Origin of the sequence: Photobacterium satsumensis (genome assembly GCF_050336935.1) — a bacterium.
GTDB classification, from domain to species: Bacteria; Pseudomonadota; Gammaproteobacteria; order Enterobacterales; family Vibrionaceae; genus Photobacterium; species Photobacterium satsumensis.
In genome coordinates this window covers 1,209,518-1,324,860 of record NZ_JAKJSK010000006.1, presented here as the reverse complement: position 1 = coordinate 1,324,860, position 115,343 = coordinate 1,209,518, and the positions used below count along the sequence as shown (strand labels likewise).

At 44.5% G+C, this 115,343-nt stretch carries 105 protein-coding genes and 1 tRNA gene (2 of these 106 running past the window's edge); 63 read left to right on the top strand and 43 right to left on the bottom strand.

Annotated elements, in window-relative coordinates; all coding sequences use genetic code 11:
* From L4D79_RS06180 to L4D79_RS06170, 3 genes are all read left to right on the top strand, one after another.
* On the top strand, positions 1–275 hold the 3' portion of the coding sequence (locus L4D79_RS06180) for an SDR family oxidoreductase (RefSeq protein ID WP_428648799.1). The gene continues 592 nt to the left of window position 1, outside the view; 275 of the gene's 867 nt are visible here — the last part of the coding sequence; its start codon lies beyond the left edge, outside the window; its stop codon occupies positions 273–275.
* A gap of 74 nt (positions 276–349) precedes the next feature.
* Positions 350–607 (top strand): HP1242/YdcH family protein, encoded by a 258-nt coding sequence (locus L4D79_RS06175; protein WP_428648796.1) that lies wholly within the window; start codon positions 350–352, stop codon positions 605–607.
* A 222-nt stretch (positions 608–829) separates the two neighbouring features.
* Positions 830–1,120, top strand: coding sequence for a carboxymuconolactone decarboxylase family protein (locus L4D79_RS06170; RefSeq protein WP_428648794.1), 291 nt, complete (start codon positions 830–832; stop codon positions 1,118–1,120).
* Between the two features lie 86 nt (positions 1,121–1,206).
* Here L4D79_RS06170 and L4D79_RS06165 read toward each other — a convergent pair whose 3' ends face one another.
* Complete coding sequence (locus tag L4D79_RS06165) at positions 1,207–2,949, bottom strand: SgrR family transcriptional regulator (protein ID WP_428648791.1); 1,743 nt, start codon at positions 2,947–2,949, stop codon at positions 1,207–1,209.
* 190 nt (positions 2,950–3,139) lie between these two features.
* Here L4D79_RS06165 and L4D79_RS06160 point away from each other — a divergent pair, with 190 nt between their 5' ends.
* Complete coding sequence (locus L4D79_RS06160; RefSeq protein ID WP_428648788.1) at positions 3,140–4,528, top strand: glycoside hydrolase family 1 protein; 1,389 nt, start codon at positions 3,140–3,142, stop codon at positions 4,526–4,528.
* Between the two features lie 66 nt (positions 4,529–4,594).
* Here the strand turns inward: L4D79_RS06160 and L4D79_RS06155 are convergent, their stop codons facing one another.
* Positions 4,595–5,986: an endonuclease/exonuclease/phosphatase family protein gene (locus tag L4D79_RS06155; protein WP_428648785.1), complete on the bottom strand. Its 1,392-nt coding sequence runs from the start codon at positions 5,984–5,986 to the stop codon at positions 4,595–4,597.
* A 991-nt stretch (positions 5,987–6,977) separates the two neighbouring features.
* On the opposite strand from L4D79_RS06155, the gene L4D79_RS06150 reads away from it, so the two are divergent.
* On the top strand, positions 6,978–8,693 hold the full coding sequence (locus tag L4D79_RS06150) for an NAD-dependent malic enzyme (RefSeq protein ID WP_428648782.1): 1,716 nt from the start codon (positions 6,978–6,980) through the stop codon (positions 8,691–8,693).
* A gap of 326 nt (positions 8,694–9,019) precedes the next feature.
* Here the strand turns inward: L4D79_RS06150 and L4D79_RS06145 are convergent, their stop codons facing one another.
* Positions 9,020–9,346 carry a DUF3392 domain-containing protein gene (locus L4D79_RS06145; protein ID WP_428648780.1) on the bottom strand — a complete coding sequence of 109 codons (327 nt, stop codon included), beginning with the start codon at positions 9,344–9,346 and terminating at the stop codon, positions 9,020–9,022.
* Between the two features lie 246 nt (positions 9,347–9,592).
* On the opposite strand from L4D79_RS06145, the gene arfB reads away from it, so the two are divergent.
* From arfB to L4D79_RS06125, 4 genes are all read left to right on the top strand, one after another.
* Complete coding sequence (arfB, locus tag L4D79_RS06140) at positions 9,593–10,006, top strand: alternative ribosome rescue aminoacyl-tRNA hydrolase ArfB (protein ID WP_428648776.1); 414 nt, start codon at positions 9,593–9,595, stop codon at positions 10,004–10,006.
* 88 nt (positions 10,007–10,094) lie between these two features.
* Positions 10,095–10,544 (top strand): hypothetical protein, encoded by a 450-nt coding sequence (locus L4D79_RS06135; RefSeq protein WP_428648773.1) that lies wholly within the window; start codon positions 10,095–10,097, stop codon positions 10,542–10,544.
* Positions 10,545–10,673: 129 nt separating this feature from the next.
* Entirely contained in the window at positions 10,674–11,567 is an 894-nt protein-coding gene (locus tag L4D79_RS06130; protein WP_428648770.1) for an aspartoacylase, read from the top strand.
* 694 nt (positions 11,568–12,261) lie between these two features.
* Positions 12,262–13,059, top strand: a complete 798-nt coding sequence (locus L4D79_RS06125) for a PAS domain-containing protein (protein ID WP_428648768.1) — start codon at positions 12,262–12,264, stop codon at positions 13,057–13,059.
* Positions 13,060–13,148: 89 nt separating this feature from the next.
* Here the strand turns inward: L4D79_RS06125 and dcuC are convergent, their stop codons facing one another.
* On the bottom strand, positions 13,149–14,618 hold the full coding sequence (gene dcuC / locus L4D79_RS06120) for a C4-dicarboxylate transporter DcuC (protein WP_428648766.1): 1,470 nt from the start codon (positions 14,616–14,618) through the stop codon (positions 13,149–13,151).
* Between the two features lie 11 nt (positions 14,619–14,629).
* Positions 14,630–15,766, bottom strand: coding sequence for a beta-aspartyl-peptidase (iadA, locus tag L4D79_RS06115; RefSeq protein ID WP_428648763.1), 1,137 nt, complete (start codon positions 15,764–15,766; stop codon positions 14,630–14,632).
* Between the two features lie 196 nt (positions 15,767–15,962).
* On the opposite strand from iadA, the gene L4D79_RS06110 reads away from it, so the two are divergent.
* Complete coding sequence (locus L4D79_RS06110; protein WP_428648760.1) at positions 15,963–16,859, top strand: LysR substrate-binding domain-containing protein; 897 nt, start codon at positions 15,963–15,965, stop codon at positions 16,857–16,859.
* 63 nt (positions 16,860–16,922) lie between these two features.
* Here the strand turns inward: L4D79_RS06110 and L4D79_RS06105 are convergent, their stop codons facing one another.
* The 6 genes from L4D79_RS06105 to L4D79_RS06080 form a co-directional block, all read right to left on the bottom strand.
* Positions 16,923–18,518 carry a BCCT family transporter gene (locus tag L4D79_RS06105; RefSeq protein WP_428648757.1) on the bottom strand — a complete coding sequence of 532 codons (1,596 nt, stop codon included), beginning with the start codon at positions 18,516–18,518 and terminating at the stop codon, positions 16,923–16,925.
* Between the two features lie 139 nt (positions 18,519–18,657).
* Positions 18,658–18,972: a DOPA 4,5-dioxygenase family protein gene (locus tag L4D79_RS06100; RefSeq protein ID WP_428648755.1), complete on the bottom strand. Its 315-nt coding sequence runs from the start codon at positions 18,970–18,972 to the stop codon at positions 18,658–18,660.
* Positions 18,973–19,055: 83 nt separating this feature from the next.
* Positions 19,056–19,811, bottom strand: coding sequence for a glutamine amidotransferase-related protein (locus tag L4D79_RS06095; RefSeq protein ID WP_428648752.1), 756 nt, complete (start codon positions 19,809–19,811; stop codon positions 19,056–19,058).
* Positions 19,812–19,820: 9 nt separating this feature from the next.
* Positions 19,821–20,984, bottom strand: a complete 1,164-nt coding sequence (locus L4D79_RS06090; RefSeq protein ID WP_428648749.1) for an iron-containing alcohol dehydrogenase — start codon at positions 20,982–20,984, stop codon at positions 19,821–19,823.
* 30 nt (positions 20,985–21,014) lie between these two features.
* A complete protein-coding gene (locus tag L4D79_RS06085; protein ID WP_428648746.1) occupies positions 21,015–22,439 on the bottom strand; it encodes an aldehyde dehydrogenase family protein in 1,425 nt (474 codons plus the stop codon).
* 15 nt (positions 22,440–22,454) lie between these two features.
* A complete protein-coding gene (locus tag L4D79_RS06080) occupies positions 22,455–23,822 on the bottom strand; it encodes a glutamine synthetase family protein (RefSeq protein WP_428648744.1) in 1,368 nt (455 codons plus the stop codon).
* Positions 23,823–24,315: 493 nt separating this feature from the next.
* Here L4D79_RS06080 and L4D79_RS06075 point away from each other — a divergent pair, with 493 nt between their 5' ends.
* The 3 genes from L4D79_RS06075 (at position 24,316) to L4D79_RS06065 (ending at position 25,886) form a co-directional block, all read left to right on the top strand.
* Complete coding sequence (locus L4D79_RS06075) at positions 24,316–24,993, top strand: DNA alkylation repair protein (RefSeq protein ID WP_428648741.1); 678 nt, start codon at positions 24,316–24,318, stop codon at positions 24,991–24,993.
* A 142-nt stretch (positions 24,994–25,135) separates the two neighbouring features.
* Complete coding sequence (locus L4D79_RS06070; protein WP_428648738.1) at positions 25,136–25,486, top strand: RidA family protein; 351 nt, start codon at positions 25,136–25,138, stop codon at positions 25,484–25,486.
* A gap of 82 nt (positions 25,487–25,568) precedes the next feature.
* Entirely contained in the window at positions 25,569–25,886 is a 318-nt protein-coding gene (locus L4D79_RS06065; RefSeq protein WP_428651716.1) for a DUF1496 domain-containing protein, read from the top strand.
* 110 nt (positions 25,887–25,996) lie between these two features.
* On the opposite strand, the gene L4D79_RS06060 is transcribed toward L4D79_RS06065, so the two are convergent.
* The 4 genes from L4D79_RS06060 to L4D79_RS06045 form a co-directional block, all read right to left on the bottom strand.
* Positions 25,997–26,161, bottom strand: a complete 165-nt coding sequence (locus tag L4D79_RS06060; RefSeq protein ID WP_166645346.1) for a hypothetical protein — start codon at positions 26,159–26,161, stop codon at positions 25,997–25,999.
* Between the two features lie 348 nt (positions 26,162–26,509).
* A complete protein-coding gene (locus tag L4D79_RS06055; RefSeq protein WP_428648736.1) occupies positions 26,510–26,809 on the bottom strand; it encodes a YfcZ/YiiS family protein in 300 nt (99 codons plus the stop codon).
* Positions 26,810–27,073: 264 nt separating this feature from the next.
* Positions 27,074–28,999, bottom strand: a complete 1,926-nt coding sequence (locus L4D79_RS06050) for a RecQ family ATP-dependent DNA helicase (RefSeq protein ID WP_428648734.1) — start codon at positions 28,997–28,999, stop codon at positions 27,074–27,076.
* A gap of 140 nt (positions 29,000–29,139) precedes the next feature.
* Entirely contained in the window at positions 29,140–30,726 is a 1,587-nt protein-coding gene (locus L4D79_RS06045; RefSeq protein WP_428648731.1) for a methyl-accepting chemotaxis protein, read from the bottom strand.
* Between the two features lie 412 nt (positions 30,727–31,138).
* Between L4D79_RS06045 and L4D79_RS06040 the strand changes: the two genes are divergently transcribed.
* From L4D79_RS06040 to L4D79_RS06030, 3 genes are all read left to right on the top strand, one after another.
* On the top strand, positions 31,139–32,782 hold the full coding sequence (locus L4D79_RS06040; protein WP_428648729.1) for a methyl-accepting chemotaxis protein: 1,644 nt from the start codon (positions 31,139–31,141) through the stop codon (positions 32,780–32,782).
* A 136-nt stretch (positions 32,783–32,918) separates the two neighbouring features.
* Positions 32,919–33,863, top strand: a complete 945-nt coding sequence (locus L4D79_RS06035) for an SPFH domain-containing protein (protein ID WP_428648726.1) — start codon at positions 32,919–32,921, stop codon at positions 33,861–33,863.
* Positions 33,860–34,318: an NfeD family protein gene (locus L4D79_RS06030; RefSeq protein WP_428648724.1), complete on the top strand. Its 459-nt coding sequence runs from the start codon at positions 33,860–33,862 to the stop codon at positions 34,316–34,318. Before L4D79_RS06035 ends, L4D79_RS06030 begins: the two co-directional genes overlap by 4 nt.
* 153 nt (positions 34,319–34,471) lie before the next feature.
* Here L4D79_RS06030 and L4D79_RS06025 read toward each other — a convergent pair whose 3' ends face one another.
* A complete protein-coding gene (locus tag L4D79_RS06025) occupies positions 34,472–35,005 on the bottom strand; it encodes an ankyrin repeat domain-containing protein (RefSeq protein WP_428648722.1) in 534 nt (177 codons plus the stop codon).
* A 56-nt stretch (positions 35,006–35,061) separates the two neighbouring features.
* Positions 35,062–36,585 carry a catalase gene (locus tag L4D79_RS06020; protein ID WP_428648719.1) on the bottom strand — a complete coding sequence of 508 codons (1,524 nt, stop codon included), beginning with the start codon at positions 36,583–36,585 and terminating at the stop codon, positions 35,062–35,064.
* A gap of 353 nt (positions 36,586–36,938) precedes the next feature.
* Between L4D79_RS06020 and L4D79_RS06015 the strand changes: the two genes are divergently transcribed.
* Together L4D79_RS06015 and L4D79_RS06010 are read left to right on the top strand one after the other, a co-directional pair.
* The gene (locus L4D79_RS06015) at positions 36,939–37,778 is read left to right on the top strand and encodes a 2OG-Fe(II) oxygenase family protein (protein WP_428648716.1); all 840 of its coding nucleotides are present in this window, start codon (positions 36,939–36,941) and stop codon (positions 37,776–37,778) included.
* Between the two features lie 192 nt (positions 37,779–37,970).
* On the top strand, positions 37,971–38,429 hold the full coding sequence (locus tag L4D79_RS06010) for a cytochrome C (protein WP_428648714.1): 459 nt from the start codon (positions 37,971–37,973) through the stop codon (positions 38,427–38,429).
* 65 nt (positions 38,430–38,494) lie between these two features.
* On the opposite strand, the gene L4D79_RS06005 is transcribed toward L4D79_RS06010, so the two are convergent.
* Positions 38,495–39,493 (bottom strand): ElyC/SanA/YdcF family protein, encoded by a 999-nt coding sequence (locus L4D79_RS06005; protein WP_428648711.1) that lies wholly within the window; start codon positions 39,491–39,493, stop codon positions 38,495–38,497.
* 227 nt (positions 39,494–39,720) lie between these two features.
* On the opposite strand from L4D79_RS06005, the gene L4D79_RS06000 reads away from it, so the two are divergent.
* A complete protein-coding gene (locus L4D79_RS06000; protein ID WP_428648709.1) occupies positions 39,721–40,119 on the top strand; it encodes a VOC family protein in 399 nt (132 codons plus the stop codon).
* 56 nt (positions 40,120–40,175) lie between these two features.
* On the opposite strand, the gene L4D79_RS05995 is transcribed toward L4D79_RS06000, so the two are convergent.
* The 3 genes from L4D79_RS05995 to L4D79_RS05985 form a co-directional block, all read right to left on the bottom strand.
* The gene (locus tag L4D79_RS05995) at positions 40,176–42,158 is read right to left on the bottom strand and encodes a flavohemoglobin expression-modulating QEGLA motif protein (RefSeq protein WP_428648706.1); all 1,983 of its coding nucleotides are present in this window, start codon (positions 42,156–42,158) and stop codon (positions 40,176–40,178) included.
* Positions 42,142–43,170: a glutathione synthase gene (gene gshB, locus L4D79_RS05990; protein ID WP_428648704.1), complete on the bottom strand. Its 1,029-nt coding sequence runs from the start codon at positions 43,168–43,170 to the stop codon at positions 42,142–42,144. The genes L4D79_RS05995 and gshB overlap by 17 nt, the downstream gene beginning before the upstream one ends.
* Before the next feature lie 117 nt (positions 43,171–43,287).
* Positions 43,288–43,629, bottom strand: a complete 342-nt coding sequence (locus L4D79_RS05985; protein ID WP_428648701.1) for a MaoP family protein — start codon at positions 43,627–43,629, stop codon at positions 43,288–43,290.
* Positions 43,630–43,793: 164 nt separating this feature from the next.
* Here L4D79_RS05985 and hdfR point away from each other — a divergent pair, with 164 nt between their 5' ends.
* From hdfR to ribA, 5 genes are all read left to right on the top strand, one after another.
* Positions 43,794–44,654: an HTH-type transcriptional regulator HdfR gene (gene hdfR / locus L4D79_RS05980; RefSeq protein ID WP_428648698.1), complete on the top strand. Its 861-nt coding sequence runs from the start codon at positions 43,794–43,796 to the stop codon at positions 44,652–44,654.
* A 340-nt stretch (positions 44,655–44,994) separates the two neighbouring features.
* Complete coding sequence (locus L4D79_RS05975; RefSeq protein ID WP_428648696.1) at positions 44,995–45,153, top strand: hypothetical protein; 159 nt, start codon at positions 44,995–44,997, stop codon at positions 45,151–45,153.
* Between the two features lie 123 nt (positions 45,154–45,276).
* Positions 45,277–45,600: a DUF6916 family protein gene (locus tag L4D79_RS05970; protein WP_428648693.1), complete on the top strand. Its 324-nt coding sequence runs from the start codon at positions 45,277–45,279 to the stop codon at positions 45,598–45,600.
* 84 nt (positions 45,601–45,684) lie between these two features.
* Positions 45,685–45,867 (top strand): restriction endonuclease subunit S domain-containing protein, encoded by a 183-nt coding sequence (locus L4D79_RS05965; RefSeq protein WP_428648691.1) that lies wholly within the window; start codon positions 45,685–45,687, stop codon positions 45,865–45,867.
* A 388-nt stretch (positions 45,868–46,255) separates the two neighbouring features.
* Positions 46,256–47,308, top strand: coding sequence for a GTP cyclohydrolase II (ribA, locus tag L4D79_RS05960; RefSeq protein ID WP_428648688.1), 1,053 nt, complete (start codon positions 46,256–46,258; stop codon positions 47,306–47,308).
* Positions 47,309–47,382: 74 nt separating this feature from the next.
* On the opposite strand, the gene L4D79_RS05955 is transcribed toward ribA, so the two are convergent.
* Positions 47,383–48,144: a substrate-binding periplasmic protein gene (locus L4D79_RS05955; protein ID WP_428648685.1), complete on the bottom strand. Its 762-nt coding sequence runs from the start codon at positions 48,142–48,144 to the stop codon at positions 47,383–47,385.
* Between the two features lie 79 nt (positions 48,145–48,223).
* On the opposite strand from L4D79_RS05955, the gene L4D79_RS05950 reads away from it, so the two are divergent.
* On the top strand, positions 48,224–50,680 hold the full coding sequence (locus tag L4D79_RS05950) for a response regulator (RefSeq protein WP_428648683.1): 2,457 nt from the start codon (positions 48,224–48,226) through the stop codon (positions 50,678–50,680).
* 109 nt (positions 50,681–50,789) lie between these two features.
* Here the strand turns inward: L4D79_RS05950 and L4D79_RS05945 are convergent, their stop codons facing one another.
* The 3 genes from L4D79_RS05945 to L4D79_RS05935 form a co-directional block, all read right to left on the bottom strand.
* Positions 50,790–51,098 carry a hypothetical protein gene (locus L4D79_RS05945; protein WP_428648681.1) on the bottom strand — a complete coding sequence of 103 codons (309 nt, stop codon included), beginning with the start codon at positions 51,096–51,098 and terminating at the stop codon, positions 50,790–50,792.
* A 258-nt stretch (positions 51,099–51,356) separates the two neighbouring features.
* On the bottom strand, positions 51,357–52,838 hold the full coding sequence (locus tag L4D79_RS05940; RefSeq protein ID WP_428648678.1) for an FMN-binding glutamate synthase family protein: 1,482 nt from the start codon (positions 52,836–52,838) through the stop codon (positions 51,357–51,359).
* A 195-nt stretch (positions 52,839–53,033) separates the two neighbouring features.
* A complete protein-coding gene (locus tag L4D79_RS05935; RefSeq protein ID WP_428648676.1) occupies positions 53,034–53,939 on the bottom strand; it encodes a chemotaxis protein in 906 nt (301 codons plus the stop codon).
* Between the two features lie 393 nt (positions 53,940–54,332).
* Here L4D79_RS05935 and L4D79_RS05930 point away from each other — a divergent pair, with 393 nt between their 5' ends.
* Both L4D79_RS05930 and L4D79_RS05925 read left to right on the top strand, forming a co-directional pair.
* Positions 54,333–56,684, top strand: a complete 2,352-nt coding sequence (locus L4D79_RS05930; protein ID WP_428648674.1) for a glycosyl hydrolase family 18 protein — start codon at positions 54,333–54,335, stop codon at positions 56,682–56,684.
* A gap of 159 nt (positions 56,685–56,843) precedes the next feature.
* Positions 56,844–57,023: a hypothetical protein gene (locus L4D79_RS05925; protein ID WP_428648671.1), complete on the top strand. Its 180-nt coding sequence runs from the start codon at positions 56,844–56,846 to the stop codon at positions 57,021–57,023.
* Between the two features lie 98 nt (positions 57,024–57,121).
* Here the strand turns inward: L4D79_RS05925 and L4D79_RS05920 are convergent, their stop codons facing one another.
* Complete coding sequence (locus L4D79_RS05920) at positions 57,122–58,309, bottom strand: dicarboxylate/amino acid:cation symporter (RefSeq protein WP_428648669.1); 1,188 nt, start codon at positions 58,307–58,309, stop codon at positions 57,122–57,124.
* A gap of 397 nt (positions 58,310–58,706) precedes the next feature.
* Here L4D79_RS05920 and L4D79_RS05915 point away from each other — a divergent pair, with 397 nt between their 5' ends.
* On the top strand, positions 58,707–59,624 hold the full coding sequence (locus L4D79_RS05915; RefSeq protein WP_428648666.1) for a LysR substrate-binding domain-containing protein: 918 nt from the start codon (positions 58,707–58,709) through the stop codon (positions 59,622–59,624).
* Positions 59,625–59,745: 121 nt separating this feature from the next.
* Here L4D79_RS05915 and aspA read toward each other — a convergent pair whose 3' ends face one another.
* Positions 59,746–61,176 carry an aspartate ammonia-lyase gene (aspA, locus tag L4D79_RS05910; protein ID WP_428648663.1) on the bottom strand — a complete coding sequence of 477 codons (1,431 nt, stop codon included), beginning with the start codon at positions 61,174–61,176 and terminating at the stop codon, positions 59,746–59,748.
* Positions 61,177–61,493: 317 nt separating this feature from the next.
* On the opposite strand from aspA, the gene L4D79_RS05905 reads away from it, so the two are divergent.
* A tRNA-Gly gene (locus L4D79_RS05905) sits at positions 61,494–61,568 on the top strand.
* Between the two features lie 172 nt (positions 61,569–61,740).
* Entirely contained in the window at positions 61,741–62,613 is an 873-nt protein-coding gene (gene purU, locus L4D79_RS05900) for a formyltetrahydrofolate deformylase (protein WP_428648661.1), read from the top strand.
* A gap of 182 nt (positions 62,614–62,795) precedes the next feature.
* Here purU and L4D79_RS05895 read toward each other — a convergent pair whose 3' ends face one another.
* Both L4D79_RS05895 and L4D79_RS05890 read right to left on the bottom strand, forming a co-directional pair.
* The gene (locus L4D79_RS05895; protein ID WP_428648658.1) at positions 62,796–63,659 is read right to left on the bottom strand and encodes a sulfite exporter TauE/SafE family protein; all 864 of its coding nucleotides are present in this window, start codon (positions 63,657–63,659) and stop codon (positions 62,796–62,798) included.
* Between the two features lie 194 nt (positions 63,660–63,853).
* Entirely contained in the window at positions 63,854–64,588 is a 735-nt protein-coding gene (locus tag L4D79_RS05890; protein ID WP_428648655.1) for an isochorismatase family protein, read from the bottom strand.
* Between the two features lie 320 nt (positions 64,589–64,908).
* Here L4D79_RS05890 and L4D79_RS05885 point away from each other — a divergent pair, with 320 nt between their 5' ends.
* A complete protein-coding gene (locus L4D79_RS05885) occupies positions 64,909–65,682 on the top strand; it encodes an Hpt domain-containing protein (RefSeq protein WP_428648652.1) in 774 nt (257 codons plus the stop codon).
* A gap of 4 nt (positions 65,683–65,686) precedes the next feature.
* The gene (locus L4D79_RS05880) at positions 65,687–68,929 is read left to right on the top strand and encodes a response regulator (protein ID WP_428648649.1); all 3,243 of its coding nucleotides are present in this window, start codon (positions 65,687–65,689) and stop codon (positions 68,927–68,929) included.
* A 46-nt stretch (positions 68,930–68,975) separates the two neighbouring features.
* Here L4D79_RS05880 and L4D79_RS05875 read toward each other — a convergent pair whose 3' ends face one another.
* On the bottom strand, positions 68,976–69,284 hold the full coding sequence (locus tag L4D79_RS05875; RefSeq protein ID WP_428648646.1) for a hypothetical protein: 309 nt from the start codon (positions 69,282–69,284) through the stop codon (positions 68,976–68,978).
* 171 nt (positions 69,285–69,455) lie between these two features.
* Positions 69,456–69,743: a glutaredoxin family protein gene (locus L4D79_RS05870; protein ID WP_428648643.1), complete on the bottom strand. Its 288-nt coding sequence runs from the start codon at positions 69,741–69,743 to the stop codon at positions 69,456–69,458.
* Between the two features lie 285 nt (positions 69,744–70,028).
* Between L4D79_RS05870 and L4D79_RS05865 the strand changes: the two genes are divergently transcribed.
* The 5 genes from L4D79_RS05865 to L4D79_RS05845 all read left to right on the top strand — a co-directional run bounded on the left by L4D79_RS05865 (position 70,029) and on the right by L4D79_RS05845 (position 75,335).
* Positions 70,029–71,669, top strand: coding sequence for an acetolactate synthase large subunit (locus L4D79_RS05865; protein WP_428648640.1), 1,641 nt, complete (start codon positions 70,029–70,031; stop codon positions 71,667–71,669).
* Positions 71,666–73,054, top strand: coding sequence for an aldehyde dehydrogenase family protein (locus tag L4D79_RS05860; protein WP_428648637.1), 1,389 nt, complete (start codon positions 71,666–71,668; stop codon positions 73,052–73,054). Before L4D79_RS05865 ends, L4D79_RS05860 begins: the two co-directional genes overlap by 4 nt.
* Positions 73,055–73,078: 24 nt before the next feature.
* Entirely contained in the window at positions 73,079–74,494 is a 1,416-nt protein-coding gene (locus tag L4D79_RS05855) for a mercuric reductase (RefSeq protein WP_428648634.1), read from the top strand.
* Between the two features lie 155 nt (positions 74,495–74,649).
* Positions 74,650–74,844: a hypothetical protein gene (locus L4D79_RS05850; RefSeq protein WP_428648631.1), complete on the top strand. Its 195-nt coding sequence runs from the start codon at positions 74,650–74,652 to the stop codon at positions 74,842–74,844.
* Between the two features lie 227 nt (positions 74,845–75,071).
* Complete coding sequence (locus L4D79_RS05845) at positions 75,072–75,335, top strand: hypothetical protein (RefSeq protein ID WP_428648628.1); 264 nt, start codon at positions 75,072–75,074, stop codon at positions 75,333–75,335.
* Positions 75,336–75,511: 176 nt separating this feature from the next.
* On the opposite strand, the gene L4D79_RS05840 is transcribed toward L4D79_RS05845, so the two are convergent.
* From L4D79_RS05840 to L4D79_RS05820, 5 genes are all read right to left on the bottom strand, one after another.
* Positions 75,512–76,246 (bottom strand): ABC transporter permease, encoded by a 735-nt coding sequence (locus tag L4D79_RS05840; protein WP_428648625.1) that lies wholly within the window; start codon positions 76,244–76,246, stop codon positions 75,512–75,514.
* Positions 76,243–77,193 (bottom strand): ABC transporter ATP-binding protein, encoded by a 951-nt coding sequence (locus L4D79_RS05835; protein WP_428648622.1) that lies wholly within the window; start codon positions 77,191–77,193, stop codon positions 76,243–76,245. Before L4D79_RS05835 ends, L4D79_RS05840 begins: the two co-directional genes overlap by 4 nt.
* Positions 77,190–78,341 (bottom strand): ABC transporter permease, encoded by a 1,152-nt coding sequence (locus L4D79_RS05830; RefSeq protein WP_428648619.1) that lies wholly within the window; start codon positions 78,339–78,341, stop codon positions 77,190–77,192. The genes L4D79_RS05835 and L4D79_RS05830 overlap by 4 nt, the downstream gene beginning before the upstream one ends.
* 32 nt (positions 78,342–78,373) lie before the next feature.
* On the bottom strand, positions 78,374–79,288 hold the full coding sequence (gene osmF / locus L4D79_RS05825; protein ID WP_428648616.1) for a glycine betaine ABC transporter substrate-binding protein OsmF: 915 nt from the start codon (positions 79,286–79,288) through the stop codon (positions 78,374–78,376).
* 677 nt (positions 79,289–79,965) lie between these two features.
* On the bottom strand, positions 79,966–80,280 hold the full coding sequence (locus L4D79_RS05820; RefSeq protein ID WP_428648613.1) for a hypothetical protein: 315 nt from the start codon (positions 80,278–80,280) through the stop codon (positions 79,966–79,968).
* A 298-nt stretch (positions 80,281–80,578) separates the two neighbouring features.
* Between L4D79_RS05820 and L4D79_RS05815 the strand changes: the two genes are divergently transcribed.
* Complete coding sequence (locus L4D79_RS05815) at positions 80,579–81,352, top strand: cysteine hydrolase family protein (RefSeq protein ID WP_428648611.1); 774 nt, start codon at positions 80,579–80,581, stop codon at positions 81,350–81,352.
* 74 nt (positions 81,353–81,426) lie between these two features.
* On the opposite strand, the gene L4D79_RS05810 is transcribed toward L4D79_RS05815, so the two are convergent.
* Positions 81,427–81,897 (bottom strand): DUF6789 family protein, encoded by a 471-nt coding sequence (locus tag L4D79_RS05810; RefSeq protein ID WP_428648609.1) that lies wholly within the window; start codon positions 81,895–81,897, stop codon positions 81,427–81,429.
* 253 nt (positions 81,898–82,150) lie between these two features.
* On the opposite strand from L4D79_RS05810, the gene L4D79_RS05805 reads away from it, so the two are divergent.
* The 6 genes from L4D79_RS05805 (at position 82,151) to L4D79_RS05780 (ending at position 92,850) form a co-directional block, all read left to right on the top strand.
* Positions 82,151–82,897, top strand: a complete 747-nt coding sequence (locus L4D79_RS05805; protein ID WP_428648606.1) for a cysteine hydrolase family protein — start codon at positions 82,151–82,153, stop codon at positions 82,895–82,897.
* Between the two features lie 246 nt (positions 82,898–83,143).
* Complete coding sequence (locus tag L4D79_RS05800; protein WP_428648604.1) at positions 83,144–84,460, top strand: AAA-like domain-containing protein; 1,317 nt, start codon at positions 83,144–83,146, stop codon at positions 84,458–84,460.
* On the top strand, positions 84,457–88,125 hold the full coding sequence (locus L4D79_RS05795) for a response regulator (protein WP_428648601.1): 3,669 nt from the start codon (positions 84,457–84,459) through the stop codon (positions 88,123–88,125). Before L4D79_RS05800 ends, L4D79_RS05795 begins: the two co-directional genes overlap by 4 nt.
* A 77-nt stretch (positions 88,126–88,202) precedes the next feature.
* On the top strand, positions 88,203–91,484 hold the full coding sequence (locus L4D79_RS05790) for a response regulator (RefSeq protein WP_428648598.1): 3,282 nt from the start codon (positions 88,203–88,205) through the stop codon (positions 91,482–91,484).
* Between the two features lie 481 nt (positions 91,485–91,965).
* Positions 91,966–92,514 (top strand): outer membrane beta-barrel protein, encoded by a 549-nt coding sequence (locus L4D79_RS05785; protein ID WP_428648596.1) that lies wholly within the window; start codon positions 91,966–91,968, stop codon positions 92,512–92,514.
* Positions 92,515–92,559: 45 nt separating this feature from the next.
* A complete protein-coding gene (locus L4D79_RS05780; protein WP_428648593.1) occupies positions 92,560–92,850 on the top strand; it encodes a GNAT family N-acetyltransferase in 291 nt (96 codons plus the stop codon).
* Between the two features lie 61 nt (positions 92,851–92,911).
* On the opposite strand, the gene L4D79_RS05775 is transcribed toward L4D79_RS05780, so the two are convergent.
* From L4D79_RS05775 to L4D79_RS05765, 3 genes are all read right to left on the bottom strand, one after another.
* The gene (locus L4D79_RS05775; RefSeq protein WP_428648590.1) at positions 92,912–94,012 is read right to left on the bottom strand and encodes an alkene reductase; all 1,101 of its coding nucleotides are present in this window, start codon (positions 94,010–94,012) and stop codon (positions 92,912–92,914) included.
* A 21-nt stretch (positions 94,013–94,033) separates the two neighbouring features.
* The gene (gene gloA / locus L4D79_RS05770) at positions 94,034–94,414 is read right to left on the bottom strand and encodes a lactoylglutathione lyase (protein ID WP_428648587.1); all 381 of its coding nucleotides are present in this window, start codon (positions 94,412–94,414) and stop codon (positions 94,034–94,036) included.
* A 333-nt stretch (positions 94,415–94,747) separates the two neighbouring features.
* Entirely contained in the window at positions 94,748–95,830 is a 1,083-nt protein-coding gene (locus L4D79_RS05765) for a threonine aldolase family protein (RefSeq protein WP_428648585.1), read from the bottom strand.
* A 192-nt stretch (positions 95,831–96,022) separates the two neighbouring features.
* Between L4D79_RS05765 and L4D79_RS05760 the strand changes: the two genes are divergently transcribed.
* A complete protein-coding gene (locus tag L4D79_RS05760) occupies positions 96,023–96,901 on the top strand; it encodes an alpha/beta hydrolase (protein WP_428648582.1) in 879 nt (292 codons plus the stop codon).
* Here L4D79_RS05760 and L4D79_RS05755 read toward each other — a convergent pair whose 3' ends face one another.
* Entirely contained in the window at positions 96,902–97,969 is a 1,068-nt protein-coding gene (locus L4D79_RS05755; RefSeq protein ID WP_428648579.1) for a methyltransferase, read from the bottom strand. It abuts the gene before it with no gap.
* A 558-nt stretch (positions 97,970–98,527) separates the two neighbouring features.
* Here L4D79_RS05755 and L4D79_RS05750 point away from each other — a divergent pair.
* Genes L4D79_RS05750 through L4D79_RS05670 form a run of 17 tightly spaced genes read left to right on the top strand, consistent with a single transcriptional unit; the run spans position 98,528 to position 113,939 of the window.
* Positions 98,528–99,262: a beta-ketoacyl synthase chain length factor gene (locus L4D79_RS05750; protein ID WP_428648576.1), complete on the top strand. Its 735-nt coding sequence runs from the start codon at positions 98,528–98,530 to the stop codon at positions 99,260–99,262.
* A gap of 21 nt (positions 99,263–99,283) precedes the next feature.
* On the top strand, positions 99,284–100,054 hold the full coding sequence (locus L4D79_RS05745; RefSeq protein WP_428648573.1) for a lysophospholipid acyltransferase family protein: 771 nt from the start codon (positions 99,284–99,286) through the stop codon (positions 100,052–100,054).
* Between the two features lie 38 nt (positions 100,055–100,092).
* Positions 100,093–100,350: a phosphopantetheine-binding protein gene (locus tag L4D79_RS05740; protein ID WP_428648570.1), complete on the top strand. Its 258-nt coding sequence runs from the start codon at positions 100,093–100,095 to the stop codon at positions 100,348–100,350.
* Positions 100,351–100,371: 21 nt separating this feature from the next.
* Positions 100,372–100,629 (top strand): acyl carrier protein, encoded by a 258-nt coding sequence (locus tag L4D79_RS05735; protein WP_428648567.1) that lies wholly within the window; start codon positions 100,372–100,374, stop codon positions 100,627–100,629.
* Complete coding sequence (locus tag L4D79_RS05730) at positions 100,629–101,201, top strand: COG4648 family protein (RefSeq protein WP_428648564.1); 573 nt, start codon at positions 100,629–100,631, stop codon at positions 101,199–101,201. Before L4D79_RS05735 ends, L4D79_RS05730 begins: the two co-directional genes overlap by 1 nt.
* A 19-nt stretch (positions 101,202–101,220) precedes the next feature.
* Entirely contained in the window at positions 101,221–102,636 is a 1,416-nt protein-coding gene (locus L4D79_RS05725; RefSeq protein ID WP_428648561.1) for an AMP-binding protein, read from the top strand.
* 25 nt (positions 102,637–102,661) lie between these two features.
* Positions 102,662–103,033 (top strand): ApeI family dehydratase, encoded by a 372-nt coding sequence (locus L4D79_RS05720; protein ID WP_428648558.1) that lies wholly within the window; start codon positions 102,662–102,664, stop codon positions 103,031–103,033.
* Positions 103,030–104,739, top strand: a complete 1,710-nt coding sequence (locus tag L4D79_RS05715; RefSeq protein ID WP_428648555.1) for a glycosyltransferase family 2 protein — start codon at positions 103,030–103,032, stop codon at positions 104,737–104,739. The genes L4D79_RS05720 and L4D79_RS05715 overlap by 4 nt, the downstream gene beginning before the upstream one ends.
* Positions 104,711–106,270: an HAL/PAL/TAL family ammonia-lyase gene (locus L4D79_RS05710; RefSeq protein ID WP_428648553.1), complete on the top strand. Its 1,560-nt coding sequence runs from the start codon at positions 104,711–104,713 to the stop codon at positions 106,268–106,270. Before L4D79_RS05715 ends, L4D79_RS05710 begins: the two co-directional genes overlap by 29 nt.
* A gap of 3 nt (positions 106,271–106,273) precedes the next feature.
* Positions 106,274–106,711 carry an acyl-CoA thioesterase gene (locus L4D79_RS05705; protein ID WP_428648551.1) on the top strand — a complete coding sequence of 146 codons (438 nt, stop codon included), beginning with the start codon at positions 106,274–106,276 and terminating at the stop codon, positions 106,709–106,711.
* Entirely contained in the window at positions 106,695–107,360 is a 666-nt protein-coding gene (locus L4D79_RS05700) for a LolA family protein (protein ID WP_428648548.1), read from the top strand. The genes L4D79_RS05705 and L4D79_RS05700 overlap by 17 nt, the downstream gene beginning before the upstream one ends.
* The gene (locus tag L4D79_RS05695) at positions 107,344–109,677 is read left to right on the top strand and encodes an MMPL family transporter (RefSeq protein ID WP_428648545.1); all 2,334 of its coding nucleotides are present in this window, start codon (positions 107,344–107,346) and stop codon (positions 109,675–109,677) included. Before L4D79_RS05700 ends, L4D79_RS05695 begins: the two co-directional genes overlap by 17 nt.
* Entirely contained in the window at positions 109,661–110,281 is a 621-nt protein-coding gene (locus L4D79_RS05690) for a DUF3261 domain-containing protein (RefSeq protein WP_428648543.1), read from the top strand. The genes L4D79_RS05695 and L4D79_RS05690 overlap by 17 nt, the downstream gene beginning before the upstream one ends.
* A gap of 17 nt (positions 110,282–110,298) precedes the next feature.
* On the top strand, positions 110,299–111,531 hold the full coding sequence (locus L4D79_RS05685) for a beta-ketoacyl-[acyl-carrier-protein] synthase family protein (protein WP_428648541.1): 1,233 nt from the start codon (positions 110,299–110,301) through the stop codon (positions 111,529–111,531).
* Positions 111,524–111,988: a hotdog family protein gene (locus L4D79_RS05680; RefSeq protein WP_428648538.1), complete on the top strand. Its 465-nt coding sequence runs from the start codon at positions 111,524–111,526 to the stop codon at positions 111,986–111,988. The genes L4D79_RS05685 and L4D79_RS05680 overlap by 8 nt, the downstream gene beginning before the upstream one ends.
* A complete protein-coding gene (locus L4D79_RS05675; RefSeq protein ID WP_428648535.1) occupies positions 111,985–112,710 on the top strand; it encodes a 3-ketoacyl-ACP reductase FabG2 in 726 nt (241 codons plus the stop codon). The genes L4D79_RS05680 and L4D79_RS05675 overlap by 4 nt, the downstream gene beginning before the upstream one ends.
* Positions 112,707–113,939, top strand: coding sequence for a beta-ketoacyl-ACP synthase (locus tag L4D79_RS05670; protein WP_428648533.1), 1,233 nt, complete (start codon positions 112,707–112,709; stop codon positions 113,937–113,939). Before L4D79_RS05675 ends, L4D79_RS05670 begins: the two co-directional genes overlap by 4 nt.
* 57 nt (positions 113,940–113,996) lie before the next feature.
* Here the strand turns inward: L4D79_RS05670 and L4D79_RS05665 are convergent, their stop codons facing one another.
* A complete protein-coding gene (locus tag L4D79_RS05665) occupies positions 113,997–114,380 on the bottom strand; it encodes a hypothetical protein (RefSeq protein ID WP_428648530.1) in 384 nt (127 codons plus the stop codon).
* Positions 114,381–114,394: 14 nt separating this feature from the next.
* A complete protein-coding gene (locus L4D79_RS05660) occupies positions 114,395–114,643 on the bottom strand; it encodes a hypothetical protein (RefSeq protein WP_428648528.1) in 249 nt (82 codons plus the stop codon).
* A gap of 236 nt (positions 114,644–114,879) precedes the next feature.
* Here L4D79_RS05660 and L4D79_RS05655 point away from each other — a divergent pair, with 236 nt between their 5' ends.
* On the top strand, positions 114,880–115,343 hold the 5' portion of the coding sequence (locus L4D79_RS05655; RefSeq protein WP_428648525.1) for an acyloxyacyl hydrolase. Its footprint extends 82 nt past the window's final position; only the first 464 of its 546 coding nucleotides appear in the window; its start codon is at positions 114,880–114,882; its stop codon lies beyond the right edge, outside the window.

Genomic DNA, 115,343 nt, shown 5'->3' with positions numbered 1-115,343 from the left:
GTACAGAGCATGAACTCGAAATCGGTGGGCCAGAGGTAATATCTGTTAAGCAAATCGCCATGTCTGCTTTTCATGCACAGAAGAAACCCGTAAAAATCACGTCTTTGCCTGACTGGGTAAGAAGGGTAGCGCTAGTTGTTGTTAAGCGATTACCGGAAAAGTGGGGTGGTCCTGCTGAGTTTTTCTTAACAATGATAGGACAAGATACTGTTGCGCCATTTTACGGTAGGCACCGGTTGGCAGACCACTATGCAATGTTATCCCATTGGCGTTAATTTGGTATATGGCACAGTTCTTTATATAGGGTGACCCTATACTAGGTTGTAAGCCAACTAATGAGGGAATGCCGATGCTAAATGAAAACCATGCGTTTATTTTAGATTTTCCAGAACTCAAATTAGATATTGTTCAGCTCAACCATGATGATCCAACCTTCAAAGCCGAACTTCAGCGTTACCATGAACTTGATTACGACATTCGCCAGTTGGAAATCTCAGGCAGTCCGATTGATGACACCAGTATGCATGAGCTAAAGCAGCAACGTATGGTTCTAAAAGACGTGCTCTATAAACAGCTGACGAAGCATCATGAGCAGGCCGGAAATTAATATCATCACCCTGATTTAAGCCTTGCTATCAAGTGAGGCTTTTATTCCTACCGGTAATCATAATTCCCCTGAGGTATCATTGCTTGAGTGATCTAAGTTCATTGATTTCAATGTACATTTCATAAATTACCTTGAAATGATTTAGATCCATATTTTTGTGCCAACTCCCTGATACTTTTAACGAAGTAGTTTAAATGGATTTAAAAAATCAAGGAGAGATTAATGCTTGGAAAACACCAAGAAGCTTATGGTGCCTTTTACCGTTCCACTCATAATAATGAACATCTAGATACGAAAACAGAGTTATTAGTCGGCCTCGCTGCGGCAATGGCGATGAATTGTTTACCCTGTACCAACTATTATCTTAAACAAGCCAAAAGGGCAGGGATCACCCAAGGTGAGGTTTCTGATGTGACAGCTAAGGTTATGGCGGTATCGGCTGGGCAGAAAAAACTTCAGATGCAGGAAGTGCTTGAGCGATACGACATCGACTTGAGTACCTTTGCTAAGTAACGACTTAGCAACGTATCCGGGCTTGGCAAGTAGTCCGGCGAACAATTTTTAAAACAGGCGAGCTAATAACTCGCCTGCTCTTCAATTTATTTATCGTCCGTCCAGACATTCTTAAAGTCAGGCCAAGACCAATCCGTCATCGAGACACCTTGTAATACACCTTGCCACCGGAGTGTCTGTCGGTGATGGAATAATGGAACTAGCCAATTCTCGTATTGCAGGGTTGTGGCAAGCGGCTCCAGCTTGTTCAAGTAGCCCCCAACCTCACATTGTTGACGTATATGCCCCAACTCTTGATAAAGCCAGCTTTTAGCATCTGCTGGTAGGCCCTGATGTAAGATAGCGTTAGATAAAAACCACCGGAAAACCGAAACCGGTAAGTTATCGTCGACATTGAAGCTGGCGATGATGATCGCTTCCTGCAGCTCATGACGTTCTGCCCGCTCGTGCATTTCAGTGAAAGAATAGGTGTTTACCTGACTTTCGATGCCCATCTGATTGAGCGTTTTACAAAGTACATTGGCACAATCGAGAATGACCTGATGGTCATAGACTGCAATATCTAGGCGGTGAGGTAGCGCTGTTTTTTCTATGAGCTGGGGATGCACCTTTGTCCAGCTGGGTAATAAACTGTATGCGGGAACAGAGGCCAACAGTAATTCTGATAATCCCCCATGCTGTAGCACCAGTTCGGGCGACAGTACTTTGGTTAGGTATTTCCTTTGCGCGTGGCTTAACGGAGTTTTTGCGTTGTTCATATTGAACAATAAATATAAGCAGCCATTTTCAATACGGGTTTGTGTGCTGCTTGCCTCTACACCCTCTCTTTTCAATAGTAGCTCGGGATGCTGTTGATCATCATCGCTATCGCTACGGCCAAATTGGATCCGTTCGCTGGGAGTATGATCGAACTGCCAAATTGTGACGGTGTCGGTGAGTGAGCGTAGGGAGAAATAATGATCAAAAGCTTGAAGGCGAAGGCGTTTATCCGACTGTTCAATTACCTGAAATGGCCCACAACCATCAACAGATAGATTTGTCGCTTCACAGAGTTGCGCTGGTGGTTGAATTGAGTACCGTAAATCCGAGAGTAGAGCTGCAAAACCGTGATCAGGACTGTTAAGTTCAAACGTAATACACTGGTGCGAGGCTGATATCTGGTTTACGTGCGATAGCTCTTTTTCATATTCAGGTAAAAGGCGAAGCTGATTAAACAGATTACAGACCAATGCCGCATCGATAACGGTGTTGGAGTGACACCGCAATTGAGGCCGCAGGTAGAAGCGCCATACTGTTGCATCGTCGCTGCATTGCCAGTGATGGGCGAGCTGAGGGGTGACGTTTCCCACATTATTACACGCGGTTAAACAGGTATAGATTTGCCGAACCAGAAAGCGTTCGCTGTTACGTAATGGTTTGTGAGGCAATAAGCGGTCAAAAATACGTTGATAAGTTAGCTGGATATGAAGTTGTCCTTCACGCAGGGTTGCGCCAGAGGTTTGCTGTAGCAAAGCACTGAATTGTTTTTGATCCCCGTTTAGCCGCGCCAATGCACTTTCATAATGGCCTTTCTCGATCAGTTGCTTTGCCAGTGAGTGCTGGAGTTCAACCAGCGAATAATGAAGGTGCAAAATTGAGCGTTGGTTACGGCCAACTTTGGGCGTCCAGTTTAGCCACTCGCGCTCTTGTAGCGCTTGTAACAGTGTCCTGCTGTGCCTGGGTGTCGTACAGAGCATTGCTGCAACATCGCCAAGTGATACGAAGACATCTTGCTTGACCTCGAGGGACAACAAGCGAGAGTAGTATTGAAACGCTCTTTCGTCTTTCATTTGTATAAACCGGGAATTTAAAGCGCTAGAATTTTCCTGATTTTATCGCTATAGACGCAATAAAGGCAATCTGATCGAGTTTTTAGCTAATATAGGGAACAAATTTACCGGATGTTAGCTCTTTTTGTTTTCCGTATATTTGTCAATATGGGTATATATTCAGTTTTAGTTGCTATAGACAGAGGTTCTCATGACTCAATTTCCACACGATTTTCTATGGGGGGGCGCAATTGCAGCCAATCAGGTTGAAGGAGCTTATGATTTTGATGGAAAGGGGCTATCTACATCTGACATGCTGCCGTCCGGTATCTTGAGCCCTCACCAAACCCGAGCTGAACGTACTGCGGGCATTAAAGATGTCGCCATTGATTTTTATAACCGCTATCCAGAGGATATTTCTCTTTTTAAAGAGATGGGATTCAATTGCCTGCGCTTGTCTATTGCATGGAGCCGGATTTTTCCTAACGGTGATGAGCAAGAGCCCAACGAAGCGGGACTGGCCTACTATGACCGCATTTTTGACGAATTGGCCAAGCACGATATCAAGCCTTTCGTGACGCTTTCCCACTACGAAATGCCCTACGCGCTGGTGGAGAACTATGGCGGTTGGGCTGACCGGAAACTGATTGGATTCTTCGAGCGTTATGTAGCGTCAGTATTCGAGCGCTATAAAAATAAAGTGAAACTATGGCTGACATTCAATGAGATCAATATGTCACTGCATGCGCCATTTACTGGCGTTGGCTTGCAAGAAGAGGCCAGTGAGCAGGAAATCTATCAAGCTATCCATCACCAGCTAGTGGCCAATGCCAAAGCGGTGAAGCTGTGTCAGCGCATCATTCCAGATGGCAAGATCGGTAACATGCTGCTCGGCGCGATTAACTACCCGTATACCTGTAACCCGGATGATGTTATTGCTGCCATGCACGAGAACAACAAGTGGCTCTTCTTTGGTGACGTACAAACTCGCGGTAAATATCCGGGTTATATGCTGCGCTACTTTCGTGAAAACAACATTGAGATAGCAATGGAGGCGGGGGACTTGGAGACGATAGCGCAGGCTTCTGTCGATTTCATTTCATTCAGTTTTTACGCCAGCGGATGTGCGAGCGCAGATCCTAAAGCCAAAGAGGTCGGTAATATTGTCGATAGCGTGCCGAATCCTTATCTTGAGAAAAGCCAGTGGGGTTGGCTTATCGATCCTAAAGGGCTGCGTATTCTGTTGAATTTCCTTTACGACCGTTACCAGAAACCGCTGTTTATTGTAGAAAACGGCTTAGGTGCACGCGATGAAATTGACGAGAACGGTGAGATCCAAGATGACTACCGTATCCAATATCTCAATGATCACTTGGTGCAAGCGAAAGAAGCTGTTTTGGATGGTGTTGAGCTAATGGGGTTCACCAGTTGGGGACCTATTGATCTTGTCGCAAACTCGACCGCTGAAATGAGCAAGCGCTATGGCTTTATCTATGTCGACCGCCACGATGACGGTACAGGAACGCTAGAACGCAAACGCAAGAAAAGCTTCAGCTGGTATCAGGAAGTGATTCGAACGCAGGGGCGCTCGCTGAAATAAGTTATTATTTATTGCTTCTAAAACAACAAAGCCTCACCAACTGGTGAGGCTTTGTTCATTTAGGTATTACTTAGACAAATCCAAGTCTACCCATACCATGCGATGGTCAGAAGAAACGGATTTGCTGTGCGGGTATTTCTCATCCAGAGATTCATCGAATACCAAGTGGTAACCCGCTTCGCCTTCTGCAGGCCAGAATACACCAGAGCCTTTCACATCAAGGGTTGCTGATGGAATGACGTAATCTAGGCGAAGACCACTTGTACTGGTGATGTTTTCAGGGTGAGGAGTATTTTGATTTCGAGTACAAATACCTTCATTCAGGCAGTATTCTCCACCATTGCTGGTTGGTGCATAGCTACCCAGCGTGCCTTCTACATTGACCATTGAGTGAGTAATAAGGTTTGCAATGGTTTCACGATCACCGTCACCCATTTGATGGTCGGCATTCAAATCGCCAGCAACAACAAAGTTACTGCCAGCTGCTAGGCCGCCATATACACCGTTGTCATCGTACATGTAGTTCTTTGAGTCGATATAATCGTTCCAGAATTTTAGTTCGGCACGGTTACGTTCGGTGTTGTGCTTTGCTGGGTTATCAAAGATTGGTGGCGCAGGGTGTGACACCAAAAAGTGTACGACCTCTGTCTCGCCGTTGGCTTTAGGAATGATGACTGGAATATCTGCATGGTTTTTTGATGATAGCGGGAATTGCTCCCATGCTTCATCAGAGTACCACTTGGCATCTTCTCTTCTATCTGGAGGGCAGATATCGATTGGGTTACCATCATTGTCTTTACCTTCACAATTCAAAATTGTCAGGTTGTCTTCACCCGGCATATCTTTCCATTTGAAGTGCTGGAAAGTACGGATATTCTCTTCATCAATTTCAAACTGGGAGAATACAGCAAAGGCATATTGGCCATGGTAGTCACCATAACCCCATGCATCATCACCCGCACGGCCTTCAATAGCGGCAATGCTATCAGAGTGATCTAGATCGAAACCACTTTGTAACCCTGTATTAGTGGCGATGTTTTGTTTGTATTTGAACTGAATCGGACGCTCACCGTTTTGAGCGTGGGCTAGGTAGTTATCCTGGAAGCCGTTTAGTGCGCGCATGTCTTCGCCTTTACCGTCGTTGTTGAATTCGGCTAGGACAAAGGCATTAGGGCGTACACGCTGGATAATTTCAGCGACATTTCGAATTTGGATTATTTTTTTTGCGGTTTCAAGCTCAGTGCCTGTCAAGCTATTGCTTTTGTAGCGGTTAATTAGCTGAGTTTGAGCATCATTACTTAATGTCATTTGCTCAATAAGGTCTTGGCTTGTAGCGCGATCAAAAGAAAGGTTAAAAGTGGCAAATCGAGCTTCAGTGTAAGTACTGACAGAGTCGCTGCTGTTACAGCCAGAAAGAGCTGCAAGGGCAATAGATGCCGCAATAAAAGTCTTCTTCATAGTCATTGTATTTTTTGTCGTTCAGGGCCAAATGAGTGACAAAGGCTAAAGAAACTTTCTGCTTGTATCTGTTGATTCTCAAAAAATTGTGAGCAGATTCAAATAATTTTTATGAGTATGGTTGAAATACAATCAAGCCAATAAAAAAGTAACCGATTGCTTGTGTAAATAGTGAACATATAATCGTTTGCTCGCCGAGTCCTGGTAACTGTGATGCAGATCACGTTGAGTGACATTTTATTGACTTGAAATCATATACGGTACGTCGTACCATTTGTTGTGTTGAAGCACGCTGCTTGCACTCTATCTCCGATGGATTGAAGTGGGAAAAAGCGGCTAGAAGTGAGTGGGACCATGACTAAGAATAAAACAGAGAAAAGAAATATTGGGAGTATGGTGACTACTTTTATTATGCGATGTTCATTCCATTAGTTTAAACCTTACATGAAGCGGACATAGAATTTACTTTCTCCTGAAAAATACAATCAGGATTATGACATATTAATTAAAGATTTTTTCAAGTTTAAACCTACTGGTTATCTGTATGTGTGATTATTGTAGTGGACGCCTTGTGCAAGTGCGTCGTAGCTGGATCCAAAAGTTAAAATTTAAATCAATATGGAAGTGTGTTGATTGTGGTAAAGAGAAAAGGCTATGAAGGATAAGAAGTTAGTTCGTAATCTCGTAAAGCATAAATCGATTGATTTACTAAAGAAAACAAGGAATAAGCATTTGGATAAAAAGGCATGAAAATGAATTTTTCATGCTAAATGATAAGCCTATACGACAAGATGTTGAAATACATCGATGCTAAAATTTGAATGTTAGTATTGCGTTGGTGGTATAGAAGTCATCTGCCATTTTTATTCATTTAAGACAAACCTTCAACTGTCACATTTTTCATTCCTCATAAGGATTATAATTTCGGTTACTTTCTATTCAGAAGAAAGCCGAAAAATAACAATGAAAAATAATGTGAACGGAGGATGAAATGACGATAGGAAAATACCTACGTTGGAAGGATGAAAATGGCAACGAATTTAGACCCGTATCGCTAACAGGCACTGAATTGCTCAATGATCGTACCCTGAATAAAAGTACGGCATTTAGCTATGAGGAAAGAGAAGCCTTCCAGTTAGATGGTCTGCTACCGCCACGTGTTCAGACCTTTGAAGACCAATTGAATCGGGTATACGACGGCTTTAGAAATGCTTCAACTGATATCGAAAAATACCTCTTCCTACGCGCCCTTCAAGATAGGAATGAAACTCTCTTCTACGCGCTGCTTTCTCGGCATGTAGAAGAAATGACGCCAATTATCTATACCCCGACAGTTGGCAAAGCTTGCCAAGAGTTTAGCCATCGCTATCAAAAAGCCCGCGGGCTTTATATTACCGAAGACAACGTCGAGAATATGGATGAGCTGGCCCGCCATTTTACCGGTAAAGATATAAAGATTATCGTCGTAACAGATAGCCAGGGTATCTTGGGTATTGGTGACCAAGGAGTAGGTGGTATGGGGATCCCTATCGGGAAACTGTCTTTGTACACCTTGGGGGCTGGGATTCATCCTGCTCACTGTCTACCCATTGCGTTGGATGTCGGGACTGATAACCAAGACTTACTCGATGATCCTATGTATTTAGGCGTGCCGCGTCGCCGCATGAGGGGTGAAGAGTATAAGCGTTTTATCAATAAGTTTGTGAAGCAGGTGAAACGTAATTTCCCTAAAGCGGTACTGCAATGGGAAGATTTCAGTAAATCTAACGCCTTCGATAACCTCTCGGACTACGAGGAATTTTTGCCTTCCTTTAATGATGACATCCAAGGAACAGGTTCAGTTGTGCTTGCCGGTATCTTAGGGGCCACCAAAATTAAGGGTGAGTTACTGGCTGATCAAAATTATGTGGTTTATGGTGCGGGTGCCGGTGGTGTCGGCGTTGCTGATCAGATCTTTGCCGGTCTGCTCAAAGAAGGCTGTTCTCATACAGTAGCCAGAGAAAAAATCTTTATTTTGGATTCGCAAGGTTTAGTGTTTGAAGATCGTGACGGGTTAGATGAATACAAGAAGCGCTATGCCAAGCCGAGAAATCTGGCCCAAGACTGGAATGTTGCTGAGGCTGGCAAGGTATCATTAACTGAATTAATTGATAACTACCCTGTAACCGTTCTTTTGGGGACCAGTGGGATTGGCGGTGCGTTCAAAGAAGGCCATATCCAGAAAATGATGGAGTACACTAAGCGGCCGATGATCTTCCCGCTGTCTAATCCTACCGCGAATTGTGAAGCCTTACCTGAAGATATATACCGCTGGAGTGATGGTCAGGCTATTGTGGCAACAGGAAGCCCATTTGGTGACGTGAATTTCAATGGTCAGGAGTACAGAATAGGCCAGGGCAACAATGTCTTTATTTTTCCTGGGGTCGGTTTGGCCGCTATTGTGTCCCAAACCCAAAAAGTGACGTTGGATATGTTCACTACTGCTTCTTATGCGTTGGCAGAGATGGTAGCAGATGACGATTTGGCCTCAGGTTGTGTATACCCTCGCATCAGCAATTTGAAGCAGGTCTCTTTACATGTTGCCACCCGCATTCTAACCGATATGCAGGCGAAAGATCCTAAATGTGACTTAGCGGGCAAAGATATTGTTCATGAGTTGGCTGAGCATACTTGGGAGCCGATCTACTTACCGTATCGGCGGGTGTAAGTGATGTAATCGATATAGCCCGGCAGATGCCGGGCTTTTTACATTTTATGCCAAAGATTTAGCATTTCGGGCCACTTTTCCAGAAACTGATCTGTCTCTTAACTGTTTGTTCAACATCAAGGGTAAGATGTTGTTAAAGCTTGGTTAATCAATACATTCCAAGTTTAGTAGCAGTCAAGGAGGTTCGTTATGCATATGTCGTGCTTTCTATCAAAATTAAAGCAGCTCATCGTGTTTTCATTTGTAGCGGTATCGGGTGTTGGCCTGTGGTTAATGATGATGTTTTACATCTTTAAATTGGCCGTGTAACAGCAATAAAGTCATGGTTAGACTTGTTGACGGTGTCGCTGTGCCCAAACGCCGATGACAATAAACAAGGTCGTGATAACCGTAATAAGCCAGTGGTTAGCCAGCTGGCTTAGTTGCGTTGACAATAACGGAGCGGTGCTAACAATAAAAAAGCCGTAACCAAAAGCATTAATCAAAATGAAAATGATCGTTCTGACTATAAAATTGGTACCGACTAACTGTTTTCGCATAAACCGATTGATATCAGCTGCAAACATTACCAGTAAGCAGGTGACCACTGCAGTAGCGATGTCATCAATCCAAGGTCGGAGCCAATTACCAGTATCAGTAATCAGTGAAGCCATAAATTCCATATGATGTAACCCAGAACACCGGACAACTAGCCAACACAGCTGTTGAGCGGTTTTACAATGTTGATCGTATATAGACAGGACGACCACTATTGTGTGAGGGTTAAATGAAAAAGCCACCTACCACATAAAATGGCAGCGATGTTGGGTGGTCTTCGTTATTGTTCAGAGCGTTGTCGGCGACACAAACCCGTCAAGTAAAGGTATACTATCCACTGAACCCTTTTTCATTTTAATTTTATGATAGAAATTTCTAATTCAGTCCAGTTGGGCGATTGGGAAGTTGAGCTGACACCAATACGTGCTCAGGGGGCTGGTGGACAAAACGTCAACAAAGTCTCATCGGCCATTCACCTTCGCTTCGATATTTCACGCTCGTCACTGCCCCCTTTTTATAAAGAAAGGTTGCTTGCACTCTCCGATAGCCGGATCTCGAAAGAGGGAGTCATTGTCATCAAAGCCCAGCAATATCGGACTCAAGAGCTGAACCGAGAAGATGCGCTGGAAAGGTTGGTCGCTTTGATTAAATCAGCGGTTGTACAGCAAAAGGCTCGTCGTGCAACGAAGCCGACTCGCAATTCACAGAAAAGGCGAGTAGATAAAAAAACGCAACGAGGCCAGACAAAAGTGATGCGAAGCAAGGTGAAGTTTTGACTTGTATTGCAAAATCAAGGTTTAACACTAATGATGTAATTTAATTAGCGTTACATTTGAAAGCCTAAACTGTTCTAGGGAGATAGGGATGTCTGATAATAAAACCCAAAAGTTGTTGCAGCTGTTTTACCGTGAGTCAGAACGAGTCAGGTTGCTGGGGCTGGATAAATTACCTACGCCAGATAGCAAGGAGCAAGATGAGCTGCAAACGTGGTTGGCAGGCAAGCGAGATTTTTCTCTTACAGAGTTAACTCAGCAACATTGGATCAAAACCTGCTCAGCAGGGTATATCACTGAGCTATTGCTCCATCCGAATGGAAGCCTAGAAGAGTTTACTTTGTTTCGACGGCAGAAAACCCGTGGTGAATGGCAGTTGGTTAACGGCATGCTAGAGCTGACTATTTATAAGGACGAGAATCGTTACGCTTGCACCGTGGTCGCCTGCCAAGGAAGTAGTATTCACTCAGCCATTGAATATAAAAATGGCCAGCTACATTCCTACCTGAAATTGGCCCAAACACGTCCCCAATGGGATTAGCGTAGGTTGGAGGCTGGCACGACCAGCCTTATGCTAGCCATTTATTATTCAATATTATTGGAAAATTATCAGCGAAACTGTTATCAGTGGGTAGGATATATTTTTTGATGAAGGCGAGTCTGAGTAAAGATGACAGGGACGAAGAAATTGAATAAAGTCGCGATTGTTGGTGGTACCCATGGCAATGAATTCAGTGGTATTTACTTATTGCGCAAATGGCGTGACGCGCCACAGCTGATTGAACGTGAGAGCTTTTCTGTAGAAACTGTTTTTGCGAACCCAAAAGCGTTTGAAGAAAACAAACGTTATCTCGATTGTGACATGAACCGCCAGTTTGCGACTGCTGAGCTTAACAATCTTGAGCTAGCAAATTATGAGCAAAGCCGTGCGAAGGCGATTAATGCGCAGTTAGGGCCTAAGGGGGCTGCAAAAACTGACTTTATTATCGATCTGCACAATACGACTAGCAATATGGGACCGTCTCTGATCTTGCTTCAGACCGATGCTTTTAACCGACAGCTGGGGGCATATGTCACGGTAAAGATGCCAACTGCTGTTGTGGTGCTGGAAGATCATGTCCCGGTTCATGAGCATAGCTTCTTGAGTTCTATCACCGAGCAGGGCGTGATTGTCGAAATTGGCCCTCAACCACAGTCTGTGATTCGCCAAGATGTTTTAGACTGGATGGAAGAAATGACAGGCCATATTTTGGATTTTGTCGATCTTTATAATCGTGATGCCTTACCAGAGCTTCCGGCTAGCTATGAAGCATACAAGTACTGTGAAACGTTGAAGCTGCCTGAAAATGATCAGGGTGAGCGGATAGGTATGGTCCATCGCAATGTGCAAGATGCCGATTTCAAACTCTTACGCCATGGCGATCCTATCTTCACCTTATTTAACGGCCAAGAAGTTTGTTGGGAAGGGGATTATGAAGCGTACCCGCATTTTATCAATGAAGCCGCTTATTACGACAACAATCTAGCCATGTCGCTGGCTACTAAAGTAACCGTAAAAGTATAAGTGAATAGACAGTATACCTAAATTACCTCAAGCTAAATAAAAACCGCCAACTGGCGGTTTTTTATTTGTTGCCAGGTGAAGCCTAAATGGGTGTGGTTTTTTTGACACTGCTGACAGAATTATGACTTGATGTATTTATCGGTATGCCATACCATACGCAGGCTCACGGAAGACACAAATTTACTATTAATTCTTAAATAACAAGTAGCTAGGTGTTAAAGTGTGTCAGCATTGCAATGTTCAAATGGTAAAAATGCGCCGAAATTGGTGGCAGAAAGTGAAATTCAAATCAATGTGGAAATGCCCGCAATGTGGTGATTTGGTGTCGATTTCATAATTAGTTATACCAATTAGATTCAGCTATGAATAAAGAAAAGCCGTAGTAAAATGCTACGGCTTTTTCGTTCAGGGAAGGAATGGAAAGTAACCATTATTTTCTCCACTGTGAGTAAAACCTCTTATCATCTGGCTATGACTAACCAGCCACAGCTCGTAGGGAACTGGCGCGTCGCTCGAAATCAAATAGTGACAGACTTGGGATATTGACAACGGTAATAATTAATTCAACGAATGAATATAGCCAAATTTGCTTACAATTAAATAGGTCGTCACATTGATAAAATACACTTATTAGGTATTCTTATGGCGGATTTGAAATGCATAATTTAACTTGGTTTTAGTCGTCATAAAAAAAATGAATATAACAGATGAGCAGTACCTTTATGCAGTAGGACTCAAGAATATCTCCTGTCCATTCCCATGTGCCGTTTACGATAGCCATGGAAACTATATTGCAATGAATAAGTCATACGAAGATCTTCTCGGGTTGGAGAGTGTTCAGGCTCTTGGGGTAAAGAATACGGAGATTCAAAGTAACTTTAGCGACTTTGCTGACATTATTGATATTCAAAATAGGCATGTATTAGAAAGTGGATATTATATTTTTTCAATAAATATCATAAAGATAGGGCTAAGTTGTAAAGCGTACTATGTTTCTAAACGTCCAATAATTAATGCTGACGGTCAAGTAGTTGGTATTGATGTCAGTATGTATAGTACTGGCTTTATTTTTACGCTGTCTTCGGCATTTAATGATCCAACAACGTATTATAACCAAGGTCATGAAGTTGACTTTAAAGCGTCTAGATTATGTGAAAGTTTTACACCGCTACAGGAAACCTATGCCTATTTTATTATGTGTGGCTTTTCTAATGAATTCATCAGTACTGTTCTAGGTAAGTCGATTAAAACGGTTGAGAATAACATGGCGAGGCTGTTTGATAAGGCGCAGCTTCGTTATAGTGTAAATATAACTAGCAGAAAAACACTTCGTGATTATTTACTAAGAAACAGGATCACTAATTTATCACCTGCTGGGGTAATGACAAATACAATTAAAACGTTGACCAAAGTGCATAGTAATCGCACTGATAATGATATTGGCTTGAATGACTTTTCTTTAATATTCAATGACTTTGGTAAAGATATATAGCCTCTGCTTACTTCGTCATATCTTGTTTGGGATGGTATTAAAGAAAAAGCCGTAGCAAATTTCTACGGCTTTGTTGTATTGGCTGGCGCTTAAACTTGAGCGTGTGCTTTAGGTTTGGCTCTGGCTCTGGCTCTGATTATCTTAATGCCGGCAAAGGCTAATACAATTGCACCGGCGAGGAATGGCAATAACTCCATGATTTGACCACTGCGAGTGAAAGTGATGATTAGCATAAGCATCCATCCACTGATCATCGGGATCAGGGTGCGGCGTACGATATCAAATGGCGACAGACCAGAAATACCGGCAACGGCAATGATAACTCCAGCAATAGGTGAAATTGTTCGACCAAACCCCGCTGATAGCTGTATTGGTAGGATCATGTCTGCCACATTGGTCCCAATTTTCTCTGCGATTTGCGGCACCATTGGTGCGAATGAGAAGAAGGCGGCATTACCTGACCCCATCAGTGCTGAAATCGTAAAGGTAAGAATCGCCATAAACAGTACGATTACGCTGGCAGCAAAACCCGCGCCGCTAGCAAGGTTCAGTAGTGCATCGACAGCGCCAATCGACTTGAGGCCCATGGCAAATGTCTGTCCGGCAATGATGAGGGTGACAACAGTAGCGAACACCTTCCCCATGTCATTAAACACACCTTGTAGCTTCTCAAATACAGTTCGAGCTTGACGGTGGCGTAGGTATTCACAACTCAAACTAATAAAGATACTGAGCAAGATTGCGGTAGACATACCAACGTTAATATCCTCAATGGCCATTTTACTGAAGGTCAGCATAAAGAACAGGGGAAGCATAGGCAGGAGAATGTAATAGAGCGGGGTATCTGTGCTGCTGTCTTCGGCTGGGGAGTCTACTGCTGACACTGTCGTTTCAACCCCCTGCTTTTTGTCGAAATAACGCTGAGTAAGCGCATGGATAGCGGCAACAGCAATGATCAGAATGCTGATCACTGGAAGTTGGTCGTTAACAAAGTACTCGGTAATATCTAAGCCTGCAGTCTGTGCGGCTAAAATGGAGTTACCAGAGCCCGGTCCGAATTCAATGGCACAGGTACTTGCCAGAACAGCAGCAACGGCAGCTTTACTGCATCCAAGGCGGATTAACACAGGATAAAGTGTTGCCATCAGCAGTAGGCCAAGTCCCGTTGCGCTTGAGATAAACAGCGCAAGACACTGCCCTAAAATAAAGGCCATTGCGAGCATGAGATAAGGTGAGTTCAGCTTCATCAATGGCTTAGATGTCACCCTTACCATGACCTGACTTGCACCAATGGCAGACATTAACATCGCAAAGCCACCAATCAACATGATTTTCAGCCCTAAGCCTCCTGCGCGGTTGCTGAAGGTGTTGCTGATGTATTCAAAAATATCGAAGCCGATCCAGCCGGTGGATTTATCGACAAAGCTGGCGTTGTTGGTAAAAATAGCCACGATCATCATGGCGATACCGGTCGTAAATAGGACACCTTGCGGGTTGTAGTTTTTGAGGATCAAACGGCCGGCAATGACTAGCCCGATAAGGGCAATAAACAAACTCATAGTTGTATTCCTTACTCGAAGTTTCCAGTTACCAGCATCTCGCCGTGGAGCATCATTGTTTTACCTTGGGCTATTACGCTATTGAGGCTAAAGTCATCGTTGAAGAGACATAGGTCTGCATCACTTCCGATTTCTATCCGGCCTTTTGAGATCCCCAATGAGTCGGCGACATTGGCCGTTAGCATGGCAATAGCACATTCAGGTGTGATCCCGGCTTCTATCAACTTGGGCAATATCAGTAAGTTGCTATCGACATCTGCGGCAGCCATGCCGACGAGTGCACCTGTCTCATCAAATTTCGGCAAGCTTCCGTTTCCATCAGAGCTGATGGTAATGTGGCGTTCTTCAACGCCGCACTCTATCGCGTATTTAACCGCTTGTTCTGGTGGGGTAAAACGACTGCCACCAGAGGTGATGTCGATATAGCCCCCTTTACGGGCAAAGTCGATGGCTTGGTTAAATAAGTGTTCGGTACGGGCGACATGAGTTGGTGAGAAATGATGAATAGGCAGTCCAAGTGCGAGCAGTTCGTTAACTTGCGCGAATGGGTTATCTAGCCCACCCATGTGGATGTGCATCACCCCTCGTTTGCCCGATAACATGCCTGCAATACGGATATCCGAGACGATACGGGCCAGTTCCTCAGTGGTCGGGAATGAACATCGATGGTCTGCAAGGGCAATTTTAACCCCGAGGATTGGTGGGATAAAGGCGATGTCATCGCGGATAGAACCAGTAATGGTTTTAGTTGGGACTTCATAGGATCCCGTGTGCATGAAGGCACTGATCCCTTCTTCCCTCAAAGCGGCTGCCTTGGCATATAAATCACGGGGCGAACGAGAGATACCATCGGTACCAAGTACACCAACGGCAGTGGTTGTTCCTGCTTTTATCAATTTGCTTAGTGTTATTTGCGGCGTGCGACTGGCAAAACCAGCTTCACCACCACCACCGGTTAGATGGAGATGTTGGTCGATTAAGCCCGGTGTCACAATTTTTCCCTGACAGTCGATGATACTCACATCTTTAAGCGCATTAACTTGCATTGATGGGCTAATTGCCAGTACCTTGCCGTGAGAAATTAGAATATCCGTCCTGCCAATAGGTAACGGGGAATAAAGCTCAGCGTTTTTAAGTAGGGTAAACATAGGGTGCTCTTTTGTTATTAGTTTAAGTGATGCTTATTTAAGCAAGCTGTTTTGGCAGAAGGTTCTGTTGTCACCAGTCTGGCTGCCACTCGAAAGAGAGTAACCTTAATTTTATTGTGAGTATTTTTATTTCTATTGCTGTTTTCGAATGAAACTATTCATTGAGATCATGGCTTAGGAAATGGCAGGAGATTTTATGGATTTCAAATGGTTAGACGACTTCATGAGCCTGAGGGAGCTGGGTAATTTTGGTGCGGCGGCTAAGTCGAGGCATGTTACCCAGTCTGCTTTTAGCCGTCGTATACAGGCTTTAGAGCTGTGGGTTGGTACGCCGTTATTTGATCGCACTTCATACCCTATAACCTTAACGGAAAATGGTGAAAAGTTTGTCCCGTATGTGGAAAACCTGCTGGATCAGATCAAGGTGACCAAAGAAGACTTTGCTCAGGTATCATTAAAAACAGAGAACACGGTTCGTATTGTTAGCTTGCATTCGTTTGCCGTGAATCTACTGCCAACCTTGTTTCGGCAGGGCAGTGCTGACTTTCAGAACCTCAACCTGGCCATTAATCCATCGGTGCAGGGGATAGACAACCATTTTCAGGCGCTGTTGGATGGTTCGAGTGATATTCTATTTGCTTACAACACACAGGGAATGCGTCCATCATTTTTGATTGAAGACAAGGTGGAAAAACTGCTGGTTTCCCAAGAAGAGATTATTCCTGTCGTTGCTCCAACGTTGCTGGAAAAGCACTCAGCAGGAAAAGACTACCCGTATTTGGCTTATTCTGAGCATACTTTCTTGTATAACGTTGTGACCCCTTTGGTTGAGAAAAGCCGGTGTCCCCTAAATCAGGTATTCGAGACTACACTCACTGAGTCTTTAATTAAGATGGCGGTCAATGGGTATGGTGTTGCCTGGGCGCCAAGGCATGCGATTGAATCTGAGCTAGCTGAAGGTCTGCTAGTCAGGGCATTTCCTGATATGCCAGAGTTGATGATCACTCTTGATATTATTTGTTATCGCTCGAAAGACGCAAATCGAAAATCGATTACTCAGTTTTGGCACGGATTAAGTCAGGTGGTGGCTTAACCGATTGTTAAAGAAAAGCCGTAGCAAAAAGCTACGGCTTTTCGTTTAGTCGAGGTTTGCTGGTTAGTTAGCGTAAGATAAACGGTAAACTTTTAACTCACTTCGTAAACCTAAAATCAAGCTAAAACATATCACTATCATGATAATAGTAAATGGTAAGGCGGTAGATATCGCTCCTGCTTGCAGAGCTTGAATCGCTTCTGTACCACCGATCCATAGCAGCATTGCCGCGATAGCACCTTCGATAGTCGCCCAGAAAATACGTTGGGGAACCGGTGCATCAATTTTACCGCCAGCCGTAATACTATCGATAACCAGCGATGCTGAGTCAGATGACGTGACGAAAAAGACCATGATTAAGGCAATGGAGATCACTGACAGCGCAGTGCTAAATGGCAGGGCGTCATAGGCATGAAATAGTGACAGTGTGACATCAGTTAGGCCGTTCGTTCCGAGCTCTCCAACTTTACTTACCACTTGCTCAATGGCTAGGCCACCGAAAGCTGACATCCAAATGAGAGTAATAGTGCTAGGGATGAATATTACCGCAGTAATAAATTCACGTACGGTACGGCCCTTTGATACACGGGCGATAAACATACCTACGAATGGTGAGCAAGAAATCCACCAAGCCCAATAGAACACGGTCCAGCCGTTCATCCAAGCTTCATCTTCTCGGCCATGCGGGTTACTTAGTGGAAGGATGTTATCAATGTAGCCAAGTAGTGCTGTTGGCAGCGTTTTCAAAAAGGTCGTAAAGCTGAGCACGATAACGAAGCCAAGAAGAGCGATAGCAACAAGGATGTTAAAATTACTCAATACTTTAACGCCGCCATTAATGCCCCGGATAACCGAAAAAACAGCCAATGAGGTCACAAGTGCGATAACCGTTAATTGAATACCTAGACCATTTTCAAAACCGAATACGTGGCTAAGGCCACTCGCGGCTTGCTGCGCCCCTAAGCCTAATGAGGTTGCAATACCAAATAGGGTAGCCAGTACGGCAAGTACATCAATGATATGACCAAACCAACCCCATGTTCTATCACCCAGTAATGGGTAAAAAACTGAACGGAATGAGAGTGGTAGGCCTTTGTTAAACGCAAAGAACGCCATCGATAAACCGACAACGGCGTACATAGCCCAAGGGTGGAGAGCCCAGTGGAACATGGTTGCGCCAAGGGCAACATATGCTGCCTCTTCTGAGTACGCCTCAACACCAAGTGGTGTTTCAAACCAGCCAGTAAAGTAAGCGGTAGGTTCTGCTACACCCCAGAACATCAATCCGATACCCATTCCGCCAGCGAACAGCATCGCAACCCAAGATAAGTTTGAATGCTCGGGCTTTGCGTCATGGCCACCGATACGAATTTTACCGTATGGTGAAATGATGAGACCAAGACAGAATATTAAGAATAGGTTGCCAGCCCACATGAACAGGTTGTCGAAGTTACTGATGATTTTCCATTTCATGCCATCAAGGCTGGCTTTGGCGGTCTCAGGATCGCTGATTAATAGTGCTATTAGGAAGAAGATGACGAGGCCAGCGCTTGCGCCGAAGACAGGGTTATGAACATCAAACCCCCACTTCTGGATGTTGTCCTGACCGACGGTGTAGTCGGTATTTTCAATACTGTACTTGTCCTTAGTGACAGTCATTATTTCCTCAATTGTTTAGAGTACAAAGTAAATTTCGCTGGTCATGCTAACAAAATCAACTTAAAAAACCAAATTATTGAGATGTTTGTCACTTTAACTGCATAAAACTGTCTGTAGTCTTTTGTTTTTTGTTAAGTGATCAAAACAATATGTCACGCTTGATAGGAAGTGGTTTTCCAAGCCAGATTGCATTGGTCGTGTGATCAGAAATCACGTCATCAGTTACTGGGTGGATTAGCACTGATAATTCACCGCGTTGGGTATCCAGCCACTCAACAAAGCCTTGTTTATCATCAGCAAAATGAACTTCAAACATGGGTTTGCTGTGAGGGCCAACTTCACGGTGAACCAAGGGAAATATGGCGCTTATTTCTTCTCGTAGCGTTATTGTTTGGTGCAACTGTTTAGCTGTGGTTATTTGGCTTTCATCAAAATAGATATGGGCGTGATACATAGGTGTCTCCACGAACTTAAAATGGCATTAGCATGTATTGTAAGCAGTGGAGAAAAAGAGACGAGCTACCTTGCTTGATGAAGTTATTCGGATTTATTGAAGGTATGGTGGTTACCCAAGAGTTGCCTATAACGGAAGAATTGGATGATCCACCGAGTGACTTTAAGGTGATCTGTTGGCTGGTCTAAAGAATCCAATGCGCTGTGGTAAGTCACTGCAGGGTAGTTGTTTTTTCTGAGTTTAATCAAATCGAACAGGTATTCGGGAGTGAACTCCGGGTGGCCTTGAATACCGAGGAAATGCTCTCCGACTAACATGATGCTGTTTGGACAAAACTCATTACCGGCAAGGGTGGTACTCTCTTTGGGGAGGCGAATAACTTGATCTTGATGGCTGACCAGCAGCGACAAGTTTACTGGTGGCTCAGTAAGCCAGGGACAGCTCTGCACTTCTTTCAAATCAACTGTCGCTTGTGCTGCGCCAATCCCCCAGCCTCGGTCTGAACACACCACTTCTCCGGCTAATGCCTGCGCGATCATTTGATGGCCAAAACAGATACCGACAAGGGGGACTTTCTGAAAGTAGAGTTGGTGGATGAACCCCTGGAAAACATTTATCCATCGGCTTTGCTCATAAACACTATACCGGCTACCGCTGGTTAGGTAGCCGTCACACTCCTTGAGAGATTGAGGGTATTGGCCGTCAATTACTCGGTAGAATTGAAGCGTAATATTGGGATCAGATTGGGCAAATAGACTGGAAAACATAGCCGGATAGTTACCATGTTTGGGCTGTAGCTCAGGCCTGACATCATCACACAACAATACACCTAGCTTCATGTTGTTTTCCTATAAATCCAGTGTGCCTTTAAGGGCGTATCGGAATAAGTCCTGGTATTGTTCTTGGGATAGGTGGATAGGGTTTCCACTGGCTGCGGCATCGTTCACTGATTGCGCGGCAATGGCCCCCTGCTCTTTATCATCAACGCCCAATTCCGATAAAGTATGTGGAATGTGAAGCTGTTTTCGCAGCATCAAAATCCATTCAAGAACCCCGTCGAAGCCCTCTTTTTCCAGTTCAAGGTAATGGGACAGCCTGAGCATTTTTTCATGAAGGTAATGCCGGTTGGCGCAGAGCACATAGGGCATCAAGACAGCATTCAGTAGCCCATGGTGTAAGTTGTAGCGCACGCCTAGGGTATGTGCCAAAGCGTGCATCGCACCAAGTCCTTTCTGGAAGGCCGTTGCCCCCATGGTTGAGGCTATTAGCATCTGGGTTCTGGCCTGCATGTTAGTCCCGTCGGTGTAGGCGATAGGGAGGTATAGTTTAATCAGTCGCATCCCTTCAATCGCGATGGCTTCGGCCATGGGGTGGTAACTCGGGGAGCAATACGCTTCGAGATTGTGGGACAGGGCATCCAAGCCGGTTGCGGCGGTGAGGTGCGCGGGTAGGTCAACGGTCAGTCCGGGGTCTAAAATGACCTGCGCAGGCAGCATCTTTGGGTGGAAGATGATGCGCTTGCATTGGTTTTGGGTATCCGTAATAACCGATGCTCTCCCCACTTCCGAACCAGTACCTGCGGTGGTTGGCAAGGCAATGACCGGGGCGATAAGGCTAGCATCGGCTCTTGTCCAATTATCGCCAACATCTTCAAACTGCCACAATGGTTGCTGCTGTTTGGCAGCCAGAGCAATGGCCTTGCCTATATCGATTGACGATCCCCCGCCAATGGCGACAACGCCGTCATGGTTGCCATTTTGAAAGCACTCAATGCCACTTTCTACCTGCTCCCCTGTCGGATTACCGGAAAAATGATCAAAAATTGAGACGGGCAAATCCGCTGTTTGGCAGGATAAGACAATATTTTTGATCGCTTGGGTATCGGTAAGCGAGGGGTCGGTAACAAAGAGTGGTCGCTGGATAGACCTAGCTTGGCATATTAAGGCCAGCTGCGAACTGGCATGTTCACCAACGAGGATTTCTGTAGGGTAGTGCCAATGCAGCAGAGTCATAGGGTCGTCCGATATAATAGGTTAAACGGCTCAATGGGTTGGATGCTTGAGGTGAAATGACTTGGGCCGAGTTAACGTTTCGAATCCGAGTGTCGATAAAGCATAGCCTTTTCCTGAGTGTTTGATTCCGGTCCAAGCAAGGGCTGGGTCGAGATAATCACAACGGTTAGCGAAAAAAGTACCCGTTTCAACCTGTTCGCCAATCGCGATAGCCCGATTGATATCCGAGGTAAATATACTGGCGGTTAAACCGTATTTGCTATCGTTCATTAAATCGATAGCCTCTTGATCTGAATAGACTTTTTGGATGGGTAATACAGGGCCAAATGTTTCTTCTGTCATGATCTGCATGTGATGATTCACATCCGTCAACACCTGCGGAGCGAGGTAAGGGGTGCTAGGTTTACTGTTAGGAAAACAGACTTCTGAGATATGGGCTTGCGCGCCTTGTTGCTTGGCTTCTGTAATTTGTTGGCGGACATGATCGGCAGCTGATGTCGAAATTAAAGGGCCCAACGTCGTATCTTCATCGAGCGGAAAACCCAATTGATACTGATTGACGAGCTGAACCGCCTTTTCGACAAATTCATCGTGTATCCGATAATCGACATAGATCCGCTCAATGGCACAACATGATTGTCCTGCATTATAGAGTGCACCATCAACAATGGTTTCAACGGCTTGGCTTATGTCGGCGTCATTGCAGACATAGGCCGGATCATTCCCACCTAATTCAAGCCCAAGTCCATGGAAGTGGCCGGCAGCAGCGATCTCAACGTTTGCCCCGCCAGTGACCGAACCAGTAAATACCACATGCTGAATTTGTTCACTGCTGACGGTGATTTCTGTCGCGTCATGGCTTAGAAACAAATGCTGGAATATGCCTTCGGGCAGTTGTGCCTCATCAAAAGCTTGTTGGAATCGTTGGGCACAAAGCGGCGTGTGGGAAGACGGCTTTAAGATCACGCTGTTACCTGCCAGCAGGGCCGGAATGATTGAGTTAATCGCGGTGAGGTAGGGGTAGTTCCACGGTGATATCACCAATACCGTACCCAATGCTTCTCTGGTTATATACCGAGTAAACCCCGGTTTTTCAGGGAGCTTAATGGTGGCAAGTGCTTGCTCACTGTGCTTTATCATGTAGCGAGCTCGCTCTTCGACCCCTGTTAATTCACTGCTACTGTGGCGTATGGGCCTTCCCATCATCCAGCTCAATTCGCTGGCAATCATATCTCGGTGGCTAAGTAGTGCATCGATAGCCCGGTTACAGTGTTCTTGCCGTTGTGCTAGAGGAACTTGTTTCCACATCTTTTGGGCGATATTCGCTTTATCCAGTGTTTGCCGGATATCTTCGGGGGTCGCCATCGTCACAGTCGCGACAACGCTGCCATCGGCAGGAGATATCGTATTCTGGATAACTCCTTGTTGCCTGTCGGTTTTGGTTGAATGGTTCAAGTGCCTTTCCTCGCATCAAATAATCTCGAAGTAACGGCTGAGCTCCCAGTCAGTTACATGTTTTCTAAATTCCCTGTCCTCCCATTCTCGTGATGCAGAAAAATGGTCGACAAATGCTTTGCCAAAGAGTGAAACCGCAGCTTCTGATTGCTTGAACTGTTGGGTGGCATCCCATAGCGTGCGTGGTAAGGCGAGGGTATTGCTGTGAGTTTGTTGGTAAGCATTTCCTAACACTGGGTCCGACGGCTCCCAGCCTTGCTCGATTCCAATCAAGCCAGACCCCAAGGCGGCAGCGAGTGCTAAGAATGGGTTGGCATCCGCTGCTCCGATACGGTATTCAATGCGTTGTGACTTTTGTGAACCGGTGATCACCCGTAATGACGTGGTACGGTTTTCGACTCCCCAAGTGGCATCGGTTGGGGCCCAAAAACCCGGAATCATACGGCTGTAGCTGTTGACGGATGGTGCGACCATACACAGAAGTTCAGGCATCAAGCGCTGTTGGCCGGCGAGAAAATGCCGTTGCAGGGCACTCATCGAGTGGGTTTGCTCAGCATCGAAGAAAACATTGTTGCCGTCTTGGTCTTTGAGGGAAAGGTGGATATGCCCGCTCTGACCAGGGTAATCATTACTCCACTTGGCCATGAATGTCGCCATCAGGTTATTCTTCTGGGCCAGTACTTTCATATAGGTTTTAAACAGCGCGGCCTTGTCTGCAGCATGGCAAGCATAGTCAACGGCGATCGCTGCTTCAATCACCCCTGGGCCGGTCTCGGAATGGATCCCTTCAATGGGAAAATCCATGGTCTCGGCCATCGCAAGGATAGATTGATAGAGTTCGGAGTAGGTCGAGTTCCGTATCATCGAATAGCCAAACCAATCTGGGGTAATTGGCTCTAGATTGCGAAAACCTTTTTCTCGCACAGAGTGGGGTGTTTCGCGGAAGAGGAAAAATTCATACTCGAAAGCAGCTCTGGGGATCAGTCCCATGGTTTTGGCTTTATCAAGCACTCGGTGCAATGTTGCCCTTGGGCATACTGATTCTGCTTCTCCTGCAAATTCAGCCATAAACAAGAGCATGCCATCTTCACCTAATACGTCACGGCAACTGGAAGGGATAATGCGCACTGGTGCATCGGGATAGCCGGTGTGCCAACCCGTATATTGGGTATTGTCATAGAGTTGATCTTTGACATCCCACCCCAAGACTACGTCACAAAAGGCAAAACCATTATCGAGCGAAGAAAAGAATTTTTCTTTAGACATGTACTTGCCGCGCATCACGCCATCATTGTCGAACAGCCCGACCTTGACGTGGCTGAGCTTGCGCTCTTCAACGAGTTGCTTGGCATCGTTAACCGTTTTGACCTCTCTTGGCACCATAAGCGGGTATCCCTTCTGTTGGCTAAGCGGTGTTAAATTGAATAGGCAACTAAGCGTAGTAATTAGGATTTTTTTATTATTGTTATAAACCTAGGAAGAGGTCGGACATTCGTCAACTTTATCAATAGGGTGAAAAAGTCTTAGACATACCCAAGTAACCTCAAGGTGTTTGATTCAGCGAGAGTTACTTGAATGATAGGCAAGGCAGCGAATTTGATGATCTAGTGGTTCTAAATCAAGAATCGCTAACACCGCCTAGTATTCAAGTAAACTCGCCCTTTGGGAGCTCATCAAGGCGCCCATTTCTGTGTCAAATAACCTCGAAATAGACTGCTATTCCATTCGGTTATTTTCCTTGAACTGAACACCTTGATGAAGCTCTGAATTTTACAACTTGAGGTCACTTGGGTATGAGACATTGGTACTGAGCCAGTAACTGTGTTCCAATAACAGCAAAATATATTAATGATAAGTAAAGAAAAGGAAGTTATTGATGTCACTTGTTATTCCTATGGTGATATTCATGCAGCAGCGAATGGCCGAAGCGGGTAATGCCGAAGATGCGAAAGCCATGCAAGCGTATATGAAAACCGAACAGGCTTTTTATGGTGTAAAGGCACCAGAACGAAAGGCTATTTTTAAGCAAGCCCGAGAGCACACTGCGATCACCTCTTTTATTGAGTACAAGCGATTGGTGCTTTGGTTGTGGTCAGGAGTCAACCGCGAAGAGCAATACCTCGCGATGGATGCTGCTGAATACTACAAGTCTTTTCGTATTCTAGAGGCGTTTCCCGTTTACGAAGAGATGCTTACAGAAGCAAGTCATTGGGACACGGTTGACAAAATCGCCTCGAATCTTATCGGTCCGCTGGTAAAAGAGCATCGTGAGCTTGAAGATGTCGTTCGGGGATGGCGCCAGTCGGACAATATGTGGCTACGCCGTGCCTCACTACTTGTTCACCTCAAACACAAGCAAGAAACAAACCTTTCCCTGCTTGAAGAAACAATTTTGATGCTAGCGAATGAAAAAGAGTTTTTTATTCGAAAAGCGATTGGTTGGGTGTTGAGAGAATACGCCAAGACGGATGCGGAATATGTGAAATCCTTTGTTCACCGTTACCAAGAACAATTATCTCCCTTGAGCCAGCAAGAAGCGGTGAAGAATCTGTAAATACTCGAATGGCTATCAAATTGATAGTTATAAATTCTTTTTACTGCGTTGTGTGCAGTTGTTAATATAGCACTGAACCGTAATCAAAAGAATTACATTGTATTAAGGTCATTAGGCCCAATAACATAAGAAGGCATTTATTGTGATTGAACGTCAAGAAACTGGTCAGCGTATGAGCCGTATCGTTAAGCATAATGGTACTGTTTACCTGTGTGGCCAAGTGTGTGCAGATGCGACACAAGGTATCACTGAGCAAACTCAAACGATGCTGGATAAAGTAGAGACGCTACTGGAACAGGCTGGCAGTGATAAAGAGCACATGCTTTCTGCGACAATCTACATCAAAGATATGAAAGACTTTGCTGAAATGAATGCAGTATGGGATAGCTGGGTACCAGCAGGTCATGCTCCAGCTCGTGCTTGTGTTGAAGCGAGCATGGCACGTGATGTCTTGCTAGTAGAAATTTCTGTTGTCGCAGCAGTTAAAGCTTAATCCAATAGCTAAACCGGTCGATGTTAATAGTTAAGCTTTAGTTGGTTGTAAGCTGTCGGTGTTTATCAAGGAGGGTATCGTGATGAGAAAACGGGGTTCGATATGGCAGGCATCTCGTAAAGGTACTTCCAGTACTCGGTTTTTTGTATTTGCTTTGCCCTTGTTATTGGCGTTGCCACTGTCACTTCCAGTCATGGCAAAAGAAATATCTGTAAAGTCACAGCCTAAATTGAGCCTTGAAGGCACATTCAATACTCAACGTGTTTGCTTTTATGAAGGGCAGTCTTATTCGTTGGGGGCAGTGATCGCCATTGAGGGCGTATTGCTGGAATGCCAGCCGGAAAAACACTTCGAAACCAATGGTGCCCTGAAGTGGGGCAAGATTGAAAAGAAGCCGTAGCTAAAAACTAAACTGGCAAAGTGTCCATAAAGAAAATGCAGCCAAATCCAAGAGGATTGGCTGCATTGTCGTAACAGGGGGAAATGTTACTTGAATATCAAATTACTGGGTTAGCGAATCAGACGACCTGAATCAGGGCCAAGCTTACCAGTACCACCTTCATGGTGAGCAGTTTTTGCTCCCATTTCTTGCATCAAAAACTCTTTCAATGCTGCAGATTCGCGCTCGTTGGTTGGCTTCCAGTTAGAGATCACTCGTGCTTTATTGCTGTTCATCGAATATTTCCTTTTCTATCCATGATATGGGCTTAATATCATGTGCTTAGTGATTCATAGTGTTGCTGTTATTTTCATACAAAACGAAACCAATTTCCACTATTAATTCGCTTTGCGAATGCACTTAATTTGATACTCATTGATAACAGAGGATTGCTTATAGGCATATCTGACCAGTATGCTGGGAATATATGCAAGCAAATAGAGTAACTATGTCCATATTGAGTGCTTTATTAAATATAGCCGCAAAATGGTACAAAAAAAGCCGATACCACAAAGGAATCGGCTTTTCTAAATCATGAGAAAAATGTTGTAAAATTACACGATTTCTCAGTTTGTTAAGTGCAATTAACGCATTAGTGAGCGTGTTTTAAGCTCGAAAATGAGTTTTTCTGCGCTGCACTCGAATTGGATGCGTGCTGTTAGCTCAGTACTGTCATCTGCAAGCGGGCTTACTTCATGCTTGAAGTTAGCATTAACTTCCTTAGCGAGGGCAAGGTAGTTAGCAAGTTCAGCTTCTAGTGCTGCTTTATCGCCACCGAAGATTTTTACATCAGCAACATCATCATTTTCTTTGATGATAAAACCCATCTCAGCTGATACACCGCAGGCTTCGCAGGTTTGGTATTCTTGGCTTTCGTTTGTCATGGCGTTTACTCTATCTCCATTTGTATTATACCCAAGTAACTTCAAGGTGCTTGCTTCCCCTTCGGTAGCTCTAAATCCTGCAATTTAAAGTCACTTGAGTTTATGTGGACATCATAAAACGTTGTGACGAAGATCGCTATGGGGTAATGTTATTTTTCATAATACAAATGACATCAGCGATAGGAAATAGCCTTTCATACAGAAAGGAGGGTGGAGTATACCCAAGTAACGTCAAGTCACTTGGGTATCTGTGATTTAACTCGGTTAGCTCAGGTTGGGATAAAGCTGATGAATTTGAGTCAACGTCTGCTGAAACGGGTAGTGTTCCATTTTACCAAACCCTGATAGCTGACGAGCTTTAATCGCGTTGTGAAGCGGGCTTGTCATTCCGCAAAGGAAACGGGTGACTGCTGCAGCTGAAGGTAAAGTAGGACAAGCGGCAATGAATGGGTCACACCATGCTTTAAGCATGTTCTCCGATACTTCAGCCAGCTGGGTATCGGATGGCAGTTTGGCAACGCTTCCACGACAGACCGAGCAATGACCACATTGCTGAGGTGCTCGATGATCCGCAAAGTAGCTGGCCAATTCGTGGCTGAGGCACTGCTGGCTTTCAAAGAAGGCGAGCATATTGTCTAACCTGGCAATTTCACTCTGTTCTTTGGCTTTGAACAGGTGATACAAACGACCTGCTTCTTCTTTGATATCAAAGTTTGGGTTAATCACGCGGTACACGTCAGTCATCTGTTTGCTTTCCAAAACAACCCAGCCTTTTTCACTGAAGTAGTCAATCGCGGCGACAACACGTTTACGCTCTGTCTGGGCAGTCTGCCATAAGGCATCGAAATCAACCGTATGCCAGGTGCGCGCTTTGGGAGAGCAGGCAAAGATGTGGCTGACGAAGCTTTGTCGCTCACCTTGGAACTGGTTGATAATAAATTCCTGCTCAACAAGCAGTTTAAAGCGGTAATCAGCAAAGTAGGTGTACTGAGGTTCAATGATTTGGGCCATTTCCAAATAAACCAGCAGTGTTTTTAGTGGCAACATGCGGATATTACTTTCTTTGGAGAGCCGCAGTTGCACCACTTCCCACTGTGGTACATTTTGTTGGATTAGCCCAAGTACCGTTTCAATCGAAGATTGATCGGGAGTATCGCCATACACGAAATTTTCCAGCACATTGAGTCCTGACTTGCTGCCAAGCAGTATGCAGTTGGAAGGCTGTCCATCACGGCCGGCTCTGCCGATCTCCTGACTGTAGTTTTCTATTGATTTGGGAAGATCAAAGTGAATAACTCGACGAATGTCTGCTTTGTCGATCCCCATACCAAAGGCAATGGTGGCAATCGTACATTGGTGTTTACCCGCCATGAAATCACGTTGGATTTGCTGGCGACGATCACTGTCCATCCCGGCATGGTATGCCTGTGCCATGATCCCTTGTTGTTGTAGCGACGCTGCGAGTTCTTCAGCTGTTTTTTGCAACGTCACATAAACAATGCTCGGCAGAGACGGGTCGCTAGCCAGCGTATTGTATAAAGCCGCTTGCTTTTCAGCGTCTGGGGTCGGGGCGATGGTTAAATCCAGGTTTGCACGATAGAAGCCTGTGATCACGATATTGCTTTCATCAATCCCGAACTTTTGCCCCATGTCACTGATGACGGCGGGTGTCGCCGTAGCGGTAAGCAACAGTACCTGCGGGATATTTAATGACTGCCGATATTGTGGCAGCTTCAGGTAGTCTGGACGGAAGTTATGGCCCCACTCGGAAATACAGTGTGCTTCATCGACGACCAGAAGAGAAATAGGCACTTGTGAAATGAACTGGCGAAAACGTTCGTTGTTCAATCTCTCGACCGAAATCATCAGAATTTTGATGGTGCCCGACCGTACCCCTTGCATGACTTGTTGCGTTTCTTCCCAGCTTTGGCTCGAGTCAATTGACGCTGCCTGTATGCCTTTAATATGGAGGAAGCTGATCTGATCTTTCATCAATGCCAGCAATGGAGAGATCACCAATGTCAGGTGAGGAAGCTGCAAAGCGGGCAGTTGATAGCACAGTGACTTGCCCGACCCTGTAGGGAAAATCGCTGCAGCAGACTGGCCTGCAATGACTTTTCCAATCACGTCATCTTGTCCGGGGCGCAGGCTATCGAAGCCAAAATACTGTTTTAGGTTGTTGAGATACATGAGCAACACACATTAAGAGGGCAATATCCCGATCATACCTAAGTATGGGGAGATTGCCCATGTGGGTAGCCAGATTGCTATCAAATTCAAGCTAGCGAGATAATGATAGCGGGTGAGTTGCAGGTAATTGTGAAGTGGCTTTAGTGGTTCTTAAACCTGTCTGCCAATAGATAGAAATCATCAACTCGCCGCTTAAGTTCGGCACTGCTCTGTTCGACTTGGCTGACTCCCTCGAGGTTTTGCTGAGATGTGTCGGCAAAAGCATGGATATGTTCACTGGTTTGCTGGGCATGGGACTCTTGGCTCTGTGCCGAGGATGACACTTGGTCGACAAGTTCATTGATAGCCTTCATGTTTTGCTCAACAGTGCTCAATGCTTCAGCCCCTTGGGCTGCTTGCTCGACACACACTAAGGTGTCGTTATGGTTGTTCTTAATCAAGACTTGCCAGTTTTCAATGGTGGCCAGCATATTGCCAATACTGGTTTGGATTTGTTCCGTTGCTGTTTGAGTGCGGGAAGATAAAGCGCGAACTTCATCGGCAACTACAGCAAAACCTCGGCCATGTTCGCCGGCACGGGCAGCTTCTATGGCAGCGTTGAGGGCAAGCAAGTTGGTTTGATCTGCAATCCCACTGATTTCTGACATCACGGCACTGACGGTACTGGCCTCGGTGCTGAGTTTGTCTGTTGCATCAGTGGCTTGGCGGGCTTGTGTCGAAAGAGCATTCAGGCTTGACTGGGTCGCATCGAGTTGGGTGCGGGTCACCGAACATTGTTCTCGGGTTAGATCCAGAAGCTGATGGCTCTCGCTGGCGTGTACAGAGATGGTCCGTGCTGAATCGGAGATATTGTCGATTGCTGTCGCGATATGCTGGACCGTTGTGTTTTGGTCAGCAATGGCACCATTGACCCGGCTGGTGGTATCACTTAAATCATCGGCTAAGTCATGCAAAGGTGCTGCAGAATCGGTCATTCTACCCAATACTGTGCGCATACCAGCTGAAGCCATTTTTAGGTGGTAGTCGACCACCGAAAACGAGTCTGTCCCCGAAAAAATGGCTCGGCTGAGGCTGTCATATTGTGATTTCAAGTGCTTAATTTTCGACGGCGTACCGAACAACTCTTGACGGAATAATGTGCCTAGGACCAGAGCAGGGGAAAGTGCCACCAAGGCATTTAGGCTTACACCGCTTGTCATCAATACTGCTGCAGAGGGGAGGGTACAGGCGGCTAGGAGCAGACCGTACTTTATTGGGCTTGGCAGGGATAAAGACAGGGTTTTGCTGCCACGTTCTGCTTTAATTAACTGCTTATAAGCCGTTTCAGCTGTTTTCACTAGTTGAGCGTCGGGTTTAACCCTTACGGATTGATAGCCGACGATAGTGCCATTTTCATAAATTGGGGTGACGTAGGCATCAACCCAGTAGTAACCACCGCTTTTAGTGCGATTTTTTACTATCCCCCGCCAAGCCTTTTTGGCTTGAACCTGCTGCCAAAGGTCGGCAAAAGCCACTTTCGGCATATCTTGGTGCCGAATAATGTTGTGGTTTTGCCCGAGTAATTCTTGTTCAGAATACCCAGCAACACGGCAAAAAGCGGCATTACAGTACGTAATGACACCTTTAAGGTCAGTGGTTGAAACTAATTGCTCACCTTTTGCGAATGTCACTTCCTGATTGTGTTTTGGCTGGTGGGTAGCGTTGACTGTTGGTGTTGAGCGCGTCACTAGATAACCCTTTGTAAGTATATTGTTGTTTTTTAGGCAATGAGAGCATACCGATGTATCAAATGGAAATATTTTGTCTTTTTTTGATCTGATTTGTTAACTCGGGCGTGTTGTGCTGTTAATTTGTAATCAAATTAAGAAGTTGCCAATTTTTTGACACGAGTGAGGATTGCGTCATCAATGGCTCAAAGCGCTTTGTAAAGGGGGAAATGTAATGAACTCAGTTGGATAAACGTCATCATTCAATATTGAGCATATGGATGAGTGTTAAAATAGCGCTTCAAAAACAACGCCTTGATTTGTCACTCTGCATTGTTGTTGTCGGTAGGCTCAACATTGTTTCTTGTTTGATTCTGAATAGGTAGCGGCAAGCTGTTGAATCAAGTGAGAAAAAAATCAATTGGAGTGTACTATGCCTTGGATTCACCATCTGAGCTTTCGCTGGAAGTTTCTGATCCCGGTTATTTTTGCTGTCACCATGTTCGTGGTGTTTTTTGCTTTCGTCGTATCGGTGTTGATTGACCAAGAGAGAATTAATCACTTTCTAGACCAGAGAATTGAACCGGCATTGGCGCAAATGGATCAGGGTTATCGAGATCTTTATCAGCTAAACACGGCTGCCCAAGGGGTCGTACTTGCCTCCGGTGATAAAAGGTTTCTTGCGTATAACATTGAGCTGTTTGAAGATAATGAGCCTAAGGCGCTGAGAAGGTTATTATCAGCGCAGCCATTGGTTGCCGAAGGCTTAATCGGTGGTGGTAATCAAGCTGTCTTGAACGCGATTCAATCCCAATATCAGCAGTTGATTCAGCATTACGCCACTATCGTTAGTGACCCATCTCAGGCAGAACAATACTATTTTACTAACCGTGAAATAATGAATGAAGGGTTTACCGCTTTAATTGATGAATTCATGTTGCTGAGAGCGGCGATCGAACAAAAAGAAGCGTCGGTAAAGCAGGATCTGGTAGATAAAGTCGACTGGGCTACCATTTTGTTAGAAGTGGGGGTGATAGTTACGGCTTTGGTATCCCTAGCTGGAACCTGGTTTCTATCCAGCATTATAATTTCTCCGCTTAAGAAACTCACTGCCGCCATGAATGATATTGCCAGTGGTGATGGTGATTTAACGCAGCGAGTCAAAGTGGAAAGCAAGGACGAAGTCGGACAATTAGGGAAGGGCTTCAATGCGTTTGTCTCGGAAATCCATCATACGATCATTGATGTTTCGGCGACATTGCAGGTTGTGCAAGAGACTACTGGAAATATTCAGAATGAGACTAAGAATGTTGCCATTCATGCCAACTCGCAACAGGAAGAGAGTGCCCATGTAGCCACCGCTGTGCATGAAATGAGTGCGACCAGCGACAATGTCAGTCAGCACGCGGGCGAAGCTGCACAAGCTAGCCAGCATGCCAGTGATGAGTCCAAAGCAGCGAAAAACGTATTGGAAAATGCCGTCAGCTCGATTCACCAATTATCTGAGGATATTGAAGGCTCCAACCAAGTGATCACCGAACTTGAGCGCGACGTTGCTAATATTGCCTCCATTCTGGATGTCATCCGTGGCATTGCCGAACAGACCAATTTACTGGCACTGAATGCAGCGATTGAAGCGGCCCGCGCTGGTGAACAGGGAAGGGGCTTTGCAGTGGTGGCCGATGAAGTACGTTCACTTGCGAGCAAAACACAAATGAGTACCGGCGAAATCCAAGCAATGATTGAGCGTTTGCAACATGGGGCTAAGCAAGCAGTAGCCGCTATGGAGCGCAGTCGTGAGAGTGGTATTGCAACCGTTAGCCAGGCAAATACCGCCAATGAATCCTTGGATCTTATTAGTCACTCCATCGACGTCATTAACGAAATGAACCTGCAAATTGCGACTGCTGCGAATCAACAGAGCCAAGTGAGTGAAGATATTAGCCAGAATGTCCAGAAAATTGCTGGTAAAAGTCAGGAAGTGGTCGGGAAGGTAAGTACAACGGAAGCAGCATTCATACAACTTGCAACGCAATGCCAAAAGTTGCGGCAACAAGTTGGCCGTTTTCAGGTTTGATACCCATTGATTGCTAGCGAAGCCCCACGACGGTGGGGCTTTTTTTATTGAAGTTCAGGGAGGTAGCCATTGTATTGATGTAGTTGCATACGGTATTCTGGCTATTAACTGAACGCTGTTTATTAAGGAGAGCAACATGCCGTACGATACTTTGGTCACTGTTGGTGTATTTATCATAGTGGCAATAGTGTTTATTGCTTCGGGTGTTAAAACCGTTCCACAGGGTAGTGAGTGGACTGTCGAACGTTTTGGACGCTATACCAAAACACTTCGTCCTGGTTTGAATTTGATCGTGCCTTTTATCGACCAAGTCGGTAACAAGATCAATATGATGGAACGAGTGTTGGATATTCCGGCACAAGAGGTGATTTCACGAGATAACGCCAATGTCACCATCGACGCGGTGTGTTTTGTGCAGGTTATCGATGCGCCGAAAGCCGCGTATGAAGTGACCGATCTGGAACATGCTATCCGGAACCTCACTCTTACGAATATCCGTACTGTGTTAGGTTCGATGGAACTCGATGAGATGCTATCACAGCGAGACACCATTAATGGCCGCCTACTGACTATTGTTGATCAGGCCACAAACCCTTGGGGTGTAAAGGTCACTCGTATAGAAATTAAGGATGTGCAGCCTCCAGCCGATCTTACTTCGGCGATGAATGCCCAGATGAAGGCAGAGCGTAATAAGCGAGCAGAGGTTTTAGAAGCTGAAGGGGTAAGGCAGGCTGAAATTTTGCGTGCCGAAGGCCACAAGCAATCTGAAATCCTTAGGGCTGAAGGTGATAAGCAAGCCGCTATTCTGCAGGCGGAAGCAAGGGAACGAGCTGCCGAGGCTGAGGCAAGGGCGACAGCCATGGTTTCTGACGCCATTGCTAAAGGGGATCTACAAGCCGTTAACTACTTCATCGCCCAAGGGTATACCGATGCGTTGAAAACGATAGGCCAAGCAGAGAATGGTAAAATTATTATGTTACCTCTGGAGGCGACTGGCCTGATGGGCTCGATTGCTGGGATCACTGAAATCCTCAGCCAGTCAGGGAGCAGTAAAGAAGGAGAGAAAGGTAAGCAGGCATGATCACGTTACTTGAGCAAATGAATGTCTGGCATTGGCTAGCGTTGGGGCTGGTATTGTTACTATTGGAGTTATTAGGCACTGCCGGTTACCTGCTATGGCTAGGCGTATCGGCTTTGTTGGTGGGGGCGATTTTGTTCTTCCTTCCATTAGGCTGGGAAATGCAATGGCTGACCTTCGCTGTATTTTGCTTGTTCACGACTTGGTTGTGGTGGCGTTACCAGCACAAACAAGATAAAGCCGGTGACGAGAAGCGCAGCTTGAATCAACGATCCGAACAATTAGTCGGCCAAACTTGCGTACTAGAAAATGACTTTTCCATTGGACAAGGTCGCTTGCAACTCGGTGACACGACGTGGACCGCTAAATCAGAGTCCAACATACCTGCAGGAACCCTGGTTGAAGTGATTAGGGTTGAGGGTATCGTTGTCATTATTCAAGAAAAAGTAAGCCAGTAAGAGCTAGAACCCTCGGGCAATGTGCGGTAGTGGCGCAAAATGGTAAGTTTATCTCTGCTGCTGCCGCTATATTGAAGACGATTCAAATGTGTTGTTATTTGCTGGTGTTGCCTCTGCTTAAGCGGAGGCATTTTTTTATCTTTGCATTCAATCCTATTGCTTCTCCAAGCTCATGGCGCTGTTACCACTGCTGTCCTCCAATGTGATATCCGCACCTCGCTCGATAAGAATTGCTTTAAGTTCTTCACGACCAAATAACGATGCATACATGAGAGCGGTCTGGCCGGCATTGTTTTGGCTATCCGTGTTGCATTGGGTATTCATCAACTGCTTGGCAATTTTTACTTCGCCTTTAAAAATTGCAGCCATCAAAGCTGTGTTACCTCGGTTGTCTTTCAGGCAGGCATTTGCGCCTTTATTGAGTAGTAGTTTGGTAGCTTGGTAATGGCCGTGGTAGCTAGTAAACATCAGGGCGGAATAGCCTTTGCTATCTTGCGTATCGACGGGCAAGCCAGCGTTGATAAATTCGCTGAGCACTTCAGTGTCAGCTGTACGTGCAGCTGCAAAATAATACTCTAATAACGCCTGGTAATCAGCATCGTGCTCGCTGGCACAGCTGCTGGTGGAAATCAGTAAAATAGCCATCGTGAAGATGACACCGATGCCAAGGTGGTATAATTTTTTCATAATTTAATCAGTAAGAAAGTGGGTGCGGGCAAGCCGCACCCAGGTGTTTGATGTATTTACATTAACTGTTGGGCCGCTAAGCGTTTCACTTGATTTAGATTACCGTCTACCGCTTGGGTCAGGCGAGTACCGTAGTCAGTGTCTGCCAGGTAGGTGAAACTCAGTATCATATTCTTGATGCTGGCGTCTTCTACCGCACTTAAGTCGGCAGCGAAATTCGAAATTAGGTTGCTTTTTTCTTGCTCGCTGAAGCTTCTGTATAGCTCTCCAGCTTGGGCAAAGTTCATTTGCTTGTTAATACTCGCTTGCTGAACTTGGCCAGATAGTGTTGCGTTACTATGACGAGCCTTGGAGTCTTCTTTCACTGAGCTATGTCGGCTTGGTTGGTAATTGATATCGCCTTGGGTATGGCCGTGATTTGCCGCGCCATCTTGGTTGTAGTTGGTTACTGGTTGCTTTGGCTGGTTGATCGGTAGTTGCTGATGGTTAGCACCCAATCGATACATTTGGGTATCGGCATAAGAGAATACCCGGCCCTGTAGCAGTCTGTCTTCCGACGGCTCAATACCCGTGATCAGGTTTGCCGGTGCCATGGCAACTTGCTCGGTTTCTTGGAAGAAATTATCCGGATTACGGTTTAGCGTCATAGTGCCGACTTTGGTTTCGGCAACATCCAACCACATCTTGGTAGCATCTAACGGGTTATATTCGAAATCGTTCAACTTATCGGCTTCAAGCACTTTGATATAGAGGTCCCATTGCGGGAAGTTGCCCTGCTCAATATTATCAAACAGATCTCGGGTCATATGCTGGAAGTCTTTCGACTGGATAGCTGCGGATTGGCTGCTATCAAGGTTGTTGATACCTTGCTGAGTCTTCCATTGAAACTTGACGTAGCTAACTTTGCCTTCGCTGTTGATCATTTTATAGGCATGCACACCAAAACCATCCATCTCACGATAGCTTGCAGGCGTACCATAATCGCTGTACAGCCAAGTCAGCATATGAGTGGCTCCCGCTTCATGCGAGAAGAAATCGAAGAACCGGTTAGGATCTTGAATATTGTTTACCGGTGATGGCTTGAGTGAGTGGACCATATCAGGGAATTTAATGGCATCTCGAATAAAGAATACCGGAAGGTTGTTACCCACCAAATCCCAGTTACCTTCATCTGTGTAGAATTTTGTCGCAAAGCCTCGTGGATCGCGCAATGTTTCCGGGCTGCCTTTACCGTGAATCACCGATGAGAAACGAACGAAAACAGGCGTTTCTTTGCCGCTGAGGGCAAAAGGGGCGGCAGCAGTGATGTCACTGAAATCAGTGCTGGCGACAAAAACGCCGTGTGCGCCAGCCCCTCGGGCATGAACGACACGCTCAGGGATACGCTCACGGGCGAATCGTTGAAGTTTTTGTATTAGTTGTACGTCTTGTAACAGCACGCTGCCATCGCTACCAGCAATAACAGAGTTTTGGTTATCCCCAACGCTTGCGCCATTGTCACGGGTGAGAGTCTGGGCGCTGACATTCAGTGCCGTTGCCAAGCCTAGCGCAATGACGAGGGTTTTTTGTTTAAATATCATTTTTATAATTACCTTGTGTTGTAAAGCATGGCAAATATACGAATCACGGGGCATAAAATGAAATTGATGGTTCCTATTTCTTTAATAGCTATTACTTATTGATTTAACGGCGATAATATTCCTGCGCAATAAATAACCACCCTGGTGTTGTTACGCAGAAATATTAAGCCTGCTGATTGTTTTGATTTTTAGTATCTGTTCGCTGTTTCTTACTGTGAACAGATTGTTTCCGAAATGGCGGTGTCGGTGAGTAAGTGCAAACGATAAAATGCAATGCAACCGATTACGTCGGTGATATAACCAAGTAACTTGGTATAAAAATAACGAGTCAGTCAGATAGAAGAAGATAAAACATGAAATTGGAAGCAGTAGATTATAACGCGCCCGATGCCGCCGAGCGCTTTGTCGAATCACTTCGTACCACAGGCTTTGGGGTATTGAAGAACCACCCAATCCAGCAGCAGCTTGTTCAGTCGATTTATGATAACTGGCAAGGCTTTTTCAACACGGAAGAGAAAGAAAACTTCCGCTTTAATGTTGATACTCAAGATGGATTCTTCCCTTCAGAAGTTTCTGAAGTCGCCAAGGGTCACAGCAAAAAAGACATCAAAGAGTATTTTCACTACTACCCATGGGGTCAGTGCCCTGATGCACTAAAAGCTGAGCTTCAGCGTTATTACGAGGAAGCAAACAAGCTTGCGAGCCAGTTGCTTGGTTGGGTAGAAGAACACTCTCCAACTAACGTTTCAGAGCTATACTCACAGCCATTGTCATCAATGATTGATGGTAGCGATAAGACTCTACTACGCGTGCTTCACTACCCGCCACTAAAAGGCGATGAAGAGCTTGGCGCTATCCGTGCTGGCGCGCATGAAGATATCAACCTTCTGACGGTACTTCCTGCTGCGAATGAGCCGGGTCTCCAGGTATTGAGCAAAGACGGTGAGTGGCTGGATGTGCCATGTGATTTCGGAAACTTGATCATTAACATCGGTGATATGCTGCAAGAAGCCTCTGACGGTTACTTCCCGTCAACGACCCACCGTGTGATCAACCCTGAAGGTGCGGACAAAACAAAGGCGCGTATTTCATTGCCGCTATTCCTTCACCCGAAACCTGACGTTGTACTGTCAGAGCGCCACACGGCGAACAGTTACCTGATGGAGCGTCTACGCGAACTCGGCGTTATTTAAGCCTCGTAGCAAAACTAAGCTTCGTAGCAAAAGAATACGAATGAAGAACCAGCCTACGGGCTGGTTTTTGATTTTTATCAACCAACCTTTAAACAGTTGCTAATCTTGGCGCTTCCTTTCTCTATTGCCTTCTACGCTTATCATAGCCACAGAATCTGCTAACCAAACTAAGCAAAAGACAGGTGGTGATTTATGAAACTATTCCCATTGCTACTTGGTACCGTATTGACCGTTGTGCTGACAGGGTGTGAACCGCCGGAGCGCGGAAACACCGCAACGTTTACATTGCCTCCAGGTAGCGCAGACCACGGTGAAGAGCTATTCCTCCACTATCAATGTTTAAGTTGCCATTCCATGGAAGGGTATGAACGGCCTGAGGTGCTGGATGAGTCCGGTGTCAATGTTGCGTTGGGAGGCAAGGTACCAAGCCTGAAAAAATACCAGGAGCTGGTTGTTTCGGTTATCAATCCGTCGCACCGCATTGCCGACGGTTATGAGCCCGAAGAGGTCATGCGCTCGGGTGAGTCCATAATGCCAAGTTATAACGATGTGATGACTGTCACCGACCTCGTTGACCTTATTACCTTCCTTGAAAGTAAGTACGAGCTAGAGCCTTTTGAATATACCCAGTATGAAGGGTTTTATTATTGAGTTTATCCGCCACATTAGTGGTTTGGAAATTAGGCCCATGGTGGGCCTTCTTTTTATCACAATTTTTAAATTTGTTGATACCCAGCACAATTGAAAGCCGCCAACCCGTAACCCCGTAACGCATCAATGTAACAGTTGATACGTGTTTGTCCTGTCGGGAAGTCAGTGGGTGATAATCCATCGGTAACGGCGAGATGGTCAAAAACAGTGTGAGAGCCTTGTCTTTGTTCTTCGACTCGTTTCTGGCTGTGCTGAATGGTCTCAAACAGTATTTGTGAGCGGTGAACGTGAATCGACGCGCTGATTAAAGTTGCGTGTTGCATTTGCTTACGCTGTAAAATCACCAAGGTGTGTTGGGCGTTTTCTATAGTGTTGGCCGCTTTCTCTTCTTTAATTATCCTGTTGCTATCTATCCCACGTTCTACCAGCCATTTTTTCATCTGTTCGGCTTCCGTGGTACCTGCTGTTTTAACTCCACCAGTGACGACGATTACGCTATCTGGAGATAGTTCGGCAAGCTTGAGGGTTTGTTCCAGTCTTAGTGTTAATGGTTTGGCGATTGAACCGTCGTTATTGAGTTTATAGCCAAGGGTAACAATGGCGTGCCGTGCAGCGGCCTCTGAGCCTAGGAGAGAGCCACTGTGTTGATAACATATTGGGTTATTAAGATTATTCTCAAGAATATCGATGATACTCGTAATGGTTTTTGCAGATAGGGGATTAATATGGGAGAGCTGCTCAATATGTTTAGTGACACGCTGCGGGTTGCCCTGATAATGGTACCAGACAGCAAGGTAGCTATGGAGCGTGACCTTCTGCTGGTCGCAAGCGACTAGCAACGCTTGGCTATAGCCATCTATAGCCTTGTCGATGTTTCCTTGAAAGCTATCTACGTTGGCCATGGTCATGAGGATATCGGCTTTTTCATTACCTGTTGTCGAACACAGTGCTTCTGACAGGTAATACTTTACCGCGACAAGGTTCGAGACGCTTTTATCGTCCAACTTGAAGTTGTGACGATTGGGGCTGTTGTAGGCTTCAAGTGCTAGTTGGATATCGTCCATGTTTACTCTATCTATTCATTCAAAAGCGTTAGCTCATCGTATCCTTCATCCAGGTAAATGCAAAGCGCACCTAATGAAAAAGTCACTGAAAAACAGAATGTTGACCATGTCAGAAAGGGTAGGACTTAACCTGTGCTTTATTCTTGGTAATCAGCATAAAGAGCAGCAGATTTGGCGAGTTAGGCTAGCTTTAATAGCAGGCCTTGAATATCGATAAGGAGAGAAGGATGGCGAGTGTTTTTGAGCAGCATGGTGCGTTTAGTTGGTCTGAATTAATGACCGATAATCCTGAGAAAGCGATTGAGTTCTACCGTCAGGTTATAGGCTGGGAAGTCGAGGCGATGCCGATGGAAGAGGGGACTTATCATATTCTAAAAGCAGAAGGAGAGCCTGTTGGTGGAATAATGGGTAAACCCGAAGGTTATGAGAATATCCCCAATCACTGGGGCTGCTATATTACGGTCGATGATGTCGATGCGACAGTCATGGCAGCGAAAGCGGCAGGTGGTTGTAATGTCTATGAACCAAAAGATATTCCGGGCGTAGGCCGCATCTGTGCTATTAGCGATCAAGATGGCGCGATTGTGTCTGTGATTGCTTATGAGAAAAAAGAGTGTGAAGATTAAAAATAAAGCCGCGAGGTATTGCCCTCGCGGCTTGTTGTTTTAGCAGGCTGTAAAGATTACTTAATGCATTTGAGCATATAGCTGATGATAGGATCGCTGGTATCTTTCATCGCGAGTGCCTTTGGCATATAAGCCGGCTTTTTAAGGATCTCACGGGTGATCAACTCATCAAGTAACGGCTTGAATTCAAAACCGGTTTTACCGATAAACAGTGATGTCAGATCTTCATTGGCATAGGCATGCAATGCATCTTTCAACCCTTTCAGGTAAAGGTAGTCTTTGGTGAAACCACCTCCACGGTAGGCACGGGCCGTAATGGTGAAGGCTTGATCGCTACTGATCCCATAGTCATGTTTTAGCACATGGAAGGTCTCATTGAAGCTTTCACCTTTGACCATCATATCGACAGCCACTACCCGCAATGCCAGCGTTTTTAAACGGTGTAGCGGGAAGCTACCTGACAAATGCTCACACAAAATCGCCAAGCCTTCTTGGGTATGGGTGTTACCCGGTAAACCTAGTTTAAGCACCTTCAATGGCTGCATATCGGCGTTGGCGCTGGTGACCAAGTGAACCCCTAGCTCATGGTGGATGAGCGCATCAAGGTCCTTACGGTTGAATTTCGCCGTTTGGTTTACCTTAATTGTCCTACCACTGACCATTGCACGGGCGATCAGCTGCTTAGAGCCTGCGATTTTACATTTCACCCCATACTCATCGGCGGCTTGTTTGAACGCCTGAATCGCTTCTTGAGCTGAAATGGTTTCTTCTTCTGGCTCGCTATATTCACAGGCGTGCAAGATAAAGTTCGCATTGGCGATATCGTTTTGATCCGGCTGGCCATAATAGCGCAGCGAGTTATATAGGAACTCGTCACTACCAATGCTGGTCAGCAAATCGATACGCACGGCAAGCTGGTCAATCACCTTGCGGTACATCGCTTGGATATCCGCATCACGGATATCTTCCACCGGTAAACGGTAGAGCTGCTCACGGAACTTAAACGGGTCCAAATCCAGCTGTCGATATGTAAAGTTCAACGGGTAGTCATATGGACGGTGTAAGAACCGGCGTTTTTCCTGTTTGATATTAAGTGGGTTGATATAGCTAAGCGTATTCACTCCCCTTGCAATCGAAAACAGTTGGCGATCGAGCTTGAGTACTTCACGCGGCAACTTAGAAGCCAGTACATGGCTGCCCGTTAGTTTCTTGACCTTGGTACGGCGCAAAATGGTTTCTGCGGCGTGCTCAGTCAGTACGTTTTTCATCTCAGCACGTAGCTTGTCGATAACCAGCGGGAAGCTTTCACCACGCGCCTCGTCCATGAAGACCTTCTTCACTTCCAAAGGCATGATCAGCGTATTGGTGAAATGGGATTTCACAAAGCTGGCCTGATAACCCATACCTTGAAAGACATCATTGACTTCAGCGGTGATATCAATGTTCGGTAGCTCTATGTTACGAAGCTTGCCGACCAAGCTATCAATTTCTTTGCGCCAGCGGCGCGTGTTGACTTGCCTTGTACCTAGGTTAAATACCGGCACGTCACGGTCAATGCGCTGGTAGTTGTATGAATGGACGTCATACAACAGGCACAGACCGAATTGGCTTTCCAGCGTATCAATTAGACACGCTAGAATACGGTAATAACAGCTATGCTTTGCCAGCGAAACCGCACGCTCATCATCAGTGAGTGGCGTTTGCCAAACCGGTTTACCCCACGCTTCATCATAGATGCAGTTTTCAGGCGCACGATTCAAGTCGTACTCGTAGCGCGAGTCCTCGCCCTGAAGGACGATTGGCAGCGAGGAAATGAAATCGCCAGTGAAGGGATCTTCCTCGAAGTAGCGCTCCTCTTCTGTGAGTAAACAGTTTGGCATCAGGTCGCCGCGTAGGCGGTGACCATGATGGATAGCAGTAGCAATGTAAGGCTGATATTCGCTGATACGAATGGTCAAGCTTCCATCGTTAAGCTGGGCTTCAAACGGAATTAACTGCTGGATCCTTTCCAGAATTTCCGCTTCAGAAAGTTGTAGCATCGGCAATCACCTGACGAAATTCATTTTTACGTGTAATGCTGACTTCTTTTGCCTTAACAACGGTTTCGGCAAAATCAATAACTTGAACTTGCAACTTAGTACGGTTTAAACGGTTGATACGGGTGATGCCACCAGGGCTCAGCACGTTCACCTCAACCAGTTTGCCGTTGATAACGTCCAACCCAACAAAGTAAAGACCATCGCGCACCAGTTTCGGGCCAATGTGCTTACATAGACGCAGCTCTTGCTTGGTCAATGTATGCTTCACTTCTTTACCGCCGGCATGGATGTTCGAGCGCACGTCGCCTTTGGCTGGCACACGGCGCATCGCACCGATAGGCTCGCCGTTTAGCATCATGATGCGCACATCACCTTCTTCAGCCCCTTCGATGTAGTCCTGAAGAATGACGTAGTTCTTGTCATCACCGATATAGAAATCCAGTAGTGATTTCACGCTTGATTTAGCGCTTTTCTCAACCAAGATGACGCCTTTGCCGCCGTAACCGTTCAGTGGCTTCATGATCATGCGATCATTCGGCGTTTCCTCTAGTACACGTTCCAAGTAATCGCGGTTTTTCGATACATGGGTCACCGGAATGAACTCATTGTTCGGATCCGGGAGCGATGTCGTGTACAGCTTGTTATTGGCTACACGCAAACCGTCGATATCGTTCATGATAAAGGTGTGATCACGAACCGAATCGAGGAAGTTCAATGCCATGGTGTCTAGCGGCGGATTGGCGCGCATGAAAATGACATCGAAGCCTGCCAATGGTAGCTGGACTTTACGAAACTCTGCTTTGCGGTAAAAACTTGGGATATTGCTAGATACCTCCGTCTGTTTCAGCACTTGGCAGAATGCGATAGCCGTGCTGTGTCGCATAGTCAGATTATTCGGTGTTGTAATGGCTACCGTGTGACCGCGTGAGGCAGCCTCGTGGATCAGACGCAGTGTCGAGTCATTCTCTGGCTCAACTTTGTCCCACGGATACATAACAAAACAAATTTTCATAGCAGTCGCCTAATTACTGTCAACGTTGACAGGGGTATAAAGAAGTAAGCCATCGCACGTAGGGTGGATGGCTTATTCATAATGGTAAATAGTGAGAGTAAAAGTGCTTTACTCAGTTTAGATCTCGATGTCGGTATCGACATCGTCATCATCAAAGTCGTGTGCGTACTGTTTTCTTTGCGAAACGCACAGTGTGTAACTACGTACTTTTTTGGTCGTTTTAGCCACGTATTTAGACCAGCATTTTGCATAGCTGGTTTGAACTTCTTTGCTGCCACTGATTTCAGCAAGAAACTCTTGTTCATTAATCGTTTCCGGACTTAATGAACCATCAGCGAGGCCACGCATCGTGCGACCAAAGTTTTCGAGTAATTGAGCTTCGCCAATGGTGAAAACACCTGAGCGGTTGAAACCTCGTGGGAAATTTTTATCGTCGTAAAATTTGCCTACACTTCTCATTGAATATGCTTCCAAACGTGATTTGCGCAGATATTCTTTCAGGTTGTTGATCTTGTAAATCAAAAGTTTTTCGTCGTATCGATAAAAATTTTTGATTAAGCTGAAAGGGTATCAAGATGTATTATGATCCCTTTAACCCTTAATCTTCGTCGTCGAGGACGCTAGTGGACACAGAACTACTTAGAACCTTTCTTGAAGTGACCAAAACGCGCCATTTTGGCCGTGCTGCTGACAACTTGTTTTTAACTCAGTCTGCAGTGAGCTTCCGTATTCGCCAACTGGAAACCCAACTGGGGAATGACCTGTTTTCGCGCCAGCGTGGTAACGTGCACCTGACAGCCGCTGGTGAGCGCCTTCAGCCCTATGCAGAAGCTATTTTGCAAACCTGGGGACGAGCAAGGCAGGATGTGGCACTGACTGAGACGCTTAATCAGCAAGTAACGATTGGGGCCTCATCATTGTTCTGGGAATTCGATGGTATTTCAGATTGGGTCAGCCGGATCTATCAGCATGTTGATGGGCTTGCCTTACGATTGGAATCTATTCCACGCCAAAGTTTGGCAAAACAACTGTTGGATAAAAGTGTCGATGTGGCGATCACCTCTGAGCCGCCTAAGATAGAAAACCTGCAGGTGACTAAAGTGCGTGATTATCAGTTGCAGCTAGTGAGCAAAGATAAAGATTGCACGATGGAGAGAGTTAAGTCGCTCCCTTTGGTGTATCTCGATTGGGGAACGCGCTTTTCGGTTGAGCATAGCCGGATTGTCGAGCTTCAGAAGACGCCAATCATGCATACCCATTCGAGCAAGATGGCACTGGAGTTTTTGATTAACAATAACGGCGTGGGTTTTCTACCTTCCCCAGTTGTGGCTGCCAGCGTGCAGGACGGGTTGTTGTTCCCTGTAGAAGGTGCACCAGTGATGGAGCAGTCGCTGTATCTGGTATGGCGTGAAGACACAGAAAAAGCCGAGATGCTGGAGTCTATGCTAGCGGTGCCGTTCAATCAAATTATTGAAAGTGTTTAGATAGAAATCGAAACCGACAGATCATCAGTAAATTTAATCGTTGGCTGAAAAATTACTTGTTGTACATAAATTGCAGTGATCTCCTATTCTCTCGCTGTCTCCTCTAAGTTGGAGGAGACAGCGATACGAGAATATAGATGTATATCACAAATGGCATTATGGGATTGATGACCTTGATACTATTTGTTGCCGGTCCGATGGTATTTAGTATTTTTGTCATAATCCAAAGTTACACTTCGATCAGGTTTGGTAGTGATATTTTGCTGTTGGCATGTGTCGTTGCCAGCGTTCAATTAATCTGTATTTGTTACTTACTCTGGAATGGTTTCAGGAAACAAGCATGGCTAAGTTAGATCAAAAATTCTCTAAAGGGGCTAAGTCAAAACACAAGTTCGATTTTGAAGGTGATTTTCAAGATTTAGACCAATCATCAAAGAAGAAAAAGCGCCGTATCGCGCGCCAGCGTGACGCTTATCCGGAGTATGACGACAGCTATTGATTCAATGATTTGATTTAACGATTGATGTAACGAGAAAGGGCGCTAATTAGCGCCCTTTGTGGTTTTTAGCGTTCGTGGTTTACGCTTATAGACAGTAGAGTGTCTGTGAAAGAGGCTAACACTATGTCTAAAAATCCAATGTCGATGGAAAATGTACAAAAGTTGGTTGGTGAGCAGGTCAAGGTTTTTGATCAATCCGGCCATGAGGCAGAATTTACGGTCAGCGAGGTCACGCAGCAACCCAGACATGGCTTCGATGATTTCGGCCGGTTTATTGAGCACTTCGTGATCACCTTTCAAGGTGATGGCAGTACCCACTTTCCAGATGGCCACTATCACTTCAAGCACCCTAAACTAGGAGAAGTGGAGCTGCATGTGATTCACAAGCATGACCATGACTACGAGGTGTTGGTGGAAACTGAGCTGGTTATTGGCCAGTTTAGTTGATGTATCTTGATCAATATTTCTTGTTGCAAATCATGTATACTGCCATCAGTTTGAATGTAGGTACTGCAAAACAAGAGTGAAATGATGCTAGACAATATTTCTATTCCAGACGATATCGAACAAGAGCCTGAATTGGCGATCCCTTCGATTGACGAGCAAAAGCGCATTGTTGAAGAGCTAAAGCGTTTAGAAGAAGCAGGTGAATTGACACCTGAAGTGCTTGAAGAGTTTATGACCGGTAAACGCACAGCACCTGAAAGCGAATAATATTCGTACCCAGTTTTGGGTATGACAAAAATTATTAAAACGGCACGATGAATTATTCATGGTGCCGTTTTTTAACTGATGAATTTTATTTCTTAATCTTATTATACAACCTGAATTATGACCGTTTTCATTTCTTCATATGACTACATTGCTAGTCAGCAGTCTTAAAATTAAGACTGTTTTAAGGTGAATGATGTTAAATTATGAACAATAACTCATCTGTAACTCACTAAATTAAAATGACTTTAGCATTATCGTTGAAATCCACGAGCAAAATAGTTTAACTTTTTTGTTGTGGTTCCCATACTTTCACTATACTTAATTGTACGCAAAAGGAGGCATTACAATATTATCAGTTGTAATTGTTCATTTATTAGGAGTGCAATGAATGATTGAAGAAATTCAGTTTTATGAACCCAACGAAGACTATGGATTTTTATCTAATTTTGCCGACAGCCCTATCCAGTTAAGCGATGTGACTTGGCCCACTAGCGAACATTACTACCAAGCACAAAAATTTATTGACCCAGCCATTCAACATCAAATATTACACGCACCAACCCCAGATGAAGCATTCCGATTAAGTCGTGAATATGCTCAATTAGTGAAATCTGACTGGATGGATGTACGCCATTCCGTGATGCGTTACATTGTATTTGAGAAGTTCAGGCAGAACCCTTATTTTACACATTTACTGGTTAGTACCGGTGATAAGTTACTGACAGAGCACTCCCACAAAGACAGTTACTGGGGGGATGGTGGTGATGGCAAAGGGCAAAATGAACTGGGTAAAATTTTGATGGAAGTGAGGGATCACTTCGCTGAAATAGAGCCTTTTAACTTCGTTCATTTTGTTGATAGTGCAAAGCTTCCCACCCAGTGGGGCACCTTCCGGATGTATGGGTTCGTAGAGCAAGCAACAGGAAAAGAGCACCTTGCACTTGTTTATGGTGAGCTTAAAAACGGCGAGCCACCGTTGATCCGCCTTCATTCAGAGTGTCTGACCGGCGATGCTCTGTTTAGCGCCCGATGTGATTGTGGGTTCCAATTATCAAGGGCTATGGAGAACATCGTCCAGGCTGGAAGTGGTGTGTTATTTTACTTACGCCAGGAAGGCCGTGGCATCGGGCTGATTAATAAAATACGCGCCTATCACCTTCAAGATGAAGGAGCTGATACGGTTGAAGCGAATGAGGCTCTTGGCTTTGCTGCAGATATGAGAGATTATTCTTTCTGTAAAGGAATGCTTAGCTTTTTAAATATTGAGTCAGTTAAGCTGATGACGAATAATCCAAGAAAAATGAAAGCGCTGAAGAGTGCCGGAATTAATGTTTCTGAGCGCGTTGCTCTGCAAGAAGGGAATAACCCACATAACCACGGATATTTGAAAACTAAAGCTAGCAAACTTGGCCACATGTTTGATGAATCGTTTATTAAGTAGACTTTTTTAATTGTATTACGAGTTATAAATAAAAAGCCATCTAAACAGATGGCTTTTTAGTTGCTGGTTAAATTTTATAGATAATCATCAGCAATGCTGTCAATTTTCCCAGTTGACTTTAACGTGTTTAGTCGCTGGTTGATGAACTTTTGTAACTCTGGATCCATTTTTGGGTCAAAAGCCAAATAAATAGGGTAGTCGGGAATAACGGTATTAAATGATTGCAGCGTAAAGTCATTCTTGTCTTTATTCTGCTTGTTTAGGTTGTATTTAATTCGTGATTCCATTTCGACAAAGGCAGTATCACCAGGCAGTTTATTGATGACACGGAAAGCTGCGCTATAGTCTTTTACTCTGAGCTCATCGACAGCCCCTTTTTCGATATAGGGTATTAGCTCGGGATAGTCAAAACCATGCAGTAAGACCACGACTTTTTCTTGCAGGTCTTGCATAGTGTTGAAATTGAAAGGGCTGCTGTTGCTGCTGATTAATACGTGGTGGACATTGTATATGGGGGTGTCTGATAGGTTTTCGGCTTGGACGCCACCCCAGTTAGGGCTGCCATAAGTAATCCAGTTAGCCTCTCCACCGGTCTCAAGTAAGGTGATCATACGGTTGAACGGATAAGTATGGTATTGGATGGTGTATTGGCTTTCTTCAAAAACCGCTTTTACGATATCGGTCACAATTCCTTGATGGGAGTTGCCGTTTTCAATTTGGAATGGTTCGGCTTGTTTAGCGATCACATAGTAATTGACAGGTTCGGCGTGGGTATTGATAGCGTATAGCGGGAGACTTAGCACGAAGCTTAATGAGAATAGTGTTTTTTTCTTCATTTTTTGTCCTTGTCTAAATATTCCGTTTTGAAGGTCTATTATTAGGTTAGTAGAGGAATTGGAAGATGCGAGTTTAAGGATGAAGGACGTGACAAGACCGCTAAAAAAAAATCGTCAGCTTAGTTTGGCTAAGCAATTACTGTTTCTGATTATCCTGTTGAGCTCTTTATTTACGCTGTTGTCAACAACACTGAGTCTATATCTAGAATATAAAGGTGATCTGAAAGATATAGACAGCCGCTTTACCCAAATCCAACACAGCTATCAATCCAGCCTAACGTCCAGCCTGTGGGTAGAAGATAGAGAGCTATTGCTTACACAGGCTGAAGGGGTGTTGAGCTTGCCCTCAATCACGTTTGTCAAAATATTCGACGATGAACAGTTGATCTTAGAGCTCGGTGAACCGCTGACGGAAAACGTGGTAGAGCAACAGTGGCCGCTGACCCATCAAGCATTAAAAAAAGAATTTATGCTGGGAACCATGGTCGTTCAAGCTGACCTTAAACCCGTCTACCAAAACCTTTATGACACTTTCCTGTTGTTGCTATTCGGCCATAGCCTGCAGATCTTCTTTATTTCCGTTTGTATCTTGCTTATCGCCTACCGGTTGGTCGTTAAGCCTCTGACAAAGATGTCCGTTGCGGTGACAAAATTTGACGATCAAAACGTCCCGTTGCCGGTCAACCTTTCTGAGCGGTGGTTTGATGATGAAATCACCACATTAGCAAAACAATATAACCGTTCAGCAGAGCATATCCGATATCATTACGGTGAACTGGTTGAGGCGCGGAAAATTGCCGAGCAGGCGAATCTCAAGAAGAGTGAGTTCCTTGCCAATATGAGCCATGAAATCCGTACCCCGATGAATGGCATTATCGGATTATCGGGCTTAATGCGTGAAATGGAGATGCCGGCAGACCAAAAAGAATATATCAATATGCTGCACACCTCTTCGCTATCGCTGCTCGATTTAATCAACGATATTCTCGACTTCTCTAAAATCGAAGCCGGCCAACTTGAATTGGAATCTGTCCCCCTTAACTTGTTTGAAGTGAACAAGGAGGTTGAGTCATTGTTTATAGTTAAGGCGGCAGAAAAGGGCCTTAACTTCTCTTGCTCTGTGGAGAAAACAGTGAGTCCGATGTTGATGGGAGATGGGGCAAAATTAAGGCAAATCTTAAATAACCTAGTTAGCAACGCGATTAAATTTACCGATAAAGGCCAGGTTACTCTTTCTATTGAGCATTTGGAAAGTACAGAAGACACTTGCAAGGTTAAATTGTCGGTTTCTGACAGCGGTATAGGGGTTGCTAAGGATAAGCAGGCCACTATTTTTGAAAAATTCCAGCAGGCAGACGGCAGTACCACCAGACAATATGGTGGCACTGGCCTAGGATTGGCGATTTGCCGAGAAATGGTCAAGATGATGGGGGGAGAAGTCGTTGTTGACAGTGAACCGGGTAAAGGCAGTACCTTTTACTTTGTTCTTGAATTACCGAAAGAAAAAACGACTATCCCGCTGGAAGAGCGTTCAATTCTTAGAGGGCTTAACATTCTGTTGGTCGATGACAGTATGTTGAATATGCGGATTACAACGGTACAACTTGAAGCCTTTGGTGCAAAGGCGGTAAGTTGTATCGATCCGAATATGGCAATTCCGATGGCTGAAAAAGCGATGGCGCAGGGACAATGTTTTGATGTGGTGATCATTGATAAGTTTATGCCACTCCTCGATGGCTTTGAATTAGCCAAGCTGCTACAGCGGCATTTTGGGGCAAACTGTCCCAAGTTAATGATGATTTCGGCTGCGCCAGAAATGAATGATGAAGAGAAAACGCTCAGCCTAGGTATTAAGTCTTTCCTGACCCGGCCATATAAAGATGCGCATTTGAAGTGGGCGATATTGAAATTGGTTTCGCCACAACCTGATCTTACTGGTAAGGAAAAGATACTAGAGTCGGTATCACCTAACCCAGAGAAGGAGCGTGATAGCGCTCAACCACAAGATGCGATAAGGCTAGCCGTAGAAGAGGCTGTTAAAGAACCGTTATTGAAGAGTGATCCAGAGCCGCGTGAAGATGAAAAGAGTACTGAGAGGCTGGAGAAGGCAAAAGAAATCGTAGAGGGGAAAAGTAACTCGCAGCAAGTCGAGGCAGCAATAAAGGTTCTGGTGGTTGAAGATACGTTGATCAATCAGAAAGTGGCAAAGATGATGTTGGAGAAAGCCGGAGCCGTTGTCGAAATTGTCGAGAACGGTCAACTTGCTGTATCTATCTATCAGGAAAAGTACTTTGATGTGATTTTCATGGATTGCCAAATGCCAGTGATGGATGGTTTCGAAGCGACCCGTCAAATTCGTGAAATAGAAAAGCAGACCGGGGGCTTTACACCGATTATTGCGCTTACGGCGAATGTAGTGAAAGAAGAAAAAGATAAATGTTTTGCCGCAGGAATGAATGATTTTGTGTCTAAGCCCGTTTCTTTGCAGATTTTGAAGCAGAAGCTAGAGCAGCATGCGCCGGTGCCTGTTTCCTGACGGTCGGCTTAGTATGAGTAATCTATAAACAGCGCCTCTGTGGCGCTGTTTTTGATATGGGTGATGGTAACTGAGTTGTTGTTGAGTAACCGCAGCGAGAGGTGCGCCTTTAACTTAGAGACCAGTCCTCAGTAAGAAGCGACATCGGTTGGTTGTACAGGGTAATCACAACTGTCAGGGTATTGTTGAAGGTATCTTCTGATATTTCATCAATAACGTAGAAATCACTGCTTTTATTCTTCAGCGAGTTATCTACCAGTAACTGTAGGCTGTCATTGATATCACCATCGATGATGAGCGTTTCTACAGCATTAAGTTGTATGTTATGGACTTCAATAGGGGCAAGCAGCTCTGGGGAAGCGTAAGAGAATGCGGATGCTGTCAGTAATGCAATAGCTGCAAGGGTGCGCGAAATCATGATTCAATAATAAGTAGTCAGTCAGTGGGGGTACTTTGACATCGCTTCTGTTAGGGAATGTCAGCTTAAGGTAAAAAACAGTAGAAAATACGCCTTTGAGTACTTCCAAAGGCGCTGGTTGCTAAAAGTATATTAAAACACCGTTCAATTTTGGCGGTTGTAAAGAATAAATTTTCATTTGATGGTTTTTTACTCATTGAATTTAATGAAAACGTCGTTTTTTTATCTACCTTATTGCGTGTTTGTTAACGGCACCGGCTATTGATGATTCTCATAAAGCTTATCCAGTGCGATGGATAAACCGTTCTCTGTCACTATCCGTATGTGTGATTTATTCAGTAATCTAGCGTTGGTGACACCGCACGAGTGGGCGATAACCCCTAAACCGTAATGAACATATTTATTGTAATTAGCGACCCGCTGGGTTTTGTCTTCTACATGGAGCCCTTGCTGTAGTCGCTTGTTGTGTGTCGTGATGCCGGTCGGGCAGGTATTTTTGTTGCATTGCAGCGCCTGGATGCAACCAAGGGCGAACATATGACCTCGGGCTGAAACGACAAAGTCTGCACCGAGTGCAATGGCCCAGGCCACTTTGGATGGTGTGATCAGTTTTCCAGAAGCAATGACTTTTATGTGATCTTTTAGCTGGTGTCTCTCCAGTCTGGCGACAACAAGCGGTAAACTCTCTTTCAGTGGCAGGCCAACATAGTCGATAAGCGGCTGAGGCGCTGCCCCTGTACCACCATCTGCACTGTCGATGGTAATAAAGTCAGGAGCACTGTCTTTCCCCCGGCGCTCAATCTCTTCTAAGAATTCATCAAACCAGGTTAACGAGCCGATAACGGATTTAAACCCGACCGGTTTACCTGTGGTCTGCCGGATGAAATCAATCATATCCAGTAAATCCCCAACAGTGCGGATATCGATATGTCCGTTAGGGCTGATAGAGTCCTGTCCTTCGGGAATACCTCGAATTTTGGCAATTTCTGCTGTCACTTTGCCGCCAGGTAATATTCCACCTTTGCCGGGTTTAGCTCCTTGGCTCATTTTGATTTCAAACATCTTGACCTGAGGGTGAGCGGCGACTTCTTCGAGCTTCTCCTTGCTGAGGTGGCCTTCTGCGTTCCTAACACCGTATTTGGCTGTACCGATCTGGTAAACAATGTCAGCACCACCTTCTAAGTGATAAGGACTCAAACCACCTTCTCCAGTATTCATCCAACAACCCGCTATTTTAGCGCCGTGTGATAATGCTTGGACTGCAGGTTTGGAGATAGCGCCGTAGCTCATACCAGAAATATTAAAAATTGAAGCTGTGGTATAGGGAATACGGCAGTTCGGACCTATGGTTATCGGGGCGGGGGCAACGGCATCTTCTTCCAGTGTTGGAAAGGCACAGTTCATGAACATGATGGTACCGGTCGGTTCAAGACTTCGAGTTGAACCGAACGCTAGAGTACGGTCAACGTTCTTGGCGGCTTTGTACACCCAACTCCTTTCTGCACGGTTAAAGGGCATTTCTTCGCGATCCATAGCAAAAAAATACTGGCGAAAGAACTCACCTTGTTTCTCGAATAAATAGCGGAAGCGGCCAATCACAGGGTAGTTATGTCTGATAGCATGTTTGTGCTGGCGAATGTCAGTGATGTACATATAGATCACCGCTAACACCCCGAGTCCAAGAAATATAATGAATAGCCCTGATAGAAAATTAATGCCGAAAATTAATGAGTCGCCCATAGTGCCTCCTAATCAGAATGACTAGATCTAAAGCTAGCTTAATAGGGAATAAAGAACGCAGTAAGTGTGATTAATTTCAAATTTTTTGATTTTTATAGTCCAAGAGGTCAATCAAGAAATAAAAAAGCCAAGCAGTATTTGCTTGGCTTTACTAGAGAAACGTTTGCTCACATTTGTGTATTGAAGTTTAGGCACTTATACCGTCGAAATACTGTTTATCTTTTCAGCACCTCGTAGCATGGCATGGATCAGCTCATTGGCTTCAAATTTCGTCAGCGCTTCATGCGCGCCGACCTGATGTGCTTGCGATACACTGATCTCGCTTGAAAGTGAGGTATGCAAAATAATGTATGCATGGGATAGCTGTGTTGTGTTTTGTACTTCAAAAGCAAGTTCATAACCATCAAGCCCAGGCATTTCGATGTCACTGACTAGAATGTCAAATGGCGTGCCGGCTCCTGCTGCATGCTTGAGCATCTCAAGTGCATCATGGCCATTCGTCGCAATAAAGTAGGGGATGGAAATACTGTCGAGGGCCTGAGATAACTGGCGTCTTGCAACCGCTGAGTCATCAACCAGCAGGATCTTCAGTGGTCTTAATACTTCGCGTTCCACATCGGTCAAAATGGGCTGTAGGCTATCTGGGTTGTCCGGAAACACCTTCGATAGAAGTAGCTCTACGTCTAGCAGTTGGACCAATTTATCATCAACTTTGGTCACCCCTGTGACGAACACATTCTTGCCCAGAGCGCTTGGCGGCGCGTCAATGTTGTGCCAGTTACACTCGGTAATACGATCAATGCCCCGTACAAGGAAACCGACTAACATACGACGGCAATCGGTAATGATGATATAGCTGTTTTTGAGCTCATCTTTAGAAAGCGGGGGATAGCCTACGGCCTTTGCCATATCAATAACAGGTAGGGTATCGCCGCGTAAGGTAGCAGCACCCAAGACTGTCGGGTGCGAATGAGGGATAGCGGTTAACGGGGTATAAGGAACAATTTCTTTTACCTTGAGTGTCCCTATGGCAAAAGACTGCAGATGGGTCAGTTTAAATAACAGCATACCCTGAGATTGATTTGTTGCTGCTTTAATCATTGCTAGTCCCTTTTGTAATTCTATTGGTCACGCTAACGTGCGATGCCTCAAGCGGTATGGAATGCATATATCTTAGCGGTTAATTGTGAGGATGGAACAGAAGACGGTAGATAATTGATTGGACTTTGATCTTTAGCCACTTCAATCAGCCATAACATACCTTTCTATCATTGAATGGTTTTTGATTTGGTCAAAATTTGAACGGTTATCGATGTTTTTCTGTTATCTTGCATGACCATTTCATATTGGTTTGAAATGACATTAAAAATGTTATTAAAAGAGCCATTTCGCTTTCACGAATCATAAAAACATAGCTAACACTTAATGGGACTTTTTTGAGGGCGAAAAAAATGTGCCTTCAAACTTCCAATAACCATTATGTGGAGAACAAAAATGCAAAAGGGATTACAGCTGAGTAAGTTGGCATGCGCGATGGCTGCCATGCTGGTGGCGGGCACGGCCTCAAATGTCCAGGCCGCTCCAACCCATGACAAGAATGTCATTGGTTATATTACTCAGTGGGAAGCATGGAAAGGGACGAATGCTGGGTTCAGTGTGAAAGGGGAAGCCACACACTTGAACGTCAATATGGATATTTACTCTATTTTGAACTTCTCTTTTTTCGGCGTAGCCAAAGATGGTTCGCTGCACAGTGGCGATTTGCGCAATAAAAATATCTACCAACCGAGTGCCGTGCAGGAGCCGGGCCCTCTGCTACATCCGGATGTTTACTCTAGCTGGGACTTCCATATTTTGTGGGGCGAATTAGAGTATATTCATCAGTTCCCGGGTAATGAAGCTTGGGAAGCGGATGCTCTGCGCAAAGTTCAAGAGCAAGGATTTGTTAAATCAGGCAATGGCTGGCTCCATACGCCAAGCGGGGTTGTCGGGCAAATGCCGATCCCACTCAAGAAAACGGGTGGTGCACCAGGCCTGATTGATCTTGCCCACCAGAAGGGGGTGAAAGTGATGGCGTCACTTGGGGGGTGGAGTATGTCCAAGCACTTCCCTGAAATGGCGGCGGATCCGGTGAAAAAAGCCCGTTTCTTAGCTGATGTCGATAAATTGATGGCATTGGGCTTTGATGGTATAGACATTGACTGGGAATACCCAGGAACCGGTGGTATGAACTTTCAGGGTAACCCGGAAGATTACGGTAACTTTGAATTGTTAATGGAAGATATCCGCGAGCGTATTGGCCCGAATAAGTTGCTTACCGCAGCCTTTTCAGCCTCTACCGGGAAACTAGAAGGCTACAATTGGCCACGCTTGGTCGCATCTATGGATTACTTCAATATGATGACCTACGACCTTAATGGTGGTTGGTCTAATGTTGCGGGACACAACGCGCCGCTATACCCATACCCGGAAGAAGAATATCAGGATCTAGACCTTGATCATCTTCGTGCATGGATGGCAACCAAAGGGATCCCGTCAGATAAAATTAACTTCGGTGCAGCTTTCTATGGCCGCGGGGTTCAAACCACGGAAGCAACCGCGTATGTCGGGGCACCAACAGACAAACGGACGGTGAACTTCAGTGTTGATGGTCCAACCGAGTCAGCAGTTGATCTCGATAACTGGAAAGAGTTCGAAGGGCAGCCAAATTACAACTACATTATGCAGGCCGCTGGCTGGGAGCACATGTGGGATGTCAATGCCGAAGTTCCTTACGCGGTGAAGGGCAAGTACTTCCTTAGCTATGACGATGTGCCGTCTATCGAGAAAAAAGCCCAGTATATTGTCGATAACCAACTTGGCGGTGTTATTGTTTGGCAGGTACACGGCGATATCAAGTGCGAGGGCTCTTTTGTTAGTTACGGTACCAAGCTTAAGCAGTGTACTAACCTGAGCTCACCATTGGCTGAAGCTATTGACAGGGTATTCACAGCCGGTGGTGGCATTGTAAACACAGCGCCAGCATTGACCGTACCTGGTGCGCAGAATGTAGATGCCGGTGCCGTGGTGAGCTTTACTGTGTCAGCAACAGATGCAGAGAGTGATCCATTGAGCTATACCGTGACCAATGCAGTAGTAGTTGATAACGGTGATGGGACAGCGACTGTGACTTATCAAGCACCAAACACGGCCACTGACACGCAAGATACCGTTACGGTCAAAGTATCTGATGGACGTAAGTCGGCCACGAGTACTGTTGTCATTAACGTTAAAGGCAGCGGGGTTGTAGGCAATACGCCGCCAGTATTGACTGCACCGGTGAATACGACAGTGAAGAGCGGCCAGAGCGTCGTGATCAGTGTCCAAGCTGAAGATGCTGATGGTGACTTACTGACTTTCACTTCTTCTGACGGTACCGTAGTGACAACCGCAACGGGTGCTGACATTACTTTTGTGGCACCTACCGTTACCGTGGATACTGTTGTTGATGTGACGGTTACTGTTTCAGACGGCATTGCCAGTGAGATTGCGACCATTGCTGTGACGGTGCAAGCCGACTCGACCGGTGGCCAAACGACGTGGGATCCAAATAAGGTCTATAACGCCGGTGATACGGTACTGTTCAATGGCGTGAAATATACTGCGAAATGGTGGACCAAAGGTGAAGAGCCGGGTCAAAGCTCTGCGTGGGAAGCGTTTGATGACGGGAGTGTGGGCGAGTGGAGCTCAAGTAAAGCCTATTCAGGTGGCGATCAAGTCACATTTAACGGTCAGACATACAAAGCGAAGTGGTGGACTAAAGGTGATCAGCCGGGTAATGCTGGTGGCCCTTGGCAGCTAATGTAACAGCTATCACTTAACGGGTTGATTAGCTGATCACTTCATGTCTAAAGACTTAGTTCAGGCTCGCAATTTGCGGGCCTTTTTCCTACTCGCAGGACAAGTGAGCGCTTGGCCACTATATTTAAGGTGGTGAAAGGGCGTTTGTTTAGAAGGTAGACGGATATGGAACTACGTAATAAGTCAGGTGATATTGCAAAGCTTGCCGATAACCTCACATTAAAAGAAATCGTTGATATGGGCTTCACATTGGATATCTGTGATGAAGCGTATGATCCGAGCGAACACTGGAAAGTGTCAGGTGATTCAGCGAAAGACAAAGCAGGTGAGTACCCCTCGAAATAAAACATTGTTGATTTCAAGAAAAAGCCAGCATTTTGCTGGCTTTTTTAGATTTGGTGACGCCTCTTTTACTGCATTTACCCGTGAAGGTGGCACTCGCTTTAGGCGATCTCTTCAGCTGGGATCAGTTCGCCTCCGGTCTCTTCGACTGAGTCGGAAACCTTGTCAATTAGCAGGGCAATAACACCGTCGCCGGTAACGTTACAGGCAGTACCGAAGCTATCCTGGGCAAGGTGAAGTACGATTTGCAGGGCAATCATCTCCTCGGTGAAACCAAGCATAGAACCAAGCAGACCGGCTGACGCCATTACTGCACCGCCCGGCGCACCCGGAGCCGCAACCATCGTAATACCCAGCATGGCAAGGAACGGCAGGGCTTCCAGCAGGCTTGGCACTGGGCCGGCACCGGTCATGATAATGACGGCGACAGCAACACTGGCAATACTGATTACCGAACCGGACATGTGGATATTGGCACACAGCGGTACAACAAAGTTGGCGATGGAGTTAGATACACCGTTGCGCTTTGTCTGCTGTAGGGTAACCGGTACCGTTGCGGCTGAGGACATGGTACCAACAGCGGTGAAATAGGCCGGTAACATCGTACGAAGGATTTTGAGCGGTGAGCGTTGCAGGGCGACACCCGTAGTGACGAACTGGAAACTTAGCCAGAACCAGTGCATGGCGACGACAGCAAGCAGTACTAAGCTGAAAGTTTGTAGGGTTGCGAATACTGTCCCCTTGACGGTCATATCAGCAAACACGCCAGCTATATAGAACGGCAAAGCTGGAATCATAACTTTGTTGAGGAACAGCTCGATGATATCACGACCTTGGTCACTGATTTTCTTGAGGTTATCTGCACCGGTGTTAGAAATTCCTAAGCCGAAAATGAAGGCTACACTCAATGCGGTCATGATGTTCATGATCGGTGGAATCTGAAGCTCTAAGAATGGGGTTAGAACGGTTTCGGCTTCAGGCAGTTGACCGGCACCACTGAGCAGGGCTGGGAAAAGACTCTTTGCTACCAAGAAGGCAAGGATACCTGCTCCTAACGTTGATAGATAAGCTAATCCAACGGTTTTGCTCAGCAATTTGCCAGAGTTTTTCGGGAGACTGGCTATGCCACTGGTGACATAGAAGAGGATAAGAAGGGGGATGGTAAATTTAATTAACTGGCTAACTAAATATTTAGCTGTAATCAGGGCTTGAACTATAACGTCAGGGGCAAACATGCCCATGAGAATACCAGCGAATATTCCACACAATAACTTAATAATTAAGTTCATCTTGTTGACCTTTTTATTTATTAGGATACAGAGTTCATATAATGATTTGTAGGATTGTTAAATTTATTGGTTAAATAATTAGTAATTAGAATAATTTTTAAACTGTCTAATTCTATATATTTGTTAAAATAAGAAATCAGTCAGTGTTATTAATGTTACAACTGGATGGTATGATTATTCTCATGGCTTGTGAAATGCAGAAAAAAAAGGCTTGGTTATTAAAATGCATCAAGGTAAATTCACGGGTTGTGATCAAGTTAATAGACATATGTTAATGGCTGATTAATCCTTAGAGCTTTCTGCAGGTGACTTCTCATTATCTTGCTGATAGCCGTAATTTTGTTGGGTTGTTAGGAGATGACGATTGCCATAGATAGATGTTTATTGAGAAAAATAAATGAAAAATATAGAGACAAAATGGCTGCAAGACTTTCTTACTCTTGCTGAGTTAAAAAATTTCTCCCATGCAGCAGCAGTCCGTAATGTTACTCAACCGGCATTCAGTCGCAGGATAAAATCACTGGAGGCAGAGTTAGGCTTGGTGTTAATTGAACGTAGCAAAACACCGATCGAGCTCACCCTTTGCGGTAAGCAGTTTAAGACAACAGCACTGTCCATTCTTCAGCAGATAGATGAAGAAGTAAATCGTCTTGCCGGCAGCTCGTTCGATGGACGGCATACGGTACGTTTAAGCGCTGCTCACTCTATCTCCATCAGCTTGTTGCCAAAGCTACACTCATGCTTGCTTGACCCTCAATTAAACACCCGTTTATCTGTAGTCGCGAACGAAGTTGATGACGCTGTTGAGCTACTGATAGACGGCAAGTGTGATTTTTTGTTTTCGTTTTATGAAGATAGATTACAAGTTGCCCCCTATCGCTCAATTTATCTAGGCCGCAGTTATTTGTATTGTGTTTCTGCAGTAGATGATAATGGAGATGTATTGTTCGATTTGACAAACAACGATGATGTCCCTTGTTTGGATTATACACCGGAAAGTTATATGGGAAGGGCGCTTCACCGTGCCAAGAGCAAATTGACTAACAATACGGTGTGTTCTTCTTCCATGACAGACTTTATTAAGGCCTTGGTTTTACAAGGTAAGGGAATAAGCTGGTTACCTGATTATGCAATAAAAGAGGAGTTAGCCTCTGGACAGTTGAAAATCCTGACCGCGAGAGAGCCGGTACCCTTGGATTTGTATGTCTACCGCTACTATTCGAAATTACATTCATCCTGTGAAGCAATGTGGAATGAATTAAGTAAAATGTGCCCAATAACTGAACTAAGTGGTAAAAGCTTGCTGGATAAATAACCGAGAGTGTTGTTTGTAATGGCTATTTCTTATTTTGCTTTCACTTTTATAGTCGGCTGACACATGTATTGAGTTAATGAGCAATAATTTGAAAAGGGGCTTTCAGCCCCTTTTTCGTTACTTAGTTATACAGTTTAGCTTTGTATTCCGGGTGCATTAGGTTATTCACCGAGAAGATTGCGTTCAGCTGCTCTTCGTCAAGCAAGTTGCGCTCAAGGGCGACATCTTTCACGCTTCGACCGGTTTCGGCACAGATTTTACCGATGATGTCGCCTTCGTGGTGACCGATGTATGGGTTGAGGTAGGTGACGATGCCGATTGAGTTAAAGACGAATTGCTCGCAGACTTCTTTGTTGACGGTAATACCGTTGATGCATTTATCTGCAAGGTTAATACAAGCATTGCCAAGGAGCTCAATCGATTCAAAAACGGCTTGACCAATCACAGGCTCCATCACATTGAGCTGCAGCTGACCAGCTTCTGCCGCGAAAGTTACTGTGGTGTCATTACCGATAACTTTGAAGCAAACCTGGTTAACGACTTCAGGGATCACCGGATTGACTTTGGCTGGCATAATGGAGGAGCCGGCCTGCATTTCTGGTAGGTTGATTTCGTTAAGACCTGCACGAGGGCCCGAAGAAAGAAGGCGTAGGTCGTTACACACTTTAGATAGTTTGACAGCAAGGCGTTTCAGCGCTGAGTGGACTGTTATATAGGCACCACAGTCAGAGGTTGCTTCAATCAGGTCTTCTGATGGTACGCAGGCCAGGCCTGTAGTTTCAGCAAGGTATTTAACAGCCAGTTCCTGGTAGCCTTCGGGTGCGTTCAGGCCGGTACCGATAGCTGTTGCACCGAGGTTAACTTCGAGCAGCAGGGCTGCAGCATACTTCAGGTTTTTCACTTCTTCTTTTAGCAAGGTGCTGAAGGCATGGAATTCCTGGCCAACAGTCATTGGTACAGCATCTTGCAGCTGGGTACGGCCCATTTTCAGGGTGTCATTGTATTCTTCGCTCTTTGCGTCGAAAGCGGTACGTAGGTATTCGATTGAGCTGATCATCTTGATGATGCTGTTGTAGACGGCAACACGGAACCCGGTCGGGTAGGCACAGTTGGTTGACTGGCTTTTGTTCACATGATCGTTAGGGTTGATAATGTGGTATTCACCTTTGTCATCGCCTTTGAGCTCAAGTGCAACGTTGGCGATCACTTCATTGGCGTTCATGTTAACCGAAGTGCCGGCGCCGCCTTGGTAAACATCAGAGATAAACTGATCCATACATTTACCCGTATCTAAAATCAGATCACAGGCTTGGATAATGTACTCGCCAACATCGCTAGGGATTGTCCCAAGTTCCATATTAGCCTTGGCAGCCGCTTTTTTGGTAAACACCATGCCGCGTACAAACTCAGGTACATCAGAAATCTTTGTCGACGAGATATTAAAGTTCTCATACGCACGCAGCGTGTGGATACCGTAATAGGCATCTGCTGGGATTTCACGCTTACCAAGGAGATCTTCTTCAATACGAGTTTTAAAAACATTGTCGGTCATGGTGGGTACCTTTAATTGATGATAAGACACCAACACATTGTTCTTTTTGTTCTCTAAAGTGAAATGCATATAAGTTAGCGACAATGCATTTATTGCATAGTGGATTATTGTCACTTAAATAGCAGGCTCCTTTGTTTAGGGGAATTGTCACCAGTAGAGTGATACTGACACTATGTGGTTGTTTAATAAGCACTTGGCGTGGTTGTTTGTGATGAGGATCACGTGTTGGAAATCAACACTTTTCTTCCCGGTTAGTTGTGACAATATAGCAACTGTTCGATGCATATCACCTTTGGCTATCAAGCCATACCTACTAAGCGGGCATCGTATAATGGCTATTACCTCAGCCTTCCAAGCTGATGATGCGGGTTCGATTCCCGCTGCCCGCTCCAAGTTTTCTTACTTGGTATACCTGTTCTGACCAACTTACAATACAACGCTCGATGGCTTTTTTGCATCAGGTGTTTTGAACTGATCTTTCATCAAAATTATTCTGCCATTGATTCGGCACCCAAAGTACGGATGTGCCATGCTTCCGGAGTGGGCACTCAAAAGGATAAGGATATGAACCAGCAAGCTTTGACTTATATTTTGACGGCAAGTTGCACTGGCCGCTCGGGAACCGTTGATGTCGTCACCCGTTTCCTGCGCGAGTTTGGCTGCTATATCACCGAACTGAATTCATTTGATGATGCATTGAGCCAACGCTTTTTTATCCGTGCGGTATTTCGCCTGGATGATCGTACAGAGCTTGATCAAGTTTCGTTTTGCTCTTCTTTTGCTAAGCGTGCTGAAGAGTTTGATATGGAGTGGGAACTCACGCCTTCAGAGTACCGGCCAAAAGTGGTGATTATGGTGTCTAAATATGATCACTGCCTGAATGATCTACTGTATCGTTACCGAACGGGAAATCTTCCGGTAGATATTCGAGCTGTGATCTCCAATCACCCTGACCTGCAATCATTAGTTCAGTGGCACGATATACCTTATTATCATTTCCCGATCACGGCAGAAACCAAGCCACAGCAAGAAGCACAGGTGCAGGCCGTGTTAGAGCAAACTGGCTGTGAGCTGTTAGTGCTTGCCCGCTATATGCAAGTACTCTCCCATGAGATGTGTGTTCGTTGGGCCGGCAAGGCCATCAATATCCATCATTCTTTGTTGCCAGGATTTAAAGGGGCCAAGCCATATCATCAGGCGTATAACAAAGGGGTGAAGATGGTGGGAGCAACAGCCCATTATGTCAGTGATGATCTGGATGAAGGTCCGATTATTACCCAAGGGATGGAAACCGTTAACCATACCTATTACCCCGCAGATCTAGCAAGAAAAGGAATGGATGTTGAATCCTTAACCTTGGCGCGGGCTATTCAATATCATATTGAAAAGCGAGTGTTTCTGTTTAACGATAAATCTGTGGTGTTTGAGCGTTCATAGACCCTTTTAGCAATACTCGTTGAGGTAGCTAAATGTAGCTGTCATAAGGCTTGTTAGTGTCGGTTATTCGAAGTGCAGTATGGAAGTCACCTGATTAAGGGAGGAGTATATTATTAATCAGGTGACCGTTGGTTGTGTGAATGCTAGGTAAAGACCTGTTGGTATTCATGCAGTATGTCTATTTAAAGAGTTAAGGTATAAAGCATAAATCCCCCGATAATTAAGAAAGCGATAGAAATAGAGACTTTCATAACGTCTTCTGGGATTAACTTCTGTAATTTAGGCCCAATTTGTCCACCGACGATGACGCCTGGAACAGTAAACAGAATGATATTAACCACCTGGTTGAGTGAATCACCACCATGATGTGCAAACTCAATAAAGTGACCAACTGACGCTGTCAGTACAGTCAGAACGACGACAAAGATAGATGTTGCAACGGCGACTGGTGTAGGAACACGGCAGCGAGCAACGAGGTGATATTCTTGCAATTCAGCTAAGCCAACTGAAATCATACCAACAAATGCGCCGCCAATAGCAGAAAACGTTTTGCCTATGGCTGGGTTACATACGGTGTATCGATATACTTTTCCTTCGCTATCAATAAGCTCTGATTCATAGGTTTGACTGAACTCGTCTTTAGTGATTTTCTCATTTTTCTCACGCTCTTCTTTGCGCCAGGCTGAAAATAACTGCGTACCAATAAATAGAAGCCCTACGGCAAAAATTGCTTTTAATACCATTGGTGGAATGAGACTGGCGTACTGTGAACCAACTATCGCTGCTGGAATTGAGAACATTAGTAGGTTCTTGGCGAGTTTAAAATCAATCAGCTTAGCTTTGTAATAGGCGAGTAGCCCGCTGCTAAAGCCTGCCAGTTCGGTTGCCAATGCTGCACCGATAGCAATTTTAGGATCTAAGTTCAGTGCTAGCATAAATAAAGGGGAGAAAAAAACAGCGCCACCGATACCACTTGACATCGCTATCGTTGAAATAACAGTTGCTATTGGTAACAAATACCAAAATTCAAAACTTAGTTCCATCATAATATCCTCCAGGGAGTAAGCTTTATTTCAAAAGTTGTAATCATTGTATTTTTAAATCGTGTTAATTGATGTGTTAAATCGAGTAAGCCTTGTGTGATGTTGTTTCTCTTATCAATAAATAAAAATGCCAATACAAAGATGTAATGGCATTTATTATGAGCGAGTAGTAACCTATGCAATGTATTCAAATTGACTTATTGCTTAGCTGACGCCTTCATACTTGCGACGGCCTGTTCTGTGGTTAGAATATCGCTGGCAATCATTCGATAGTTTGTGAGTGCTGCTAACATGCCATCAAGACCTGGAACTTTTGCAGCAGCGCTGGCATCTGCCACTACAGCGACTTCAAACCCACGCTCTACCAATTCACGCAAGTGTGACTCAACACATAAGTTTGCAGACATACCGGCGAGAATGACTTTCTCTACTTTTAGCTTCTGTAGTTGGAGAATTAGGTCATTATTCTCAGGACCGTAAACTTTATGAGGGCCACAAATCACGGTATTTTTATGGTTAATTGCGGGTTTGAGTGGTTCCAACCAGTCAGCCCCACTTCCTTCGAACCCTTCGACGTCCAGTGCGCCTTTACGGTCAAACATGTGGATAGCATGCATGAGCTTTTCAAGTGTGCCTTCAAATTTCCAGTTGTGATCGGTTGGGAAATAGTAGTGTGGACTAATTACCAAGGGCATATCTGTTTCGATTGCTGTGTTCATCAGCGCAGTAAGGTTTTCTACGGTGTTATTTTCCACAACACTTTCACCAACAGCCCCCCAAGCAACGCCATCGGGATGTAGAAAATCATTTTGCGGGTCAGTAATGACGACTGCAGTTCGGCCCATTTCAATGTCAAAACCTGTAACAGGTAGACCATGCGCATTATGTTCTTCTAACCACTTTTCGACACGATTTTTATTGAAAGTACTCATGTAGATTTCCTCATTTATTACAAGTAGTAATTTAATTGTTTGCTTTGAAGTTGGAGTCAGTATATGGAGAGTTCACATCTGGGTATGTGTTCAGTTTGGCAAGGCTTGTGTGATAAGTGGCAAGTAGTGTGTGCAATCGAGAGTGACATTCGTTGAGTATATAAAAAGCAAAAAAAAAAGAGCAGCTCACTGCTAAGCTGATGAAAAACAAGCTAAATAATTCTATTTTGCGTAAGCACTATATTTACGGTTGCTTGGTTATACTTAAACTACAAGCTTAAATCATTGCATATAACTGAATAAGCGATAGAGGATACAAAATGATAGAAGGAGAGGGGACGCAGAGTAATTTGCTTATTCCGAATGTGGATTCAGTATCAGCATTAAAACGATGCGCTAATAATAAAGGTTTATATATTCAATTGCTCTGCCGATTTGTCGATAAACATCAGCAAGGGATTAGCATTGAAGAGATGACACTTGAGGAGGTGATTACTGCCATTCACGCAATAAAAGGCTCAGCAAGTAATCTTGGTATTGATGATTTAAGCAATAGAGCCAAACGACTCGAACTGTTCTTGAAATCCTCCAGTTCTATTCACGTCGATGAAGTTGAATTGTTCTCTAATTATTTGATCCAACAATGTAAACTGATATCTGCGAATCAGTCTGTTATGGAGCAGTTAGAGAAGAGTGATGCGACTACAAGTCATGCCGCCTCTTGCGGAATTGAAGGAAAACCAACACTCGTCCTTATTGAGAAGCCGACACCGTCAACTCGCGATTTGATAAGCCAATTTAAAGAAAATTACCGAGTAGTATTTTATCCCGATTATCTAAAAGCAATATCATCGCTGAGCAATAACCATGATCCGAAATATGTGTTCATAACCATGACAACAGAAAATAAAGAGAAGATTAAAGAGTTCACAGCAGATCTTAGGCGCTCGAAAGGAGAACATATCCGGATATTCCTTCTCGTTAATGAAGACTTTGAAATTGATTACCAGCAGGGTAGGGATTTGGGCGTTGATGATGTGTTTACACAACCGATGAATATTGAATTGCTCCGCCGATGGAAAGATAAGGGGTAGCGGGTTGAAGCTGTTAATAACAAAGGTTCCTCCCCATTTTCTATGGGCGATAATCAGTATCTCGATCTTACCTTTTTTGCTGCATATTGCGGGTGTCGATTTTAGCTCAAACTACGCATCATTAGATGTTGCCCGAGTCGAAGGGTTATCCTCACCTGAAATCCGAGATTATCTATTTTATGTCTTGTCTGGCAGCATTATACATACCTTGCTCGAGTGGACGTCAATATGTATCGCGGTTGTGACCGTTGTTCTGGCTTTTGTCCACTTTCAAATAAAAAAAGATGTGGTAACACCCATCATCGGTGTCGCTTTATTTACAGCAGGTTGCCTAGACATATTTCATACGCTTGCTGCCGACAGACTCATTTCAGCAACTGCGCCAAATCAAGACTTTATTCCGTTTACCTGGGCTATCTCTAGGTTGTTCAACGCAACAATAACCATGGCCGGGGTGACGTTGCTACTGCTCAGAGGAAAGCAAAAAGCCAGTTTATCGTTTGTACTTGGTGTCAGTGTAACTTTCGGGGTAATTGCATATGCCATTGTGGTGTATTGTGCGACGCAAGCAGAGTTGCCACAAACAATATACCCTGATGCATTAATCACAAGGCCATGGGATATTGGGCCTTTATGTTTGTTTCTAATTTGTGGGTTCTGGCTTTATCCAAAGCTCTACCACCGTGAACCTTCATTATTTACGCAAGCACTTTGGCTAAGCCTTATACCACAAGTGATGACTGAGTTGCATATGGCGTTTGGGTCAGTCGCTATTTTTGATAGCCATTTTAATATTGCTCACTTTCTAAAGATAATCGCTTATGCTGTACCGTTTTGCGGATTGATACTGGATTACTTACAAACATATAAATCCAAGTTGGTGTTAGAGCAAGCATTATTTGTAGAAAAAAATAAACTAGAAGAGAAAGTAAAAGTTCGAACCAGTGAACTAAAGCAGAGCGAAGAGATGATGCGTACGGTGATTGTTACTGCTCTTGATGCAGTTATAATGATTGATCGTAAAGGGAGAATATTAGAGTGGAATCAGAATGCAGGGCTTACTTATGGTTGGGCTGAAAAAGAAATAATGGGGAAATCAATTTTTGATATTATTGATATCGGAGTTGAAGAGGATTTAAATCAGTTTTATGAATTTCTAGAAACAGGGCAGGGTTTTCTTAATAATAACCGAATAGAAATGAGTGCTTGGCATAAAGATGGAACAAAGATACCCATTGAGATATCGATGACACCAATAAGGAAAGATGACAGTTTTATATTTAACTCGTTTTCTCGTGATATTAGTGAAAGGAAAAATGCAGAACAAGCTCAACTTAGACTTATTGACGAAGCGGATAAAGCCAATAGGGCAAAAAGCGATTTTTTAGCGGTGATGTCTCATGAAATTCGAACCCCTATGAACGCTATAATTGGCATGAGTCACTTAACGCTACAAACTAATCTAGATCCAAAACAGAGAAATTATATCGAGAAGGTACACAGCAGCGCCGATAATTTATTGAGTATCATTAATGATATTTTGGACTTTTCTAAAATTGAAGCAGGCAAACTAGAGATTGAGAAAAGAAGTTTTAGATTAGAAGATATTTTTGATAATACAGCTAATTTAATTGGTTTAATTGCTGAAGAAAAAGGGGTCGAGCTGATATTCTCTATGAAATTAGATTTACCTAGGCACTTGATTGGTGATGAGACGCGTCTAAAACAAATATTAATTAACCTCGCAAACAATGCTATCAAGTTTACTGATAAAGGTGAAATATTGATTGGTGTTGAGGAGAAAAGTCGTAATAACGATGGCATTGAGCTGCACTTTTGGGTGAAAGACAGTGGGATAGGGATTGATGAAGAGTTAATTAAAAGGTTATTTAAGAGTTTTAGCCAAGCTGACTCATCTACAACTCGACAGTATGGAGGGACCGGTTTAGGTCTCGCGATCTCAAAGCAGCTTGTAGAAATGATGGACGGTCGGATCTGGGTAGAGTCAACGGTAGGACAAGGAGCGACGTTCCACTTTGTGGTCAAATTAGGCATGGGGGGCAATGCCTTATCTAGGAGGGCTTTACACATTGAGGAACTTAAAGGTTTACGCGTATTGGTTGTCGATGATAACCCTTGTGCTTCTGAAGTGATTACTTCAATGCTACAAAGCTTTGGGCTTGTTGTGGAGTCAGTGGGTGACAGTCACGAAGCTATAAATGTGATTGTAAGTGAAGAGAGCCAAGCGACGCCTTTTGATCTTGTATTGCTTGATTGGAAAATGCCAGAGAATGATGGTATCAGCATTGTCCGACGATTACAGGAATATCACCAAAGCTCAACACCGATAGTTATCATGGGTACTGCTTATAGCCGTGACGAAATGCTACATCAACTTGATAAATGTGGTCTGCAGATACAATCAATTTTAACGAAACCGGTGACACCGAGCTCTTTGCTGGAAGTGGTCAGTGATGCTTTCGGTAAACAGGTTGATGTCACTCCCTTGAGACTAAAGCGAGCTGTTACCAGCCATGAGGTCATGAAGAAGTTGGCTGGCATGAAAGTGTTGTTAGTTGAGGATAATGAAATTAATCAGGAATTAGCAAAGGAATTGTTACGTCAAGCTGAAATGGAAGTCGTGGTAGCCGAAAATGGGCAGCAGGCATTGGATATACTCAATGCAATTGCAGATGTTGACTGCATATTGATGGATTGCCAAATGCCAGTCATGGACGGCTATCAAGCGACACGAGAAATACGTAAGATCAATCAGTTTGAGAATATCCCGATTCTTGCAATGACGGCAAATGCAATGGTTGGAGATAAAGATAAAGCGCTACAAGCTGGTATGAACGATCATATTTCAAAACCTCTCAATATAGAGTTGATGTACGAGACTATGGCAAAGTGGATAGTACCGAGCTCACCTAAGCCGAATTATGGTACAGCAAAAAAGGGTAATAGCCTTCGATTAAATCAGGGGCGATCAGCACAAGATATTAGATATGATCAAGTTGAGTATTCTGAGCTATTGTCGCTTATCAGTCTGCTTCGAGAGTGTTTAGAGAGTAATGATACAACGGCTGATGAAGTACTTGATGAGATGAAGGGTAGTCCTCACTGTATTCCCTTCTCAGGCCTGATGAATGAATTGGAAGAAAATCTGAGCTTGTACGATTTTGACTCAGCCTTAATTGCCCTTGTTAAGCTCGAGAGGGCAGTTCATCGTCACTGTAATAAATAAACCACCGCGATGGTGGTTTATCATTGAGTTTGATAAGTTAAATCTATTATTTGTTTGTCGAATGAAATGCATAGCGTGAGTATGTGCTTCCATTTTCTGTCGTTGCTTTGTATTTCACAGAACGAGAGCTTTCAAGCGTAAGAGGAATAAATACTTTACCTTTTGAATCCGTCATATAATTTTTCTTTACTTGTGGTACATTTGCAATTGTTACAGATGCATTCGGTACAGGTTCGTTATTCTCATAAACGCTTACCCATGCACCATTATGTGTGTCGGTAACACGAATTTGAGCAGAAACCAAGCTTGGGATAAACATAGCAGTTAGCATAATTGTTGGGATTAGCTTTTTCATGGTGATACCTCTCAGTTAATTACTTGATATTTTGATATATACATTACTAATGTGAACCTACTATAATTCTTGTTTTTCTGATTATCTGTGTTGTACATTCCGATGAATGTGTACTTGTAGACTTTCCATGTGTGAAATGATTAGCATCTATGGTTTATTAGTTGCCTATCATCAGCTGTTAAAATGACATTCTAAATAACGTACAATATCTCTTGATTCAGGCATCCATTTTTCTTCACCATTGCTATTGATGATTCTCAATACCGGCACTGTGCCTCGTCCCCGTTCATTAATAAGTTCAGTTCTGTATTGAGGGTCTTTCATCGTATCTCGAAGTTCTACATCAATGCCTAATCTATCAATCGGTTCTCGAGCGATAGAACAATATGGACACCCCACGAAATGATACAGTATTAACTTTTCTGGCTTGTTCTTTAATTGCTTTGTTTCTAGCTTCATTTTACATCCCTTATTTTGATTTGAAATAATGCAACTTTATTGATGCTTGCCTTAGGTGATGAATATATTTTATCTGATTACTGAGATTTTAATGTGTCACCATTAGCTGGGAATGTGTGTTATTTAACACACATCATTTTGCTATAGAGAGAGCAGTGATTAGGCTTTTGGCATTGCTAATGAGAATAATGAACTATATTCAAAGACGTAGAAAATGCTGAATTACAGGGTGTTTTCGAATAATTTCTGCCTAGCACAAATTTACTTGGTTGATTAGGAACTTGTATGAAAGCTTCAGATTTATTGGTCAAGGCGCTTGAAAATGAAGGGGTTGAATACATCTTTGCGGTCCCTGGTGAAGAAAACCTCGATGTACTTAACTCGCTGAAAGGCTCAACAATAAAGCTGGTACTCACTCGTCATGAACAAGGCGCTGGCTTTATGGCCGCGACCTATGGTCGGTTAACGGGTAAAGCGGGCGTGTGTATGGCAACGTTAGGCCCGGGAGCAACCAACTTCTCTACACCTGCTGCCTACGCTCACCTTGGGGCTTTCCCACTGATTATGATCACCGGCCAAAAGCCGATCAAAGCCTCTAAGCAGGGACAATTCCAAATTATTGATGTGGTGAAACTGTATGAGCCTATCTGTAAGTTAAGTAAGCAAATAGTACATGGTAATACTATTCCTTCATTAGTAAGAGAAGCCTTCAGAAGGGCAGAGGAGGAGCGGCCAGGCGCTGTTTTGCTAGAGCTACCAGAAGACATAGCAGCTGAAGACACTGATGCCAAAGTGGTGAAACAAAGTACCAGGCAGTATGCCGTGGCGGATGATTTTGTGCTTGATGAAGCCATTAACAAAATTAAATCAGCCAGTCGCCCACTGATTTTAGTTGGTGCAGGCGCCAATAGAACCACTGCTTGTAAGTCGGTAGAGTATTTCATCAAAAAGTCCGGGATCTATTTTTTCAATACCCAAATGGGCAAAGGTGTTGCCGATGAGCGCTGTGACTTGTTCCTTGGTACCGCTGCGCTGTCAGAGAACGATTATTTGCATTGTGCTGTTTCACGGGCTGATTTAATCATCAACATAGGTCATGATGTTGTTGAGAAACCGCCGTTCTTTATGACTGAAAACGACAAAACTGTCATTCACTTGAACTACAAGTCAGCACAGGTTGACGAGGTTTATTTTCCGCAACTTGAATTGGTCGGTGATATTAGTCGAACGGTTCAGCGTCTTGGTGAAAAACTCCATGGTTGGAAATGCGCAGAAGTTGAGTACTTCAAAAAGATTAAGCAAGAAATTGATCAGCATATTACCAATGGCGCACAAAACAACTTGTTTCCAATAACTCCACAACGTCTGGTTGCCGATACCCGTAAGGTGATGGGCGAGGATGGCATTATCGCGCTTGATAACGGTATCTATAAGATATGGTTTGCCCGGAATTATAAAGCCTACCATCCTAATTCCGTATTGCTAGATAATGCGCTGGCTACAATGGGGGCTGGGCTGCCATCGGCAATGATGGCGGCGCAACTCAACCCGGAGAAACGCGTGTTGGCAATATGCGGTGATGGGGGATTCATGATGAACTCCCAAGAGCTGGAGACCGCAAAAAGGGTTGGGCTTAATTTAGTCGTTATGGTCCTCAACGATGGGTCTTACGGCATGATTCGCTGGAAGCAGCAAATAGCGGGTATGGCTGATTGGGGGCTAGAGTTCGATAACCCTGATTTTGTCCAGTACGCCAATGCTTATGGCATTAAAGGGCATAGAGTAACCAGTGCTGAAGCATTTGAGCTGGTAATGGCTCAGGCTTTTGAGGAGGGCGGCGTCCACTTAATTGATGTCCCCGTTGACTACACTGCGAATAAAACCGTGTTAATTGATGAATTAGCCTCAAAGGTTTGCTTATTATGAGTTCAGTTAAAGTTGAGAACCCTTTCAATCAAGAAGTCATTGGTGAAGTAAAGCTATCCAGTTGGGATGAATTAGACGCCATGTTGCAGCAAGCGCACGAGACGTTTGCTGACAAGACGCAGCGACTCGCTGCCCATGAGCGTATTGAAATCTTAAATCGTTGTGCTGCGTTGATGCGAGAGCAGAAAGATGATCTGGCAATGCTCATTGCAACTGAAGGTGGTAAACCATTAAAAGACGCTATTATTGAAGTCGCTCGGGCTATTGATGGTGTTGAGCTCTCTGCCAAAGAATTACTGAATTTGAAGGGGCAGCAGATCCCGATGGATCTGACTGCCGCCGGATCGGGCAGGGTGGCATTTTCCTATTGTGAACCCATCGGTCCCGTAGTGGCTGTCTCGGCGTTTAACCATCCCCTGAATTTAATCGTCCATCAAGTCGCGCCAGCTATTGCTGTTAATGCGCCGATTTTAATTAAACCTGCCAATGACACCCCTTTAAGCGCAATAAAACTTGTTGAGTTGCTCTATGACGCTGGGCTCGATGAAAAATGGTGCCGTTGTTTCCTGGCTAAAAGAGAAGATACTGAACGTGTAGTGACCGACTCAAGAACCGCTTTTTTCTCATTTATTGGCTCACCAGGCGTTGGTTGGTATCTACGCAGTAAACTGGCTGCTGGTACTCGTTGTGCGTTGGAGCATGGGGGCGCTGCACCTGTTATCGTCGATAAAAATGTAGATATAGATGCAATATTGCCTTCAATAGTGAAGGGCGGTTTTTATCACTCAGGACAAGTTTGTGTGTCGGTACAGCGTATTTTCGTCGATAACCAAATCCTTGATACGTTTACCGATAGGCTGGTGGAGCACGTTCAACAGCTAGTGGTTGGTGATGCAAGGGAGATTGAGACCGACTGCGGACCGTTAATTCGGCCGAAAGAGTGCCAGCGGGTTGCAGAATGGATTGAGCAAGCTCAAAACAGTGGTGCTCAAATATTGGTTGGGGGGCGGGTGTTATCAGCAACACTGTATGAGCCGACAGTTATCCTGAACCCTGCTGATGATCTTAATGTTTCCGCCAAAGAGATTTTCGGCCCGGTGGTCTGTGTCTATGGTTATGATCAAATCTCAGAAGCCTACCAGCGCGCGAACAATGTGCCATTTTCATTCCAAGCAGCGGTATACACCGAGAGCTTAGAAATCGCTTTGCAGGCCCAGCATCAACTCGACGCATCAGCTGTTATGGTTAATGATCACTCTGCATTTCGGGTCGATTGGATGCCCTTTGCCGGGCGAAAAGAATCTGGGTATGGGATTGGCGGGATACCATACACCATGCATGATTTTACCGAAGAGAAGATGGTTGTAATTAAGTTGCCTGACTGATTAAAGTATACGGGAGAGCAAGAGATGAGCCGTCATTTTGATCTAATTTGGATTGGAACTGGTCAAGCTACAATGAGTATCTTGCCTAGGGTATTAAATGCAGGGAAAAGCGTAGCTGTAATTGAATCTGATAAGTTTGGTGGAACCTGTGTCAACAGTGGTTGTACACCAACTAAAACGCTGGTGGCGGCAGCGCATGCTATCTTCCAGGCTAAGAGGGGAGATGATTTTGGGTTTAGTATAGGCGAGCTCAAAGTCGATTTTGAAAAGGTGATGGCCCCACAAAAGAATGGTCGAACACGTGCAACGCAAGGTATCGAAGATGCCTTAAGAGCTTTCAAAAATTGCACAGTGTTTAAAGGAATTGGCCAGTTTGTCGATGATCATACAGTAAGTGTTGGTGATATGACTCTCAAAGCCGACCATATTGTGATAAATGTCGGTAGCAGGCCTAGAGAAGTTGATATTCCAGATATTTGCTCTGTTAATTGGCTGAATAACAAGAGTCTATTGGATATCTCTGAACTTCCTGAACACCTAGCCATTGTTGGAGGAAGCTATATTGGTCTTGAATTTGCGCAGATCTTTCGCCGGTTTGGAAGTCAGGTGACTGTCTTTGAACGTGGCCAGCAGCTTATGTTTAGAGAGGACCCGGATGTTGCTTCAATTGCGGATGAGGTGCTTACCTCTGAAGGAATTGAAATTGTCTATCAGAGCAAAATAGTGGAAGTCTCATCATCAAATTCAGGTGAGGGAGGGCAGGTATGTATTCAATATACTAAAGATGGGATCAGTGCCACATTGAATGCATCGCATATTTTATTTGCTATTGGCCGAGAGCCAAATAGCGATAAATTAAATGTAACGAACGCAAATATCTTACTTAATGATCGCGGTTTTATTCAAGTTAATGAGAAGGTGCAAACTAGCCAACCTCATATCTATGCCATTGGAGATGTGAATGGCCAAGGTGCCTTCACGCATACTTCGGTTAATGACGGCGAAATCTTTTGGGACCATTATAGCCGACAGCTCGGCATCAACTCCGAATTTATGGATCTTGATCGTGCCTTGTCGACTCGTAATCAAATATACGCGATGTTCATTGACCCGCCTTTAGCTCGCGTAGGGCTCAGTGAGTCTGACGCACAAAAAATGGACAAAAATATCCATGTGGCAACGCTTCCTATGGAAAGGATTGCGCGAGCTAGGGAAAAGCAAGAGACCAGTGGAATTGTGAAGATACTGATTGATATGGATAGTGAGCAAATTGTCGGCGCTACGGTATTTGGAACTGGAGGTGATGAGGTTATTGGTGTCTTTGCTGCCTTTATGCAGACAAAAACGTCATATAAACATTTCCGTCAAACAGTTTTTCCACACCCGACAGTCGGAGAGTTGATGCCATGGATTATCGATAACCTTAAGCCAATAAAGTGATCTTACTTATTTAACACTCATAGCTATGCTAGATAAACACATTTCAGCACTTACTTTACACATCATTTTTCTACTTCAATGCCAAAATATAGACATGTTTTACAGTAGAGCGCTGTTTAAGGCAGCGAATCTACAACCAATTAGATGGAAGGTAAATGATGAGTGGCTCAATGGTTTTAGTCATTATAACCACCGCTGCAATGGCGGATAGTGGATTAGCAGAAGAATACATTACTCGAAAGTCTTCGAATGAATTTCAGTTAGCTTGGAATACAACGGCTATGGATAAGTTTAATGATACTGGCCCTATTTGTATATATAGTTATGATTGTAATGACTTATCTGTTTAATATTGTCTTTCATTTCTTAAGGATGTGTAGAAGGTCAGAATCTAAAGTGAGGTCATATGATATATCATATGAATTTTATAAGTGAATTAGTTCCATTATCTATAATTATTCTATTTATTGTCTGTCTTCTTGTTATCTTAGTAACGATATTTATAGAGAGTAAAGGCATTAAATAAAAGATAATTGATGATACTGTCAGATTTTATATTAAAAGTATGAGGTGAAGTATGATAAAGTCAAATATGGTTTTTATTTCCTTGTTTCTATGTGTTTCGCAAGTTAAAGCTGATATTTCAGCGAATGATACCTCTTATGCAGGCTGGGTACAAAAAAAGGAATCACCTGAGTCAATAAGTATTAGCGAGGCAAGAGAATTTATAGGTAAAGATACAAATTATACATTTAATGATTCTGTAATGTCATCCCTTGAATTATCAAAAGAAGCAGAACCCGAAGAATTAATTGTGATGGTTATTAAATCTAAACGATGATAGCTATTGAATGTTTTTATGAGCAAATGGGATTTTATACTCCCTTATCTAACAAATGGCTACTTTAGTCATTTAAAGTACCAAATCTGTGTTTTGAACTACCGAGGCTCACTTGTAAGGCTGAGGCTTGTATGCCCTCTTTGTTCGATACAACTAACTTCTCTACACTTGCTGTCTTAATATGAAAAGCAGGACTCTAGTTTTAAAAACGCTTGGTCGGTAATAATCGCAATGAGTGCGACCAGAATACCGCCTTGTAGAATGAAAGCCATATTGTCTGTCAGTAAGCCAGCAATAATAACCTCACCCAAGCCTTTAGAGGCGACGGTCGAGCCTATTGTCGCAGTACCTATGCTGATTATCAACGAGGTACGAATACCAGAGATAATGATCGGTAGCGCAAGAGGTAATTCAACTTGGTATAGTTGCTGGTACTTGCTCATGCCCATGCCTTTTGCTGCTTCAAGGACACTTTTGGGTGTTTGCTGCAACCCTGTCACGGTGTTTTCGAAAATGGGTAGCAGGCCATAGAGAAACAAGGCAACCAGCGTAGGCTTTAAGCCAAAACCCAGTGTAGGAATTGCCAATGCCAACACCGCAACAGGTGGGAAAGTTTGCCCAAGGTTGGCCACGGCTCTTGCGAGAGGAAGGAAGTCTTTCCCTGATTCTCGTGTGACGAGTATGCCGCATAGTAAAGCAATGATTGTGGCAGCTCCGATGGATAAAAATACCACCAGCATGTGCCAAAAAATCAAGTTGGTGAATGTATCTCTATAATATATAACCGGAGCATCAATGTGATTGAATTTGGAAAGCAGCGGTTCGATGAACTCAATACGATAAGCCAGTAGCACCAGTATACTTAGCGGGACGACAAGTCCACTCCATTGCTTGATTGAATGTGAGTTCATGATTTGGCTCCTTTGCTCAGGATGTCACTAAGAGACACCTCCCCTACAACGCAACCATTTTCATCCACCACGGACAGATTTTCCACACCCTCCCAGATATGCATTGAAACCGCATCACGCAAGTTGGTACTTAAAGGGATGTGCAGCCTTGCATTGCCATTAATTGGAGCACGGGTGTTGTTCATAACATCCCCGACCTGATTGAGGGTCAGTAGACGCAGAGAGCGATCTAAGCCACCGACTATATCGCTGACAAAGCCGGGTTTGGGATTTCTTAGTAAAGATTGGGGCGAATCAAACTGAAGTAGTGCGCCTTTATCCATAACAGCGATGACATCAGCCATTTTGATTGCTTCGTCGATATCATGGGTGACCATAATGGTTGTGATGCCGAGTATTTTCTGGATGCTCAATATTTCATCTTGTAGGCTTTCACGGGTTAACGGGTCGAGGGCACCAAAAGGTTCATCCATTAGTAATACTTCTGGCTTTGCCGCAAGTGCGCGTGCAACGCCGACACGTTGCTGCTCGCCACCAGAGAGTTGGTGAGGGAATTTGGTTGAAAAGCGTTCATAGTTCAAGTGGAATAGCTCTAGCAGCTCTTTTACCCGTTGTGTGGTTTTCACCTTGTCCCATCCGAGCAATGCAGGTACGGTGGCGATATTATCAAACACATTACGGTGTGGAAAAAGTCCGACGCCTTGAATGGCATAACCGATACGGCGCCTTAAAGACTCCGCGGCTATGGTGGAAACGTCTTGGTTATTGATAAGCACCTTGCCAGCGCTTGGCTCTATCAGGCGGTTGATCATTTTCAGTGTGGTGGATTTTCCGCAACCCGATGTACCGATCAAGGTGCAAAATTGACCGGTTTCAACGGTTAAAGAGACATCTTTCACCGCAGTTTGATCGCCAAATGTTTTAGTTAATGCCTGTAACTCAATCATGATCTGTTGCCTTTAACGACTTCTATGACGGCATCAATTAATACCGCGGAAACGAAAGATAGAATCAGGGTAGGTATAGCCCCGAGGATAACCAGATCCGTTGCGGTTTGGCCTAATCCTTGGAAGATGTAGGTACCAAAACCACCCCCGCCGATGAGTCCAGCAACAGCGACCAAGCCGATATTCATCGTCACAACGATCCGGATGCCTGAAAGGATAACGGGCAGAGCGAGAGGCAACTCAATGCCAAAAAGGATCTGGCGGGCATTCATGCCCATTCCTTTTGCGGCATCAAGCGTTTTGGGATCTAACTTGTCAAAGCCTGCAATCGTATTACTGACAATAGGGAGCAGGGAGTAGAAGAATAGGGCGATAACTGCGGGGGCAGCACCGATCCCTTTAATACCAAGATCAGAGAGGGCAGGGAACCTCAAAGCAATATAGCTAAGAGGAATCATCAAAATGCCAAACATTGCAAGGCTAGGGATGGTTTGAAGAACATTGAGAATCGGTACAACAGTACGTCTTACAGCCTGTGAGCGATGACATTTTATTCCTAAAGGGATGCCAACTACTATTGCAGGAATAAGGCTACCAAAAGACAGTTGCACATGGCGTATAGCTTGCTGCCAGAAGGTTTCTTGGTTTTGGTATTCTTTGATAATGGATAGGTTATCCAGCGAACCTGTTTCGAATATACCTACAATGGCAATTACAACGGACGAGATGAAGAGCAGGCGTTTTAGGCCGCGTAGGTTCAACTTGATGACCACGTCGGTTAATAGTAGCCCCAATAAAAAAAGGCTGGTCCAAAAACCGCTCCCTAAAGAAACTCGAGCAAAAGGGGAAGCCTCTGCTATCAGGTTATTGGCACTTATCCCGACAATATATACAAGAAGAAAAGCCGAGGCTGAGCATAGAACTAGTTGGATTTTGTACATCATCGTCGTCAAGGCGCTAAACACCGTCAGGCTCATCAGTACACCAAACATAGTTAGATGACTTGAGGATAATACTTCTGCGAGAAAGAAGCCTTCACCGGGCATGATGCGATTTGGTTGAAGGTGAACAAAGGGTAAGATAATCAGTGAGAATACCGTAAGTACACTCACTGATAGGCCCAGCTTGTCGATAGGTAAGAACTTCAAATTAGTACCTTGAACAGATTTTCTGGTTGTAATTACTTAATGAATCCGTTGGCTTTTAGGTAGCTTTTTGCAACAGAACTTGCACTTTCACCACCTATCGCAATTCGGCTGTTGAGGTTTTGCAGGGTATCTAGGTCGAGCGAGGAAAAAATAGGATTAAGAATATCATCGATTTGAGGGTGGGCCTGCAACACGCTTTCACGAATGATCGGAGTGGGTGCATATACAGGTTGCACCCCTTTGTCGTCTTCCATCACAACCAGCCCAACGGAGGCAATAGCACCATCAGTGCCATATACCATGGCAGTGTTGGTTTTATCTGTCTGAAGAGCTGCAGCACGAATTGTCGCGGCCGTATTACCGCCAGATAGGACAAGCAATTGGCTATCCTTCAATTCGAACTCATAGGTTTTCTGGAAGGCAGGAAGCACGGCTGGAGTGGAAACGAACTCAGCAGAAGCCGCAAGTTTAATCTCCCCGCCCTTGCTAACAAATTGCCCAAAATCAGACATGGTTTTTAGATTGTTAGGCTCAGCAATTTCTTTTCGTACTGCTAACGCCCAGGTATTGTTTGCCTTAGCAGGGGTAAGCCAGACAATTTTATTAGTATCGTAGTCTAGGCTTTTTGCCATGTCATAGCCGTTTTGGAAGTGTTTCCAAGCATCATCAGCGGTTTTGTTGAAGAAGAAGGCGGCATTGCCGGTATATTCAGGGTAAATATCTATTTCACCAGCGAGCAGCGCTTTGCGGACTATAGGGGTGCCGCCTAGCTGGACGCGGTTCTCGACATTAATTCCTGCACCTTGCAAAGATAAGTAGATAATTTGGCCGAGCAGCCCGCCCTCAGTATCAATCTTAGAGGACACAACAACGGGATCTTTAGCAAAGACGTTTGGTGCTGAGATGAAGGCGGCTAGTAATAGAGCATTTAGTGTGGTTTTTTTCATCAACATTTGTCCTTAGTTGTTGATTTTGCAAAGCCTTCCATATGGCCTTGCTTATCATTTCTTTTCAATATGTCCAAAGTAACTGATTTTTTAGAGCGATACCAGTACATAGTTGTACATGTGTGGGTTACAACAGTGTTACATTCTGGCAGCATGCGGGGCGGAAATGTAAACAAGCTTAAAGTTAGAGCCTTACGTAGAAGTGCAGCTCTACAAGCATTTAAATGGTAGATCAATAATACATTGATATAGATAATCGTCATCAGGTTGTTGCAATTAAGTATTGATGATTTTAATTGTTAGGGTCTATTCCATTGATATGTGTTTTCGAGACAAGTAACTTATTTCGATATTGTTCTTCTTGTCTTCGTTACATCTTAAGTTGCTATTGAATATGACTACGAGTAAAAACGCTAGAACTGCTGTTAAGGTTTTCATGATGTTACCTATTCGAAGTGATGATGAACTTCATGTGTTGAATTTATGTGTTCGTTGTTTACTGATATAATTATACGATGTATACGTTGAAGTGGCTGTGTGTTTATCAATAGGTAAAGTGTAAAAATATGGGGTGTTGATGTTATTTCAATGCCTTCATGGAAAATAAAGTAAACCCCTCGGCGGAGAGGGGTGTAGATCGTATTTATATAACCTTAATAAGTTATGCATGGCTTATTTTACTTATGAACAGGAATGAATCTTTTCGTTGATGCAAAATTACCATTTTCATCAGTTGCTGTGATAGTCATTGTACGAGAAGAGTTATAGTGGCTAGGAATATATACCCGTCCGAATTGTGATGTTTGATAATGCTCCTCATGGTTATTGTTTACTGTGATATTAACACCAGCCTCACGGGTTCCATTCTTTTCTACCTGTACCCAAGCACCACCATTATCAGGGGTGACTTTTAGAGTGAGTGGGTTGGCAGAAAAAGCGACTGCTGAGAACATTGATGAAGCTAGAATAATAGTGGTAATTGATTTAGACATAATATCACCTCGTTTTACAGTTGATGTTGATGTTGATGTTGATGTTGATGTTGATGTTGATGTGATTATTCTATGATGATTCTAATCGGAATAATGTGTGTCTATATATTGTCATTGTGTAAACATTGACAAATTAAGTGATTTTTTATTTGTGCAACAAAATTTAACCTGTAATTAGACGAATAAGTCCTAATCAATTCCAATGTGTTTAAACTATGCTTTAGTGGGCGATAAATATGACTTAGTCGAGTATTCAATTATCGTAAGTCATCAAAGTTGATTGCACGGAGTTAAACAAATGAAAAATAACAAGCTATTAACGGCAATGGTGTCATGTTTTCTATTCATGTCTTCGACGAGTATACAAGCTGCTGGCGATGCCAAGAAAGGAGGAGATGGACTGCCTGATCCTGGAGTGCAACTTGTTAAAGGTGAAACTGCAATTGTTATCACTGATCCTCAGATTGATTTCCTCTCCCCTGATGGTGTTGCCTGGGCCCTTGTCGGCAAAAGTGTGACTAAAAACGGTACTGTTGAGAACATTGAAAAGTTGATGAAAATAGCAGGCGAAAAAGGTATCCCTCTTATTATCTCTCCGCACTATTATGCTCCGCAAGATCTTACATTTAAGCATGGTGGTGCATTAGAGCACGCTATGCATGGTATTAAGATGTTTGAAGGGGATGAACGTTTAGATCAAGGCGGTTTCAAAAAAGGCTCCGGGGCAGACTTCATGCCGCAATATAAAAAATACATCAACAATGGCAAGACAGCCGTTGCCAATCCGCATAAAGTCTATGGACCTGACACCAATGACACTGTTCTGCAGCTGCGCAAGCGTGGCGTAAACAAAATTATCCTTGCTGGTATGTCAGCGAACCTATGTACAGAATCACATTTACGTGAGTTCATGGAGCAAGGTTTTGAAGTATTGGTTGTAAAAGATGCGACTGCAGCTGCACAGCTGCCTGATATGGACGGTTATGCTGCTGCAATGATAAATGTCCGCATGATTGCCAATTCTGTGAAGACGACGGAAGAAGTGCTGGCGCAAATAAACAAAGAGCTATGATAGCCAAGTGATGTTATCGAGTGGTGAGGTTAATTTGCCTCACCCTATTTTGTTTTTAAGTTATCTCTATATCTTCATCTGTTCCTTTCAAGTAACTGTTGGTAACTAAAGCCTAATGTCCAGCCATATATAATATGAAAAAATAAAGTTGCTCCAGCGGCCTTAACTCCAATGCCTAGCCCGAATCCGAACAAACTGTGGCCAGCTAAAGGCATCAATACAAGCATCATGAGTAACCATGCGGTTATACTGAAGATAATACTTTTAATAATATGACTCTTTGAGGGTAAAATAGTGATTAGTTTCTCATAGGCCATTCCCCATATAACAATACCTATGAACATATGGATTGCCCAACCCGCTGTCGGCTTTAAGTTAAGTTGCTCTTTGAAAGGGATAAGGCTATTTAATATTTCGATTGGGTTAAGTTCTGGCAAAATATTCAGTGTGCTTTTAATTGCCATAATAGTGCTCAATGTGAGAGTTGCAAATAATCCAGCCTCTATGCCGAAAGTACGTTGGTGTCGCTTACGATATACACACATAAGGTTTCTCACTCTATTGGATTAAACTCGTTCTTTGTTTTCATTTATTAGTATCTATAAATATTCAGGTGAGCGATGTGTTCTTCTGTAGCTGAAATGTGTGCTGGGAATGCGTACACATATACTTTTCTAGTACACACATTTGTGTCTTTTCTTTACACATCCATTTGTCTGTTTTGATTTCATAATGTATCCCGTCAACAAGAAATACAGTAACTAAATAAACACTACTCAGCGTATCAAGGAATATATTATGAAAATGTTAATTACAAACCTATCGGCTATTGCTTTAACCATTATGGCGTCTACTGGTGTAGCCAAGGCCAACATGCCAGACCCTGGTATGGAATATGTAAAAGGTCGTACTGCAATTGTTATTACTGATCCTCAGATTGATTTCCTTTCGCCAAAAGGCGTAGCTTGGGGCCTTGTGGGTAAGAGCGTGACCAAGAATGGTACGGTCGGTAATATTGAAAAACTGATGAAAATCGCCGGTGAGAAAGACATACCATTAATCATCTCGCCACACTTTTACGCCCCCACTGATCTGGAATTCAAACACGGTGGCGCCCTTGAGCATGCGATGCACCACATTCATATGTTCGAGAGCGATGAGCGCCTAGACCAAGCCGGGTTCAAAGAAGGTACTGGGGTGGATTGGATGCCGCAATACAAGAAATATATCAACAATGGTAAAACGGCGGTATCAACACCCCATAAAGTGTACGGTCCAGATTCTAACGACACGGTATTACAATTGCGTAAACGCAATATCGATAAAATTATCTTAGCGGGTATGTCGGCAAATTTGTGTACAGAATCACACATGCGTGAATTTATGGAGCAGGGGTTTGAAGTTCAGGTGGTTTCCGATGCCACAGCCGCAGCTCAGTTACCGGGCTATGATGGCTATGCTGCAGCAATGACTAATGTTCGAATGATTGCCAACTCAGTGAAAAGCACAGAAGAAGTTCTGGTACAAATTAATGAAGAGCTTTAATTTTATCGGGTATTTCAAGCTAGATTTATGTCTAGCTTGAACCCCCATCGGGTGGTTTTCATGGAGAAGAATATCATTGAACTCAAGCGAAATCGCGCGCAATTAACGGTATTGAGATCACGTCTTTTGTCCAGCAAAATGCTTGTTTCCAAACGGGTGGCGAGAATGATGTTATTGACTAAACTTCAATATAAAGCAGAGGCTTAGCTTGATTTTAGTGAAGGTGAATAAATGGGCATGGGGTGCATGAACCATCAAGAAGCAAAAGATTTATTGTTGACACTATTACCGGAAGATAATCTCAGTTTAATTAAAGTTGAGGTGTTCCGGTTATCGTGGGAAGGCAAAGGATACAACATCATCTCAGAGGAAAGTGGTTACGACCATGATTATGTCCGCAAGGCAGGTTCACAACTATGGCAGGAACTGAGCAAGCTTCTCTCAACCAGCGTAACTAAACGGAACTTCAGACCGCTGTTAGAACAGAGGCTTAAAGATGACAAGGCGAGCTTTTCTAAAAGCCTAGAGTTTCCCGGTGGAGCGATGCTGGTCAGCTCCCCCTTCTACATTGAACGTAGTTTGGAGGAGTCACGGGCTTATAATGAAATATCCAAGCCTGGTTCAGTCGTACGTATTAAAGGCCCCCGAAAAATGGGGAAATCCTCATTGATGCTGAGAGTCATGGACCAAGCTGAAAGTAATGGATTTCAGGTCGTTAATATCGACTTTCTCAAAGCAGACAGCCAGATATTGAGTGATCTCGATAAGTTACTGCGCTGGATTTGTTATCAAGTCGATTGCCAGTTGAGTTTAAATAGTGATATCGATGCGGTATGGAATGACTTAATTGGCAGTAAACTTAGTGCCAGTAATTATCTACAAGATGTTGCCCTTCAGCAATCAGAGACACCGGTACTGCTGGTAATTAATGAGCTTAACGCGCTCTATGACTATGAAGAGGTAGCGAAAGACTTTCTGCCACTCTTGCGATCCTGGAATGAGGAATCAAGGCATAACGAAAGTATGCAAAAACTCAGGCAGTTGCTGATATATTCCACAGAAGCTTACGTTAAATTAGATATAAACCTTTCTCCGTTTAACATTGGATTACCTATCGAGTTAGATTGCTTTAACGGCGATCAACTTGAGCACCTAGCCCATGCTTATGGTTTTAACTGGCGAAATGATGGGAACGTCAAAAGCCCAATTTCACTCCTACTGACGACGGTCGGTGGGCACCCGTATCTGACACAACAAGCACTCTATGATTTAGCAAGCCGTCAGGGGGTGGTTGAGAGCCCCTATAACGCGCTCAAAGCGCTTTTGAAGTGCTCGACTGAGTCGGGGGGCCTATATGAACCGTTTTTGCAGCAGCTGATAACGGATGTAAAGGGTAACTCAGATGCACTGGCTGGGATGCAAAAAATCACCCTCGGGAAGTTGTCTGATTTGTCACTCATTGAGCGTCACCAATTAGAGCGTCTTGGTATTGTGTCAGTGCAGAACGGGCAAGTTACTATAGACCAGCGGTTGGTGACAGACTACGCGATAGCCAATATATGATGGATAGCCATCAATCTGCGAAACACCGATTTCAGGTCGGTGGCAGCATATCCGGTGAAACGTCCTACTATATTGCTCGGCATGCTGATAAAGAACTGTATGAGGCCTTGATAAGACAAGAGCTGTGCTATGTGTTCAATTCCCGTCAAATGGGTAAGTCCTCTTTACTTTTCGAAATCAAAAGAAGATTACAAGCATATGGAAAGCGCTGTGTGTTTATCGATCTAAGCCGGATCGGCAGCGTTAATGTCAATGTACAGCAATGGTATGCGGGTATTATCCATGAACTTTGGAGAGGCTTTGAGCTACCTACAGGCAAGATGATGCTTGAATGGTGGGAGTCGTTAGGCGATATTCCTCCAGCGCAGAAGCTCTCTCAGTTTCTCCAAGAACACCTGCCTACACACTATCCTGATGATGAGCTCATTGTATTCTTTGATGAGGTCGACTCGGTTCTAAGCCTTTCATTTAATACTGACGATTTTTTTTCGGTGATCCGCGCTTGTTTCAATCTTCGGGCTGATAACCAAGACTTAACGAGGGTGACCTTTGCCTTTTTTGGTGTTGCGGTACCGGGTGATTTGATTTCGGATGAAAGGCGTTCACCATTTAATATTGGACGTGCCATATCAATGGAAGGGTTTACTGATGAGGAAGCTTGTCCTTTTCAGCAAGGGTTGCGGGTACCTGGTAAAGATAGTAGCAAGTTATTATCTGCCATTTTGCATTGGAGTGGTGGCCAGCCGTTCTTAACCCAAAAGATTTGTCAGCTTGTCACATATTTTTCTGCCGAAGCGCCGACTGTGCTGGATGAAGAGGCATGGATCAACCAATTGATCCTAGAGCATATAATCCAAAACTGGGAAAGCAAAGATAACCCAGAGCATATAAGAACCATCAGGGATCGGATGCTGCTGGATGAGTGCTTTAGTACCAACAATCTTTCAAACTACGGGAGAATACTGGCTTCCGCGAATGAATCGCTCGCCATTGAGGATGTGGGGGAATACCGCAGACTGTACTTGACCGGGCTGATCGCCGTCCATAATGGATATGCGAGTCCGAGGACGAAGGTTTACCGGCGTGTTTTCAACGAAGAATGGTTATCTTTGCAGTTAGAGTCAAGGCGGCCTTATGCACAAAACATCAAGGCTTGGCAGAGCTGTGGTGATGACGAATGGTTATTGTCTGGCGATGAACTTGAACGGGCTGTTTCATGGTCCGAAAACAAACACCTATCTGAAGAAGACCACCGCTTTATCGCTGCCAGTAGGGAAAAGCAGCAGAAGCAAGTTCAGAATTGGAATGAACGATTACAAGAAGAGATTGCCCAGCGAAAACTTGCTGAGAGTGAACTTCAAGCCGCTCTCGAGGAATTGCAGCAAGCCAAAGTGGATGCAGAAAAAGCCAACGAAGCGAAGTCGAACTTTTTGGCGAGAGTCAGCCGGGAAGTGAGAACCCCCATTAACTCAGTGCTCGGTCTTAGCCATTTGGCACTACAAAGAGAAGAAACGGTTTCTGGACGTGAGTATTTGAAGAAAATCCATCGAGCGACCAGTTATATGCTCGGGGTAATCAATGACATCGTAGATATCAATAAGCTAGAGCGAGGAGAGCTATTGCTTTCCAATGATACCTTTTATGTCGATGATGTACTGGATAATCTATTGGACATCATAATTCCCAGCCTTCACAGAAAAGGGTTGGAGTTTAAGTTAAAGCAAACGACTGAACTGCTTCCACCGCTTTATGGTGATGGAAATCGGCTTCAGCAAGTGTTGCTCAACCTTGCCAGCAATGCTTTTCGGTACACGCATTCTGGCATTATTGAAATTCGTGTCGACAAACTTGATCAGACAGACGATTACGTAAGGCTTCTGTTTGGGCTGCGTGATAGTGGCTGTGGTGTTTCTGAGCAAGAGGTTGAAGGTGTTGTCTGCAAGAGTGAAGACTCTATTATTAAACCCGGCTTAGGGTTATCGCTGTGCTGTGAACTCATCGAGTTGATGGGTGGAAAACTTAAAGTCGCGAGTAAACCAAACTATGGTTCGGACTTCACATTTACGGCAACGTTTAATGTGAAGAACTCGACTGATTATAAAGAAGCTACTGAGCTCTTTAATATCGCATTGATAGGTGTTGAGAATAAGCAACTGCTTCATCAATTAGAGCTTATCGGGCATTGCGTTTCGGTTATTCAGCTTGAGTCAGCGTGTAGAGAAGAGCTTGAGAGGGCAGATAAAATCCTGATTGATGCCGAGGAGCTGGAGCACAATTCAGGCAAACTTTCCCCCTTGCTGACGGCGATACAAGGAAATGCCGCGTTGGAGATCCATCCGTTGTTATTTACGTTTAATCAAAAACGACTTGATACGATGTTGCTTCCTCTGTCGGCTGCAATTACCTATCCATGTAGTACTCGGTACCTTGTGAATATGCTATCTAAGTCCCGCCGAGCGGTGTCTAGTGCAGTACTTCCCAAGTTTATTATTCCTTATAAGGTGCTAGTGGTAGATGATGACGAAATTAACCAACAGATAGTTGGAGAACTCCTGGATCAGCATAACCTACGTTTCGTTGTTGCCGAAAATGGTGCTGAAGCTATCGAGCAACTGGTAACACAAACATTCGACTTAGTGTTGATGGATATTGAAATGCCTGTGCTCGATGGTATTAGTACCGTTCAGCGAATACGGCAGATGGCAAAAGATGACAGCCGGTTCGATTATCTCAGTGAGCTACCTATTATCGCGATGACGGCTCATGCCTTGGTCGGAGATAAGGCACGCTTTGTCAAGCTGGGGCTGGATGAACATTTAACTAAGCCGATTGATCCCCCTGTATTTTCAACTGTTTTACGTAAGTGGTTGCCAGAAGACTTACCTGATCCTAAGGTCAACGCAGTTTCTGGGCGGGATGATAAGGAAGAATTGTTATCAATTGAACCTTTAGATGGAATTGACGTAGCAACGGGAGTGGCGCGTTGCGGAGGTAACCATCAACTGTATTATAAACTGCTACTGGAATTTGCTAACAGCTACCAACACGCGTTGAACTTGCAGCGCTCCGAACACGATGTGTTTGCCTCAAAATGCCACAGTATCAAGGGAAGTGCGGGTAATCTAGGTTTGACCATGATCGCCCAGAACGCTTCGGATCTTGAACGTAAATACCAAACTGAAGGTGTATTCACCGAGATGGAAATTAGCCATTTCCTGCAATTATTGGCGATTCAATGCCAACAAGTCATCGATAAATATCAGCCGCATGCCGTCAATACCGACTGCGAGCAAAAGCCCGCTGTTGAGGCGAAAATAAAGATATTGATTCTTTCCGATAATGCAGAACGGCTAAAGCCAATTGTGAAGTATTTAGCTGCCGATTATAAAGTTCTGGTTGCTAGAGCCCCATTTCGTGCCCAAGAGTTATTGGTTAAACATGCGCGTTTAGGCTCGCCAGTGCAATCGATGATTGCATTTCCAACCGGCGATAATGAAGCCATATTTCGCATAGCTGACAGTAACCGCGAGCTGAGAGTCATCTTAGCTGGGGATATCAAAGATGAAGCATTTTTGGAAAAAGCGCTTGCTTCTGGTGTGAGCGAATTTCTTCCCCAGTGTCCTGCTCCTCTCTTAGTCAAGTTACGCCTTGAGCAGGGAAGGTAGCTTTCTAGGGGTAAGGTGATAACTCAGGGAAGTATATTATTTTGCTTTACAGTCAATTTAAAGCGAGGGGATTCTAAGTGCATTCAAAGACAGAAACTTTGTTTAGCGTTTTATTTCGAACGACTTTTTTGGCTTTGATCCCCATGATCGGGGGAGCGATTATTGTTCACGCTTTCTACGATGCCACACTCTGGCAGAATCATTTGCTCCATACTTTTATTGAATCTGCTGGCGGTATTATAGGAATTGTACTTGCTATATCTTTATCCGTCCTGATCACCAAGGCTAAGCTTCCGGCAAATTATACTTGGCTGGTTGGAAGTTTTGTCGGTATGTGTGTGCTTGATATTTCCCATGCCTTAGTCGATGTCGGTATTGAGTTTGTTTGGCTACATTCTCTGGCGACTTTTGTTGGTGGTATGCTTGCCATGTTGGTATGGCTGCCAGAGCGTTATTCTCGCCAATTGAGCCCTATTAGCTTAGGGATAGCATCATTTACTGTCTTCACTCTGGTGAGCCTGTACTCCATTTTGTTTCCCGAGCAACTTCCTCCGATGCTGAATGAAGATGGCGACTTTTCCTTTTACGCCAAGTTTTTAAACCTGACAGGTGGATTAGGTTTTCTTATTAGCTGGCTGCATTTTGCTATTAGCTACTTTAAGCGGAGCCAGGTTGAAGACTTTTACCTTTCCAATCAAGTGTGTTTTTTCGGCCTTGCAGGTATGCTCTTTCAATTATCAGTGCTTTGGGATGGTAACTGGTGGTTATGGCACATGCTGCGGGCCATGGCGATATTACTTCTGGCGTTTTACTTTTTGAGCCAGTTCTATGCGGAAGTTAGAAAACTGGAGCGAGATAATCGCAGCGTTAATGAAACAACCCAATCTATCTTCGAGTCATTGGTTGATGGATTAATCATTCTCGATAGTGATAGTCGAATCATTCAATTTAGCTCTGCAGCTGAAGAGATTTTGGGTTACAGGGCAGAAAATATTCGTCAGCATCGATTGGAGATCATGGATCCAACCTCTGAGAAAACACACATTAGAACGGATATATTTACGGTTCTAAATGAAGCTGCTTCAACGAGTGAATTGTCAATTAAACACCAGCTGGGATATTTTGTTTCTACCGACATCTACACCTCAATATGGGAGAGGCGTAATCATTCTTTTGTTGTGCTGATTATACGGCCTAACAAAAAAAGAAAGCAGAGAGAAGCGAAGATGCGGCTCGCAGATGCGACGATGGACAATACACAGGATATGGTATTTTGGATTGTTCCCGAAAGCGGTCGTATTGAATATGTAAACCAAGAAGCTGTAAAAGCACTGGGTTACGATAGCGGTGAGCTTGTATCAAAACGTATTACCGACATTGATGATGTTGTAACGGATGATCTATGGGATGGCTTCCAGCAGGTATTACAGCAAGATGGAAAACGACTTTTTGAAAGTGTTCATAAACGAAAGGATGGCAGTACTTTTCCTGTTAGCGTGTCGGCAACTTTGGTCAAGCATGAAAAAAGCCACTACTTTGTCTGTTTGGTCAGAGACATAAGTGAGCAAAAACAAACCGAACATGAACTGATGGAGGCCAAAGAGGAAGCGGAGGCTGCATCCAATGCCAAAGCCGACTTTCTTGCTAACATGTCACATGAGATTCGTACTCCTATGAACGCGGTGATAGGTTTATCACAACTCGCTCTTCAGACTGAACTCTCTGCGAAACAGAGGGGGTACCTAAAAAAGATCCATTTATCGGCTGAAAACCTGCTTGGCATAATTAACGATATTCTTGATATTTCGAAAGTTGATGCGGGCAAGTTAGAAGTGGAACACATTAGCTTTGACCTATCAAACGTCATCAACAATATTGCCGATATCATTGCGGTGAAAGCATCAGACAAAGATTTAGAGTTACTCATCGCGATTGCCCCTGAGGTCCCCTCGTTGCTAAAAGGCGACCCGCTCCGCTTGTCTCAAATACTGCTTAATCTTGCGAACAATGCCATTAAGTTTACCGATCATGGAGAGATCAGGATTGCGATTGATGTCGTGAATCACTCAGGTAAAAGTGTGTCGCTTAGCTTTACTGTGAAAGATACCGGAATCGGTATTAGCCAAGAGCAGCAAAAAGACTTATTTACGGTTTTTTCGCAAGCCGATACATCAGTATCACGTCGCTTTGGTGGTACCGGCCTTGGATTATCAATTAGCAAGAAACTAGCTAATTTGATGGATGGGGCAATAGAGGTTGAGAGTGAACTAGGTCAGGGGGCCGAATTTACTTTGGTTATACCCTTTGACCTTGCGAGTGAAAGTGAGCCGAAGTTCAATCAAGTACTGCCCAGCGAGTTAATTGATAAACGAGTATTGGTTGTAGATGACCACCCTGCGACCCGTGAAATTATTACCCACTATGCCACCATGTTTGGATTAAAGACTCAGCAGGCGGGTTCAGGAGATGAAGCGGTTACCAAAGTGTGTGTACAGGGGGAGCATTTTGATTTGATTCTGATGGATTGGAAAATGCCGGGTATTAACGGATTGGAGGCAGTTCGTTTAATAAGAGAGCAATATTCACAGGAAATACAACCTCTGATTATTATGGTGACCGCTTACAGTAGAGATGAGCTATCTGAGGAGTGTACTAAGTATGGAGTGGTTGACTTTCTCCCCAAGCCAGTCACGCCTTCGGCGTTACATGATGCAATTTTGGATGCCTTTGGCAGAGGTGCTCAACAGAATGAACAAAATACTAGTTTCATTCCTGAGTATGACAGCCTAAAGGGCGCCAAGATATTGTTAGTGGACGATAATGACATTAACCTGTCCATAGCAAAAGAGTTGCTCGAACTGGGAGGAATGGTAGTAGAGACTGCAAATAATGGACAAAGAGCCATTGAATGCCTTTATGCTGAGCCTGATTTCGATGGCGTGCTAATGGATATCCATATGCCGGTAATGGACGGTTATTCCGCGACACGAGAGCTACGCCAAGAACCAAGGTTCCATTCATTGCCAGTTATCGCGATGACTGCCAATGCAATGCTAAGTGATCGGGAAAAGGCGATTGAAGCTGGGATGAACGATCATGTCGCTAAACCTATCGATACCAATAAGATGTATGCAGTTCTCGCTAAATGGATATCAGTAAGCCCGAATAGTTCAGAATTCGAACCTGATAAAGACCTCAAAAAATTACTCTCTCTTCTAGAGGACGGCGATACCGGTGCGATTGAATTTGTACGGTCATTTCAATCATCATTTCCTCAAGAGTGGCAAGATGAATTAACTAAACTGATAGATGATCTGAAGTTCGATGAGGCGAGGTCGTATATTCAAAATAGTAAATAAAACCTTTTTGATTCTCAGGGAGGTGCGCCTAGATACTCTCGGCAGTCCAGGAGGGTGTCTTGAGGTAACTTGGGTATAACGTTGTAAACGGTTGTTGAATATGAATGAATAGCCGCTTGGTGGCTCTTTTATGATCTGGTGTTGCTTTTCTTGGAATTGAGAAAATGAAGACGAGAATGCTCGTCTAGGCTTTTGGAATACCTGTCAGTATTTGAGTGTAAATCATTTGATGTTATAGATATCTTTAAATCGCTTTGCCGCTGTTAATTAATTTGTTTTAAACGGCTGGCAAGCTTACTTTTCCAGATTTATTTCAATAAAGAGAAGGATATATATATCAATAGGTTGATAATTCACAAATGAAGGAGTTGGGTTTGAATTTAACAAGAGTTGCGTTTTATTTAAGTTAAGTGATTATTTAGAACCGCATCTCACAGGAAATTTTATAAAACTTAAAGTTGGTTAGGTGTAGGTGAATATAATGTCTGTTAAAGCATGTTATAAGTTATTCGGTGTGGATGTTTTATCCCCTCTTTTTTATGCGTTTTTGATGCTTTTGATGGGGGGGTACTCCTCATTTTTAAGTGCCAAAACAGATTACTTCGTAGGTGCAGGTGTTGGGTATCAAGAAGACAAGCTAGACGGTGCTAATTCTGAGAATGGAGAAGACGCTACAGTTCTGTTTAACGGCGGTTTAATTATAAACTCTGAGCACAGAGTAACAGCAACATATAGTTATAAAGATAAATTTTCGCAAAGCCTGTTTTTTGCATCATATGACTACCTTTATGGTATAAACAACAATATGTCATTGAATGGTGGGTTCTTATTAGGTGTTGGATATAATGATATATCTAACGAAAGCTCTATGGATTTTATTCGGGGTTTACAAGTAGGGACGTCATATCATATTAATAAGGATTGGAGTGCCGATCTGACTTACCGCTATATACATCAAGACTATGAAGAAGAAGACGTTGAGATAGATGATACTCAGCAGGTTGTTATTATGGCAAACTATCATTTTTGACGTTAGCTATCTAAGCCTATAACGCGATTGACACAAGGAAGGACAATGGCCAGTAATCACAATGTTGCTCACGATAAGGATAATCAAACGTACTTTGTTGATCTTATCGATGGCTACCAAGCAAAAGTGAGTTATCAAATTTCTGGTAATGTTCTAACTCTTGATCATTCCTCGGTACCTGCAGACTTGCGTGGCAGAGGGTATGCCAGCGTAATGATGGAAGCCGTCTTGAGTTCTATTGAACAAGAAGGTTATACGGTTATTCCCAAATGCAGTTATGTCGTTCATTACATGAATAAACATAATGAGTGGCAGCATTTGTTAGCAAATCAATGAGAAGCAGAAGCCCAGCTCAATTGAGCTGGGCTTTTTATAATGGGTTAAATTTCAGCCGAGTTTAGCTAACTTGATATTCAGGGTAATCAATTAGCCCTTTTTCTGCGCCACCAAACAAGGTATCCGGATCGTGAGCGGCAAGTGGGTAATCATTCATGATACGGCTTGGCAGATCGGGGTTGGCGATAAATGGGCGACCGAAGCCTACCATATCAGTTAAACCGCTATTGATGGCCTGTGCGGCTTTTTCAGTGTTGTAGCGACCAGCATAGATGATCGTGCCTTTGTAAGCCTCGCGAATAGCATGCTTAAACTCTAGCGGTGTATCAGGAGCGTCATCCCAGTCTACTTCAGCGATGTGAACGTAAACCACACTCAGTTTGTTCAGCAAAGCAGAGGCGGCAGTGTAAGTTTCAATCGGAGTCTTATCAACTGTGCCATTAAGGGAGGTAAACGGAGCAAGGCGCACACCTACGCGTTCTGCACCGATTGCATCAGTCATCGCTTCGACCACTTCACCCAAGAAGCGCAGGCGGTTTTCGATTGAGCCACCGTACTCATCAGTACGGTTGTTGGCCTCAGAGTCGATAAACTGGTTTACCAGATAGCCGTTTGCAGCGTGTAGTTCAATACCATCAAAGCCAGCTTCGATGGCATTGAGCGCCGCCTGACGGTACTCACCAATGACATGTGCAATATCGTCTTTGGTCATCTCGCGAGGTTCTACTACATCGACAAAACCCGGAGCGCTGTTACCGTCATCGATAAAGACTTTTACGTTTTCAGCTTTAAGGGCCGAAGAGGAAATAGGTTGCTGGCCACCGATATTTGCAGGGTGGGTTACACGGCCAACGTGCCAAAGCTGCGCATAAATTACACCACCTTTAGTGTGAACAGCGTCAGTGACTTTTTTCCAGCCAGCGATTTGTTCTTTGGTATAAATGCCCGGTGTCCAAGCGTAACCTTGGCCCGCTTCGGAAATTTGGGTACCTTCGGCAACAATCAGACCTGCATCGGCACGCTGTTCATAGTATTTTGCCATTAAATCGTTGGCGATATTACCCGGTTGAGTCGCACGCGAGCGAGTCATCGGTGGCATCACGATACGGTTTTTAAGTGTTGCTTTGCCAAGGCGCATTGGCTGAAATAGTGCATCTTTCATCTTTAGTTCTCCAACCTGTCTTTACTTGCTTGTCTGAATGAGTTCGATAGCGTAGCCATCTGGGTCTTTGACAAAGGCAATGTGAGTGGTGCCACCAAGCATAGGGCCCGGTTCGCGAGTTACATTACCGCCTTGGGCTTTGATCTTGTCGCAGGCGGTGTAAATGTCATCAACGCCCAACGCCAAGTGGCCGAATGCATTACCTAGCTCGTAAGAATCGGTATCCCAGTTATGGGTTAGCTCGATGGTTGCACTGTTTTCTTCATAGCCGACGAAAACCAGTGAGTAACGATATTCATTGTTTTCAAAACGATCCAATACCTTCATACCCAATATCTTGGTATAGAACTCGATAGATTTATCAAGATCGGTAACGCGGATCATCGTGTGGAGAAATTTCAAATCGCACCCTTAAGTTGTACGTTGAGATGTAGTGACGCTGAGCGAGTTGGTATGCGTTGTTTGGTTTGAGCAACCAATTTTGATCTCACTACTATAGCGAGAGTGGATAAGGATAAGAAATTATCATTGGTTATAGTTTTGATAATTATAATTTATCAATTTGAGCCTAAGCACGAAGAAAGGACATGACTGCTGATTAAATGCTGTTTAAAGGAGTGCTAGTAAGAGAATTAGCAAGTTGATGACGATAGCCATGGCGTTACCCAGTACAAAGTGAAACCTTGTGATTGAATATAGCTATTCCATGGACTGTCATCATCAACAGTAGTCCGTTTAGTAACGCTCCGATTGATCGACAATATACTGGAATATGTCCCTGAGGTGATCATCAGGGATATTGAGTAAATTGTCCCCGATATACCATTCAATCACTGAGTGGGTAGGGTGCTGGGCAACTTGTGGGTTACCTAGCCAAATCCCTTTTTCAACAGCGAGGTCCTCACAGAGTTTTACAGCGCGTTCATAGTTTAGCGGCAGGATTAAGTGAAGCATATTGCATTGTGGCTGGGTTGGGTTAGCAGCAAGTTGCGGGAATTCCGATAACAGTGAATAGATTTGCTGGGTTCTCTCGAACAAGGCGGGCATCATCGCGATGCGTTCATCAAACTGCATCGCCGCAGAGACAACATAGGGGGTGCGATGGTATACATTACCACCTTGTCTTTTCATCCACATGCTTGCTAACTCAATAAATGCCTTATCACCTAGCAACATGGAACCACCAAGTCCGTTCACACCTTTATACAAAGACACATAGGCGCTGTTAAAGCCGTGGGCGATTTCCTGATAAGATTTTTGGTAATACGCTGCGGTTTCCCATAGGCGGGCACCATCCATGTGTAAATGGATATTCTGTAGTTGGCAGTATTGCTTTATTTCCTTCAGTTCACTCCATGACGGGAGTTGGCCGCCTAACTCTCGCATCGGTAGCTCGTACAAGGCGGCAGATATTTCATCGGGCCAAGCCTGCAGATCTGTTAGTGTCCAGGGCCTAAACGCATTACCGATAGGCAAGGTGTTAAAGCGGTTTTGTAGTTGGTAGCCCTGCCTTTCAAACCGGGTGATATGACTCGATTCATGCATAGCGACGATGGGATTGCGCTTTTGACGACATACTAATTCAAGGGCGGTGGCCTGAGCCATTGTACCGCTGATAACAAAGAGGCCGGCTTCAAACCCTAAGAGATCTGCGATTTTCTGTTCGAAGGTTTGTATTAACTCTCCCTCACCGTAAACATCATGTTTGATGCCGTGTTGTTCGCACCACTGTGCCATTTTCATAAAGTGTTCCGCCGGCGACTCATCTTGGTTGCCTGGCAGGACGGTGTGGCACTGATGGCGTAATTCCTTGTTCATTCAATGTTCCTTGCTGGTGCGGTGTGCCTACAAGCTATAGCGCTGTTGGTGAGATGTAAAGAGGGATAGAGCTTGATGTTGTTCTAGAGAGTAGTCATGCAGCACTGCTATTCATCATTTATAAATTGTCTCACCTATGAAACATTTCTTTTTCTCTTGACTGTGTAGTTTTAACATAAATGGAGGGGAAGTATGTATAAAGTTGTCGTCCCGGTTGTTATCGTTTTAAGCCTTTTTTTACAGTCATGCTCTAACTCCTTTTTTTATTATCCTTCAGGTGGAGGAAAGGCTAATGCGGATGTTCAATGGTTACATTCAAGCTCCGGTAATGACATTGCGTATGTATGGTTGCCGGCTAAAACAGGTGAGCCAAAAGGCATTGTCGTCCATTTTCATGGCAATAGTGGGCATCTTGGGGAAACAAAAGAAAAGGTCGACTGGCTGGTAGAGCATGGTTACCATGTTATGGTTTTTGACTATTCAGGGTTTGGCTTTTCGTCTGGAGCCGCGACAGATAAAGCGTTGTATGCTGATTCGAAGTCTGTTCTTAAGCTGACTTCTCGCCTTAAAAGGGATCTCGGTTTACCCACGTTTATAATCGCAACTTCGACAGGCGGAAACGTATTTCTTCGAGCTTGGGTCGAACAGCCTATTGACCTTGATGGTGTGATCATTGATTCATCGTTTATCAGCTATATTGAAGTGACTGATCATGTGCTTCAGCAAAATTTTCTTGGTAAGTTGTATTCATGGATTTCGGAAATATTAATGCGTGATCAGTATGCTGCTAAGCCTGTGATTAGCCAAATTCCAATAGCCAAAACGTTAGTTGTGCATTGTGAGGAAGATAAGATCATCCCAATTTCGTTTGGCTATGAGATCTATACCCAACTAAATGGAGAGAAAGAATTTTGGCAGCTTAGCCAATGTGCGCATGCAAGAGGGATAACTCGTGACTTTCCTGCCAATCAATCGCGTCTTGTTAATTGGTTAGAAAGCGCCACCCCTGATTTTGAGGTAGCGCGTATGGAGCCTGCTGGTGGCGTAACGCCTATATTAAACGCTTTTTAATTAAACGCCTTTTAATTCGAGTAAGGTATGCCCTAGGCCAATATGGTCTGTGCGGTTGACGACTTCAAAGCCTGCTTCATTGACCACTTCAAGGAAATCATCGCTACGGTAGAAGCGACTGTTGCCGTTAGCAAGGCAGGTGAAGTAAAGTGACGTAGCATTTAGGCTGTAAGCTGCTGCATCATATTGTTGGTTATCCCAGAATAACTCAAGAATATAAACTTTCGCGTCACTAGCCATCGACTTTCTAACGAGCTTAAGGATCCTCAGGATTTCCATTGGCGAGAAACAATCAAGAAATTGGCTCATCCACCATACGTCAGCACCATTAGGAAGCGATTGCTCTGGGTTGAGCATATTTGCGGGATAACCTTGTATTCGATTCGATAGCCCTTTCTCGGCTGCGTTTGTCATGGCCATATCGATCTGTTGCGGTAAATCAATGATCGTTACTTCAACATCAGCGTCATACTCGCAGCATTGAATTGCCCATTTACCGGTATTACCTCCGATATCAAAAATCTTCTTTGGTTTATCTTTGAAGATTTTCTCTACCAGCAATGGGAATGAGCGATCTGAATAGAAATGGTCAAAATTAAACCAGCTATTCTTAGCTTTAGAGGGTAAACGAGAAAGCCCTTCATAGATAGTTGGCCAATCCCCAAGCTCTTTCAACCCCGCAGGCTTTCCTTCTTCGATGGCTTCTGTTAGGTGCATCATCGCTGCATAGCAAACATCAGCAGTGAAATCCATGTTGGCCTTGGTCATACCATCATTAGTAATAAAATACCCAAGGTTAGCTAAATAATACCTTGGTTTATTCCATGTAACGATGTGTGCGCTTAGAGCCATGTCTAGCAATACCTTTGCACCGTATTCTGATATGCCAGTTTCAGATGATACTTCTTCAGCATTTAAACCTTTTTTTCCTGCATTATCGAGGGCTGATAAAATACCTAAATCACGTAAAGTACGTGCTGTATGAAATACAATTGGAGCAAAAGCCAGTTTTTGCGCTTCAGTTTTTGCTTCTAGTGCATTGAATGGATCGTTTTGATAAGAGGTCACAAGCTATCCAACTACTTTTGGTAATAATCCGTTATTGATCTAAACCCTTATAGATCAGGCTCAATGATATTCTGTATTAAACTATCAGAATATTTCAAGTCCTGTTGTCATAATTATGGTAATAATTCAGATCAAGTATCATATATTTCTTATTGCAATTAAAAGTCTTGCTGTATAAAAAATCATCGATGTCAGCTGCACTTACCGTATGCAGGTACTGCTCGTTCTACCAATTGTGATCGGGGTAAGAATCGCTCCTATGTTACTGATATAAAATAGTTTTTTCTTGGTATTTTGTATATAGTTGATAGCGGAAAACGAGTGGGGTGCCGTGATGTATGTATTTTAAATTTTGTTAATTAGTCAAATGTGCTGAATAGTAACACTGAGTCAAGTCATGCATCTCATGTTATCTATTCGATAAATCTATTGTTTATAAGAACAAAATTTCAAAATAGTGAGATAACATATACCAAAAATCATTTTTTGATATTATGATGTTTCAACACATGGATTGTGTATCAGTTAACATTCAGATGAGAAATGTAAGACGCAGGGATGATGAATTATATACATTTTAATATTGATGCTTGGTTGGCACTCTCACCTAGCTTAGTAAGTAAAGAGTTGTGGCGTTCATGGTCCTTGGCTAATCAAGAGTGGCCAGAAGCAACCACACCATTACCCGTTGACGAAATTCCTACTATATTTCGACGACGTATGAGCGTGTTGTGTAAGCTTGCGATTCAAACCGCTCTCTCACTGTCTAAAAATAATGATGTCGACTTTATTGTTTTTTCTAGTCGGCATGGTGAACTACACCGAACCGTCAATATACTGACGGATATCTTGCAGGGGAATGATGCATCGCCAATGGCCTTTTCACAATCGGTACATAATACGGCCGCTGGCCTGTATACCATAGTGAAGAAGCAGGCTATCCCAGCAACATCGTTAGCGGCGGGAGAGCACTCTTTGCATTCTGCGCTCATTGAAGCGGCAGCATATTTGTCAGAATATCCTGAACACCGAGTTTTGGTCGTTGATTTTGATGAACCACTACCATCCCCATACGGCGAGTTTGATGTCGTTGACCATCAAGCTTTTGCGCTAGGCATGGTGGTAACTTCTGGACAGCAATGCCAACTCTCTTGGCAATCGGTTAATACTATTCAAACTGAAAACACAGTACCAAAGCTTCCACAAACCTTGGCTGTGATTGCCAATTTGGCTTGTGAAGAAACGTCGTGGCAAGTGCTAGGGCGACGAAAAAGCTGGTTTTGGACGCGTTAGGCGATGAGGGAGGTTACTGTTTTGGGTTCAATTGCACATCGAATCGGTAAAACCTGGCGCATTATCGCTACTGGTTTGTGTTTTTCAATATTTGGTATTGGCGCTTTATGCCTGACCTTTATTGTTTTTCCGCTGGTGACATGGTCTGTAAAGGATCGGACGAAACGTGAGTTGAAAGTACAGAAGGTTATTCAACGATCGTTTGACATGTTTAGCAAGTTGATGCGGTTCTCTGGAGCGATTGATTATCAAATTGTGGGCGCTGATAGCTTACAGAAAGATGAAAACTGCTTAATTGTTGCTAACCACCCTAGCCTTATTGATTACGTGCTTATTGGCTCATGCCTCCCTCAGTGTGACTGCATTGTAAAAGCCGCTATCTGGCAGAACCCGTTTATAAAAGGAATCGTAAAAGCGGCTGGTTATATTCCGAATGTCAATCCAGAAAGTTTATTGGAAGCATGCAGTACCAGGTTGAATGATGGCAATGTGTTGTTGATTTTTCCTGAAGGAACGAGAACGACTCCCGGGCTAGACCCCTATTTACAACGGGGGGCAGCACAAATTGCAGTTCGTTCTCAGGCAGACCTGAGATTAATACATATAAAGGTTGAGCCAAGCTTTTTAACAAAGCAAGCGAAATGGTACCAAGTACCCGATACAAAACCATTTTTTCATGTTGAAGTTCAGGAGAAAATCAACATTGATCAGTTTATTCGCGATGGTCAGTCTCCAACAGCGGCGGCTAGGCAGCTAAATCGCCATCTGGCGGATGTTCTTTTTCCTAATTAGGAAACAAATATAACTCACTATTAAAAAAGAAGGTTATTGTGGAATCATTACATATAGAACTCAAAGAACTCATTATTGAAGCGTTAAACCTTGAAGACTTATCAGTTGATGATATCGAGACTCAAGCTCCTCTTTTCGGAGACGGGCTTGGCCTAGACTCAATTGATGCTCTCGAGCTTGGGTTGGCGATCAAGAAAAATTACAACATTGTGATTGATGCCGACGACTCTAAGACGAGAGAGCACTTTGCTTCCGTGGCCAATCTCGCCAATTTTATATCTCTGAATAAAGCTTAAAGACAGTGGACGAGTGAGTGTATGAGTGAAGTTAATCGTAGTGAAGTATTTGAGCAAGTACGTGATGCACTTGTCGAGCTCTTTGAACTTGATGCCAGTGATATTACGCCTGAAGCAAACCTTTATCAGGAGCTTGATCTCGACAGCATTGATGCGGTTGATCTGGTTGTTTACCTGCAAAATGCAACAGGCAAGAAAATAAAGCCTGAAGAATTTAAATCGGTACGTACCGTCGATGATGTTGTTGATTCAGTAGCCGAACTCTTGCAGCAAGCTTGATGCGCTGGCTTACTGCAGTAACGGCGGCTGTACTATTTACCTATCCATTTGCGATTTATTTCGGTATTCGCCATTGGGGGTTAACCGCCGTCGCCGGTTTATTGATAGCAATATTTGCATTACGTTTTTTTCTCGGATCGAAGCTGCCATTGCGAGAGCAACGGTATCTTGCATTGCTGACTGGAGGCGCCGGTGTGGTACTGGCCATCCTCGGCAGTGTCTTCCGGGAGCAAGGTTGGCTGACTATATACCCAGTAGTGGTCAATGCCGCAATGCTCAGTGTGTTTGCTACCAGCCTTTGGCAGAAGCAAACGCTTATTGAGCGATTAGCGCGACTTCAGCATCCCAATTTACCGCCGAACGGTGTGAAATATACGCGCAATGTAACCAAAGTGTGGTGTGGCTATTTCGTTATTAATGGGCTTATCGCGTTGGCAACGTGCTTTATGCCGTTATCAATCTGGACACTCTACAACGGTCTTGTGAGTTATTTACTGGCAGGGTTGTTGTTTGGCGGAGAGTGGCTAGTTAGGCGAAGGATAGTCATTAAAGAAAGGGATTGTGCCCACTGAGCAGGGTGATGGAATCAGGATGAATACCCAACAAATTAACCGCACGAGTTTATCTAAACCAGGTTTTTGCTCCTTGTCAGCACTAATAACTTCCGGTCACTCGGATCATGTATTAGTGGCTGGTGATAGCGATAGCATTATCGATTGGTCACAGTTTCGCCTCGAGGTGCAGGCGCTCAAATCCATTTTGGTGGCATCAAGCTATCAAAAATGGGCACTGTGTTTCGACGACAGCTATCATTTTGCTGTTGCTTTCATCGCTTTAGCACAAGCGGGTAAAGATATGGTGCTGCCCGGTAACCGACAACCTGCGGCATTGGACGAGATTGCGGGACATTTTGAGGCGTTGTTACACGACAAGCCTTCAAAGATGCCTTTGGATGTGCATCAACAGTTGCTGCCTGCCCAAGAGCGGGTTGTGCTTTCCGCTGCCTCTGACATACCTTCTCAGTCGCTGAGTCAGTTAAAATTGATACTGTTCACCTCTGGGTCGAGCGGTAAGCCAAAAGCGATTACCAAGTCACTCGCCAATATTGATGCAGAAATATGCCACCTCGAGAAAACATGGGGAAGGCAATTGAGCGAGACTTCGGTAATTAGCACTGTCTCTCACCAACATATCTACGGAATGCTATTTCGGGTGTTGTGGCCGCTTTGTGCGGGTCGTCAATTTAGCCGACACGATTGCAGCTACCCTGAGCAAGTTGTCGCTGCGTCGAGCAAAGATACTGTGTTGATCACCAGCCCTGCGCTACTCAAGCGCTTAGATGCCCAGCCGGTCACAGAACCTTTTCGCGCTATTTTTTCATCGGGTGGTCCACTGAGTTTTGATACTGTCCAGCAGAACTGTGCCTCCTTTGGTCAACGGCCAATTGAAGTTTTTGGAAGTACTGAAACGGGCGGGATCGGCTATCGGCAGCAGCAAGCCATAGATACGCCTTGGAAACGATTTGACGTTATCGATATTGCTTTAAACGTTGATGGTTGTCTGCGTCTTCGTTCTCCCTACATTGAATTGGATGACTGGTATCAAACGAGCGACCTGTGCCAGCTCTTGGGTGATAACCATTTTGTTGTGAAGGGCAGAAGTGATCGGGTCGTAAAAGTAGAAGAAAAACGCATTTCTCTGGCGGAAGTCGAACGTCATCTTTGTCAATTAGAATGGATTGAAGAAGCGGTTGTACTTGCTCTGCCTTCTACAAGCCGATTAGCCCTCGCCACCGTTATTACCTTGAACCAAGAGGGGAAGCAGAAACTCGCCCTGCTGGGCCGAGGGCAATTTGGACTTGCTGTTCGACAAGCACTGAGGCAATGGGTGGAACCGGTGGGGATCCCTCGGCGCTTTAGGGTTGTTGATGAAATGCCACAAAATAGCCAAGGTAAATATCAAGTTAGAGAGTTACAGCAGCTGTTTAGTGACGAATTCACCGAATAGCAAGGAAGATAAGTGAGACGGCAATATGAATAGCCCACAAAGTAAGCCCACAGTAATTTCACAGTACCAGGACGGTGACAGTGCAGAACTTGTACTGCGAATTGATCCTCAACTTACCGGTTTTGAAGGGCACTTTCCTTCTTATCCTATATTGCCTGGGGTCACTCAGATTGATTGGGCTGTGTATTTCAGTCAGCGCATTTTGGGTACTCCAACGGTTTTTGCTGGCATGGACGTCATTAAATTTCAAGAACCTATTCAGCCGAATCAAGATGTACAGCTAGCCCTTTCTTGGAATAGTGAAAAAGCGAAATTACATTTTCGCTATACGTCAGACGATGAAGGTAACTTAGTGACCCATTCATCTGGGCGGATTGCATTGGCAGTGGCGTTATGACGACTTTTCATCCTTGTTTTTTGATCCCATGTTTTAATCATGGTGCCACGGTAAAAGGGGTGGTTGATGCGTTGCTCCCTTATCGTTACCCCGTGATTATTGTTGATGATGGCAGTGATGAAAAAACGAAAGCCTATCTGGCGGCTCAATCCGAAAGGGACAATGTTACGGTTTTCACTTTAAAGGAAAATCAGGGTAAAGGGGGAGCCGTTATTGCTGGGCTTTATGAAGCATTCCGCAGGAGTTTCACTCATGCTATCCAAATTGATGCCGATGGTCAGCATGATCTAAGTGCATTAACGACCTTAATTAATGAGTCGTCTTCTAACCTGACTGCCCTTGTGTCGGGTCAGCCTATCTATGATGAATCTGTCCCTAAATCTAGGCTCTATGGCCGCTATCTTACTCATGTCTGGGTATGGATAGAGACCCTGTCGCTGGATATAAAAGACAGTATGTGTGGCTTTCGGTCATACCCGATTGGTAAGACGATTGGGGTGCTTGAAAAGCACCCAGCCATTGGGCGCAGGATGGATTTCGATGTTGAAATCATGGTCCGTATGTATTGGTCCGAGTGTGATATTCGGTTTATTCCTACCAAGGTCATTTACCCGGAAGGCGGTATCTCCCATTTCGACAGTTTCAAAGACAATGTCAAAATTAGTGCTATGCATACACGCTTGTTTTTCGGCATGTTATCGAGGATCCCTTCGCTCCTGAAGCGGAAGAAACGACAAGAACATCATTGGTCAACGCATAGTGAGCGTGGCACCTTGCTAGGTATTAAGCTTTTACTTTTCGTTTATTCAGTGCTCGGCCGGGGTGCGTTTAATTTGTTGCTCAAGCCAGTCATTGCGTATTACTACAAAACGGGCAAAGCCGCGCGTCTGGCCTCGGAAGAATATCTTGGGCGCCTTGAAGAGTACGCCCAATCTCAAGGCTATGAGCTGCCGAGTAACCTGAATAGTTATCGTCACTTACTTTCTTTCGGGCATACCATGTTAGATAAGCTTGCTGCCTGGCGTGGAGATTTTTCATTTGATGACTTAACTATCCATGGCAAAGAACATTTCGAGCAATTGACTGCCAGCAAGCAAGGCATTGTGGTGATTGGGTCACACCTGGGTAATTTAGAATTATGCCGGGCTCTCGGTCGTCAATATGACAATGTCAAAATCAATGCCCTTGTATTTACAGAACATGCTGAGCGTTTTAACACTGTGATGAAAGCAGTGAACTCAGAGTCTGAATTAAACCTTATCCAAGTGAATCAGCTAGGAGCGGATACCGCTATTTTGTTGCAACAGAAATTGGAGCAAGGGGAGTGGGTAGTCATTGTTGGAGATCGGACTTCGGTAACGAAAGAGCAGCGGGTGGTATGGGCTGACTTCTTAGGCCACCCAGCCCCGTTCCCTCAGGGGCCCTTTATGTTGAGCGCTGTTCTTAAAGCGCCTGTATACCTGTTGTTTGGCCTGAGGGATGAACAGCAGTCACCTCCACACTTCAACGTTTATTTAGAACCATTCAGTGACCAGATACATTTGCCACGTCTACAAAGAGAGCAGGCTTTAACTGCCGTTGTAAACCAATACGCCAAGCGTTTGGAGGCATACACCCTTCAGGCACCTTTGCAGTGGTTTAATTTTTTCAATTTCTGGCAGTTAAGTGAGAACCGTAATGCAAGAAAAAGTACAGAAAATCGTTAAATTTGGCGCAGAGCGCCTGACGATAGAAGATGTCGAGGCTGTGGCAAATGGTGCTTCAGCCGAGATGAATCATAGTCAAGAGTTCAAGGCAAAGATTGATCGAGGTGTCGCTTTTTTAGAGCGCTTGTTGAAAGATGAAGGGGTCATCTATGGAGTAACAACCGGATACGGAGATTCCTGTACTGTTGCTATTCCTCCAAACCTTGTGGATGAGTTGCCTCTGCATCTGACCCGTTTCCATGGCTGTGGTTTGGGGGATGATTTAAACCATCAGCAAGCAAGGGCAGTATTGGCGACACGTTTATGTTCATTATCGCAAGGGGTATCGGGTGTTACCCATGAATTGCTTAATCAAATCGTGACGTTGATAAATAAGGACATTACCCCGCGTATTCCTCAGGAGGGGTCGGTTGGTGCGAGTGGCGATCTTACCCCGCTGTCTTATTTGGCAGCTGCGCTGATAGGCGAGCGTGAAGTGATTTATCAAGGGGAGAGCAAACCGACGTCTGCCGTTTACGCCGAATTGGGGATCGTACCGATTAAGCTAAAACCCAAAGAAGGTTTGGCGTTGATGAATGGTACATCGGTAATGACGGCTTTGGCTTGCCTTGCTTACAAGCGTGCTGAGTATCTTGTGCAGCTATCAACCCGGATCACGGCGATGGTATCACTTGGGATGCAAGGAAATGATTTCCATTTTGACGAAGCTTTATTTGCAGTTAAACCGCATCCAGGGCAGCAGAAAATTGCCCAGTGGCTAAGAGCCGACCTCCAGGCCGAGAGGCCGCCAAGCAACAGTGATCGCTTGCAAGACCGTTACTCGCTTCGCTGTGCACCACATGTTATTGGTGCTGTGCAAGACAGCCTGCCATGGCTACGCCAACTCATTGAGAATGAGCTTAACAGTGCCAACGATAACCCAATCATTGATGGTGATAATGAACGTGTGCTTCACGGCGGCCATTTTTACGGTGGTCATATTGCCATGGCGATGGATACCCTAAAAACGGGGATTGCCAATATTGCCGACTTGCTGGATAGGCAAATGGCCCAGCTGATGGATTATAAGTTTAACAACGGCCTGCCGTTCAACCTGTCGGGAGCAGAAGGTGAGCGGAAACCGATTAACCATGGTTTTAAAGCCGTGCAAATTGGTATCTCAGCCTGGACGGCAGAGGCGCTTAAACACACGATGCCAGCCAGTGTGTTCTCCCGCTCTACTGAATGTCATAACCAAGACAAAGTCAGTATGGGGACGATCGCTTCGCGGGATTGCTTGCGGGTTCTTGAGTTAACAGAGCAAGTCGCATCAGCTTCACTTTTGGCTGCAACTCAAGCCTTAGAGCTGCGTAAAATTCATGATCAGCTTGATGATAATCATATGAGTTTGGCAATGAAAACCATGCATGAATTAGTGTTGAGCGAATTTGAGTTTGTCAGAGAAGACCGGCCTCTGGAGCAAGACCTACGGCATTTCATGGCCCGAATACGGCAGCAACATTGGGCACTCTATGAAGAGAGTGAAGGGTAACGTATGAGTGGTAAAGCACATTTTTTGACTGCCGAAGTCAACATGGTGACCTCTTTTCAAGATGCCGACCCAATGGGGGTGGTATACCACGGAAACTATTTCCGCTTTTTTGAAGAGGCTCGCCGGGTCTTGATGAACAAGCTTAACTACGGCTATAGGGAGATGCAGGAATCCGGCTTTCTGTGGCCAATCATCGATACCCATGTGAAATATGTCAGGCCTATTCCGTTTAACCATGAAATTCAGGTGGTAGCCACATTGAAGGAGTGGGAAAACCGCTTGCGAGTGGATTATGTGATCACGGATGCCTTAAGTGGAGAGCGGTTGACGAAAGCACATACCATGCAAGTCGCCGTTAGGGCTGACGATGGAGAAATGTGCTTTGCCTCACCGGCGGTATTTATGGATAAAGTTGAGGCTTGGTATGCGGAAAGGATGTAAACAACGCTGTATTGGCATCAGTGGTAGGCTTGGTAACTGGTTTACGTTCACTGTTGCGGTTTCCATATTGAGCTTTTCTGTTTCAGGGCAGGCGATCACACTTGAGGATCTACAAGATCAGTTATCAGGCCAACCGGTTGTTAGGGGCCTGTTTACTCAAGTCAGAAGTATGGAAATGCTAAATGCCCCGCTGGAATCTGAAGGTGAGTTCCTGTTGGCTAAAGAGAAAGGGCTGCAGTGGCACCAGACGCAGCCATTCCCGGTGAAGTTGGTTCTCACCCAGACTAAGTTGAGCCAGCAGTTTAGCGGTGGGGAGGCAAGTGTTGTCAGCGCTGAGGAAAACCCCATGGTGTTTTACTTTAGCCATGTGTTTCTCTCACTTTTTAGTGGAGATACTCGCCAACTTAAAGAACAGTTTGAGTTGTCTTTGACTGATAGTATCAACCACGAAGGTTGGCAATTGGTGTTAACCCCTAACTCAGCCCCTCTTAATGCGGTATTTCAGTCTATTCAGTTATCGGGAGGGCAGTACATCAATGAGTTAATTCTTGAAGAAGTGCGAGGCGATAAGACTGAGATTACTTTTCATGATCAGCAATCCGCCAATACGGATCTAACAGCGGAAGAAAGCCGTGGCTTCAAGATATAAACTGGCCTTTGGCTGGCTACTGGTCATGTTGGTCGCCATTGGCGGATTGAGTGTTAATCTGGTCACCCGGATCAAGCCACCTATAGAAACCAATTTGTTCGCATTACTGCCAGACAGCCAGCAGGATCCGGCCGTAGAGATGGCATTTGAACAAGTAGCAGATAGCCTAGGCGAAAAAGTGTTGTTTGTGATTGGCAGTGAGGACAAAACGGCTCTCTTCGAAGCGGCAAAGCAGTTCTCCCATAGACTTCAAGGTATCGGCTTATTCTCAGATGTTGCAGGTAACGTCTCTCAATCTCAGCAACAGCAATGGGCGGCGTTTTTATTTCCTAGAAGGGCTAACCTTCTGACATCAGAACAGCAAGTGCAGCTTAAAGAGAACCCGCAGCAAGTTGTTGATGTGGTATTGGCGCAGGTATATAACCCTTTTTCGGGCGTAACCAGCCAAGAGCTTAAGGCTGACCCATTTCTCCTGTTCCGAGGTTATTTGGCAGAGTTGAGCAGGCTGTCGGGAGCATTCTCGCTGGAAAGTGGTTTTTTGACCACCACCCATCAAGGTAAAAACTATGTATTGCTATCCGCTGAACTTGCGGGCTCACCCTATAGCCTGAATTTGCAAGAGAAATTACCCGTATTGGCAGATCTTGAAACGTCAATCCGCGCACAATATGACGTTGATCTGCTACATACAGGTGTCATTTTCTATGCTGCTTTTGGTACACAGAGCGCGAAAGGGGAAATCAGTACCATCGGGTTAGGCTCCCTATTCGGGATACTGACCTTGTTGTTGGTGGTATACCGCAGCGCACTGCCTATGATGCTGGCCATGCTTTCTATTGGGTGCGGGCTTGTTTTTGCTTTTGCTCTGTCTATGGCTGTTTTCGGTCAAGTACATATTTTCAGTTTGGTGTTTGGTGCCAGCTTAATCGGCGTATCCATTGACTATGCTTTTCATTTTTTGACCGAACGCCTGTCCGCAGGACGTCGTTGGAATGCTTCGCTGGGTTTAAAGCATATTCTGGCTGCGATATCACTAGGCTTATGTATGAGCCTGATTGGCTATTTCTGCATGATGGTCGCGCCATTCCCTGGTTTGAGACAGTTATCGTTTTTCTCCGCCGCTGGACTTGCTGCTGCCTATGCCACCGTCGTTTGTTGGTACCCACTGCTGGCAGCCAAGCCCGGCCTTTTGGTGCAGATGCCGTTTCAAGGTGCTATGGCGTTTTGGCTAAGAGGGTGGAATAGCCGTGTGGTGCGGACACTATTGCCTTTAGCAATGATGCTGTTTGCTGGTGTCGGCCTTTACCAAGTGAAATATGATGATGATGTGCGGCAATTGCAGGCATTGCCTGCTGATTTAAAGCAACAAGAAAACACCATTAAACACATTACAGGCTTGGGGAATAGCCAACAAATGTTGTTGGTTAAGGCTGCTGATGAAGAGGCTTTGTTACAACAGCTGGAAAGTGTAGGTGGGCAACTTGATCAACTCGTTGAGGAGGGGGATCTGGATGGCTATACCAGCATTCATCAGCACATCCCTTCGATTGAGCGACAGGAGCAGAACAACCAGCTGGTAAAAGTACTCTATCAACAGCAAGGCAAGGTGCTTGCAAGTCAGCTCAATCTTGGTAGTGACCTGACCTTGGAAGAGGGCTTTACCGCAATTTCGATTGATTCATTTTTACAGTCCCCTCTTTCCGATCAGCTTCGGTTTCTCTGGCTGGGTGATATCTATGGACAGGAAACCGCGGTTATTCTGCTGAAGGGAATAACAAACTTTGCGCGTGTTGCGCGTCTGGCTGATGCAAATTCAGCGGTTACTTATCTAGATAAAACGCAAGAAGTATCAACAATATTTGCAGAGTACCGACAGCGTATCTCCTTGTTGTTGTGCTTCGCACTCGGCGCCATAGGCATGTTACTAGGTTGGCGCTATGGTGCAGCGAAGGGGATCCGGGTGATGCTACCACCGGTGATTGCTTGTTTTGTCGGGATTGCTATCACAGGTTACCTTGGTAGCTTTTTGAATATCTTTAATTTGCTTGGTCTGTTCTTAATCTTGGGGATCGGCATTGATTACACCCTGTTCTTCGCTGAACAATCTACATCACACAGTACCTTGCTAGCGATTACCTTATCGGCGATCACCACAATATTATCTTTTGGCCTGTTATCTCTTAGTGACACTCAAGCGATTCATAGTTTCGGGATCACGGTATTAACGGGAATATTAACGGCATGGTTATTAGCACCGCTTTCGCTAGAACGTGTAAAGAGAGAACCTGTAGGACTCACGGATGAAGTTCGGAATTAACCGTCATTATTTTATCAAACAATACTTCGCTATCGGATTTTGTCTTTTTAGCCTCGTAGGGTGTGCGAAACATATTGCGTCTACGTCAGCAGAAGATTGGCAGGTAGAGATAGCACCTGAGGTATGGGTTGAACTGCCCGAGCCAGTAGAGCTTGGCTATTCGCTTGAAGCCAGTCAGTTAATCAGCGCGAAGTGGCAAGACCAAACAAATCAACTTCCTGTTCAACTACAAGTTAATGAAGACAAACTGGTACTGGTTGGCTTTTCTTCGTGGGGAACAAGGATCCTGAGTTTGGTATATCAAGACGAGCAGGTTGATAGCCAGATCCTGGCGGGTATCGATAGCTCAGAAATTATGCCAGAAAAAGTGTTGTTTAACTTGATGCTAACACTGTGGCCAAGTGAATCGTGGGAGCAACCATTATCTCGTATTGGCTGGACGCTCATAGATACACCTCAACAACGTCAGCTACTGAATGAAAACGGTGAGGTGGTTATTGATATTCAATATAGTGCTATGCCACATCTTGAGGGTGAAATACTGTTCTCAGATAACAAGCTGGGATACTTTATTTCAATAAAAACGCTAACTTATGTCCAATAAAAGAGTGAAACGTCACGATGGCAATAACAAATTATAAATACAGCTCTAATCCGGTTTATATCCATAGTTGCGGTTTTCACTCTGCATTGGGAAAGACGGCAGAACATATTCACTTCCGGCTGAACCAAGGATCTTCACCAGACATGGAGGCCGTTTCAGGTTGGCTGAATAATGGCTCTGACACTGTAATTGGTAAAGCTGCAGGTGAAATGCCTATTATTCCTGACAATCTAAAGCAATATAAAACAAGCAACAACCAGCTTGCACTCTCGGCATTAATGCAGATTGCGCAACCCGTCCAGAGCGCTATCGCAAAGTATGGGGCTGAGCGTGTCGCCGTTATTGTGGGCACCAGTACATCGGGTATTGCGACTGGTGAGGAGGCGTTGGATGAATATTTCAAGAAAGGGCAATTTCCGTCCAGTTATCATTATAGCCTGCAAGAAGTCGGTAATTTAGGGGAGTTTGTGGCTGACTATTTGGGTGTTAATGGCCCTGTGTATACCGTATCAACGGCTTGCTCTTCAAGTGGACGTGTTTTCTTGTCAGCTAAGCGTTTGCTCAATGCCGGTATAGTTGATGCCGTTGTGGTTGGGGGGGCTGATTCTTTATGCCGGCTGACCCTGAACGGATTTAACGGCTTGGAAGCTCTCTCTAATTCGTTGTGCATTCCATTTAGTGAAAACCGGCAAGGAATCAATATCGGTGAGGCTGCCGCTTTCATGCTGTTATCCCTCAGTGAAGAAGACTCCGACAATATTTCTGATGTGCCCGCGGTTGCTTTTTTGGGCGGTGGAGAAAGTTCGGATGCCCACCATATTTCTGCACCGCATCCAGAAGGGGAAGGGGCGGAATTGGCCATGCGAAAAGCGTTAGAAGATGCCGCTCTTTCTCCTGGGAATATCGGTTATATCAATGCACACGGTACAGCAACACCGCTGAATGATGCGATGGAAGCGAAAGCAATATACCGGGTATTTCAAGATAGGGTTCCGGTAAGTTCAACCAAACAGCTGACTGGCCATACGCTTGGGGCTGCAGGGGCCGTTGAAGCGGCTATTTGCTGGCATATATTGCGCTATGGACTCGACTTGCCCAAACAGAAGAGTAGTGGCAAGCGGGATCCGAGTCTGGCGCCAATATCCTTGGTGAGATCAAACATGAAGCTCGAGCACCCAGCAATCCTGAGCAACTCGTTTGCCTTTGGTGGTAATAATGTCAGCCTAATTTTTGGATATGCCCATGACTAACCTTCCGCACTTTCACCAATTATTGCCTCATGAGTCGCCGATGGCTTTAGTGGATGAATTGATTGATGTCGGGGAAACCCACATCCATTGCAGAACCACAATTTCATCCTTGTGCCCTTTCTTTAACTCAGATAGCGGTAATGTCCCCGGTTATGTCGGCATTGAGTTCATGGCGCAGTCGATTGCTGGGTGGTCTGGCTACCATTCATGGCTGCAAGGTGATAGTTCACCAATTGGTTTTTTGTTAGGAAGTCGGCGCTATCAAACAACGTGTAGCGATTTTAAAGAGCATGATGTATTGGACATCTATGCAGAGCAAATAATGGAGAGCCTCGGTATGGCGGTGTTTTCATGCCGTATTGAGTGCCAAGGGAAGGTTATTGCGTCAAGCCAACTTAATGTTTATGTCCCTTCCCAGAAAAAATTAGATCAAATGTTAAATAGGACCCATTCATGATGAGACAAGTTTTAGTGACTGGTGCGAGCAAAGGCATAGGACGTGCAATTGCAACACAGCTTGCCAACGATGGGTTTACCATCATTGTCCACTATATGAGCGATGAGGCAGGCGCTGCAGCAACATTACATGATATCAACGCCGCTGGTGGGAGTGGACGGTTGATTCAGTTTGATATCAGCAACCGTGAACAATGCCGAGAAATGCTCGAGCAAGATGTCGCTGACAATGGGGCTTATTATGGAGTGGTCAGTAATGCGGGCATCACTCGTGATACGGCATTTCCAGCGATGACGGAAGAGGAGTGGGATGGTGTTATCCATACCAACTTAGACAGTTTCTACAATGTGTTGCACCCTTGTGTCATGCCGATGGTGAGGTTACGTAAGGGGGGACGAATTGTCACTTTAGCATCAGTATCAGGCATTATGGGGAACCGCGGCCAGACGAATTACAGTGCTGCGAAAGCGGGGGTCATCGGGGCAACAAAGTCGTTGGCGCTTGAACTTGCAAAACGGAATATTACGGTAAACTGTGTTGCTCCTGGGCTTATCGATACGGGCATGGTTGATGAAACGGTCAAAGAGCACGCGTTACCTCAGGTGCCAATGCGTAGAATGGGCGAGCCGGAAGAAGTGGCGGGACTTGTGAGCTATTTAATGTCTGATAGTGCCAGCTATATCACCCGACAGGTTATTTCAGTCAATGGAGGTTTAGTATGAAGCGTCGTGTAGTCGTGACTGGGATGTCAGGCGTTACTGCATTGGGTAATGACTGGCAAAGTATCGAGCCGAAGTTGCGAGCGTGTGAAAATGCCTCGTGTTATATGCCGAGTTATGAGCAATATAACGGCCTTAACACTAAGTTGGCCGCGCCAATAGAAAACTTTGAATTGCCAAAACATTATACCCGTAAAAAAATTCGCGGCATGGGCCGGGTTTCTCTTCTATCAACTGTCGCCAGTGAAAGTGCATTGCAGCAGAGCGGACTGCTCGGGTGCGAGGCGCTAACGGATGGTCAGACAGGAATCGCATATGGCTCTTCTACAGGGAGTACTTCAGCTGTTGGTGCCTTTGGCGTTATGCTCAATGAAAAAGACACCAAAGCGATAACAGCAACGACCTATGTTCAAATGATGCCGCACACGGCGGCTGTAAATGTTGGGCTGTTTTTTGGTTTGCGCGGACGAGTGATTCCTACGAGTAGTGCATGTACATCGGGAAGCCAAGCCATTGGCTATGCTTACGAGGCCATCAAGCACGGTTATCAAACAGCGATGGTTGCCGGTGGAGCAGAGGAGCTTTGTCCTACAGAATCGGCGGTTTTTGATACGCTTTTCGCAACCAGTTTGAGAAATGATGACCCCAAGTCAACGCCAAGACCATACGATGTTGACCGTGATGGACTAGTGATTGGTGAAGGCGCTGCGACCTTTGTACTTGAGGAGTATGACCATGCACTAGCCCGTGGGGCCAAGATATACGCAGAGGTTGTTGGCTTTGCTAGCAATTGTGACGCAGCCCATGTTACGCAGCCACAAAAAGAAACAATGCAACTGTGTATGGAAATGGCATTGAAAGATGCGGATTTGCCTCCACAAGCAATAGGTTATGTCTCGGCTCATGGTACTGCGACCGAGAAAGGAGATATTGCAGAAACCCACGCGACGGCCAATATTTTTGGTGATAATGCACCGATTAGTTCGTTAAAAAGTTATTTAGGTCATACGCTTGGTGCCTGTGGAGCCATAGAGGCTTGGCTGAGCATTGAGATGATGCGAACTGGGTGGTTCTGTCCAACGTTGAATTTAGACGAAATCGATGAACGCTGCGGAAACTTGGATTATATCCGAGGTGAAGGGCGCGAAATGAACTGTGAGTATTTGATGAGTAATAACTTCGCTTTTGGCGGGATTAATACATCAATTATTTTTAAGCGTTGGCAGGGTTAAATATAGAAAATTAAAAAACGATAGCCCTGATGATGACGTAGGGCTACCGTTTTTCTATTAATTGGAGAGTAACTCTTTTTGTATGTCTCTGTTTAGGTTTGCTACCCAACCATTATATTTTCTGTGAATTGTATCTTTGTCAGCATTATACTTCATGTTTTCGCTATCGTGGTAAGTGATGTCATAGCTGTCTTTGTTGAGAGTAATATTTACCGCGACATAGTGTGATCTGACATGGATTTTAGCAATCAACTTATTTCTTGATTCTTTTTCAACTTGCCACCCACGAACTAACCCTGCTTTGGTGATCTTTTTTATCAATTGTTGGTTAGCTATCGGTTCATGAATAGGCTGATTGAGTACAGGTTCTGGCTTTGCTGCAAAGCTAAAGGAAGAAAAACTAATGAGTAGTGTTACCAGTATGTATTTAATCGCTTTCATTTATGGATATATCCTTATTTAGGAAGTTGTGGCGTTTGATAAACTTGTCGAATTATATGTGTAATTTCGTAATCAATATTCTCATCGTCAAAGTTTAATAATTCATTTTCGTGCAGTATTTTCAATAGCTTTGAGGGATAAAATGTATCATTCCCGACAATCTCCACATGACCAGCTTTAACGGTAATGGTTTTGACATTACTTTGATGATCAGTCACTGGGTTGGATTGCTCATCTTTATTTATAGATGGATTATAATTCATATTTTATGAAAACAAACAGTCATAATCCGCTTCAACCCTGAAAACTCTAAATTCAAAATAACAATTGCTATTTATTGCTTATATAATAATCCCTATACTATTTATAGATCAATAATAATATGATGTAATTAGAAAGAGTGAGAGATTGAAGCTGTCTATTTAGAATTGTTTATAATTTCCAGTTATAACAGGCAGGCAAATTAAACAGCAATATAAGCTAAAAAATGAGTACAAAAATGATTAAAAGGAATTTTTCATTTCGTGTTTTTATCGTATTTTTTCTGTTGATAGGCAGTAGTTCTGCGAGCGCTATAGAATTGGCAGTATCTGCTGGAAAAGCCCAGCAGCCAGGGGAGGACTACAGCAATTCTCTGCTGGCGATGGATCTTATCTTTGCTGATTGGCAGCGCAGTCCAGTTCAAAGATTAAGCCTTGGGGCCAGTGTGACTCATCTAGAAGCCCATACTGATGAGAGTAATGACGAGTTAATTGCACTCAGCTTATTTCCTGAGCTGAAGTTATTCGCTGAAAGGTATGGTTACCGCTGGTTTTTCCAAGTAAGAGCTTTAGGGCCAACTTGGCTTAGCGAAAAGCAATTAGGCGAAAGAGAGCAAGCTATGCACTTTGCTTTTTTGGCCCAAGTTGGTGGCGGGGTTTACTTTGGTGATGAAAATCGTGGTTATCTGAATGTGTTTTACCG

Excerpts from the sequence above, each read along its gene's own strand:
- L4D79_RS06175 (WP_428648796.1), top strand. The coding sequence starts at position 350 with ATGCTAAATGAAAACCATGCGTTTATTTTAGATTTTCCAGAACTCAAA.
- L4D79_RS06170 (WP_428648794.1), top strand. The coding sequence starts at position 830 with ATGCTTGGAAAACACCAAGAAGCTTATGGTGCCTTTTACCGTTCCACT.
- L4D79_RS06165 (WP_428648791.1), bottom strand. The coding sequence starts at position 2,949 with ATGAAAGACGAAAGAGCGTTTCAATACTACTCTCGCTTGTTGTCCCTC.
- L4D79_RS06160 (WP_428648788.1), top strand. The coding sequence starts at position 3,140 with ATGACTCAATTTCCACACGATTTTCTATGGGGGGGCGCAATTGCAGCC.
- L4D79_RS06155 (WP_428648785.1), bottom strand. The coding sequence starts at position 5,986 with ATGAAGAAGACTTTTATTGCGGCATCTATTGCCCTTGCAGCTCTTTCT.
- L4D79_RS06150 (WP_428648782.1), top strand. The coding sequence starts at position 6,978 with ATGACGATAGGAAAATACCTACGTTGGAAGGATGAAAATGGCAACGAA.
- L4D79_RS06145 (WP_428648780.1), bottom strand. The coding sequence starts at position 9,346 with ATGGCTTCACTGATTACTGATACTGGTAATTGGCTCCGACCTTGGATT.
- arfB (WP_428648776.1), top strand. The coding sequence starts at position 9,593 with ATGATAGAAATTTCTAATTCAGTCCAGTTGGGCGATTGGGAAGTTGAG.
- L4D79_RS06135 (WP_428648773.1), top strand. The coding sequence starts at position 10,095 with ATGTCTGATAATAAAACCCAAAAGTTGTTGCAGCTGTTTTACCGTGAG.
- L4D79_RS06130 (WP_428648770.1), top strand. The coding sequence starts at position 10,674 with ATGACAGGGACGAAGAAATTGAATAAAGTCGCGATTGTTGGTGGTACC.
- L4D79_RS06125 (WP_428648768.1), top strand. The coding sequence starts at position 12,262 with ATGAATATAACAGATGAGCAGTACCTTTATGCAGTAGGACTCAAGAAT.
- dcuC (WP_428648766.1), bottom strand. The coding sequence starts at position 14,618 with ATGAGTTTGTTTATTGCCCTTATCGGGCTAGTCATTGCCGGCCGTTTG.
- iadA (WP_428648763.1), bottom strand. The coding sequence starts at position 15,766 with ATGTTTACCCTACTTAAAAACGCTGAGCTTTATTCCCCGTTACCTATT.
- L4D79_RS06110 (WP_428648760.1), top strand. The coding sequence starts at position 15,963 with ATGGATTTCAAATGGTTAGACGACTTCATGAGCCTGAGGGAGCTGGGT.
- L4D79_RS06105 (WP_428648757.1), bottom strand. The coding sequence starts at position 18,518 with ATGACTGTCACTAAGGACAAGTACAGTATTGAAAATACCGACTACACC.
- L4D79_RS06100 (WP_428648755.1), bottom strand. The coding sequence starts at position 18,972 with ATGTATCACGCCCATATCTATTTTGATGAAAGCCAAATAACCACAGCT.
- L4D79_RS06095 (WP_428648752.1), bottom strand. The coding sequence starts at position 19,811 with ATGAAGCTAGGTGTATTGTTGTGTGATGATGTCAGGCCTGAGCTACAG.
- L4D79_RS06090 (WP_428648749.1), bottom strand. The coding sequence starts at position 20,984 with ATGACTCTGCTGCATTGGCACTACCCTACAGAAATCCTCGTTGGTGAA.
- L4D79_RS06080 (WP_428648744.1), bottom strand. The coding sequence starts at position 23,822 with ATGGTGCCAAGAGAGGTCAAAACGGTTAACGATGCCAAGCAACTCGTT.
- L4D79_RS06075 (WP_428648741.1), top strand. The coding sequence starts at position 24,316 with ATGTCACTTGTTATTCCTATGGTGATATTCATGCAGCAGCGAATGGCC.
- L4D79_RS06065 (WP_428651716.1), top strand. The coding sequence starts at position 25,569 with ATGAGAAAACGGGGTTCGATATGGCAGGCATCTCGTAAAGGTACTTCC.
- L4D79_RS06060 (WP_166645346.1), bottom strand. The coding sequence starts at position 26,161 with ATGAACAGCAATAAAGCACGAGTGATCTCTAACTGGAAGCCAACCAAC.
- L4D79_RS06055 (WP_428648736.1), bottom strand. The coding sequence starts at position 26,809 with ATGACAAACGAAAGCCAAGAATACCAAACCTGCGAAGCCTGCGGTGTA.
- L4D79_RS06050 (WP_428648734.1), bottom strand. The coding sequence starts at position 28,999 with ATGTATCTCAACAACCTAAAACAGTATTTTGGCTTCGATAGCCTGCGC.
- L4D79_RS06040 (WP_428648729.1), top strand. The coding sequence starts at position 31,139 with ATGCCTTGGATTCACCATCTGAGCTTTCGCTGGAAGTTTCTGATCCCG.
- L4D79_RS06035 (WP_428648726.1), top strand. The coding sequence starts at position 32,919 with ATGCCGTACGATACTTTGGTCACTGTTGGTGTATTTATCATAGTGGCA.
- L4D79_RS06030 (WP_428648724.1), top strand. The coding sequence starts at position 33,860 with ATGATCACGTTACTTGAGCAAATGAATGTCTGGCATTGGCTAGCGTTG.
- L4D79_RS06025 (WP_428648722.1), bottom strand. The coding sequence starts at position 35,005 with ATGAAAAAATTATACCACCTTGGCATCGGTGTCATCTTCACGATGGCT.
- L4D79_RS06020 (WP_428648719.1), bottom strand. The coding sequence starts at position 36,585 with ATGATATTTAAACAAAAAACCCTCGTCATTGCGCTAGGCTTGGCAACG.
- L4D79_RS06015 (WP_428648716.1), top strand. The coding sequence starts at position 36,939 with ATGAAATTGGAAGCAGTAGATTATAACGCGCCCGATGCCGCCGAGCGC.
- L4D79_RS06010 (WP_428648714.1), top strand. The coding sequence starts at position 37,971 with ATGAAACTATTCCCATTGCTACTTGGTACCGTATTGACCGTTGTGCTG.
- L4D79_RS06005 (WP_428648711.1), bottom strand. The coding sequence starts at position 39,493 with ATGGACGATATCCAACTAGCACTTGAAGCCTACAACAGCCCCAATCGT.
- L4D79_RS06000 (WP_428648709.1), top strand. The coding sequence starts at position 39,721 with ATGGCGAGTGTTTTTGAGCAGCATGGTGCGTTTAGTTGGTCTGAATTA.
- L4D79_RS05995 (WP_428648706.1), bottom strand. The coding sequence starts at position 42,158 with ATGCTACAACTTTCTGAAGCGGAAATTCTGGAAAGGATCCAGCAGTTA.
- gshB (WP_428648704.1), bottom strand. The coding sequence starts at position 43,170 with ATGAAAATTTGTTTTGTTATGTATCCGTGGGACAAAGTTGAGCCAGAG.
- L4D79_RS05985 (WP_428648701.1), bottom strand. The coding sequence starts at position 43,629 with ATGAGAAGTGTAGGCAAATTTTACGACGATAAAAATTTCCCACGAGGT.
- L4D79_RS05975 (WP_428648696.1), top strand. The coding sequence starts at position 44,995 with ATGGCTAAGTTAGATCAAAAATTCTCTAAAGGGGCTAAGTCAAAACAC.
- L4D79_RS05970 (WP_428648693.1), top strand. The coding sequence starts at position 45,277 with ATGTCTAAAAATCCAATGTCGATGGAAAATGTACAAAAGTTGGTTGGT.
- L4D79_RS05965 (WP_428648691.1), top strand. The coding sequence starts at position 45,685 with ATGCTAGACAATATTTCTATTCCAGACGATATCGAACAAGAGCCTGAA.
- ribA (WP_428648688.1), top strand. The coding sequence starts at position 46,256 with ATGATTGAAGAAATTCAGTTTTATGAACCCAACGAAGACTATGGATTT.
- L4D79_RS05955 (WP_428648685.1), bottom strand. The coding sequence starts at position 48,144 with ATGAAGAAAAAAACACTATTCTCATTAAGCTTCGTGCTAAGTCTCCCG.
- L4D79_RS05950 (WP_428648683.1), top strand. The coding sequence starts at position 48,224 with ATGAAGGACGTGACAAGACCGCTAAAAAAAAATCGTCAGCTTAGTTTG.
- L4D79_RS05945 (WP_428648681.1), bottom strand. The coding sequence starts at position 51,098 with ATGATTTCGCGCACCCTTGCAGCTATTGCATTACTGACAGCATCCGCA.
- L4D79_RS05940 (WP_428648678.1), bottom strand. The coding sequence starts at position 52,838 with ATGGGCGACTCATTAATTTTCGGCATTAATTTTCTATCAGGGCTATTC.
- L4D79_RS05935 (WP_428648676.1), bottom strand. The coding sequence starts at position 53,939 with ATGATTAAAGCAGCAACAAATCAATCTCAGGGTATGCTGTTATTTAAA.
- L4D79_RS05930 (WP_428648674.1), top strand. The coding sequence starts at position 54,333 with ATGCAAAAGGGATTACAGCTGAGTAAGTTGGCATGCGCGATGGCTGCC.
- L4D79_RS05925 (WP_428648671.1), top strand. The coding sequence starts at position 56,844 with ATGGAACTACGTAATAAGTCAGGTGATATTGCAAAGCTTGCCGATAAC.
- L4D79_RS05920 (WP_428648669.1), bottom strand. The coding sequence starts at position 58,309 with ATGAACTTAATTATTAAGTTATTGTGTGGAATATTCGCTGGTATTCTC.
- L4D79_RS05915 (WP_428648666.1), top strand. The coding sequence starts at position 58,707 with ATGAAAAATATAGAGACAAAATGGCTGCAAGACTTTCTTACTCTTGCT.
- aspA (WP_428648663.1), bottom strand. The coding sequence starts at position 61,176 with ATGACCGACAATGTTTTTAAAACTCGTATTGAAGAAGATCTCCTTGGT.
- purU (WP_428648661.1), top strand. The coding sequence starts at position 61,741 with ATGAACCAGCAAGCTTTGACTTATATTTTGACGGCAAGTTGCACTGGC.
- L4D79_RS05895 (WP_428648658.1), bottom strand. The coding sequence starts at position 63,659 with ATGATGGAACTAAGTTTTGAATTTTGGTATTTGTTACCAATAGCAACT.
- L4D79_RS05890 (WP_428648655.1), bottom strand. The coding sequence starts at position 64,588 with ATGAGTACTTTCAATAAAAATCGTGTCGAAAAGTGGTTAGAAGAACAT.
- L4D79_RS05885 (WP_428648652.1), top strand. The coding sequence starts at position 64,909 with ATGATAGAAGGAGAGGGGACGCAGAGTAATTTGCTTATTCCGAATGTG.
- L4D79_RS05875 (WP_428648646.1), bottom strand. The coding sequence starts at position 69,284 with ATGAAAAAGCTAATCCCAACAATTATGCTAACTGCTATGTTTATCCCA.
- L4D79_RS05870 (WP_428648643.1), bottom strand. The coding sequence starts at position 69,743 with ATGAAGCTAGAAACAAAGCAATTAAAGAACAAGCCAGAAAAGTTAATA.
- L4D79_RS05865 (WP_428648640.1), top strand. The coding sequence starts at position 70,029 with ATGAAAGCTTCAGATTTATTGGTCAAGGCGCTTGAAAATGAAGGGGTT.
- L4D79_RS05860 (WP_428648637.1), top strand. The coding sequence starts at position 71,666 with ATGAGTTCAGTTAAAGTTGAGAACCCTTTCAATCAAGAAGTCATTGGT.
- L4D79_RS05855 (WP_428648634.1), top strand. The coding sequence starts at position 73,079 with ATGAGCCGTCATTTTGATCTAATTTGGATTGGAACTGGTCAAGCTACA.
- L4D79_RS05850 (WP_428648631.1), top strand. The coding sequence starts at position 74,650 with ATGATGAGTGGCTCAATGGTTTTAGTCATTATAACCACCGCTGCAATG.
- L4D79_RS05845 (WP_428648628.1), top strand. The coding sequence starts at position 75,072 with ATGATAAAGTCAAATATGGTTTTTATTTCCTTGTTTCTATGTGTTTCG.
- L4D79_RS05840 (WP_428648625.1), bottom strand. The coding sequence starts at position 76,246 with ATGAACTCACATTCAATCAAGCAATGGAGTGGACTTGTCGTCCCGCTA.
- L4D79_RS05835 (WP_428648622.1), bottom strand. The coding sequence starts at position 77,193 with ATGATTGAGTTACAGGCATTAACTAAAACATTTGGCGATCAAACTGCG.
- osmF (WP_428648616.1), bottom strand. The coding sequence starts at position 79,288 with ATGAAAAAAACCACACTAAATGCTCTATTACTAGCCGCCTTCATCTCA.
- L4D79_RS05820 (WP_428648613.1), bottom strand. The coding sequence starts at position 80,280 with ATGTCTAAATCAATTACCACTATTATTCTAGCTTCATCAATGTTCTCA.
- L4D79_RS05815 (WP_428648611.1), top strand. The coding sequence starts at position 80,579 with ATGAAAAATAACAAGCTATTAACGGCAATGGTGTCATGTTTTCTATTC.
- L4D79_RS05810 (WP_428648609.1), bottom strand. The coding sequence starts at position 81,897 with ATGTGTGTATATCGTAAGCGACACCAACGTACTTTCGGCATAGAGGCT.
- L4D79_RS05805 (WP_428648606.1), top strand. The coding sequence starts at position 82,151 with ATGAAAATGTTAATTACAAACCTATCGGCTATTGCTTTAACCATTATG.
- L4D79_RS05800 (WP_428648604.1), top strand. The coding sequence starts at position 83,144 with ATGAACCATCAAGAAGCAAAAGATTTATTGTTGACACTATTACCGGAA.
- L4D79_RS05795 (WP_428648601.1), top strand. The coding sequence starts at position 84,457 with ATGATGGATAGCCATCAATCTGCGAAACACCGATTTCAGGTCGGTGGC.
- L4D79_RS05785 (WP_428648596.1), top strand. The coding sequence starts at position 91,966 with ATGTCTGTTAAAGCATGTTATAAGTTATTCGGTGTGGATGTTTTATCC.
- L4D79_RS05780 (WP_428648593.1), top strand. The coding sequence starts at position 92,560 with ATGGCCAGTAATCACAATGTTGCTCACGATAAGGATAATCAAACGTAC.
- L4D79_RS05775 (WP_428648590.1), bottom strand. The coding sequence starts at position 94,012 with ATGAAAGATGCACTATTTCAGCCAATGCGCCTTGGCAAAGCAACACTT.
- L4D79_RS05765 (WP_428648585.1), bottom strand. The coding sequence starts at position 95,830 with ATGAACAAGGAATTACGCCATCAGTGCCACACCGTCCTGCCAGGCAAC.
- L4D79_RS05760 (WP_428648582.1), top strand. The coding sequence starts at position 96,023 with ATGTATAAAGTTGTCGTCCCGGTTGTTATCGTTTTAAGCCTTTTTTTA.
- L4D79_RS05750 (WP_428648576.1), top strand. The coding sequence starts at position 98,528 with ATGATGAATTATATACATTTTAATATTGATGCTTGGTTGGCACTCTCA.
- L4D79_RS05735 (WP_428648567.1), top strand. The coding sequence starts at position 100,372 with ATGAGTGAAGTTAATCGTAGTGAAGTATTTGAGCAAGTACGTGATGCA.
- L4D79_RS05730 (WP_428648564.1), top strand. The coding sequence starts at position 100,629 with ATGCGCTGGCTTACTGCAGTAACGGCGGCTGTACTATTTACCTATCCA.
- L4D79_RS05725 (WP_428648561.1), top strand. The coding sequence starts at position 101,221 with ATGAATACCCAACAAATTAACCGCACGAGTTTATCTAAACCAGGTTTT.
- L4D79_RS05720 (WP_428648558.1), top strand. The coding sequence starts at position 102,662 with ATGAATAGCCCACAAAGTAAGCCCACAGTAATTTCACAGTACCAGGAC.
- L4D79_RS05715 (WP_428648555.1), top strand. The coding sequence starts at position 103,030 with ATGACGACTTTTCATCCTTGTTTTTTGATCCCATGTTTTAATCATGGT.
- L4D79_RS05710 (WP_428648553.1), top strand. The coding sequence starts at position 104,711 with ATGCAAGAAAAAGTACAGAAAATCGTTAAATTTGGCGCAGAGCGCCTG.
- L4D79_RS05705 (WP_428648551.1), top strand. The coding sequence starts at position 106,274 with ATGAGTGGTAAAGCACATTTTTTGACTGCCGAAGTCAACATGGTGACC.
- L4D79_RS05700 (WP_428648548.1), top strand. The coding sequence starts at position 106,695 with ATGCGGAAAGGATGTAAACAACGCTGTATTGGCATCAGTGGTAGGCTT.
- L4D79_RS05690 (WP_428648543.1), top strand. The coding sequence starts at position 109,661 with ATGAAGTTCGGAATTAACCGTCATTATTTTATCAAACAATACTTCGCT.
- L4D79_RS05685 (WP_428648541.1), top strand. The coding sequence starts at position 110,299 with ATGGCAATAACAAATTATAAATACAGCTCTAATCCGGTTTATATCCAT.
- L4D79_RS05680 (WP_428648538.1), top strand. The coding sequence starts at position 111,524 with ATGACTAACCTTCCGCACTTTCACCAATTATTGCCTCATGAGTCGCCG.
- L4D79_RS05675 (WP_428648535.1), top strand. The coding sequence starts at position 111,985 with ATGATGAGACAAGTTTTAGTGACTGGTGCGAGCAAAGGCATAGGACGT.
- L4D79_RS05670 (WP_428648533.1), top strand. The coding sequence starts at position 112,707 with ATGAAGCGTCGTGTAGTCGTGACTGGGATGTCAGGCGTTACTGCATTG.
- L4D79_RS05665 (WP_428648530.1), bottom strand. The coding sequence starts at position 114,380 with ATGAAAGCGATTAAATACATACTGGTAACACTACTCATTAGTTTTTCT.
- L4D79_RS05660 (WP_428648528.1), bottom strand. The coding sequence starts at position 114,643 with ATGAATTATAATCCATCTATAAATAAAGATGAGCAATCCAACCCAGTG.